The organism is Bacillus sp. ms-22 (assembly GCF_009759805.1).
GTDB lineage: Bacteria > Bacillota > Bacilli > Bacillales > Bacillaceae > Bacillus > Bacillus xiamenensis.
On record NZ_CP046653.1, the window covers coordinates 575,941 to 691,283 of the forward strand.

Consider the following 115,343-nt stretch of genomic DNA (forward strand, 5'->3'; position numbering starts at 1 on the left):
TCCCATTCAGCTCTGGCTTCTTCAATACGAGGTCCTTCAATTTCCGGGCTGAAATACACCATGCGCTCCGTACTAGTTGATGTACCTCCGCCTGGCTGTTCATATCGTGTCATAGCAGGCAGAACAATCACGGTCTCTTCTGCTTCTACGAGTGTAGAGGTGTTCAAAATAATATCTTGATGGACACGGAGTTCAAGCTCAGATAATGCCTTTTCAATCGCTTCTGGATTTGGCATCGTTTCTAAAAAGTTTCCACCGCTAGTAAACAACATCTTGAGCTTTTGCGGGTGTTCTTTTGGAAGAGTCATTTTCTCAAATGATTGACCAATGGTGTCACCATGCCATTTTGGAATGTCGAATCCCCATATCTTCTCAATTCTTTCAATATTCTCTTCATCAAAATCACTGCCTGGCAACACGAATGGATCGGCGCCCATTTCTCCTGAACCTTGGACGCCGCTATGTCCGCGAATAGGCATGACACCACAATGCTTTCTGCCAATAAATCCACGTAACATGGCAAGATTTGCGACTTGTGATATATTATCAGTTGCAAAACGATGCTGGGTGAGGCCCATACTCCAAATAAAAACACCTGAATTGGCATTGGCAAGAAGTACAGCAAATTCCTTCATTCTTTCCTTAGATAAGCCTGATGATGCTTCTAGATCCTCCCATTTCAACTGATCGACATGTTGCTTTAAATCCTGTATGCCGGTTGTATGTGCTTGAATAAATTCATGGTCAAGAGCGGAATGAGGAGCATGCTCCTCCATGTCAAACCAATGTTTGATGACGCCATTCATAAATGCAATATCGCCGCCTATATTGACTTGGTAAAAATCATCAGCTATTTTTGTGCCGAATAATGCACTCTCTGGAATAGAGGGAACCCAGTACTTTTCCATCGCAGGCTCTTTATATGGATTGATGACAATAATTTTAGTCCCTTTCTTTTTAGCGGCGTACATATATTTAGTAGAAACAGGCTGATTGTTTGCTGCGACAGAGCCCCAAAAAATCAATACATCCGTTCCAATCCAATCACTGTAATTACAGCTGGAGGCACCTATACCAAGAGAGCGCTTAAGAGCGGTTTTGCTAGGTGAATGACAAATGCGAGAAGCATTATCGATATGATTTGTTCCTATAAATCGTGCAACCTTTGCCGCAGTATAATACACTTCATTTGTAATCCCTCTTGCGGTTAAATAGAAAGCGAGCTGCTGTTTATCAATTGAGTTGATTTTAGCTGCAATCTGATCTAATGCATCATCCCAAGAAATACGTGTAAAGGCATTATCACCTTTTTTTCGAATCAATGGATAGGGAATACGCCCAAGTTTACGAAGTGCGGTGCTGTCCATTTGCTTTAGCTGATGAATATCTTCGAACCATTTCGGGTCAATAGCTGGCATTGTGTTAAGACGAAGCACATTAAGCCTTGTGGTACATATATGAGGCCCTGCCAGTGTCTGATCGTATAAACCTGATACACCAAGTGCACAGCCGTCACAAACGCCCTGTGTTAAAATACGGTATGCATAGGGGAGGTTATCTTTGTTCTCCCATGCCACCTTCATCGTATCTCGAATGTGTTTCGGTTTTACTTTTCCAAGCCCCATAGGAGCAAAAGAAGCCCATAGCTTTGGTGAGGGTTTTTTGTTAAGTTTAATAGGCCCCTTGTGTTTTGTTTTCCCCATGATATCATCACCCTCCGATTACCTTTTAATGCGTTTTCATATCTAAAAATTACCTGTAGATTGTGATTCTGTCAAATTCAAATTACGGACGGGCTGTGACAGAAGAAGTGGCAGTAAGATTTGATTCTCTAAGTTGTTTAATATCCCTCCGAATGAGAAGAGATATGATAAAAGCAATGAAAAATAAGCCGGAAAACACCATGAGGCTTTGTGTGTAATTGCCTGTTATATCTCGAATGAAGGACGAAAATAAAGGTCCTGCTAAACCAGCAGCGGCCCAAGCGGTGAGAATATAACCGTGTATTGCACCAAGCTGCTTCGTACCAAATAAATCTCCAATATAGGCTGGAATTGAGGCAAATCCTCCACCATAGCATGTATAAATGATCGCCATCACAATTGAAAAGATGAGCGGTTCTTTTAAGTATGGAAGTAAGGGAAAAGCAATGAGCTGAATACTAAAGAAAATTGTATACGTATTTGGTCTCCCGATATAATCAGAGAACGAAGCCCAGCCGATTCGTCCCAGGCCATTAAAAGCACCTAAAATACCAACAAGAGTAGCTGCAGCGCCTGCGGTGAAGCCAACACTTTCTTGAGCAAGCGGCGACGCTACTGAAATAATGGCAATTCCGCACGTGATATTGATAAAGAGCATAAGCCACAAATAATAAAAGCGCCGTGTTTTGATCGCTTCATTTGCTGTGAGCTGTGATAAATCTTGAGGAATTTTTTTTCGACTAGTTTTCAACACGTCAAATTGTTTGACGTCATCGGGCGTGGGTGGTGATAAATAAAGAGATGAGATGACCATGATGATAAAATAAGAGATTCCAAGAATATAGAAGGTATTTGCTATATCAACTTTTTCAATGAGATATTGAATAATTGGACTGCAAATAAGAGAAGCAAAACCAAAACCCATAATGGCTAAACCGGTTGCGAGTCCTCTTCTATCCGGAAACCATTTGACTAATGTTGATACAGGAGCAATATAACCTACACCTAATCCTATCCCAGCGAGTACACCATAAAATAAGTAGAGGAGAGGTAATGAAGACATGTGGACAGCAAACCCTGATCCAGTCATTCCAATACCGAAGAAAATAGCTGAAAAGAGCCCCGATGCCCTTGGACCATACTTTTCAACGAAATGTCCCATGAAAGCAGCCGATAAGCCTAAAAATAAAATGGCAATGCTAAATGTAAGGCTTATTTCTGTTAATGACCACTGAAAGGTTTGATGTAAAGGATTCGTAAAAACACTCCATGCATAAACAGATCCAATAGATAAATGAATTCCCACAGCACTTGTAGCGATGAGCCAACGATTTTTTGATTTGTTCATTGTGTTCCCCCCATATAAAGCAATCAAAAAGTTTGATAAGATAGAAATATGTTACATTTTTATGACTTTTTAAAATAATATCACAATTTGACTGGTTCATATAACTAAATTTGTGTTGAAAGGAAGATCAGTCATGAATCCTTCTGTTAAAAAGAAACGAGTCATTCAACAATATCGCGACGGTCAATTTACCTGCAGAACAGATGAAGTTGTAGAAGAATTTCCTTTAACTGTGCTGGTGAATGGCGAAGAGTTTGTAACACTCGTTTGTTCCCCAGATCATTTGAAAGAATTGGTTATCGGTTTTTTAGCCTCAGAAGGAGTTATTCGATTTGAAAAAGAGATTAAAAGGTTTACAATAGATGAAAGTATGGGTTTTGCATATGTTGATTTACATCACTCAAGTCATTTTCATTCATCAGACTTTACCAAACGAGTGATTGGATCTTGCTGTGGGAAGGGAAGGCACTTTTATTTTCTTCAAGATGTGAAAACGGCAAAAACAGCGATTGATCGAATCAACATTCCTGCTGAAACCTGTATTCATTTAATGAAATGTTTACAAGAGGAAAGCCAATTATTTCAACATACTGGCGGTGTGCATAATGCGGGACTGTGTGACACAGAAAAGCTATTCATTACTAGAACGGATATAGGACGACATAATGCTTTGGATAAAATCTATGGATATTGTTTACTTCACCGAATCCCACTGAGAGATAAAATCCTTGTATTTAGCGGCCGCATTTCGTCTGAAGTTTTGTTGAAGGCAGCAAAATTAGGAGTATCGATTGTGATATCAAAATCAGCTCCTACTGAGCTAGCGCTGAAAATGGCAGAAGAATTAAATATAACAACAGTTGGATTCGTTAGAGGAGAATCTTTTAATATCTATACTCATCACCAGCGTATTACAGAATAGGAGGCAAAGTATGGGCAGTATTTTGGATAAAAGACATCGACCATTGCGCGATTTAAGAATATCGGTAACTGATCGCTGTAACTTTAGATGTACGTACTGTATGCCTGCTGAAATCTTTGGACCAGATTATCCTTTTTTGAATAAGGAAGAGCTGCTTAGCTTCGAAGAAATTGAACGACTTGCTACCCTTTTTGCAAAGGAATTAGGTGTGGTGAAATTACGTATTACGGGCGGAGAGCCTTTAATGCGTAAAGATTTGCCCATCTTGATCGAAAAGCTTGCAAAAATTCCAGGTATTGAAGACATCGCTATGACGACTAATGGAACGCTTTTACCTTTATACGCTGATAAGCTAAAGAAAGCAGGTCTTCACAGAGTCACCATTAGTTTAGATTCTTTAAATCCAGACCGTTTTAAGCAGATGAATGGAAGACAAATTTCCATCCAAAAAGTGTTTGATGGAATTGAGGCTGCAAAAAAAGCTGGACTTGCCATTAAGATCAATATGGTTGTCCAAAAAGGTGTGAATGATCAAGATATCTTACCAATGGCAGCCTATTTTAAAAAAGAAGGACACATTCTACGATTTATTGAATTTATGGATGTTGGCAATACGAATAAATGGAACCTAAAGCATGTGCTGACGAAAAAAGAAATGATAGAGCTGATTCATTCAAAATATCCTATCAAACCAAAACCCCCTCGGTATAAAGGTGAAGTAGCCAATCGTTATTTTTATGAGGATGGTTCAGGAGAGATTGGCATTATCTCTTCTGTTTCAGATGCTTTTTGTGGATCGTGTAATAGAGCTAGACTATCTGCACGTGGCGAATTATTCACCTGTCTCTTTGCGTCATCTGGTTTTGATCTGAGACGAATCATTCGTACGACAGAAGATGATCAATATCTAGTGAACACATTGAAGGAATTATGGTCAAACAGACATGATCAATATTCAGCTGAGAGAGAACAGAAGAAAGATCAGAAAAAAGTTGAGATGTCCTACATCGGTGGGTAGTGACAACAAAGTATCATGAACATTGATTTTTGAAAAGCAGAGAAAATGTCATAATCATTGTTGGAAATCTCATTTTAAAAAACAGGACAAGTTATCTTATAAGTCCATCAGCATAAAAAAACAGCAGAGATTCTGCTGTTTTTTAAAATGCAATTTTTCACCTCGAAAATGCAGAGGTAAGGTTGGAAAAGAGGTTTTTATTCATTTTGTGCTGCTTTACTTTGACAGGAACTATGATAAGATCGAATCAATCTTTACCAACTTGATTTTTTCACTCCGGGGATCTGTCCTTTATGGGCAAGCTCACGAAAAGCAATTCGAGACATTTTAAATTTTCTCAAGTAACCTCTAGGACGGCCCGTTAATTCACAGCGATTTTTTAAGCGAGTGGGGGAAGAGTCTCTAGGTAATTTCTGCAAAGCTTCATAGTCACCTTTTTCTTTCAACTCTTTTCTTAATTCTGCATATTTCAAAACAAGCTGCTGCCGTTTTTTTTCTTTTGCTATTTTTGATTTCTTTGCCACTTAAAACCCTCCTGGTTTAATTGTGTATTTTCCATTGAAAGGGGTCTTCAAACGTTGTCCAGTCTTGATCAAATTCTTCAGGTGTAAGTAGGCATTGATCTAGTGTACGAATCATATCTGCTTTAGGTAAATCTACACCGATAAAAACAAGTTTTGTATGTCGATCACCAAACTCTGCGTCCCACTCATCTAGAATTTCTGGTTCCTGATTTAAAACGCGTGCTCTTTCTTGCTCCGGCAAGGCAGCAATCCAGTATGCAATGGGTTCAATCGCAACGGATTTCCCGGCTTGTGAAATTAAAATGGTTAAATCATGGTGCGTAGCTAGCCATGCAAATCCTTTAGCACGAACGATCTGCTCCGGCATATGATCTAACCATGTATTCAGCCTGCCAGTATGGAAAGGGAGCCTTCTTTCATAAACAAATGATGAGATTCGGTATTCTTCTGTTTCGGGCGTGTGCTGAGAATGTCCAGCATTGATTTCTTTTATCCATCCTGCAGAAGCACTTGATTTTTCAAAATCGAATAAACCAGTATTCAAAATGTCACTTGGCTGTATATTACCTTTTGAGGTTCTAATAATAGTTGCTTCTGGTTGAAGTGTGGTCAGTACATGCTCCAGTCGATCTAGTTCTGCTACTGATACAAGATCACATTTATTGATAATCAGCACGTTACAAAATTCAATCTGATCAATAAGTAAATCGGAAATTTCTCGTTCATCATCATCGGAAACAGCTTCCTTGCGATCCAATAAACTTTCTCCTGATTGGAAATCAGTCCAGAAACGGTTTGCATCTACCACTGTTACCATCGTGTCTAGCCTGCAAAAGCGTGTCAAATCTATGCCCATTTCTTCATCAATGTAAGAGAAAGTTTGAGCGACAGGGATTGGTTCACTAATACCTGTAGACTCAATGACAATATAGTCTATATTACCAGCTTTACAAAGACGCTCTACCTCAATTAATAAATCCTCTCTCAATGTGCAGCAAATACACCCATTAGAGAGTTCAACAAGTTTTTCATCTGATCGAGAGAGCTCGCCGCCTTGCTTGACTAATTCCGCATCAATATTAATTTCGCTCATGTCATTTACAATAACAGCTACTTTTAGCCCTTTACGGTTCTGAAGAACATGATTTAATATCGTTGTTTTTCCAGCTCCTAAAAAGCCGCTTAATACTGTGACAGGTATTCTCTTATTCATTGGTTTTTGTCCTTTTTGAAAACGATCATTTTGTTTTCCCCCTCACTTAAAAAGTAATTATTACGATTTAAATTGTGAAAAATCATTTTGTTTCTCTATGAAGTGTATATTTCTTTAATCGTGGAGAATATTTTTTTAACTCCAATCGGTCTGGATTCGTTCGTTTATTTTTTGTTGTGATATAGTTTCTGTCACCTGTTTCAGTACAGGCTAAGGTGATTTTCACGCGCATAAGTGATATGATCCTCCTTTAATTCGTAATGGTTACGATTTGTATTTTAAAATGATAAAGGTTGATTGTCAAGCTAAGTATCATGATCAATGCCAAATTGCAAAACAAAAGGAGTATCAAATTGAATTGATACCCCTCTTCATTAATAAAAGTCACCGAGTTCTTCTTCATAATGATCATCGTACTGTTGAACATCACTAGGAAAATCTTGGAGAAAGGCTAATCCACCTAGTATAAACATCAAAATGATAGCGATGAACGAGAGAATAACTGCGGCAATACTTGAAATGGCAAACAGTGTCTGCATTTTCATCATTTTAGCATATTGTTCTAATAGTTCTTCGTAAGAAGTATCAGGCGCTTGAATCAATTGTTCAGCTGCTCTCACAGATTTTTGAACATGAACGCCCATCATAATGAGAAAAACGCCAACGGCAGCAGGAAGAACTAACCAAAATCCTATAAGGATAGACAGCCCGGCCGAGATATAGAGAAAGATGCTGCCAACCTTTCCCCACTTTGTTATTGAATGAAGAGACTGAATGATTTTCTCAGTTTGTTGCAATTGTGTTCACTCCTTTATGTATTCACTCTCTATCATACTTGACCCAGCAGTACTTTAGGAAGAGCGAATGTTGAACAATAGCCTTTTTTTTCTATCTTTACTCATCTATTTATGGATAAATAAATTATTTCTGAATAAGAAAAAGGTAATAAATACTAGATTTTTTAAATTAAAATTATGTCATAAATTAGAATAATAGTTAAAAATAATTAGTAAAATTATCAAAATATGTTGTTAGTTGTATTTTAATTGGTTATTATTGTGTTGTAATACCATAAAAATTGGAAGGTGGAATTTATATGTTAGATCGTTTTTTAAACAAAATGACCAATGTTCAACCTGCAGCTGCTCGATGTATTTTGCAAAGATTGGTGACTTCTTGTCAATCAGCACCAACTTGTTTCCTTCAAGGCGTTGGAACTTTCCGTTACTATGTGGATCGTGACACAGGTGAGATTTGTACTAGCCAAGAACGCGTTAAATGTGGCTGCTAAATTTAAGTATTTCACTTATTAGGATGTGAACGCATTGAGCATATCTTCAATTTCATTCGTAACAAATGCTACTATGCAGACGTCGGTTAGCCGTCAAGCGGGCCAAACATCAAATTCTTTTTTAACCCAAGCAGCGCAAATTGTTCAAGGTGACCACTCTCCAGAAGAGAGAAAGGCATTATTTCAACAACTGGCTTTGGTTCAGCAAGGAAAAGATTTAGAGCTTCATGTGTCTAAATTAAAGGAACTAGAGAAAGAGGTTCAAAAAGAGGGGTCTTCTTCGTCCGTTACTGTGAATCAGCATGGTGATCAAGTTGACATTTCAAATGAAGCTCGCAGTGAGTTTGAACAAGCTGAGGAACAAGTATCCGCTTCAAGCGAAGCTAGTGAAATGGCTGCGGAGGAAAAAGAAAAGGATGTTCAGCCAACACCAAAATAATAAAAAATGAGGCGTGTTTGATATTCTTCACATGCCTCATTTATCTTTAGTTTGCAGGCAGCCTTGAATAAAGACCATCTGGAAAAGGTGCTGCATATGAGATTGTTTCATCATCTTCTACCATGATGTAATATGGAAACTCTTGGATTTGAAATGCGTCTATTATGTGTTCGCCCACTGGGATTATTCGCATGTTAGTTTGGTTATTACGATATAATTCTTGATCTTCTTTTTGTCCATTCTTCAACAAGATACTAAATGAGATGTTTAATTTACGCTGCTTTTTCGTTTCTAGGAATTGTTCAAGTGATGGGATGCAGTGCGGGCATGCTGTGTCAGTGAAAATCAGTAATTGCTGCTTGCTATTTGTTTGCAGCAGATCATGCATTTGAATGGGTGATGGTTGTTCGAGAAGCGGATGCGCAAGTTTTTGTCCAATATGTTCGTTCGGTAAGATGATAAGCTGCATCTGCTGTTTTAAATAGATGATGATTCCGACAGTGAATAAAAGGGTGCAAAGTATCAGAGCGATTTGTAAAAGAAAGATTGAATTCATTGCATATCGTCCTCTCAATGTGAAGTTGCGCAAAGCTATCATAATACAAATATCAAAAATATGTCAATTATACTAAATGGTGTAAGGTGGAGCGTTTGATGAGTACAGTAAACCATTGTTTATATGCAATCTCCTATACTTGGAAAAAAAGTCGTTCATATCTTCTTTTAACCTTGTTGATTCAAGTGATCGTTGGTTTTATGCCTTTGGCTAGTGTCTGGATTATTCAAACATTGATTAATGAAATTATTTTATTTATGACGTCTTCAGGTGACATCCAAAAGGTTTTGTGGTTATTTGGACTGCAAATGGTCATTGTGATTTTAGGATATGGGCTTCAGTTCATTCTTCAGCTTAGTCAGCAGAGAGCGACAAATTTGATTGGTCTGCATTTGAAGGGTGAATTGCTTCAAAAAGCGATAAGGCTCCCGTTTATTACGTTTGAACACCCATCTTTTTATAATGAAAGTCAACGTGTGATGAACAGTCATCAGCATGTTCTCAGTATGGTCAGAAGTATTTTTACAATCATGAGCGCGTTGATTACTGTTGTATCACTTCTTATCTATATGGTGGGTATTCACTGGGGCTTGGCGGCCATTTTGTTCGTGTTTACCTTACCTGTATTGTGGATTGAGCTTTTCTTTGGAGGTGCGCGTTATCGTTTAAACCGTCTGTTAACTGCTAATGATCGACGAGAAATGTATGTGTCCGATCTTGTAGCGCAACGAGATTCTCTAAAAGAAATACGTTTATATGGAATAGGGAATTATCTGCTTCAAAAGTGGAAAGGTCATTATGTCAAAAGTGCAGATGAGAAATATAAATTGCTGAAACGGCAAGTTCGCTGGGAGATGGCAGGCGGGTTGCTCATGACATTTGCCTATATGTGCTGTGGGCTTTTGATTGTCTATCTTATTTTTCAAAAAAGATTAGCAGCCGGGACATTTGTCGCAGTGCTGCAAGCTGTACAGAACATTCAAAGTGGTTTTCAAGATTTAACGAGGGAATGTTCTAGTTTATATGAGACGAGCCTTTATGTTGATGAAATGAGATCATTCCAAAAGAGGGAAGAAGAACATCATGAACAGGCAGCATCGCTTCGGAGAATTGATCATATCCAGTCCATCACACTAGAAAATCTTTCTTTTACTTATCCAAATATGAAAAAGCCTGCTATTGAGCGTATATACTTTCATATGAATAAAGGTGAACGCCTTGCATTAGTAGGGGATAACGGTTCTGGTAAAACCACTTTAATCAAATGTTTAACCGGATTATACGATCCATATCAGCCGAATATGCACAAAGTCAATGGTGAATCTATTTCGACTATTAATAAAAAGACATATCACGATAGAATGGCAGTTCTGTTTCAAGATTTTATGAAGTACGAATTCACTGTGAAAGAAAACATAGGGTTTGGTCGTATCAATGATATAGATGATGAAGAGCGGTTGATGTCAGCTGCCCGGCAAGCAGGGATAGAGAAAAGAATTAATCAAATGGAAGACACATATGATGCGCAACTTGGTCGTTTTTTTGAAGAAGGGCATGAACTGTCTGGCGGACAATGGCAAAAGCTTGCGATGGCGAGAACCTTTTTTAGAGAAAGTGATTTTATCATTTTAGATGAACCGACTTCTGCTCTTGATCCATTGTCGGAGATTTCACTCATCCGTAAGCTATTCGATCACACGCAGAATCAAGGTGTTTTGTTTATTACACATCGTATGGGAGCGGCCCGCTTAGCAGACCGTATCATCGTCATGAAAGATGGTGCTTTCATTGAAGAAGGGAACCATGATGAACTGATGGCGTTACAAGGTGAGTACAAAAGGCTTTACGAGGCACAATCTCAACTATTCCAACAAAAGGAGATGGTGTAAGGTGAGTGTCTTTTATTTCATAGGTGTCTATTTACTAGGAATCATTTTTGCAGGTGCATGGCTCGATAAAGTAAGAAAGCAGACAGCACATGTGCAGCAGATGAAGGCTTATCGTCTGCTACCGCCTTCTTTCGCAGGACCTATGTTTTATTTATTCTTGTTGATTGAATTGGTGTGTACGGTTCATTTGTTCATATGGAACATGTCTGTCGTACCTGCATTTGGGCTTACAGCCCTTTTATGTATCTATACTGGAGCGGTCACGTTCAATTTGTTAAGAGGGCATCATGATATTTCATGCGGCTGTGGAGGGCTTCTTGAAAACGATCGCCTTCATTGGGGAATAGTGATCCGTAATCTGTTGATGCTTGCTCTTGTGGTTGGGTTATTTTATGTACACCCTTATGTAGATACGATGCCATGGCACTTAAACATCATTTGTTTTCTCATTGCAGCAGCTGTCTGTTTCATCATAGCGCTCAGTCAAGAAATCATGCTGTTCAAGCGAAAGTGGATCAATCAATTCGATATTGAAAATGAATCAATGATAGAAGGAGATAAAATGAAATGACGGATATTCTATTAATCATTGTGTTATTGATTGTCATTGCTCAGCTGGCGGTGGTGTTTCTGCTTGCCCGTTTTATCGGAAGGTTTATGAATAAAATAAAATCCTTTGATGGGATTGAATTGAAGGAAGCGGATGTTGGTGAGCCGGCGCCGTTATTTCGAAGCTATACGCATGAAGGCGAAAAGGTGATGTTAAAGGAATACTTGCAACATGGGAAAGGCGTGATGCTGTTCTTTATGAATTCTACCTGTATGACGTGTAAAAGCATTTTAGCTGATATGCAGCACTCATTTTCACGTGATGATGTTCATGTCATTTTTATAAATGGCGATGAACAAGCGGATGACGATTCGCTGCTACAATTGCTGCCTGCACAAGCCGTATATATACGTTCTTCACAAATGGTGGAGCTGTATGGGGTAACGGTTGTCCCGCAAGCGATTCTCATTGATGAACAAGGAATCATTTTGCAAAGGAAATCGCTTAAGAATGCAAAACAATTTGAACAGCTCTTACAAGCCTCATAAAAAAGCGTCTCTTTCTTTAAGAGACGCTCCAGCGTGTAGACAAACCCTCGCATTCTTTGTCAGTCCTGCGCTCGGTGCTCACGAATGTCAAATTCGCTTTGCGTTAGTAACTCGTCCTTCCTAGACTTCAAGGGCGTTCCATCACGCTTGAAAAGAAGAGCTGAAATAACGATCATTTTCGCTCGTTTATAATTCTTTTCCTAATATATCTAAATCGTACCTGTTACCGTCCATTTCTGCGATGCGCGGTAAGTGTCCCCATGTCTCAAAGCCGTGTTTTTTAAATAATCGAATGCTGGCTTCGTTGTGGCCGAAAATAAAGGCAAGTAATGTTCGGATGCCTAATGAGGGCGCCAATTCGATGGCCTCTTGTAAGAAAAGAGAGCCTAAACCTTTTCCGCGATAGTCTTGGTTCAAGTATATACTCATTTCAACGGTTCCGTTGTATGCGGGTCTGCCGTAAAACGTTTCAAAGCTGAGCCAGCCGTAGATATTGCCTGCTTCATCTGTTTTCACATAGAGAGGTCTTTTCTCTGAATGATTTAAAAACCATTGCCGGCGGTCCTCAACTGTAACAGGTTCTGTATCGGCTGTAACTTCTCTTGAAGCAATCGTTGAATTGTAAATATCGACAATCGCTTTGAGGTCATCTTCTGTTGCAATGCGGTTGAAAGTTTTCACAATAAAGTCCTCCACCTTTTTTCATTCATCATACATATTATTGATGTGATTGCGCAAAATAAAAAGAAAAATGATTTCGTGTGTATATATTTTTTGAAAAGTGTTCAGAATGTTGCTGAGGTGATGAAAAATGAGAGAGGAAGAAAAGAAACGTACTTCCAAAATCACAAAAGTTCAGCAATTTTTCCGTAAGCGCTGGGTATTCCCTGCTATTTACTTGGTCAGCGCAGCGGTCGTGTTAACAGCCGTTCTTTGGTATCAAGCTGTATCAAAAGATGTGAAAGACCAACTATCTGATGGAAATCAAACAGGACAAGAACAGCGTGATGATGCCGTTGAAGTTGGAAAGCCAATTGAAAATGTTGCCATGCCGGTCCAGAATTCTGATAATGTTTCTGTCGTGAAAAAGTTCTATGAAGCAGATGCTGATCAAAAAGAAAAAGAAGCAGCACTTGTAAACTATAATAACACCTATACCTTAAGCAAAGGTATTGATCTTGCAGATAAAGATGGCAAAGTGTTTGATGTCACAGCTGCTCTTAGTGGAACTGTCGTTCAGGCGAAAAAAGATCCAGTTCTCGGTCATGTCGTTGAAATTGAACATGAAGATGGATTGTCAACTGTTTATCAATCGCTGTCTCAAGTAAGTGTAAAAGAAGGCGATGAAGTGAAGCAGAATGATGTCATCGGTGTTTCTGGTAAGAATCTATATGGTGCTGAAAGCGGCAACCATGTGCACTTTGAAATTCGTATGGAAGGTTTAGCGCTCAATCCACTTAACTTCATTGATAAGCCTGTTTCTACTATTGAAAAAGCAGCTCAAGAAGTGACGGAAGAAGCAAAAGAACCTGCTCAGCCAAAAGCTGATGAAAAAACGAAGGAACCTGCTGCTGAAGATAAGGCAAAAGAGCCGGCTGGAGAGAAAACTGAAGAAAAGTTTGATGAGAAGGGGAAATCCTCTGATCAGGAAAAGTCTTCAGATTCCTCTAAAGACAGCAGTCAGTCAGAAGAAACCAAACAATCTTAATGTCTTGTAAGATCCTCTGTGTAGATGCGTACGCAGAGGTTTTTTTTCTGTCTTCAAAAAACCTCCGCCAAATGGCGGAGGGGGTGCTATAACGCGGCAGGTCCTTCTTCACCTGTCCGAATGTTAATCGTATTTTCTATTTCATATATAAAAATTTTCCCATCCCCTGGTTCGCCTGTGCGAAGTACCTTTTGAGCTGTTTCAACAACCTGTTCGACAGGTACTTTGCTTAGGACGATTTCGATCTTTAAACGCTCGTATACATTGCTTTCCTTTTTGACGCCGCGGTATAGTTCTGTATGTCCCTTTTGTAAGCCGCAGCCGTGCACATTTGAAAAGGTAATAGAGGTGACACCAATCTTTCCAAGCTCCACCTTTAATGTTTCAAAATTAGCTGGACGTGTGACAATCTCCACTTTATACATTTTACTCATAGAGACACCCCTTCTTCTTTAATCTTGATATGCTTTTTCGCCGTGCATCGTTAAATCAAGACCGACTGATTCTTCTTCTTCAGTTGCGCGAATCTTGAAGAAGATATTGACGATTTTGATGATCACGTATGTGACGACCGCAACAAAGACATAAGTGGCAACAATGGCGACCACTTGCTTCCAAAGTAAGCTTGGATCTCCATAAAATAAGCCATTGGCTCCGCCGTCATTGACAGATGTTGTCGCGAAAAGACCTGTGGCAATTCCTCCCCAAGTACCACCAATTCCATGAAGTCCGAATGCATCCAGTGCATCGTCGTAGCCGAATTTGGCTTTGAGTGAGAAGACTCCCCAGAAACAAACGATTCCGCCGATCAATCCTATTATAATAGAAGCAAACGGTGTAACAAAACCTGCGGCAGGTGTAATGGCTACAAGACCAGCAATGGCTCCAGAGATGGCGCCTAGCATCGTTGGTTTTTTGTTGATCATCCACTCGACTAACAGCCAGCCGATGATTCCTGCGGCCGCTGCTGTATTGGTGTTGATAAAGGCATACATGGCGACGCTGTCTAAAGTCAGGGCACTTCCAACGTTAAAGCCAAACCAGCCAAACCAGATGACAGCTCCGCCAAGAAGTGTGTAAATTAAGTTATGCGGGGAAGAACTTGCCGCTTCTTTTCGCTTTCCGAGAACAATCGCAACGACTAGACCGGCAACACCGGAAGAAATGTGAACGACGTTTCCGCCAGCGAAGTCAAGCGCACCCATTTCTCCAATCCAACCACCGCCCCAAACCCAGTGTGCGACTGGGGCGTATACAAATGTGACCCAAAGGAGTGTAAACACGACCACTGCTGAGTAACGAATACGTTCAGCAAAGGCGCCTGAGATGATGGCTGTGGTTAAGACGGCAAAGGTCATTTGGAACATCATAAACAATGAATGTGGAATGGTATCGCTATATGAACCAGGCTCGAAGCCAACGCCTTTTAGTCCAACCCAGTCAAAGCCTCCGATCCATGCATTGCCTGGCGCAAAGGCGAGTGAATAGCCAAACACAATCCAGACGATAGAGACAATGGCTAGTGATGTTAAGCTGTGCATGGTCGTACTTAACACGTTTTTACTTCTCACAAGTCCTCCGTAGAATAATGCTAAACCCGGTGTCATTAACCACACGAGTAGTGCGCAGAAGAACATAAATACTGTATCACCCATTTGCATGCTGCATTCCCCCGAATCATTCAGAATTAAAAGATTTCTTAATTCTTCATTATAGAGAGAAAAGTCATATATAACATATTCATGTAAGTTTATCTCACATGGTTTTTTAGTCATTATCAATATAAATGGAAGAAAAGTTCGTAAAAAATGAGAAAAAACGTGTGTGGATCGCTAAAAATAAAGGGCATTTGACCTATAAAATGGAGCTGAGAAACAATTTGGTTCGCTCCTCTCGAGGGGAATCGAACAATTCTGCTGGGATGCCCTCTTCGATGATACGACCTTCGTGCATATAGACGACTCGGTCGGCTACTTCTTTTGCAAAACCCATTTCATGTGTGACAATGACCATTGTCATGCCTTCTTTTGCGAGGCTTTTCATGGTATGCAGCACCTCGCCTACAAGCTCTGGGTCAAGGGCGGATGTAGGCTCGTCAAATAACATGACATCAGGCCTCATGGCGAGAGCTCGTGCGATGGCAACGCGCTGCTTCTGACCGCCTGATAGCTTAGAGGGGTAGACGCTGGCTTTATCCGCAAGGCCGACTTTTTCTAACAGGATATTGGCTTCAGCGATGGCCTGTGCCTTCTTTGTTTTCTTCACCATCACAGGTGCTTCAATAATGTTTTCAAGTACGGTTTTGTGAGGGAAGAGATTAAAATGCTGAAACACCATGCCTATTTTCTGCCTCATTTCGTTTAATTGATCTCGTTTTGGATGAACGGGACTGCCATCAATGATGATCTGGCCGTCATTTTTTATTTCTAAAAAATTCATACAGCGGAGCAAGGTGCTTTTCCCAGAGCCGCTTGCACCAATTAAGACGACGACATCATTTTCATACACAGTAAGATTGATATCCTTTAAGACATGCAGCTCCCCAAAGTATTTATTGAGATTTTCAACACGAATGATTTCCTTCGATTCTGTCATGCTTCTCCTCCTAATGATCACTGACTGAAAGTTTCTTTTCAAAGGTTTGCACAGCGAATGTTAACAGCAGGACAAGAACTAAGTAATAGACAGCGACAACCAGTAAATAGGTCATATTGTCAAAGCTGTTGGAGCCTTGAGTGGTCGCTACGTTGAATAGTTCATTGACGCTGATAAAGGCGGCAAGAGATGAGTCTTTTAAGCCGATAATAAACTGATTGCCAAGTGGGGGAAGGGCACGCCGCATCGCTTGCGGGAGAATGATGCGTCTCATGGTTAAAAAGCGTCCCATGCCAAGAGAACGTCCTGCCTCTTTTTGACCTTGGTCAATTGATTGGATAGCGCCTCTGAATATTTCTGCTATATAGGCACCATTATGGAAGGCAAGGGCAATAGAGGCCGCCCAAAAGTCAGATATATTTAATTCCGTGAGTCCAAAATATAAGATGAAAATTTGCACAATGAGTGGCGTTCCGCGCACAAGAAAGATATAAGCATTCGCGATATATCCGAAAACCGCCACACGGGATATTTTCATTAAAGCAAAGAAAAGCCCGATGAACATACCGATGAGGATGTTGATCACAGTCAGTTGTAAGGTCAGTAGCATCCCTTCTAAGAAAACGCCTCTAGACTCAATCAGCGTTTGGAAAAAGTGTGATAGGGTAGGCAAAACAAATCATCTCCATTTGAAGAAAGTGCGCCTAGAGTAGAAGGGCGCACAATCGTGGTTTTAATCTTGTTTGACGGTAATATCTTCGTCAAAATACTTCTCGCTAATTTGTCTTAATGTTCCGTCTTTTTTTAGTGCATCAATCGCATCGTTGATCTCTTCTATCAGTCCTTTATTGTCTTTAGAGACAGCGATTGCTTGCTCGCTTTGTCCGAGTCTTTCTTGCGCTTCGATTTTTAGTTTTTTCTTCATGGCTTCTGCACCTGTGGCGAAATCAGTGACGACCGCATCGTGTTTACCGTTGGCTAGTGCTTCTAAAGCGACAACATCACTGTCGTAATATTTTGGTTCTTTCCCGCTATGTTCTTTCGCAATATCAGCATAGGACGAGCCTTTAGAGACAGCGATCTCTTTGTCTTTTAAGTCATCTGCACTTTGAATGTCTGCTCCAGGTCGTGTGAAGATTTGCGGACCGGAGTAGTAATAAGGTTGAGAAAAAAGGACGTGTTTTTTTCGTTCCTCATTGATGGTATGACTTGCAACTGCCGCATCAAATTTCCCTGATTTGACGCCTTCGACGATGCCTGCGAATTTATATTTTTTCTGTACAGGCTCGAGGCCGAGCTTGTCACTAATCGCATTGCCTACATCAATATCAAAGCCTGACATCTGGTTTCCATCCATGTAACTGAATGGGTGAAATTCACCTGATGCTGCAAAAATAAACTTTCCATCCTCCAAAATCGGTGACCCTTTCGCTGTAGAATTACGTTTATCTCCGTTCCCATTCGTTTCATTTGAACCACACGAAGACAGAAGTAATACTGCAACTGAGAAAAGGGCTGGGACCCACAACCGTCTTTTTTTATGAATTGGCTTTTCCTCCTTTTCAGCCGTTCTCCATATAAGGAGAAAGTAGGCATTTTCATATGTGTGCATCTTACCATTTGAACCTTTTATTCTCAATTTTATATGTGTTTTTCCAGCACACACCCTTTTTAGAATGTATGACATGCTTTTGTGAGAGAGAACTTGAATTGCTTAGGGTAAAAAAGGGAAATGAATCTCATAATAACGGAAGAACAGGCCAATAACATGCCATTTTACAAGGAGGAGCCGGTGTATGAACAAATGGAAAAACAACCGGAAAGTTTTTTTAACTGCTATCGCATTTGGAACGATGTTAAATCCACTGAATTCCTCGATGATTTCTTTGGCCTTGCATCAAATTCAGCATGAATTCGGTTTGTCGTTTACGACGGTATCCTGGCTCATTTCAACCTTTTATTTGGCCAGTGCGGTCACGCAGCCAGTGAGCGGACGGATTGGAGATCATGTGATGAGCAGGAGAACCTTATTTTTATTTGGACTAGCTCTAGTGGCAGTCTCAGCTATTTGTGCCCCGTTTGCCCCGACATTTGCTGTGCTGATTGTGATTCGGCTGCTGCAGGCGATTGGAAGCAGCGCGATCTATCCTTCTGGCGTCGGGCTCATTCGGGATCATGTGAAGGAAAGACAGGCTTCGGCTTTAGCGGTATTGTCCATCTTTGCTTCAGCGATGACAGCGCTTGGGCCAACGCTTGGCGGTTTTTTAATGACAATTGGCAGCTGGCCGGCGATCTTTTTAGTGAATCTGCCATTTATATTGATCAGTTTTTTCCTTGGTCTTTCTTTATTTCCTAAGGAGAAGAAGAAAAAGCTTCGCATAGGAGAAATGGTACGTAAGCTCGATTTGCCAGGGATGCTTCTTTTTACAGCTTGTATTGTATCGCTGCTTTCATTTTTATTATCATTTGCTGATGGTATTCAGTATGTACAGGGCATTCTCTGTCTCTTGAGTGCAGGTGCTTTTGTTTGGTGGGAACACAAGGTGGATGAACCTTTCATTCAAATTCGGATGTTTCGAAAAGAGAAGCGGCTGTCACTTGTGTATGTGCAATTTATCATTTTGAATATTTTCTTCTATTGTCTCTTTTTTGGTTTGCCTAGTTATTTTCAGGATGAATTGGGCTGGCGTGTGGAGATGACGGGTCTCTTTATGCTGTGCATGTCAGGAATGAGCATCATTGTATCGCCGCTGACTGGAAAGTGGGTGGATCGCGGGGATGAACGTCATCCTGTTTTAGCAAGTGCTGTGCTGATGCTGGCCGGGGCTTCAGCCATGACTTTCTTTTTTATTCCTGCGCCGTTATGGGGAAAAGGAGTGGTCCTTTCATTGCTTGGAGTGAGTTACGGCATTGGGAATGTTGCGCTTCAAGCTGCGATGCTAAAAGCAAGCCCTCAGCAAATGATTGGCACGTCATCTGGACTTTTTCAAACATGCCGGTACCTTGGTTCCATTTTGTCATCTGCCGTGCTTGGGATGCTGTTTGGTGAGGAAATTGCGGGTTCTCATTTTGAACAATTAGGCTGGACATTGATCATGATTTCTCTGATCGGTATTGGTGTCAGTCTTTACTTTTCAAGTATGGTCAGAGGAAGACAAACAATCAAAAAAGCGGCTGGATAAAGGAGAAGAGACATCTTCATCACTTTATCACAAGCCGCTTAAGAGTTGGACAGGTCAGAGCCTTGATCCTTTTGCTTCCTTCTGAATATTTTTCCCAAAATGGCCTCGTAAAATGTCACGATGCGATCAATTGGAGAGTCAAAGAACTTCCATAATTTATTCATGATGAAGACAACCACAATGGATACGATTAAGCTGCCTAAAACATCAAATGGATAATGGTGGCCGACCCAGATGCGGGAGAACCCTGTAAGTAATCCAAAAACGAGCAATATGTTGCCGAGCTTTTTATTACGGGATCTAATGGCTAATGAAAGAGCCAGTGCGCCTGTTGTATGGTCACTTGGGAAGGAAGCGTCTGCTGAGTGCGGGATGAGTGTGTCGACTTTATGCGCCACAAACGGCCGCTCTTCATAATAAAACAGCGTAATGGCAAAATTGACGACAAGTGCCACGATGCCTGTTACACCGGAAAAGAAGACGTGCTTCTTAAATGTGTGATTACCTAAAAACCAGCAAATCAATAAGACAAGGGCATACACGAGAAGGGCCTTTTTTGTAATGAAAATCATGGTCTGATCTAAAAACTCAGAATGATGAGCCATCCCGTGTATGACTTTAAACAATTCGTAATTCAAAACATCACCTATACTTTCGCTTAACGCCACCTATTTTTCAAACGGTCTGTATGTCCATTTGAAACATCCTATATTTTAGCATGTTTTCGGTGAAGTTTAAAACAGTATCCTATTCTGATAGGGAAACCTTTTGTGTTTTTGCTTCTTGCGGTTTTCGTTCGCTCCAATAAAAAACACCCATACTGAGTAAAACGACAATGCCTGCAATGAGATACACATTTGAAAAATCTGTGAAGCTGACAAGGAGACCGAATACAAATGAGCCAGCAGCAATTCCGGTATCATACAGGGTAAAGAAAGTGGCGGTTGCATAGCCTGTACGGTGAGCTGGTGAGTGCTGAATCGCAAGGGTTTGCAGACATGGTACCAAAGAGCCGTAGCCAAGACCAATGACAGCACCTGATAGAAGAAGCATTGTGGCTGAATGTGTAGCGGTCAGCATCCATAAACCAATTGCAAAAAGAGCGATAGATGGATAGATCACAATGTGAGGTCCGACTCGGTCGAACAGTCGCCCTGTAAATGGACGTGAACCGAGCATCGCAGCTGCAAAAACAATAAAGAAGTAACTGCTTGCCCCCATCAGATGAAGGGAGTTGGCATAGACTGAAATAAATGAAATGATCGGCGAGTAACAGAAAGAGATAATGATTCCAACTGCCGCCGTTTTTAAGGCGCCTTTTTCAAACAGATGAGAAAAAGTGAATCGAAAGATGACGCTGCCGCCGTTTGCAGGCTCTGGTTGTCTAATCAACATCGTAAAAGCCGCTCCGATGGTGACAATGATGGAAAAGAGAAGAAATAAAGAATGGAAACCTACTTTTCCTACTTGATTCAGTGCGATAAACGGACCGATAACTACGGCGAGGTTCATTGACATCACAAAGTATCCAAGACCCTCCCCGCGTTTATGTTTCGGAATCATATCGGCCGCAATGGCACTGGCTACTGTGGTCAAAATGCTAAAAAAGATCCCCTGTACGAAACGCAGGATCAGAAGCGTTTGGAATTGATCAATCGGAATGTATAAATAAGTGAGTAAGGCAAAGACCGTTGAAGAGAAGATCGCCATGCGTTTTTTGCCGAATTTCTCAATCATGGCACCAGAAAATGGCCTCGTGACAATGGCAGATAATAAAAAGACCGTCGCAAGGAGGCCGCCCTGTGATTCTGTTCCATTTAGTTCATCCATTGTGTAAATGGGCAGCAATGTCAAAAGGGCATAAAAAGAGGTGAAGGTAAATAAATTCACCAGGACAATCATGATAAAGTCTTTTGTCCAAATACGTTCGTTCATGATGTATGTCACTTCCTATTCAGTTGATAATTTGTGTAAAAGTGTATGGAGGAGTTGTTTTTCTTCGCGGGTAAAATCCGAAAGACATTCTTCTTCAAATTGTTCCATCGTCTGTTTGATTTCTTCAAAACGGGCCTTTGCGTCATCTGTCATGACGATGAGATTTTCACGTTTGTCTGTTCCTTGGACACGCTTCACCCAGCCGTTTGCTTCTAGGCGCGTAACGGTTCGGGTAATGGTCGGTGCTTCGACGTTCAAATAGGTCCAAATGTCTTTTTGTGTTTTCGGGCCGAATGTATCCAAACAAAAAAGTACAGTCCACTGGGACATGTACAAGTCATAAGCAGCAAGCGCTTCGTTCGCCTTTTTAGACAGCAGCCGGGCGCTTTGATGTATTTGATGTAAACACTGTCTGTTTAATGTATCCATATGCTCACCTTCATTAAATATTTAGCTAGGTAAATAAAATCACCTTTCCTATTTTACGTGTTACACCTTTGCTTGTAAAGGGGAAATGTTCGCCACTCGAAATGATTTTTTGTTTTGCATTTTTCTGATAAATCCCTTGTCCCACTTCATTTTTAGCATATTCCCTCTGCAATGCTAATACACTGTTACAAACCTGACAAAGAGAGTGTTTGAGGTGAGGGATCGTGTTTGGCATTTACTACCTAATGGATGAGAAATTAAGACGAACAAGCGCCTCTGAAAATAGATAATATTGATACGGATCTCATTTCACACTTCTCACATCCATTTTAGGGAGGTCGAGTGGTGTGCACGATTACATCAAAGAGCGAACAATCAAGATAGGAAAGTATATCGTGGAGACAAAGAAAACCGTTCGTGTAATTGCGAAAGAATTTGGAGTCTCTAAAAGTACTGTACACAAGGATTTAACAGAAAGACTGCCAGAAATTAATCCAGATCTGGCTAATGAAGTGAAGGAGATACTGGATTATCATAAATCAATCCGCCACTTGCGAGGAGGAGAAGCCACCAAGTTAAAGTATAAAAAAGAAGAAATTTTAGAAGGCGAGCCTGTGAAACAGTAAGCTTAGTTCTTTGTTCATAAACATGATATATATATCTTCCTCTTATCGGTAGTTTCTAACCACAAATTTTGTAAAGACTTTTGTAAAGAAATATCTTTTTTTCTTCAAATTATGATAGAATATATAATTAGGGCAGAATGTGGTATTTGCTATGGAAACAGATTATCAAGGAGGATATATATAGATGTTTGCTAGGGATATTGGAATTGATCTAGGTACTGCCAATGTACTGATTCATGTCAAAGGAAAAGGAATTGTGTTAAATGAACCATCTGTTGTCGCTCTTGACAAAAACAGCGGAAAAGTATTGGCTGTTGGAGAAGAAGCGAGACGTATGGTTGGACGTACGCCTGGGAATATTGTTGCGATTCGTCCATTAAAAGATGGCGTAATTGCTGATTTTGAAGTAACTGAAGCAATGCTCAAGCATTTTATTAACAAATTAAATGTGAAAGGGCTGTTCTCAAAGCCGCGTATGCTCATCTGCTGCCCGACAAACATTACATCTGTTGAGCAGAAGGCGATCAAAGAAGCTGCTGAAAAAAGCGGTGGTAAGCATGTATTTCTTGAAGAAGAGCCAAAAGTAGCAGCCATTGGTGCTGGTATGGATATTTTTCAGCCAAGTGGAAACATGGTCGTAGATATTGGAGGCGGAACGACAGATATCGCTGTCATCTCTATGGGTGACATTGTGACCGCCTCTTCTATTAAAATGGCTGGAGACAAATTTGATCTGGAAATTCTAAACTACATTAAAAAAGAGTACAAGCTGTTGATTGGTGAGCGCACGGCAGAGGACATTAAGATCCAAGTTGCAACGGTATTCCCAGACGCACGTCACGAAGAGATTTCGATTCGTGGACGAGACATGGTGACAGGATTACCAAGAACAATTACCGTCACAAGCAAAGAAGTAGAAGAAGCTTTACGTGAATCTGTATCTGCGATTGTTCAGGCAGCCAAACAAGTTCTTGAAAGAACACCGCCTGAATTATCAGCTGATATCATTGATCGTGGCGTCATCATTACAGGTGGCGGAGCGCTTCTAAACGGGCTTGATCAATTGCTTGCAGAAGAGCTGAAAGTACCAGTTTTCGTTGCTGAAAATCCAATGGATTGTGTAGCAGTAGGTACTGGCGTGATGCTTGATAATATGGACAAGCTGCCAAAGCGTAAACTCAGCTAATGATTTCCCTCATTCTTTTTAGAAAGAATGAGGGATTTTTATTAAAGAAGCCTGCAAATATGCCGATATATTTCTTAGAAGATTGTGTACTGATGGTTTTAGGTCATGTGAAAGAATTTGAATGAGGTGAGCATGTGTTAAAAGGATTATACACCGCAACATCTGCCATGATCGCTCAAGAGCGGCGGACAGAAATGCTTTCAAATAATATCGCAAATGCGAATACACCAGGTTATAAAGCGGATGAAGGAGCTATGCGGGCGTTTCCCGAAATGCTGCTGAGCCGAATGGAATCGGGACGTTTCCAAACATCTTCAGGCAAAAGCTTTAGTATCCCGCAGCAAACGGCGATTGGCGGCATTAATACGGGGACATACATGCAGGAATTGATTCCTCAATTTACCCAAGGAACATTAAAAACAACGGATCAAACAACGGATATCGCATTAGTAGAAAATAATGTACCCATCAACCCGGAGACAAATCAAAAGTCAGCGCTTTTTTATGCTGTGAATACACCAGAAGGCGTTCGTTATACGAAAAGCAGTTCCATTACATTGAACGACCAAAATCAGTTGACCATCAATGGCCGTCCCCTTCTCTCAGTTGCGGGCCAGCCGATAACAGTTCAAAGTGAGAATTTTAAAGTGAATGCAGATGGTACTGTGAGTGAAAATGGACAAAATCTCGGACAAATTGATGTACGTGTTGCGATGGATACAAGAAACCTTGCGCGTGAAGGAAATGATTTATACCGTACAGCTGATAACCAGCCTCTGCCAAGTGCAGTCAATAACGGTCAAGTGTCCTATACGTTAAGCCAAGGTGTATCAGAGCTGTCGAACGTTGATGTGACGAAATCGTATACTGAAATGACTACAGCCTATCGAGCATTCGAAACAAACCAAAAAGTGGTTCAGGCGTATGATAAAAGCTTAGAAAAAGCTGTGAATGAAATTGGAAGAGTGTACTAATGAAGAAAAGAAAGAGAAAGGAGGATTCTCATGCTTAGAACGATGATCAATGCAGCAGTGTCGATGAACGAGGTGCAAAAGCAGCTTGATATCATCAGTAATAACATTGCCAACAGTGAAACAACAGGCTATCGCGCAAAAAACACCCGCTTCTCAGAGCTGGTCAGGCAGCAGTTTGATCAGGTAGATGAAAAAAATGAGCAGGTGGCAAACAGTCGTTTAACACCTGCCGGGCTAAGGCTTGGAACTGGTACAATGGTCAATGCATCCATTAACTCATTGCAAGGCTCTATTAAAGAAACAGGCCGTGATCTTGATGTTGCATTTGGTGCACCATCGCAGTATTTGCAGGTCAATGCCGGCGGTAATATCCGTTATACAAGAGACGGCTCTCTTTATTTACAGCCAGGTAACAACCGTAATCAGGTCCAGCTTGTGACAAGCGAAGGCTATCCAATTCTTGATGAAAACGGAAATGCGATCGTCTTAAATGCGAATTTCCGCGATATTTCTATCGATAAGAATGGACGGCTTACGGCAGTTTCTCGAGATAATCAACCGAATCAGCAGGTGAATCTTGGAGTTGTACAAGTGAATAATTCTTCAGCGCTCATCTCTGAAGGAGATAATTTGTTCTCAGTAGACGGCAACTATCAAGGCGCATTAACGGCACTGAATGGGGCAAACCGCCAAGCGATTCAGCTTCAGCAAGGTGCGCTTGAAACCTCGAATGTGGACATGTCTAAAGAATTAACAGACCTCATGACAACACAGCGCTCGTATCAGATGAACTCAAGAACCATTACGATGGGCGATCAGATGCTAGGGTTAATCAATACGATTAGATAATGAGCAGGCTGATATCAGCCTCTCATGATAAAGAAGGCGGCTCGCTCAAAGTCGCCCTTTTTTTTATAAAAATCTGAGACATCTGCAAGCAAATCCTCAAGATCAACCCAGGCTTCTTTTCGTTCAAGACATGTGACGAGATTGGCAATTTGCTCATCTGCCTTAGGTGTTTGGCTGTAAAGAAGGAATAAGATTTGGAACTTGATTCTTAATAGATCAAACTGGGAATCAACCGCTTCTTTTAGCCCCTTTTGAATATACCTCATTCCTTCATCGGTTAAATTTTCTTTAAAGCAGGAGCGCACTGTTTCGTAGAGACACGATACGTAGGAGTGTGCCGACTTTCGGTATGCTGGGAGACGAAGCGCTTTTTTAAAGTATTCAAGTGCTTCTTTATGACGGTTTTGTCTCGATTGAATAAAACCAGCGTCATAATAAACAATGCCGAGCAGTTCCTGATCGTCAATCATTTTCACGTATTCGATAATCTCATTAAAAATAGCTTCAGCTTCCTCATATTTTTTTTGGTCGCTAAAGTTAAGTGCGAGCACAATCTTGCACCGATAAATGCTATGGACATCTCCGTGCTTTGCAAAGATATCCATGGCTGTTTGAACATGACGAATGGATAACAACGAATAGCGGTTGTTGTAATAAACACCACTTGTACGAAAATGAAACTCTGCTTCTTCCAGCTCATCGTTTAGTAATGGCAGTTTTTCCTCTGCCTTTTCAAGATAGTGAATGGCATCATGTTGATCACTTTTTAAAGATTCGTATAGTCCGAGAAAGAAGTAGAAGTAATATTGCAGTTCTTCGTTCATTTGATCCTTGTGCTGCATCAGTTCATGTTTGAGTTTTTCTAAGTCCTCATTCTGATTCATCCAGAGCTGATGGCGAAAAAGCATAAGCTGATAATGTAAATAGAGCTCCTGTTTTTTCGATAATCTGCGTTTATATTTGAGTAAGGTCGTTTTCATCTCTTCAGCCTTCGAAAAATGTCGATGCTTCAGCATTGTATACCACGAATGGAGAAGTTTTTTAATGGATTTATCGCTCATAAAATTCATTTTTACCCTCTTATTCAATCAATGATGTAATATATATTACCATATTTGTGAAAAAACGATGAGTGTAGTGTGGATTATATTTCATGACAATTGGTAATGGTAGATGTTACTTTTTACCATATTTATTGACTGGACATTGAAAAATGACCGCATTCATAATATACTTCTAGAGGAATCAAATGAAGATCAGCGATATAGAAAAGAAGGAGAGATCAAGACATGCTTGATGCTCAGCAAATTCAAGAAATGATACCACATCGTTATCCATTCTTATTGGTCGACCGTATTTTAGAGGTTGATGGTGAGAAAAGAGCGGTCGGAATTAAAAATGTGACAGTGAATGAAGAATTTTTTAACGGCCATTTCCCAGGATACCCAGTCATGCCGGGTGTGCTGATTGTAGAAGCGCTTGCACAGGTTTTTGGGGTGATTATGTTAGGCAAAGAAGAAAACAAAGGGAAAATTGGTCTATTTGCAGGGATTGACAGCTGCCGATTCAAAAGACAGGTCAAGCCTGGCGATCAGCTTCGTTTAGAGGTTGAAGTGACGCGTCTTCGCGGTCCAGTTGCCAAAGGAAAAGCGGTAGCAACGGTGGATGGCGAAGTGGCATGTGAAGCAGAACTTACATTTTCTATCGGTCCTAAAGTATCGTGATTGATCCAGCGGTTCATCTTGCATGAACCGCTTTTTTTAATGGGGAAGTTCAGTCGAAACGGATAAGGACTTGCATTTTTGACAAAAAAACGTCATATTAGACAAAAAAGATGAAGGTGATAAGGATGCTGAAAGAGTTTAGAGAGTTCGCAGTCAAGGGAAATGTCATTGACCTCGCTGTCGGTGTCATCATTGGGGGAGCATTTGGCAAAATTGTCACTTCTCTTGTGAATGATTTGATCATGCCGCTTGTCGGGATTATAATTGGTGGACATGATTTTAGCGGGTTGTCCATTAAAATCGGCTCTGCGCAAATTTTGTATGGAAACTTCATTCAAACAGTGGTCGATTTCTTAATTATCTCGTTTTCTATTTTTATCTTTATTCGTTATTTAAATAAATTAAAACGAGAAAAGGTAGAGGAAGAAGAAGTTGTGGAAACACCAGATCAAACGGAAGTGCTGCTAACGGAAATTAGAGATCTATTGAAAAATCAAAGCCAATCGAAAGATGTGCAATAGAAAAAGAGCGGCTGAACCCGCTCTTTTTTTTATGTGTTTTGTTTAAAAGCATCCAGCAGTTTTTCTCCTGAAAGTCCCTCTTTGACGAGGTCCTTTAATACTTCTTCGGTTTCTGTTCTGTAACGATTTGTGATCATTTTACCATCGAGTAGCACAGAAATATTTTCTTCTAAGGCAACGATGTTTTTGACTTGGACAGATAGATGAACCGGGCGATTGTTTTCTTTTGTGATCGTCACGAGAATCTTCACTTCTGTATGCTGCTGAAAGAGTACCTCAAACACCTGTCTATGTTTCTTTGGAAGGAGTGCCTCGATCATCCAGTGATTTTCGCCGTCTTCTTTATTAATGATTAAGCCGTCTCGAAGGGGAATGCTGGACATTTTATCTTGTTTTGGATCAAGTTCGATTTTTAAATCAATCAGCCTAAAGGTTTTCATATTTATCACCTCACAAGCGTTCATTATTCGTATGTATCATTATAGCATACAACATCTGTATAAATGAAACCGCTGCCTACTCAGAACAGGCAGTACATTAGTGAAAGGAGATGTTTTATGACGTCCTATCAACTGCGAAAAATACATATTGGTAAGGAAAAGGAACGCGATATGAGAGTGTATTCATGGGGAGACATTCTCTCATTTTGTGATGTGTATATGGAGGAAGGCGAGTCTCTCACTTTTCAATACGTCACCGGCGATCAAATGGACTGCTTTGAATTCCAATTGTCGATTCATGACGGGCGGCTTTGTTTTTATTGGTTTGCATGGGACGGATCTGATTATATTCACATGCCTGCTAGTAATTGGATTCATTCAGATGTTTTTTATCAATTTATGAAAAATAAGTATTTCGTCAAACAAAACAAGATGATGTTTTATACACAAGCGGTAAAAAACAAAAATGAGTGAGGAAATAGAGAATTTGAAGGGCTATTTTGCCATTTTCGTGTTTTGTCTGCTGCGCTTATTCTTAGTAGACTAGGGCTAGTTGAAAGGAAAGGAGGTCAGTTTTGAATCAAAAGGCAAAGGTCTAGCATCTGACAGCCCCCCTCTAGCTAAAGCTGATAGACACTGCCTTGTGCACATTTACACTGCGTAATAGAAACCGATGCTTTTTTGTAAAGGTCATGTGTCCCCTATGTCTCCCCTTATACGTACCCGGTTATGTGTTCATGACCGGGTACCCTTTTATTGACTGATAAGCCGATCATCTCTTGCAAATAGTGGATACTCATTTCATAATGATGATGGATGTAACAAACGGAATGTCAGTTGAAAATGAAGTCAAAAAAGGAGAGACCGATGACAAACATTCAATTAATCGCAACGGATTTAGATGGAACCTTATTGAACAGTGAACACAAAGTCAGTCAGGAAAACGAGCAGGCATTAAAGGAAGCAGCCGCGAGCGGAATTGAGGTTGTCGTTTCAACAGGAAGAGCGTATTTTGATGTGAAATCTATTTTTGACCAGCTTGGGATGAGTACGTGGGTCATCAGTGCAAATGGAGCTGTGATTCATGATCCAGAAGGTCAGGTATATCATTCGGCTGTTCTAGAAGAAGAAAAAGCAAAACACATCTTATCATGGCTTGAGGAGCGTGATTATTACTATGAAGTGTTTACGAATGAAGCCATTTACACACCGAACCGCGGCAGAGAGCTTCTTGCCATCGAAATGGACCGCTTAAAGAGTGCAAATCCAGAAACGGATACGAATGTCCTGAAGCAAGCGGCTGAAGTGCAATACAGCCAGTCGGGCTTTGCCTATATTGATACATATAAAGAGTTATTTCGTGAGGATCAAAAGCTGTCATTTTACAACATCTTAGGCTTTTCGTTCTTCCAAGACAGATTGAAAGCCGGGTGGGATACGTTTGGACATGATTCAGAATTAACATTGGTCAGTTCGGCTGATCATAACTTTGAAATTGGTTCAAAGGATGCGTCAAAAGGGCAGGCATTGACAAGGCTGGCGGAAAAGCTCTGTATTCCTCTAAGCCAAACAGCGGCTGTAGGAGACAGTTTAAATGACGAATCCATGATTCGGGTAGCTGGTATTGGTGTTGCAATGGGGAATGCGAGACAGGATATAAAAGAACTAGCCGACCATGTCACGTTAACAAATGATGAACATGGTGTGGCGCATATGATTCAACATCTGCTGAAATAGACAAATTGGGTGTTTTGAATAATTCTAATAGGATGAAGCGCATTCTACAAAAGAGAAATCAGAACTACTTCTATTTACACCTGGTGTGGAACATCATATAATTTCATTATGAGTATAACCCGCTTGTAAGGAAATGAAGGAGAGTACACGAATGGCGCTGGAATCTTATAAGTCCGAAAATCTGCATTTAATCAAGGAAGCCTTAGACTATACTCAGGTTGGCCTGACGGTAACGGACCCGTCTTTACCTGATAATCCTTTAATATATGTGAACAAGGGCTTTTTAGATATGACAGGCTATCAAGAAACCGAAGTATTAGGGAAGAATTGCCGTTTCCTTCAAGGGGATGAAACTGAGCAAATCGTGTTAAAACAAATGAGGGCAGCCATTGAAAACAAAGAGGCTGTCACTGTTCAGCTGAAAAATTATAAAAAATCTGGACAAATGTTTTGGAACGAGTTAAGTGTGGCTCCTCTTTGGATAGACGAAAATGAAGGGAAACGTCTTTATTTCGTTGGTCTGCAAAAGGATGTCACGAAGGAGAAGGAACAGCAGGAGCTTCTTGAGCAATCAATTGATGAAGTGTTGAATATTTCTGTACCGATTGTTCCGGTGAAGGATGGTATCTCTGTGTTACCGATCATTGGTACGTTAACAGCGCCAAGATTTAATAAAATCATTTCAACGGTCTCCACCTATATCTCTCAATCCAAGGACGATTATTTTATTGTGGATCTGTCCGGTTTATTAGAGGTCGATTCATTTGTGGCGGATGCCATCTTTAAGTTGAACGATTTGATTTTAATGACTGGCACTGAACTGATTGTGACAGGAATTAAACCAAATCTTGCGATGAAAATGGGAGAAATGAGAGAAGACTTCCGTGATTTGAATACGTATATGAATGTAAAATCTGCTTTGAAAAAGCTGCAAATTTAACATTTTTTCATATGAAAATGAAAAAAGAGGACTTTTCATCGAGCTTGAGAAAAGTCCTCTTTTTGCTGTGGTTAAGATGATTGAGCGGCCGCACTCAATGTAAATAAATCTTCTAGTTCGTTCGTCGATAGCTCTGTAATCCAGCTTTCACTTTGGATAATTTGATCATTTAATGTTTGTTTTGTTTCGAGCATTCGATCAATTTTTTCCTCAATTGTGCCGGTTGTGATCATTTTATGGACGTGTACAAATCGTTTTTGTCCGATACGATACGCACGGTCTGTCGCTTGGTTTTCCACGGCAGGATTCCACCATCTATCATAATGAATGACATGATTGGCGGCGGTTAAGTTCAGTCCTGTTCCTCCTGCTTTTAGAGAAAGAATTAAGATGTTGAACTCTTTTTTCTGGAAGCGTTCCACCATTTTGTCCCGCTCAAGTTTTGATAAACTGCCATTTAAAAATTGAACGGGTTCTCCAAACATCTTTTCCGCAAGTTGTTTGATCATGTTGCCCATTTCAATATATTGCGTAAAGATGAGGCAACTTTCTCCTTGATCATGTATGGCTTTTAACAGCTCTGCTAATTTATCCATTTTTAATGAACGTTTCAACAGCTTCACATCTGTCCCGCTTTCTTTTAAATAGAGGGCAGGGTGATCACAAATCTGTTTGAGTCTGCCGAGCATACTTAAGATGATGGCCTTCCGCTGCATACCTGTTAATGAAGCCATGTGTTCGAATGTATCCTTGACGAGCTGTTCGTATAAAGATGCCTGTTCAGCCGATAACGGGATGAATTCTTTTTCTTCTAGTTTCTCAGGCAGGTTCAGGGCGACCTCTTCGTCTTGTTTTGTTCGTCTTAATAAGAAAGGTTTGATCAGCTGCTGCAGCTGTTCAATTCTTTTTTGTTCACGATCTTTTTCAATTGGAAGGACGAATTTTTTATGAAAGCTGGTCAGGCTGCCGAGATACCCTTTGTTGACGAAGTCGAAAATGGACCACAGCTCTGTCAAGCGGTTCTCCATCGGTGTCCCGCTGAGGGCAATGTGATGCTGCCCTTTTAATTGCCTGATCGCTCTCGATTGTTTCGTATGGGCATTCTTAATGTTCTGCGCTTCGTCTAAGCAAATGGTATTCCACTTGGCTGATGTTAATTCATCACGATCAGAGTGAGAGAGTCCGTAAGATGTCAGGACAATATCTGTTGACTCATATGCTTTGGTGAAGTTTTCGCCTTGTGGACGTGATGGTCCGTAGTGCAGAGCGACATTCAAGTGTGGTGCAAATGTTTCCAGCTCTCTTTGCCAGTTACCTAAAACAGAGGTTGGCGCAATGATGAGAGATGGAGCGGCGTCTTGCTCCTGCTCCTTCAAATAGGTGAAATAAGCGATCATTTGAATCGTTTTACCAAGTCCCATATCATCTGCTAAACAAGCGCCGAATCCATGAGATCTTAAAAATAAAAGCCAATTGACACCGTGCTGCTGATATGGGCGCAGTGTACCTTTAAAGGATTCACTCATTTTGTAGGAAGGCAGCTCTTTTGTATCATTTAGCTGATGGACAAGGCCTCTTAATTGAGAAGAAAGTTCAAATTGAATATGAGCAAATGCCGAGCTGTCCAATAGTTCTGGAACCGCTTCAGAGGAGGCCTCTTGATCTGCTAGTTCACGAGATAAAATATCAGACATGTGAAGCCCTTCGTTTTCGGCGCGCGCCATCCATTTTTTCATTTGCTGGATGAAGGTCGGGTCGATTTTGATCCATTGTCCACGAATGTTGACAAGGCGGCGTTTACTTTGAACAAGCTCATTGAACTCATCTTCTGTCAGCTCAATGCCATTTGTGGCAAAGCGCCAATTAAAGTCCATTAAGGCATCCATTCCAACATGCGATTCGCCTCGCGGTGTTGAGGAAACCTTTGCTTTTAGCATCATGGTGCTTTCTTTGACGATTTGCCACCACGATGGAAGCAGAATCTCGATGCCCATATTCACAAGTGTTTCACTTGCTTCAGATAGGAAAAGCCAGGCTTCTTCTTCTGACATGAGCGTTGTACCAGATGTGAAAGAGAGCCAGGGAACAATTTGACTGAATCGCTCCAGTTCTCTTGCGATTTTTTCTTGATATGGACGCCAAGATTTTTTTAATGAACGGTTGCCTTCAAAGAAGTGAAGACTGCTGTTTTTCTTATCGCGCAAAAACAATTCGATTTTCCAATCATCCCCGTCGAATTCCGGCTCATTTAAGCGCAAGCCGACAGTGAAAGGCGTCTCATCTTCAATCCAGCCAATCGTCTCCAAGAAATCCTGCTCATCTAAAAAATGTCCTTGGAAGGATGAAAGGGCAGGCGATTGTGCAGTCATTCGGTTCCATTTGTGCTGCAGGGCATCATCATATTGAATATAATCCTGTACGGCAGCGGAAAACCAATCAGCCGTATAGCCCTCTAATAAGCCTTCTTTGTCTTTAAACCGGATCACGCCCTCTGTCCATGCCTCGTAATCTGGAACGAAATCTTCATCCTCGATGAATTCGTAAATGGTAGAGGCTGTTTTCATAAGCGGCTCTGTTTCATCCGTTAAGGTCACATGGCTGAAGGTATTAAATGAATTTTTTCCTAGCAATTCCACGGTCATCCAAGGGCTTAACAGGAAGGCAGGTGTGCCAATAAAGCTCACATCTTCTAAGAATGTTCCATAAAAAGAAGATTCGTGCCATTGAAAAAGCTGCCTCTTCATTTCATTAAGCGGAACAGGGTGTCCGTCCTCTGCTTGCGCTGAAATGGTGAAAGAGAAATCTTCTGTTTGTTCTGCATGAATGACAATTTGTTTATGGCGTGTCATCAATCAATTTTCCTTTCTTCATTTCCTCTTGGAACGCACGCAGCCGTTTCGTTGAATCTTGCAGCTGCTTTACATATCTTTCCCAAATCACGGTTTTTTTCGTTTTATGATAAAGCGTACGCAGTTTTTTGAGCATTTTCACAGACTCTCGATAGGCACTTCGGTTCTTTTGATCGAGGAGCAGTGAGATTTCACGATGGTACGAAGGAATGAGCGCTTCAGGTTCTTCTTTTGCAATCTGTTTGATCAGTTCTTTCTCTAATTCGCTGATAGAGAAACCAACGAGGCTGTGTATTTCAATCCATTCTGCGTAGCGCTGCTGTGCATATAAAAGCTGGCTATATTCAGTAAATGCATAAGGCATACAGACTTGGAGGTAGCGTTCATACAAGTGATGATCCTTCGTCTGCTTAAAGTATGCATCTAAATAAAAGAAGAAATCACTGACGGCTCCTCGAACTTCTCTGTAGGAAAGGTCCAGCTGGCAATATTCTTCTAATATATATGTGATCTCGTGATACCAGTGATTAAGCCGCTTCCAATCTTTGCGGTTTGTGAGATCCTTTAGCCAATTGAGCACATTTGGCAGCATATCTGCATTGAGCAGCTGTAATTGCTGAAAGAGTCGTTCGTCTTCTTTTAGCAAATAATCCATATGCATCAGCCCGATGGTGCGCTCAACTGTTTGTTCTTGCTGCTGGGCTTTTTTGAGTAATGTGGTTTCATTTTTGACCCATTTCCCTCTATTTAATATAGTTCCCCAAATCTCCATAAAGACCGCGACTCGTTCATGCTGGAAAGGTCCGTCTATTTGAAGAAGTGTCCGAACGGCAGTTGGTGTGTTTTCAAGAAACGGATCGAGGGAAAAGGAAAGTGCATATGTCTTCAAATGATCCACTGAATCAAAAATGGTGTTCATGAGCTGTTCTACATAAGGATTCATGGAATAAAAGTCCTTTTCGGCATCAAGCCGGCCGAGGTCGATGAGCTCATGAAGCCTTAGCCACACATCGATGGACGTATGAATCGCATACAAACTCTTGAATTCAGGTGAAGTGGGTGCGTGTTTTTTCAGGACCGATAAATAGCCGTAATACAAATGCTGTGGTGTTTGCTGGTGCTTCGGTGTTCGTTTAAGCCAGAGGTTAAATTCCTCTTGGAAAAAAGTCAGCCAGCTTTGGAGTGATTGTTCGTCTGGGCGCTTCACTTGGAAGTGCTGGCGAATCAGTTCTTTGCTGCGCTGTAACTCATCCTTTTCTGACCAATTCTCTGTAAAGCCGGTCACACTCTCTACTTGAGCGTACAGCGAAAAGAAGACAGCGAGGATGTGTTTACAAAGTCCATCAGCTGGACAAGTGCATCTACTGATGATTGGTAATAATAGTTGCAGATTCACCTTTGCTGCCACGACATCATGGACATAAGCTGACCATTCGGTATCAGACTCTTGCTTGAGACGATATACGCTGTCCTGTCTATAAGTAATCAATGCTTTTTTGATGAGTTGTTTGTTTTCATCTGTTGCAGGAAGAAGTTCTTTGATCTGTTCGGCTGTTTGTTTGATTTCTTCCTCGTTGATGTTGTGCTGAAGCATTTGATCCGCTCCTAACCAAGTAAAAGATTCCAATTCTTTTATTATAGCTCAATGGTGATTTATAAAAAAGTTTTTCATGAAAATGGTCATAAATTTCAAAAGCTGTCGAATGATGTATTAGAGTATTGCATAAACCAACCATACAGCATATAATAATGAAATTAGTGGATTCGAAAGGATACAGACATGGATAATAAGGGTTTAAATCAAGAAGAATTTTTAAAGATTTTGATGTACGCTCATGATATTGGTGAAAATTCAAATGATGTCACAACAAAAGAAATGCTTGAAAATCTGATTGCTCATATTCGAAATGGTCTTGTTTCATAAAAGTAGCCCCCTGCTCGTGACAGCAGGGGGTTTTTGTATGCTTTTATGAATGGAACGAAAACTCCCGGCATACGATGACATTACAAGCATAAGGAGTATGGGGAGCTGATGGATCATGAATATTGCGATTGCAGGCTGTGGGTATGTGGGGCTTGTCACGGGGGTATGTTTAGCGGAGGCAGGGCATCATGTGACATGTATTGATATTGACCGGCGCAAGGTCATGAAGCTGAAGCAAGGGACTCCTCCAATGTATGAGCCGGGATTAAAAGAGCTGCTCAAACGAAATCTAGAGCAAGGACACATTCATTTTCACATCAATGGAGCGGCAGCCTACTCAGAGGCTGATGTGTTAATGATTGCTGTCGGTACCCCGCAGCAGGCAGATGGTCAAGCTGATTTGCAGTATGTCTTTCAGGCTGCAAAGGAGATGGGCTTAAAAGCGAAGCCAGGCGCGGTGCTTGTGGTGAAAAGTACAGTGCCTGTCGGAACGGGTGATCAAATTGATCGTTTGATTCATCAAGAATTAGGCCGGAAGGAGCCATTATCTGTCGCATCTAATCCAGAATTTTTACGGGAGGGGTCTGCCATTTCAGATACATTGAGGGCGGATCGGCTTGTGATTGGAGCGGAAACACAGAACGTCTTAGACCAGCTAGAGGACATGTATGCTGATTTTCACCTGCCATTTGTAAAAACAGATCGTAAAAGTGCAGAAATGATCAAGTACGCATCAAATGCTTTTCTTGCCACAAAAATCAGCTTCATGAATGAAATTGCTTCGATTTGTGTAAAAACGGGGGCTGATGTTGAAAGGGTGGCAGAGGGGATGGGACTGGATCAGCGGATCGGTTCTTCGTTTCTCCGGGCTGGCATTGGCTACGGTGGTTCTTGTTTTCCGAAGGATACAAATGCACTTGTCCAAATTGCAGGGCATGTGTCCCATGATTTTGAGCTATTGAAGGCTGTGATTAAAGTGAACAATGAGCAGCGAGCAAGTTTTATTCGAGGTGTGCAGGAGCGGATGGGGGCAAACCTGGAAGGGAAGAGAATCGCCCTTCTTGGTCTGTCTTTTAAGCCGAATACCGATGATATGCGGGAAGCGCCGTCGATTGCGATTGCCCATGAGATGCATGAGCTAGGTGCCGATCTGGTGGCCTATGATCCAGTTGCCGCACACAAAGCAGCTCGTGAATTGCCTAAGCAAGTCTTTTTTGCTCAAACCATTGAAGAAGCGATAAAGGATGCCGATGCCGTCTGTATTTTAACAGAATGGGCGGATATTCAGACTTTTCCGCTCTCAGCCTACAAGGGTTGGATGAGACACCCGCTTATTTTTGATGGACGAAACTGTCATACGCTTGAAGCGGCAGAATTAGCAGGGGTCGAATATCATTCGATCGGGCGTCGTCCAGTCTCGCCTATTTATATGTAAAAAGAAAACCGATAACAGCTGATGTTATCGGTTTTCACGTTAATGTGGAAGAATGAATCCGCCATATAAAAATGCAGCCACAATCAAAAAGGCAGGGTGCAATTTGAATTTGGTCATTAAGAAAAATGAAATAGCGGCAATGGCGAGCGATTGAGTCCAGCCAATGGCTTTCACTGCATCCTCGCCAATTTCCCAAGTTAATAAAAGCATCATCATTGCGATGACAGGCTGTACGGATAAGGTCATGCCTTTTACGACAGGGGATTGGCGAAAGCGGTCGATGAGTTTTAGTAACAATATTAATCCAACAGCTGAAGGTAATACGGTGGCAAGTAGTGCCACAATGAATCCTGGCCAGCCCATGACATCATAGCCCACATATGCCGCAATTTTCGTCGCGATTGGTCCTGGGAGTGCATTGGCTAAAGCCAGCATATTGGAGAACCCTTCGTTCGTCATCCAATGAAAATGATGAACAATTTCTTCATAATTGAGCGGAATAGATGCAGGGCCTCCTCCATACCCTAATAGATTGGACAAGAAGAATGCCCAGAATAAAAAGAGAATCAGTATCATGAAGACACTCCTTTCTCTTTATTTGTCCGATTCCAGCGATTTTTCAGTTTGAAATGAAGGGCACCGTAGAATAAAAAGATGATGACAATAATTCCTGGATGGATCGACAGCACCTGAAGACCGACAAATGCCAAAAGAAATAAAGCGACTCCAAAGATCATGCCGAAGCCTTTCAGCGTTTTTTGTCCAAATTCATATGCCATGATGCCTAACAGAACGGCAATGACAGGTGTCACAGCGCCGATCATATTTTGAATAATAACTGAGGAGCTTAAGACACCGACAAGTGTGACAAGTGCCACCATGGCGAGACAGGTCGGTAAAATATGAGCAGCTGTTGCGACAATTGCACCGGATACGCCTTTTAATCGATAGCCGAGGTAAGCCGACATTTTTGTGGCAATCGGACCGGGTAATGCGTTAGCAATGGCGAGTGTTTCTCCAAATTCGTCGTCATTGATCCATTGGTATTTGACCACCGCTTCATGGCGAATGAGCGGAATCACGGAAGGGCCTCCGCCAAAGCCGAGAATACCGGTTCGTACCATAGCGATAATCAGTTCAATATATGATTGCAAGTGGTTCAACTCCTATCTACAATTTCATGCCCATTCGGCTTTTGTATCGTTTAATGAGCATTTGGCAGTCGACACTGACGACGCCTTCAAGCGGGTATAACTTCTTTGTCAGGAAAGTCTCCATTTCCTGGTCGTTTTGAAAAATGCCATGCATATGCAGCTTACTTGGTCCTGTCATATGATAAAGGCTTGTAACGGCTGTTTCCTCCTCAAGCTGAAGAGCGACTGTTTCTAAAAATTTCGGTTCAACTTCTACATTAAAGAAGACAGAGACATGAATGCCGATCTTGGCTGGGTTAATGACAGCGGTGAATCGTTCAATGACACCTGCTTCAATGAGCTGCTGAATCCGGGCTTGAACGGCAACACGCGAAAGACCGACTTGTTTTCCGAGATCTGTGTAGGACATACGACCGTCCTCATGTAAGATGGATAAAATTTGTTTGTCTCTTTCGTCTAATGTTAAGTTTGGAATACTATAGTCGTTAGACACCATATAACCACCTTTCTTCTGTTGATATTCTATCATATTTTATTACGAATAGAATGTTTATTTTCTCATTTGCTAACGAAATGAAAATATAATGATCAATCAATAGTCTTTATGTATATAAAAAACACCTCGGATCACCGAGGTGTTATCATTTTATTTTTCTGGGCTGCTTTCCGCGCTGGCAATTTGCTGTGCAAGGTCAGCTCGATCAATGTCTGCTTGGAAGAAATCCTGCGTATTTGGCAGATGTAAATTCATATGACGTTTTTGAGACACTCGAATGGTCACTTGATCAACGGTGTAATCAAATACGTGCCCGCCGACACTTCGATCATCGTCAATAAAATGAAGATGATATCCACTCACCGCAATGCCATGTGCGTACTGCGGTGTTCGGAAACCTGCGATAGTCCCCTGAATATCCTCAAAATCGAAAATAGGCTGTGACTTGACTGCTTCCACCATCGGAACGTAAGGTTTTTCCTGTTTTTCGACCGTACGGGTTTGAACCTTTTTGAAGGAGCCATCAATACGAATCGCATAAAAGATATTCTTACTTGGTAAGATACGGTCGATTTCTTCCTCCAGTTCTTTGGACGTCATCGGTGTATCAATTCGATGAACGATGTCCGTTTCAAAGAAGGCTAGAGAGCAGAAAGGTGAATAATCTTGATCTGTTACCGGTGTGGCTGTTCCATCAGAGCGCAGTCGATAAAATGTGCCGTCAAAGCCGATCAGCTCTCCATCTAATTGATTAAATGTACCAATGCCGAAATCACCATGTTCAGGAATATGTGAGAGAGAGAAATCTCCATCATATACGGCTTCAAGCAATGAGGTCATCGTTGATACTTGATAGATCTCATGCCGTTTGTCATGCTGTTTTTTGTCGTTTTGTTGATTCATTGGGTGCATCATCCCCATATTCGCTCACTCCTTTGATGTCATGTATGGAAGTCTTATCTGACATGTAACGTTCGTTTTTCACGAAAGACTTCTGGCCATTTTTGACTGGCGAGGTCTGGGTTGTCTTGATAGTCAATCGGTATATCAATAATGACAGGTCCTTCTATGTTTATACCCTTTTGAAGGACTGTTGAAAGCTCTTCAGGTGAGTTCACGCGTAATCCAGTTGCTCCAAAGCTTTCGGCATATTTCACTAAGTCGATCTGGCCGAACTCAACACAAGATGTGCGCTTATATTTCATTTCCTGCTGGAAAGCCACCATATCGTATGTGCTGTCGTTCCAAACGAGATGAACGAGGTTTGTTTTCATTCGTACGGCTGTTTCTAATTCCATCGCAGAGAAGAGAAAACCGCCATCCCCAGAGACCGAAATAATTTTTTCATCTGGATTCAGTATGGAAGCGGCAATCGCCCATGGTAAGGCCACGCCGAGGGTTTGCATGCCGTTACTCACCAGGAAAGTATTCGGTTCATAGACGCGGAAGTGACGTGACATCCAAATGGCATGAGAGCCGATATCACATGTGACCTTCGTGTCATCTGGAATCAGTCTTCTCAACGTATGAATGACATCCAGCGGGTGAGATAAATGACTTTCTCTTTCTGGTGCTTTTTCGATGTCGTTTAAAAGCTCTTGTAAATCAGTGACGAGATCTACGTTCTCTTTGCATAGTGAAAGTGGAACGCTGTCGTGAGCTAGATGTTGGACGGTTTCAGATATATTGCCCACAAGCTCAAGCGCAGGTTCGTAAAAATGGTCGATATCTGCCTGGATGTCATCAACATGGATGATTTGACGCTGCTGTGGTTTTAGGTTCCAATGCTTCGGATCATACTCGATGGGATCAAAGCCGATGGTTAACACAACATCTGCTTGTTCAATGAGAAGATCTCCTGGCTGATTACGGAATAACCCGATTCTACCCACATATTGAGACTCAAGCTCTCTTGAAAGAACGCCGGCTCCTTGGTACGTTTCGACAAATGGGATACCAAGTGTTTTTAATAATTTTCTTGTGGCATTTGCCGCAGCAGGACGACTAGCTTTCATTCCCACAATCGCAACAGATAAGTGCGCATTTTGAATTTTGGCGATGGCCGAACTGATGAGAGCATCCGGTGCAGGACCTAGTTCTGGAGAAGGGTGAGCAGACACTGGTGTTTGTGTGGTGTGTTCTGTCACGACATCTTGTGGAAAGCTGATAAATGCTGCTCCAGCTTGACCACTTTGTGCCGCGCGAAAAGCATTTGTTAATGCTTCTGGTATATTGTTTACGTCTTGTACTTCAACGCTATATTTTGTCACTGGTTTGAATAATGCCGCATTGTCGAGTGATTGATGTGTTCGTTTGAGCCGATCCGCACGCATGACGTTTCCAGCGATTGCAACAACAGGGTCACCTTCCGTGTTGGCTGTTAATAGACCTGTCGCTAAATTGGATGCGCCAGGACCTGATGTGACGAGACAAACACCTGGTTTACCAGTTAAACGGCCGACAGCTGCTGCCATAAAGGCTGCATTTTGTTCATGCCTGCATAGCACAAGCTCTGGACCTCTGTCTTTCAATACATCAAATACCGCATCAATTTTTGCGCCTGGAATCGCAAAAACATGGGTCACACCTTGAGCAATCAGCGTATCGACAATCAACTCTGCTCCTCGTTTTGTTAGGGGTTGTGTCTGAGAATTCATGTACCCCGCACTCCTTTCGGCAAGTAAAATTTTTTATGAAAATATATTTTCATGATATGATTTACTATACATTTCACAAATTAGATTTTCCAATATATGTTTAACGTAGTTTTAATATGTTTCACGAATAAGTGTGTGAGGAGTGAAAGGATGGAACTGAGACATTTGCAATATTTTGTCACAGTGGCGGAGGAGCTGCATTTCGGCAGAGCGGCCGCACGGTTGAACATGACACAGCCTCCACTTAGTCAGCAAATTAAGCAGTTTGAGGAAGAATTGGGATTTCCTTTGTTTCACCGGTCTAAACGAGTGGTGGAGTTAACGGCTGCTGGGAAGGTTTTTTTACATGAGGTCCGGGGCGTGCTGCATCAGCTGGATAAAGCCGTCGATCATGCCCGTCATACAGCAAGAGGGGAGCTTGGAAAAATCATCATTGGTTTTGTTGGAACAGCGACGTATGATATTCTGCCGCCAGTTGTACGTGAATTCAGAGAGCTCTATCCCTCTGTCAGTATTGAGCTGAAGCAGCTTTCTGTACCGCAGCAGCTCAGGGCACTTTTGAACGGGGAAATTGATATTGGATTTTTACATCCTACCTCACCGCATGAAGAACTGGTCAGTCGTTTAATGAAACAAAGTGAATGTATTTTTGCGATTCCGAAAAATCATCCATTGGCCAAAAAAGAAACGGTCACCATTGAAGATATTCGTCATGAACCGATTATTTCTTTATGTAAGGAATCGTGGCCGTCCCTTTATCAGCACTTTATTCTGCTATGTGAAAAGTATGGATTTTCTCCGAATATCGTGCAGGAAGCGGCGGAATATCAAATGGTTATTGGACTTGTTACAGCAGGTATCGGTATTGCTGTCATTCCAAAATCAGCCCGTCGTTTATTTAACTTAGATGTGGTGTATCGGTCAATTGAAGATGAACAGCTGCTGGCGGAATGGACCATTTCCTATAGACGAGAAAACCATAATCCGGCTTTATTTCATCTTGTCCACCATATACTCCATCGCGCTGAGCCGGAGCAAGGGCAGACAGAGATAGACATGGTATGATGTCGTTACATAAAAGAGGAGGCGTGCTTGAAGTGATTACATTACAAATGGATCAGCTGTCACGAAAAGAAGCATATAAATTATTATCTGGTTCCATTGTTCCAAGACCCATTGCGTTTATTACAAGTCTGTCTAAAGAACATGTCGTCAATGCCGCACCATTTAGTTTCTTTAATGTCGTCAGCGGACACCCGCCGCTCATCGCTGTTTCTATCGGGCGACGTCAAGGACAGATGAAAGATACAGCGCAGCATATCATCGATAGGGAAGAGTTTGTGGTCCATGTGAGTGATGAAGCGATGATCGAAGATATTAATGAAACAGCTGCTACTTTGCCGCAGGAAGAGAGTGAGCTGGATCGCACCGGTCTTCATCAAGTGAAGAGCCATGTCGTTTCAGTGCCGGGGGTTCAGGAAGCGCGCATTCGCTTTGAATGTCAGCTGGAAAAGCATCTCACCTTTCAAAATGATGAAGGGGAGATCACAGTCGATCATATCATTGGACGGGTGGTGTGTGCGCATTTAGATGAGACTGTTTATGATGCGGAAAAAGGCTATGTTTCTACTCATGAATTGAATCCAGTTGCGCGTTTAGCGGGAAATGATTATGCCCATTTAGGCACGTCCTTTGTGCTGAAAAGACCAGAATAATGTGAAAAACCCCCGAGGTTGCCGGGGGTTTTCGTTTATTTCTTTTGTTCGAGTTTCAATGGAGCTGCAATGTTTTTCTCTACTTTCTTGCCTTTTAATACATCGCTTGCAGCGTCGACTGCCAGCTGACCGATCAGCTCTGGCTGCTGCGCGACTGTTGCGGATAGCTTTCCTGCTTTGATCGAGTTCAGTGCATCTTCGTTTCCGTCAAAGCCGACGACAAGGATGTCTTTTCCAGAACTTTGGATCGCTTCTAAAGCGCCAAGTGCCATTTCATCATTATGGGCAAAAACGGCTTTGATGTCTGGATTACCTTGAAGCAGGTTTTCCATGACATTCAGTCCTTTTGTCCGGTCAAAGTCAGCGGCTTGTTTGGCTGTCACATCTAACTCTTTGTCTGCAATTTGATGGAAGCCTTTTCCTCGTTCACGTGTCGCAGAAGCGCCTGGTACACCTTCTAGTTCAGCCACTTTTGCTCCTTTACCAACCTTGTCGATCATAAAGTTCGCTGCCATTTCGCCGCCTTTGATGTTATCTGAGGCAACGAGTGCTTCTACCTTTCCACTTTCTGCTGAGCGGTCTAATGTGATGACAGGTATATTTGAAGCATTTGCTGATTCGACAGCGGTTGAGATGGCAGAGGAATCGGCTGGGTTAATGAGTAATGCATCGACCCCTTGTTGAATTAAATCTTCAACATCACTTGTTTGTTTGGCTGAATCATTTTGTGCATCTGCAATGACCACTTCAATGCCAAGCTTTTTCGCTTCTTTTGTCACACCGTTTTTGAGAGAAACGAAGAATGGATTATTTAACGTCGAGATCGACAGACCAATTTTAATATCTTTTTTCTTGCCATCCTTTGTTGATTTGGCCCACTCTGGCGGTTCTAGCGAGCAGGCAGAAAGCATGAATAATGAGAGAGTCATGATCAGGATTACATATTTTTTCATAGCAGCTGCCTCCTTAAGCAGATTTCTTTCTGTCGAGTAGGACTGCAATCAAGATGACAATCCCTTTCACAACAGATTGATAGAATGATGAAACACCAAGTAAGTTCATCCCATTGTTCAAGACACCGATGATGAGTACCCCGATCAGTGTGCCAACAATGCGTCCTCTTCCGCCAGACAGGCTTGTCCCGCCAAGTACAACGGCAGCAATCGCATCAAGCTCATACGACGTACCAGCTGTTGGCTGAGCAGAGTTTAGTCGAGAGGTTAAAATCGCCCCTGCTAAAGCAGACATGAAGCCCGCTAATGAATAAATCATGATTTTCACGCGTGGTACTTTAATGCCTGAGATGAGCGCAGCTTTTTCATTTCCTCCGATGGCATACGTTCTTCTGCCGAAAGGTGTTTTATGAAGCAGCACCCAAAGCACAATAAAGGTGAGAAGCATGGTGATCGCTGGAACAGGGATACCTAAGAAATATCCGCGGCCAAATAGCTGAAACGCATAGTTAGAGCCTAACCCTGTAATGGGGTTTCCGTCTGTATAAACAAGCGTCAACCCTCTGAAAATCGTCATCGTGGCAAGTGTTGCGATAAAAGGAGCCATCTTTCCTTTTGTAATTAAAAGACCGTTGACCATTCCAAGAATGGCACCGATGATACATCCAACGATGATGGCGAGAATCGGGTCCATGCCAGACACAATAAAGCCGGCGGTCAGAGCACTAGACAGCGCTAGAATTGCACCGACAGACAAATCAATCCCTCCGGTTAAAATAACAAACGTCATTCCAAAGGCAATGAGGGCATTAATGGAGATTTGTCTTAGTAAGTTTAAAATGTTTAATGGCTCTAAAAAGGCTGGATTTAAAATAGAAACAATGGCGACAAGGATGATGAGTCCTAAGAATGGCCCAAGCTTTTGCATGATGTGGTCGAATCGTCCATTTGAAGTAAGTGGTTTCATGTTACTTCCCTCCTGTAGCTAGTGTCATAATTCGTTCTTGTGTGGCTTCTGTTTTATCTAATTCTCCGCTGATGGTTCCTTCATGAATGACCAGCACTCGGTCGCTCATCCCTAGAACTTCTGGGAGCTCAGAGGAGACCATCAAAATCGCAACGCCTCGATCCGTCAGCTCGTTCATGAGCTGATAGATTTCTCGTTTCGCCCCGACGTCAACACCCCTTGTCGGCTCATCTAGAATCAATACCTTCGGCTGAATGCCGATCCATTTGGCGATGACGACTTTTTGCTGATTTCCACCAGACAGGCTGCGTGCAGAAATTTCAGATGAAGCAGTTTTGATCGTCAGCCTTTTGATGAGCAGGTCTACAAAATCTTGTTCATTTTTCTTGTCAATCAGCCCCTTTGGAGAGAAGCTGTCTAAGTTAGGTAAACTGATGTTTTCTCGAATAGATGCATCCAGCATCAGTCCTTCATCTTTGCGATCCTCTGTGATAAAGCCAATGCCTAGCTTGACGGCATCACTTGGCTTTTTAATGACAGCCTTTTTTCCGTGTACCCAGATTTCCCCTTGGTCAAGTGAATCGAGGCCAAATAGCGACCGCATCATTTCCGTCCGGCCAGCTCCCATTAAGCCGGCGACACCGACGATTTCTCCTGCTCTGACTGAGAAACTGATATCTTGAAATCGTCCTTTCCTCGTCGCTTGTTTGACCTCTAGGACAACATCACCTTTAGAAGGTGTACGCTCAGGGTAACGATCTGTTAATTCGCGGCCGACCATTTTTTTGACGACTTCATGAAAATTCGTGTCTGGTATAGCTTTCGTATCAACCGTTTTTCCGTCACGCATGATCGTGATCCGATCACAGATCGCAAAGATTTCCTCCATACGGTGAGAAATATAGACGATGGAAACGCCTTCTTTTTTGAGTGATTCAATGACCTGAAATAGCTTGTCAATCTCTCGGTCTGTGAGAGCAGCCGTTGGCTCATCCATGATGATGACCTTCGCATCTGTCATTAACGCTTTTGCAATCTCAATCATCTGTTTTTGTCCTACAGAACAGCTTCCTGCCTCTTGATCAAGTGAGAGGTTGACAGACAATCGGTCCAGCTGCGCTTGGGCGAGGGCTTTCATTTTCTTGGTGTCTAGGAGACCAAGCTTTGTATAGATTTCTTTTCCAATGAATAAATTCTCGAGTACGGTCATATCAGGCCATATGTTCAGCTCCTGATGAATGAAGGCGATTCCGTGCTGTTCAGCTTCTTTCGGACTTTTGAAAGCGGTTTCTTTTCCGTCAATTTGAATCGTTCCTTGATCCACTGAATAAAGGCCTGTCAGCAGGTTCATTAAAGTGGATTTTCCTGCTCCGTTTTCACCCATGAGCGCATGGACTTCACCTGTGACGAGGTCAAAGGAGACCCCGGATAGAACGGTGTTTTTCCCAAAGGCCTTATGGATGTTATGCATCTCAATGTTCATATGTGGTTCCTCCTTTTAAAAGATGACACCGGCATGAAGAATGCAGTTTGCGTATGGGGTCGCTTCGCCCGTTCGAATGACTGCTTTTGCCTGTTTGGTCATGTCTTTGAAAGTCTCGTGGTCTACTTCATCTAACGGATGTGAGAGCGCTTTCTTTAAAAACAAATGATCTCTCTTATTGACTTCTTTGATTTCACTGGCTACGGTAATTTTTTCAACGGCCATTTCCTGAAGCAGGAGGGAGGTGACCTCCTGAAAAGATGGTGTGCCGATTGATAATGCAAGGTCGATCTTGATTGGACCTTCTGGAATTGGCAGACCGCAGTCAGCGATAACGATTGTATCTGTATGACCAAGGTCAGCAAGCACCTTGGCGATATGACTATTTAAAATACCATTTTTCTTCATTTCTTATTCTCCAATTCTTCTCTTGCTGGCATGCCGCCTTGTGCGCCAAACTTTGTAACGGAGATAGATGCGGCTAAGTTGGCAAACGCAAGAGCGTCGTATAGGGATTTTCCTTCTGTTAGTGCTACAGCTAGAGCACCGTTAAAAGTATCACCAGCGCCTGTAGTGTCGACGGCTTTCACAGGATAGCCCGGTACCAACACTTCTTTTGATCCGTCAAAGTAACGAACACCATTTTTTCCTTCAGTAATGAGTAATTTGTTTGGATATTGGCGCAAAGCTTCTGCTATTGTGAGTCCATCAAACATAAGAGCTGCTTCGTGCTCGTTTGGTGTAATATAGGCAGCTTGATCTAATATTTGCTGAGACACTTGACGAGCTGGTGCGGGATTTAAGATGACTGGAATCCCTTTCTCACTGCAAATGGCGCAGACGGCTTCGACTGTTTCTTCAGGAATTTCTTGCTGAATGAGGACCATTCCAATGTCTTCAATAGAAGAAAGTGCCTCATTTACATAGTGAGGTGTGACCTCATTGTTTGCTCCTTTGACGACAACAATGCTGTTATCTCCTTCTGCCAAAATGATATGAGCTGTTCCGCTTTCCATATCGGTAACCGGTTTCATATAGGTGGTGCGAACACCTTGTGCTTGTAAATTGCGAATAATGTCCTGACCGTAAGCGTCATCACCGACTCTGCCAACCATATATACATCTGCGCCCAGCCTTGCACTTGCAACGGCTTGATTGGCGCCTTTTCCGCCTGGGACCGTTTTAAATGATTCGCCCAAGACGGTCTCTCCGGCATTCGGCCGCTTATTCGATGTGACAACTAAATCCATGGAACAGCTTCCTACGACAACAATTTGACTCATTGTGAATCCACCTTTCTTGTGGTCTCTCGTTCAATAAAAGAGACGGGCATTTGAATAACTGATTGATCTATAGGCTGCTTCTGAATGGCTTTGATGATCAGCTTTGCAGCTTCTTTCCCCATGTCATAGGCGGGCTGCCGTATCGTTGATAAAGAAGGGAAAAGCAGTTCGCTTTGCGGAATATCATCAAATCCAATGATTTGGACTTCATCTGGAATGGCTTTTCCGATTCGAAGCGCTTCGTGTATGACGGCTGTTGCTACGATGTCATTGCTGGCAATAATGCCATCTGTTTCAGGGTACAGCTGAAACAGAGCCTTGGCGCTTTTTCGGGCTTCCTGAAAGGAAAAAGAAGCGTTAGACATCACATGGAAGTTGGCACCTTCTTCAGTCAGAACATCGAGAGCGCCTTTGAATCTTTGCCGCGCTGTTTGAAGATGAGCGGGCCCTTTTAGCAATGTGACCTGCTGGCTGCCGCGTTTGATTAATTCCATTGCAGCTATTTTCCCGCCTGCCATAGCATCTGCAAAAACAGAAGGTGCGTTTGGAACGGTTCGGTCTAAAAACACAACAGGCAGCTCATCATCATTGTACAGATCCGATTCAGGTTCGTTTGTGACAGCGATGACACCGACCACTTGATTTTGCTTAAAGGTTTGTAAATAGGCCATTTCCTTCTCTCGATCTTCATCACTGTTTCCGAATAATAACCGAAAACCGTTCGCATGTATCTCATCCTCAACGCCTCTAGCCAGCTGAGGGAAGAAGGGGTTTGTGATATCAGGTAAGATAAGACCAACTAATCTTGATTCTCTTTTAAAAAGGGATCGTGCCACTTCATTGGGGAAGTAGTTCAGCTCCTGCATCGCTTGTGTCACGCGGGTTTTCGTATCAATATGGACGTATCCAGTATCGTTGAGCACGCGTGAAACAGTCGCAACAGACACTTGTGCAGCTTTTGCAACATCTTTAATTGTAGCCAATGGAGTGCCTCCCTTCGTTGATGTGTAACCGTTTACACAGATAGATTATCACGAAAGCATTGAAAAGACAATCTTAAAAAATAAAAAAAAAAGAAAAGAAAGAGGGTGTCTTCCTTTTCTTAACTAATAATGCCTGTTTGTGTAATATTCACTTTGATTTTTGGAATGATTTTCACCTTGCGATAATCTTTTATCCAGTTCATTTTCATATACTCATCATAATGTTTCACTCGATATTTTCTGCCGAGGCTGAGAACATCAGAATTCGCTTCTTGAATCGTAGCGATGATTTTTTCTGCTTCTTTTGTCAAAATGACTGAAAGTCTTTTGTTAAGCATTTCAATTTTTTTGTCTGTATCTAGATTATCTTTTGGGTATTCGAGAACCGAGGTCTTGAATTCATATTCGAGTGAAAATGTTAAGTCTCGGTGACCAGGATTCTCAATCTTGATATCTCTCTTTGTATCTGTGACTTGAATGGTGATGTAATTGTTCTCCTTTAATTTCATGTCATTTCTGATTTTTTTGGTGAAATTGGCATACCTGCCCATTTTATTATCCATCACGGTGAGCAAGATCGCATCTTGACCGTACAGCTCGCCCTTCTTTTTCTCATTATCAAATAGTGCAACCCCTTTTACGCTGATTAATTTCTTCGATTGATCGAAATGAATTAATGGCAGTGTGAAGTCCTCGCCGGTTTGGAGCATTTTAGACCGGATACTTTGAATGTTTTTAGGTGCTACTTGGGAGGAGCGTGATGCGGTTGTGATTAAGTTATTTAAATAGTCGCTTACAATGAGCTTTTCCTTCAGTAGCTCGTTGATCACATCCACACAGCTTCCCCCTTGTACCACAGCCAGGTTTGCGAGTAAAGGGCTTTTGGGATCGCGATAAAACATATCTAGGTAAGGGAGCAGGCGATTTTGTGCAAACTCATCACCAATGAGCATGACCCGCATTTTGGATATGTCGATTTTTTGGTCCACAATCCGGCTGAAGTTCGATCTTGCCTTGCGTAAAGTAGGTGCTTCCGTTGTGAGGAGTGTGGTTAAGTAACTGCCTGTATTTCCTTGCTCCATGCTTTGGGACTGCTGCACCTTTCGATAGGTAATTGAATACTTTGCGTTGTCATCCTCTCCTTGATCAACAGCAGATGTTAATACAAGAGAGATATTTTTTAATAAATTCTGATCCCAGCAGGCAGGCATGAAGATGAGAGAAATACACATAAGCAGCGTCAGTATGAACCTATGACGCATGTGATTTCACCTTCCCTTTGCGATGTTTGATGAAAATGATAATGGCCATAAAGACCGGAAGTGTGTAAATAAATGAATACTGTGCAATGGTGGTAAAGTCATTAAAGCGCTGAATCCTAAAGTTATCAGTTGAAAGAAAGCAGCTAGCAGCATAGACCAAAATGGCAAAAACATACACATATTTTCTGTGATCCTTTTTCTTTAGAATGCTGGATAAACCGTTTGCACAGAAGTAAAGGTAGTTGCTAAGTGTGGCAAGAATGACAAACACCCAGAAACTGAGAAAAATTAAGTCTGTCCGCTCAATGATACCGAATGAAATGGTCTTTAGTAAGTAAAGGACAGGACTCGGAATCACCTTCAGCTCAATCGGACTAAAAAACATAAAGCAAATCAATGTAATGAATAGGTAGTAAAGCGTCGTGCATATATTTGCAATGGTCATCACCTTATACCGTACTTTGATGCTGCCTTTCATAAATGGTGAGATAATAAGAATCATCTCAAATCCATTCATAGATAGAACGACATCCTTTAATCCAAGTGCAACTTCAGAAAGGTCCATTTGGAAAAAGGGCATGAGATAGTCGATATTGGTCCCTTTTAACGAATAGAACATTAAGAGAGACAGAAAGAGTAAAAAGGGAGTCAAAATAAAGTTTAACCTGACAATCGCTGTAATTTGTTCTTTTGCAATATAGATAATGGATATCATCAATAACAGGTTAATGACCCAGTTGGGCGTAAGTGGCAGCACCCAAATACCAAGGGTTCTTGTGAAAATGGAGAGCACGACGATGCAAACCGATGCGAAATATACCGTATAAAGCGCCGCCAATGACCAGCCGACCCATTTTCCAAACACCTCAATTAACGTTTGAAAAAACGATGTGTCTGGATACTTGTGGATAATATATATAAAAATAGTGTTGATGATTTGGATAAAAAAACAGGCTAAAATAATCGCCATCCAGCCATCGTGTCCCATGTCTTTCATGAGCAAATTGGGGAGAGCTAAAATACCGACACCAATTTGAGATTGAATGATAAAAAAGACAGCTTGAGGTGGAGATATTTTATTTTTCATTTTTATTTTTCCATCCTCTCAAATTTTCAATTTGCTCCTTCTTTTGTGGATTTAAGTAAACAGGGCGCTTTTTGTACATCCACATCGGTAATCGAATCACAGTGTCTTTTAAGTCCTGCCAGTTAAATGGGGCAACTGGAGATAAATACGGGACACCTAGTGATTCTAGGCGGCATAAATTCATCAGTACGATAGAAAGGCCGAAGGAAATGCCAATAAACCCAAACATTGATGCCATAAACATGAGGGGGAAACGCAACATACGAATGGTTGACGTCATTTCAAAGGATGGCAGGACAAAGGATGCTACGGCTGTTACTGCGACCACAATGACAAGGACGTTTGAAATCAGTCCAGCTTTGACAACTGCGTCCCCAATGACCAAACCGCCTACAATCCCAATCGTCTGACCAATTGGCTTTGGCAGACGCACCCCAGCCTCGCGTATGAGCTCAATCGTAATTTCCATCAGCATCGCTTCTATTAAAGGTGGAAAAGGAATGCCGATAATGGAATTCTTCATCGTAATCGCTAATTCATCTGGGACAACCTCATAATGAAAACCAATCACAGCAATATAAAAAGATGGCAAAATCACAGCGATCATACAGGCAAGATAACGTAGCATACGAATAAACGTAGCCGGAATCCATCGGCTATTATAGTCATCTGGAGATTGAAAGAAGCTAAAGAACGTAATAGGCAGAATGAGGGCCATCGGGCTGCCATCCATCAACACCACAATTCTCCCTTCAAGGATCGCTGATCTCACCTTGTCTGGTCTTTCCGTATCTATGAGCTGCGGGAATATTGAATACGAATCATCCTCAATTGCCTCCACAATAGACCCAGGGCTTAGCAGCGTGTCTACTTTAATAGAAGAAATTCGTTTGTTGACCTCGTCTACCTTTTCTTGATTGGCAATATCAGAAATATAAATAGTGGCAATCTTTGTTTCTGATTTTGTGCCGACCTTATGGTACTGGATGGCGAGTTTGCGATCATTTAAGTGTGAACGCAGCAAATATAAATTGGTATCTAGACTCTCAACAAACCCATCATGTGCGCCCGCAATAATACTCTCAGAAGAAGGTTCAGAAATAGAGCGCAGCGGCGGCTGTCCAACGGCAAATAATTTGATCTGCGAGGATTTTTCATCAAGAAAGGCAATACTTCCTGCAATAATGCTGTCGGTAATCAGCGTTAAGTCTCCTGTTTCAAGCGTACTAAGAGATTTTGTATAGTCCTGCTTTCCAGGAGGGCCTAACAAGTTTCCGATAATAAAATCGTTTAGTTTGCCTTCATCAATTCTTGTCTTAATAAAGAAAAGGACAGATTTCGTTTCATTTACCATCAATTCTCGATATTCAAAATCCCCACTTTGCTGAAATGCCTTTTTCAGTATTCGAATTTTTTCCTCGAAATTGCCTGATAGGAAGTGTAAGCGTGTTTGCTCATTCGTGTTTGGCATCTTTAGCCTCCTCTCACAGATTTTTTAACCATAGTGTAAGCGGAGAAGATGATTTTATGCGTCATCTTTGGGGAAAGCATGACATGAACCGACAACTTTCAACTAAAATCATATTAAAAATGTTAAGAAATGATGAATCTTGATAAAAAGAAATGAATAATGTTTCATTGTTTAGGTCATAAGGAGCGAATATCGTAAAGAGAAGCTATAACAAATTGATCAACATTTGACATCTTATCCCATTTTTTCGTGACCTGAAAATAAGCATAAGACTTGATTTTTTTGGATATGACCTTTGTCATAGGTCAACGTGCAGCATTCTGACGAATGAGGATGACTTTCTAACCTGTTCATTTAAAAAGATAAAACATTCTAAAACACACACTATTCGTTTAAAGCGTTGATATGACTGATTTCATCGAGATGAAAGGGTTTTAAAACATTGATTCGAAATACATCTTAATAATTGTCGAAAAATTTAGGGAGAAAAGGACAAAAAATTTTGGGGTGTTTGATGGTAACGCTTTCTCATCTTCAAAGCAGAAATTTAGAATAGTTTTAGTCCGTCTTTTGGCCTTTTCATTTGAGCGAGAGCTAGGCAAATACGCCTTCTGATGAGAGGAATTTGGCATACGAGGAAGCGAAAGATTATGTTACATAATACCGATTGTGATTTTATGCTGAACAGATATACTGTTGATTGAATTTACATATCACACTCATATAAAAAAGGAGATGTAGATAAGCGATGTGGTTAATCGTTATAGCCTGTGTCATCATGTTAGGGATTGGCTTTATTGAAAAGAAGCGTCATCAGAAAAATATCGATGCCCTGCCGGTGCGCGTCAATATTAATGGTATTCGCGGAAAGTCCACCGTTACAAGATTGACAACCGGTATCTTAATGGAGGCAGGTTATAAAACTGTCGGCAAAACAACAGGAACGGATGCAAGAATGATTTATTGGGATACGCCAGAAGAGAAACCGATTAAAAGGAAACCGCAAGGACCAAATATCGGTGAGCAGAAAGAAGTTATGAGAGAAACAGTTGAAAGAGGAGCAAATGCCATCGTCAGTGAATGTATGGCGGTCAATCCAGATTACCAAATTATCTTTCAGGAAGAGCTGCTTCAAGCGAATATCGGCGTGATCGTAAACGTTCTTGAAGATCATATGGATGTAATGGGGCCAACTCTTGATGAAATAGCTGAAGCCTTTACAGCGACAATTCCTTACAATGGACACTTGGTTATTACGGATAGTGAATATACAGATTTCTTTAAAGAGATTGCGAAAAAACGCAACACTGAAGTGATTGTTGCAGATAATTCCAAGATTACTGATGAGTATTTACGGAAATTTGAGTACATGGTGTTCCCAGATAATGCTTCGCTTGCACTTGGTGTCGCTCAAGCATTAGGGATTGATGAAGATACGGCATTCAGAGGAATGTTAAATGCGCCGCCTGATCCAGGAGCGATGAGAATTCTTCCATTAATGGACGCGAAAACACCTGGCCACTTTGTAAATGGATTTGCGGCAAATGACGCAGCATCTACATTGAACATTTGGAAGCGTGTGAAGGAAATTGGATATCCAACAGATGAACCGATTATTATTATGAACTGCCGTGCGGATCGTGTAGATAGAACGATCCAGTTTGCAGAGGATGTACTCCCTTATATTGAAGCAAGTGATCTTGTCTTAATTGGTGAAACGACTGATCCAATTGTGAAGGCATTTGAGGAAGGAAAAATCCCGGCTGACCACTTACACAACCTTGAATATCAATCTACAGAACAAATTATGAACATGCTTGAGAAAAAGCTTCATAATCGAGTGGTTTATGGAGTCGGCAATATTCACGGAGCCGCTGAACCTTTAATCGAAAAAATTCAAGAATACAAAATTAAGCAGCTTGTCAGCTAGGAGGAAATATAGAAAATGTTCGGATCAGATCTTTATATCTCGTTAATTTTAGGTGTTCTACTCAGTTTAATCTTTGCAGAAAAAACAGGTATCGTACCAGCTGGACTGGTTGTTCCAGGTTATCTTGCGCTTGTATTTAACCAGCCAGTCTTCATCTTAGTCGTCTTATCTGTCAGCTTGCTGACGTACGTGATCGTTCGCTTTGGTCTATCAAAATTTATGATTTTGTACGGACGCAGAAAGTTTGCGGCGATGCTGATTACAGGGATTGCCTTAAAGCTCATATTTGATTTCTTCTATCCAGTGGTCCCTTTTGAAATAGCAGAATTCCGCGGAATCGGAATTATCGTACCTGGATTGATTGCGAATACAATTCAAAAGCAAGGTCTTACGATTACCCTTGGAAGCACGTTACTTCTAAGTGGTGCAACATTTGCCATCATGTATGTTTACTATCTATTTTAAGATAAGGTGTGTCCAATGATGAATAAAAAATTGAGCTTTCAGGAAAAGCTGCTGAAAATCACAAAGAATCAAAAGAAAAAGACGAATAAACACGTACTGATTGCTTTACCGATTGTCATTGCTTGTACATTCCTATTTACATTTATCGGGAAAGCACAAGTACCAACTGTAGAAAAGAATCCAGAAAACATCCTGACCGCTTCGTTTGTCGGAGATATTATGTTTGGAAGAAATGTAGAGAAAGTAACAGACCGCTATGGAAAGCAGCACCTGTTCCGCTATGCGAAGCCGTATTTTGATGTATCAGATTATGTAACTGGGAATTTTGAGCATCCAGTGGCTTCAGATAAGGAACAGGCGGCGCAAAAGAATATTCATTTGAAAACAGATGAAGAGTCTGTCCAAACGCTAAAGGATTTGAATTTTTCCGTACTAAACTTTGCGAATAACCATGCATCAGACTACGGTGAAAAAGGGTTGAACAACACAATCAATGCCTTTGAAAAATCAGGTATTGGATACACAGGGGCAGGGCGTAACCTCCAAGATGCGAAGCAGAACATTTCGTACAAAGAAGTGAATGGTGTCAAAATCGCTACCCTTGGTTTTACAGATGTATATGGAAAAGCTTTTAAAGCATCGAATCGCAAGGCAGGTATTTTGCCAGCCGATCCATCTATCTTTATTCCGATGATTTCACAAGCTGCTGAAAAGGCAGATATCGTCGTTGTTCATGCTCACTGGGGACAGGAGTACAACAATGAAGTAAACGACAGACAAAGAGAATTGGCAAGAGCGATGTCAAAGGCTGGTGCTGATATCATTATCGGTGCACATCCGCACGTTCTTGAGCCTATGGAAGTCTACAATGGAACAGCGATTTTCTATAGCCTAGGGAACTTTGTTTTTGACCAAGGCTGGTCAAGAACACGTGATTCTGCACTTGTTCAGTATCATCTGAATGAAGATGGAAAAGCAACTTTTGAAGTGATCCCAATGTATATCAAAGAAGCAACGCCTGCTCCAGTCAAAGCAGGATCCTTTGAATCAAAATCCATTATCCGTATGCTGACAAATGGCACGAATGCGGATTGGAAAGAAAAAGACGGACATATTTTCTTTGAAGTCGATCATGCCGATAAAGTTCAAACATTAAAAGAAAACGAAAGGAAGGATAAGAAATGAAATTCCTAAAAGCAAGCTGGCCGTTTGTTGCGTTAATTTTAGTATTTGTCTTTATGTCTGCTTTTAAATTTAGTGATAGCCTCACAGATCATGAAAAACAAAAGATCTCAGTTGAAATGCAGAAAATCGAACAGCAAAAGCAGTCAAAAACGGAAGCAAGTAAATAATGGTGAAATGAGGGCACGCCTTGCGTGCTCTTTTTTGGCGAAAAAAGGTGTAAAATGAAAGGTGTCTTGCCGAAACTATAGAAGAAAGGAGGGAATAGATTATGAAATGGAAAGGGATGCTGCTTGGAGGATGTGCACTCGTAGGACTGATGTTTATGTCTCAATCAGAGGTGTCTGCTCAAACAAAATCTCCTTTAGAGCAAGCGGAAACGCTGATGGGTACCCCTTATCATAAAGGAGGAACCGATCCAAAAACGGGGTTTGATGCATCTGGCTTTATTCAATATGTTTACAAAACATCCGGTACATTCGATTTGCCGCGAAAGGTGATTGATCAATATCAGCTTGGGGAAAAGGTGTCATGGGAGAAAGCAAAGCCTGGAGACCTTGTCTATTTCCGCAGTCTTGATGAAACAAAAGATATTCCGACACATGTGGCTTTGTATGCTGGAAACAATCAGGTGATCCACATCACGCTCAGTCAAGGTGTGGTGAAAACAGATATCAGCAAAAGCAAATATTGGACAGACCGGTTTTATGCGGTTAAACGGCTGCCTTCCTCCCAAGAAATCTCGGATGATCAACTTGTGAAAGATGCGATGAAATATCTAGGAATTCCTTATGTGTTTGGTGCAGCAGATCCAAAAGTCGGTTTTGATTGTTCAGGCTTTTTACAATATTTATTTGAAAAATCACTTGGGATTTATTTGCCTAGAAGTGCTGAACAGCAATGGCTGGTTGGAGAGAAAGTGGCACTAGACGATATTCGTCCTGGGGACTTTGTCTTTTTTAGCAACACGTATAAAAAAGGGATTTCTCATGTAGGGATGTACATTGGAAGTGACCGCTTTATTCACGCGAGCCGTTCCGAAAGTGTGACGATCTCTTATTTGTCTGAATCATATTGGCGCGAGAAATGGACAGGTGCGAAACGATTAACTGAATTGAAACTAGCGAAGGAAGACAAGGTCGTTTCAAAAGCCGCTACGTATATTGGGGAAGTTCCTTATGTGAAAGGCGGTACGAACCCAAAACAAGGATTTGATACAGCAGGATTCACACAGTTTATCTATCAAGAAGTGCTTGGCATTGAGTTGCCCCGCTATGCATCAGGACAAATCAAAGCAGGAACGCCTGTGAAACGTTCGGAACTTAAGCCGGGAGATCTCGTTTTCTTCAATGGGACTTCATTGATGCCGGCCATTTATGCAGGATCAAATCAAGTCATTCATGTGACGGTCTCAAATGGCGTTGTCATTACCAATATGAAAACAAGCTCGTACTGGAAGGATAAATATGAGACGGCTGTTAGAATCGAAAAATAAAGAAAAAGCCCGACCAACACGCGGATCGGACTTCTGGACTTCTCACTAGGCGCTGATCAGACAAGCGTCTTTTTTTCTTGGAATTGATTCTGTAAAAGCAGATCAATAAAATAGGCGACGCCATCCTCGTGGTTGCCTTTTGTGACGTATGTGCTCTTTTCTTTAATGACATCCACCGCATTCCCCATCGCAATTCGGTGACCGGCTTCTTCGAACATGGATAGATCATTAGGGCTGTCACCGATCGCATAAATATTGGAGCGGTCTACGCCATAATGGGCGGCGAGCTTTTTAAGGGCATGTCCTTTCCCTGACTCTTTCGGCAGCACCTCAATGATATGTTTTCCAGACGAAGTCAATGAGAGCTTAGGCATCTCGGCAAGAAGATTTCGTGCTTCCTGCAGCTTGTTCATATCAAATGAGAAGCACAGTAATTTATAGGTCGATTCATTCGATTCGAAAATCTGGCGGATATCATCTACTGGTTTGATGCCAAATTGTTTAAATTGGGTCATGGCCCCTTCCCATAAATCAGCTGCATCCTCATTTGGATTTGCACTTTTGAGCACATCAAATTCTGCTTTCAGCTTCTCTTTTCCATCAAAGGGGGAGAGGAGGGCATCGTCTGTATATACCTCAAAGTAAATGTTCCGTTCCACTAATGCCTTAGCAGCACGTTTCCCTGTTTCTTGATCAAGTGTGATTCTGCTGAAGAGCTTGTATCCTTCGGTATGGACTGTTCCTCCGTTTGCCGCAATAATGGGAATGTCCAAATCACCAAGAAGATTCTTCACATCAAAAGTCGCCCGCCCTGTACAAATGGTTACAATATATCCAGCCTCCTTCGCACGAATCAGTGCCTGCCGGTTTTGTATGGAAATTTCACTTTTTGTATTTAAGAGTGTGCCGTCCAAATCAATCGCAATCATCTTTCTCATTGTTGTCAAATCCTCCTTCGTTCAAGCAATCGCTTCTTCAAAAGTATGTACGATTTCCTTCATTCTCATGAAAGAATAAAAAATCGTGGGTTCCTCATGATCAAGGCTAAACAAAAATGGACAAATGATCAAGGTCAAAAGAAAAAGCGCCCAAAGGGACGCTTTCAGCGTGTAGAAAAAACCCTCTCATTCTCCCGCAGTCCTGCGTGCCGGTGCTCACGAATGTTAAATTCGCTCCGCGCCGGTACTCGTCTTTCCTAGACTGCAAAGGTTTTCAGGTCACGCTGGAAAGAAGACAAAGGGCTAAAATAAAAATCATTTTAGCTCTTTCTGCTTACGATAATTCAAGCTGTTTCTTTAATTCAGCTTTTACTTCGTTCAGTTGATTTTGATCTAATTGGTAATAATAAACGCCGTTTGGCTGATAGTCAGATCCTTTTAATTGAATGGTATCAACAGATTTCAATGAAGTCAGAAGCGGGAAGAGACCGATTAATTCTTTCATGGATAGGTTGGTTGAGACATTCTCACCAAGTGTATCAATGATATTGTCATATGACGGAATAGATGTTAATGATTTTGATTTATCAAAAATGGCTTTTAATACTTCCATTTGACGCTGTCCGCGCATTAAATCATTATCTGCTTTTCTCGTTCTCACATAGGCGAGAGCTTGATCGCCATTAAGTGTCTGCGTCCCCGTTTGAAGCACAACCTTGCCCTTTGTATCTTTTTGAATCTGTTTGACTACATATTCATCTTTAATGTTAATAGAAACACCATTAAGTTCATTCACAATTTCCTTAAATGCTTTGAAATTACTTTCAATGACAAAATCAACTGGAATATCTAGTAAATTCTCCACTGTACTCACCGTTAAATCTGCATCACCAAATGCGTGGGCATGTGTAATTTTATCATAGCCATGACCTGGAATATTCACATAGGAGTCCCTTGGAATGCTTAATAATTTCACAGTTTTATTTGTACGGTTGACTGTCGCCAAGACCATGGCATCGCTTCGTGCTTGTTTGACTGTTTCGCCTGATCTGCTGTCTATTCCAAGCAGTAAGACAGAAAAGCTGTCTTTCCCAGGATCGAATGCTTCAATCCGTTTGACTGATTGTGCACCGCGTTCTAGAGATACTTGTGCTTTTTGCGCAGCAGTTGTCACTTTATAGTAGGCATAGCCTGTGACAGAAGCGGTTGTCAGTAAAAGAATACCAAATATAAAAAGAGTGACTTTCACCCATGGTTTTAAACGCTTTTTACCTTTGCGTTTGCTTCGTGATTGATTCATATATTTTAAACCCTCGCTATGATTTTTATAGTAAAGATGTCCTTCTTCATGTTTACAAACTAAAACAAATATACCTTAAAACGGGATATAGTGCGACATTTTTTCATCAACGCTTAATTGACGTTTCCTTATCGTAAAAAGTTTCAATGATACGCAAATGAAATATATTTGTCATAAAACATCGAAATGTTTGAATTGGCAGGAAGTGAGGAAAATGATTTTTCATAGAGAATCATCCAGTCAAGACATAGATAAAAGAGGGGTTATGAGCATGAAAAATCGGAATGGGTGGCTTTATTTCTTCGGCGCACTTGGCGGCGCCTTATATGGTTACGATACAGGTGTCATTTCTGGCGCCATTTTATTTATGAAAGACGATTTAGGTTTAAATGCTTTTACGGAGGGGCTTGTCGTCAGCTCAATTTTAATTGGGGCAATGCTTGGTTCTTCTCTTTCTGGGAAGCTGACAGACCAATTTGGACGGAAAAAAGCCATTATCGCCGCAGCGATTTTATTTATTATTGGCGGATTTGGAACAGCTCTTGCACCAAATACGGAGATGATGGTCTTATTCAGAATCGTACTGGGGCTTGCAGTAGGCTGCTCGACGACGATTGTTCCATTATATTTATCTGAACTTGCTCCAAAGGAATCAAGAGGGGCACTGTCCTCTTTAAACCAGCTCATGATCACATTCGGTATTCTTCTCGCCTATATCGTGAACTACGTTTTAGCGGATGCAGAGGCATGGCGTCTGATGCTTGGGATTGCCGTTGTTCCTTCTGTTTTACTATTATTTGGTATTTTGTTTATGCCTGAAAGCCCCCGCTGGCTGTTTGTCCATGGACAGAGGGACCGGGCGAAAGAGATATTGTCAAAACTTAGACAGAGTAAGCAAGAAGTTGAAGAAGAAATGTCAGATATACAAAAGGCGGAAAGTGAAGAGAAGGGCGGTTTGAAGGAGTTATTTGAACCATGGGTGCGCCCAGCTTTAATCGCTGGTGTCGGTTTAGCCTTTTTACAGCAGTTTATTGGTACAAATACGATCATTTACTATGCACCTAAAACATTCACAAGTGTCGGCTTTGGCGATTCAGCGGCGATTTTAGGAACTGTGGGTATTGGTGCGGTCAATGTCGTCATGACGTTTGTGGCGATCAAAATCATTGATCGTGTCGGGCGTAAAGCGTTACTCCTATTTGGGAATGCCGGTATGGTCCTTAGTTTAATTGTCCTGTCGGTAGTGAATCGATTTTTCGAAGGATCAACAGCCGCTGGATGGACAACGATTATTTGTTTAGGACTCTTCATTGTGATCTTTGCTGTCAGCTGGGGTCCAGTCGTATGGGTGATGCTGCCAGAGCTGTTCCCAGTACATGTCCGGGGAATCGGTACGGGGGTATCGACCTTCCTGCTTCATACAGGGAATTTGATCATCTCGCTTACATTCCCAGCTTTGTTAAGTGCGATTGGCATCAGTCATCTGTTCCTGATTTATGCGGTCATTGGCATAGGCGCCTTCTTGTTTGTGAAATACTTAGTCACAGAAACGAAAGGGAAAAGTCTTGAAGAGATTGAAGCAGATTTAAAAAAGAGAAACCGCACCGTCGTCAATGATGAAGGGGAAACGGTATAAAAAAGACTAGCTGCATACAGCGGCTAGTCTCAGCGTATAGACAAACCCTCGCATTCGCCCGCAGTCCTGCGTGCCGGTACTCGTAATTCCTAGAATGCAAAGGTTCTCTATCACGATGAAAAGAAGACAAAGGGATAAATCAAGTTCATTTTAGCCCTTTGTTAAACAAACGTTTAATCAAGAAAAGACAATCTCTCATCTTCTGAACGGGCTGCATATGACATACATATGTAACAGGCGGGCGAAAGGTGGAGTGAGATGAAAGGGAAAACGAGCATTGTCATGCTGACGTACAACGAACTGCACTTAACCAAAACATGTATCGACAGCAACAAGCAGCATACCCGAAGTGACCAATATGAACTCATCGTAGTAGATAATGCCTCATCAGACGGTACGAAGGAATATATCAGAGAACTGGAAGATGTCGTGTTCATTGATAACGAGAAGAATCAAGGCTTTGCAAAGGGCTGTAATCAAGGAGCGAAACGAGCGACAGGAGACAGTATTCTCTTTATAAATAACGACACGATCGTAACTGAAAACTGGCTTTCTCCATTAAAAGAGGCATTATTTGCATCAGAACGTATTGGCATGGTGGGACCAGTCTCTAATTATGTGAGTGGTCCTCAGCTCGTTCATCCATCGTACACAGATGTGAAGGAGCTTCCTGCTTTTGCTAAGGAATATACGGCTGCGAGGAAAGGTCAGAGGACGTATGTGCATAGACTTGTTGGGTTTTGTTTGCTGGTAAAAAGAAAGCTGATCAAGGATGTGGGGTTTTTTGATGAGCGGTTTGGATATGGGTCATTTGAAGATGACGACCTTTGTTTGCGTTCATTATTAAAGGGATATCAGCTGCAAATCGTCCATGATTCATTTGTGCATCATCACGGTCATGCAACCTTCCATGCGAATCAGGAGACAAACATCTCTACACTGTTTGCCGAGAACAGGCTTCGGTTTTTAGATAAATGGGGCATTGATTTAAACCTCATAGCGCCCCATCCATACTTTGCAGCTCTGCTTCCTAAGGATGCCGTATGTGTGCTGGATATGGGATGCGGTGCAGGGGCGACAGGACTTGAGCTTATCAATCGGCAGTCTGTTGACATGTACGGAGTGGAGGCAGATGCACTAAAAGCAGAGATTGCAAAGGCATATTACAAAGAAGTCATTGAGGCAAAAGCAGATGAGTATCCGTGGTCAGAGAAGGAAACTTTTTTTGATGCCATCATATTTTCTGATGTATTAGAGCATATGTCAGATCCATGGGAACTGATTGCTCAAGCGCACGCATCTTTAAAGCCAGGGGGCGTGATCATTTGCTGCTTGCCTAATATGATGCATGCAGAAGTGCTCCTGCCATTAATGACAGGTGATTTTACGTATCAAGATGCGGGGATTCTAGATCGAACGCATATGAGGTTTTTCACACCAAAAACGATGAGCGCACTCTTTCCAGAGCATTTGTTTGACCTTGTGAACACACAGCCAATCAATGTGCAAATTGATCAAAACGTCCAATTATTTTTTGACGAAGTGGCGAGAGTAGGAGAAGCACTTGGCTTTCAAACAAAAGCATTATCCGATCACGTGACATTATACCAACTTTTAATTGTGGCTCGTAAAAAAGGCAGTTCCCCCATGGGATAACCGCCTTTTTGCTGTTACCATTTAAAGCTTTTCGTTGCGCCCTCTGCACCAAAGTTTAAGATGTTGACTTTTATCTTATAATCAATGTCTACTTCTTGGAATAGTGTGTCCCACTCGTCTCGATGCTGTTCCCAAAAATCAGGATACTTGATGCGCACCTGCTGATTTAAAAAGATCGGATCAACACCAACTTCTTTTTGCATGTGGTTAACAGCTTTATGAATCCGCTCCTTCATTTTGTTGGCAAAAATGCGCTCAAATCGTTTGATGTAATGTTCATCGAATGAGTTTTCAGGGGGATATTGATCCTCTGATAGCTTCCCGCCTGTTGTCACATGAATGGTAAAGGAAATCTTTCCATCCTTCAGATAAGGTTCGACCTTTGATTTTGCTTGCTTCATTTCATACGTGATTGGAAAGCCTTTGTAGGTGGCTGGTACGACTCCGCCTGAAATGCGATTCATGACCCAGTTTAAGGATTGGACATCTTTTGCTGGGATGAATCCTATGAGCTTTCTCGTTTTCCCATGGATGATGCCTGCTCCATCGTATGTGAGTTCACCGTCTACTACATCCACACTTTGGACAAGAAAGCTTGTGCCCATCTGAAAGTAATCGGACGCTCGGCCAATACGTGTCGGCAGTAAAATCTTTCCGTTAAAGCTCCGGTTTTTCGATGTTTCAAAGATATGCTCAACTGGAACCTTTTGCTGTGATTTTAATTTTTGGTTGATCACCTTTGACGCATCACCTCGTGACACTAGGATGTAGCTGCTTCTTCGAACCTCATCATCTCGTATAAAGTGATTCAGTGTCCCTTGAATATCATGATGCTCTGCTTGATTTTTGCCGAACAAAAAGATTTTAAGATGATCACTATAGATCGGCGGTCCTTTCAAGGCAACGGTACTCACAGCCTCCAGTACATTTTTCCCCTTCGAGACCACATTCACATAGCCAGGAGAGTCTGTTTCTTGTGTTCCACCCATTTTTGGTACAAGGTTTTGATAGGTGAGCTTGACTCCGTTGTCACCCTCCTCGTCAATGCCAACACCACGCACAAACGATAATTTTTCAATATCCTTTAAGTCCCAGCAGCCTGCTGATAGTAGTAAAAGACAGCAGGACATAGACAATAGCAATAAATGACGTCCTCTCATGCAGAACGACCTCCCCATTTTTTACGTATCATCAGAAGAACAGCTGTTATAAAAGGAATGGCTAAAATAGCGAACAGCGAATAGCCGAGTAAAGTAGAGTAGTAAAAGACTTCATTGATATTTCTCGGAAAAAGAGACAATGCTGCGGAAATCACAAATAGCACCCATAGCAGTCTCATTAAATTGGTGGTCTTAAAGACTGTTTGGCAGCCTTTAATGGCAAATTGGAAAAAACCAAGCATACAAATGAACTGCTGGCATGTCCAAATCGTCAGTAAGAAAATATCAAAACGTTCAATAAATACGCCTTCAATTTCAAGCGCTTGAATGAGAGAAACTGTCGGCCACGTGAGGGATTTCGTTTCTCCAACTGTCATGGAGCCAATCACAACAAAAAGCGTGAGGGAATAGACAAGAGATGTGATCCCGACACCGATTGCTGCTGCCCATTTCGCTTTCGACCTTTTCTCTTTATACATAAGCGGTATAACGAACAAAATCACTTCAAAGCCTGTAAATTGAATAAAGGTTTGAGGAAACAGGTTACGAAAATCCCTAAAACCGTGCGCCATGACAGGGCGTAAATAATCAAAATCGAATATTTTTAGACAAAACAGCATGAGTCCAATGTAGATGACCATGGTGATTGGATAAATATATGTCACTATTTTTACTGTTGGAAAGATCCCGCTTTTCAAATGATAGATCGCCACGAGTAAAAAAATCATGACAATCACCGTCATAGGGGTTTCTTGCAGCAGGAAAAACTGAACCACTTCCCCAAGTACACGCGCCTCAAAGCCGACAATGGCTAGTAAATATGCAATTAGCATTAAATTAAACATCGTGCCAAAGAATGCGCCGGCTCCTCTTGTATTTGACTCAAAAATGGTGTCCGGTGCATTCTTTTCAGCGATCCAACCTAGCAAAAACGCAATGAAAGCAAAGATGACTCCCTGTATTAATACAATGATCCAGCCATCAGGGAACCCTGAATTGGCAGAACTGCGTGGAATGGTTAATATTCCAGCGCCTATCATTGTAGAACTGCACAGAATGGTGACTTGTAACAATGATAGCTTCTCAGCTCTGTACATCGTTTACTCTCCTTGTCTTTTGATATTTTTTGTCTTGGTTGTTTTCGGTCTCGATTTAAATAGCCCTATCGGTAAACGAACGTACGTATCCTTTAAGTCTGAAAACGGTGAAGACAAAACAGGTGTGAAATAGTCGAAACCAAAGGTCTTTAATTGCATCAAGTGGCAAAGCACAAATAAATAGCACATGATTAAGCCGTATAAACCAAACATCGCTGAACTGAAAATCGCCATAAACCGCAGAATTCGTAATGGGAAGCTAAAGTCATATGAGGGTGCAGTAAAATCGGCCAAGGCAGTCAGTGACACAATAATGACCATTAATGCACTGACGATATTGGCTTGTACAGCTGCCTGCCCAATAATGACACCGCCAATCAGTCCAATCGTCTGCCCAATCGCCCTCGGAAGGCGAAGCCCGGCTTCCCGCAGCAGTTCAATCGTAAACGACATGAGGATGGCTTCAACGACAGGAGAGAAGGGAACATTTTGCCGGCTACCTGCGATGGTGAGTGCCATTCGTGTTGGTAATAAGCCGGGATGATAGGAAACAAGGGCGATGTAGAGTCCTGGTAAAAAAATAGTCAGCAGTACCGCAATATAACGGAGTAAACGTAAAAGGGTGGCGCTTGTCCACCTCTGATAATAATCCTCTGGCGATTGCATCAAGGCAGTCAGTGTCATAGGCATGATGAGCGCAAAAGGCGTACCGTTGAGTAAAATGGAAATCTTCCCTTCAAGCACAGCGGCGATCACCCGGTCAGGGCGTTCTGTGTTTTGAATCTGTGGAAAAATGGAGACGTGACTGTCCTCGATTAGCTGTTCGATATAGCCGGTTTCAGGGATATCGTCCATTTTGATTCGCTTCATGCGAGATTGAACATCTTCTACTAGTTTGGGATCTGCAATATCACGAACATACACGAGAGCGGCAGACTTCTTGTTACGAGTACCTATGTTTACCTTTTGAATGACAAGGTTCGGATCGTTTGCCCGTTCACGAAGTAAAGCTGTGTTTTTTTCAAGGTTCTCAATAAATCCAATCCGTGGTCCTCTTACAAGGACTTCAGATTGCGGCTCCTCTACTTCTCTAAATTGAAAAAGATTTGTTTGGAGCGCAAGCGCTTGCGTCGCTCCATCCACAAATAAAATAGCCCTGCCGCTATATAACTGCTCAATGGCAAGGTTTATATCTACCAGTACTTCATTTTGAATGCCAAAGAATGTTTTAGAAAGGGAAGGAAGTGTAGTGTGATCGACTTCAGTGATCTTCAGTTCCTTTTGCATTGGTGAAATGATTTGTTTGGAAAGCATCTCGAATTCTGTGAGTCCTTCAACGTACACGAGACATGCAGAGATAGTGGAAGGACCAAATGAAAAAGAATGGAACACGATATCATCACTTTTCCCCGCAAAGCTTTTGACGCGTTTGATGACGGACTGTATATCTGGTTCAATACGACTTTTCATATTACCTCACCCTCATATCATGTTTTTTATAGAGTGACTCGGAAGGGGAAGAATTATGCAAATAGAAAAAAGAGAATCCCTGAAAATAGGAATTCTCTCCATATGTTTATCTCGCAAGCCAGCCGCCATCTACGGCTAAAATATGACCGTTCATATAATCGGAGGCGGGTGAGCTGAGGAATACGGCGGCACCGGCTAGATCCTCAGGCCGTCCCCAGCGTCCAGCAGGGATTCGTTTGAGAATCTCTTCATTCCGATTCTCATCGTCCCGAATGGCTTGCGTGTTATTGGTTGCAATATAACCTGGGGCAATCGCATTCACCTGAATGTGCTGGCTTGCCCATTCATTTGCAAAAGCTTTCGTCAACCCTGCGACTGCATGCTTACTCGCCGTATAGGCCGGGACAAAGACACCGCCTTGAAACGATAGAAGCGAGGCGATATTGACGATTTTTCCCTGCCCTTTTTTCAGCATCTGCTGTCCGACCTTTTGCGTGAGGAAAAAGAGACTGTTCATATTCACATTGATGACCGTATGCCAGTCTTCCTCTGAATAATGAGCCGCTTGCTCTCTTTTAATAGTACCAGCATTATTGATTAAAATATCAATTGTATGCTGTTTTAAAAGGGCATCGATATCCTGCTGAGCAGACGGAGGATCTGCAAAGTCTACTTGAACCGCATGAAATGATCTGCCCGTCTGTTCAACAAGCGATTTTGTTTCATCAAGGGGTGTATGGTGGTATGTGCCAATGATATCTGCACCTGAACTGGCAAGCGCCACAGCGATGCTTTGACCAATACCAGTTCCAGGACCTGTGACAAGAGCTGTTTTGCCTTCAAGGGAAAAGAGGGACGCTACATAGGATGTCGTCGTCATCTCATTACCTCAACTGGTCCATTGGGACAAAGTCCATATCTTTGAACGTGTAATTTTCTCCCGCCATTGCCCAAATAAATGAATAATTCGCTGTACCTGATCCTGAATGAATGGACCATGCAGGTGAAATGACCGCTTCTTCATTTGCAACAACGAGATGTCTCGTTTCAGATGGCTCCCCCATAAAATGAAAGACACGTGCATCTTCTTCTATATCAAGATATAAGTACACTTCCATCCGCCGATCATGAATATGAGCAGGCATCGTGTTCCATGTGTTGTTGGTTTCAAGCTGAGTAATCCCCATCATCAGCTGACAGCTTTGGATGCCGTCTGCATGGATGACTTGATACAGATTTCGTACGTTTGAGGCCGCCGCTTCCCCTAAGTGATTCGGTGTTAAGTCAGCGATGGCTGCCTTTTGCGTAGGGTACGCTCTATGAGCGGTGGCTGACACAAGATAGAACTTGGCCTGCTCGCCTGATGAGCTAGCAAATTCTACATGTTCGTGTCCAAGTCCAATATATAAGAAATCTTTATGCTCCAGCACAAAAGACTCACCATCGACTGTGACCGTTCCCTGCCCGCCGACATTCACGATGCCAATTTCCCGTCTTTCAAGGAAATAATCCGTACGTAAAAAGTCGCCGGCATCCAATTTGATCGGTTCTGATTTTGGCATGACGCCACCAATCACCACGCGATCCTCATGCGAATAATACAGCTTCAATTCACCACTGACAAATAGTGTAGGAATATGAAAATGACGACGAAGTTCCTCTGTTGTAAAACGCTTGACCTGCTCAGGATGTACAGCATAACGATTTTCCATTTAAGATAAGCCTCCCTTTCCATCTGAAACAACATATGGATATTTTATTTGGTATCGGTTTCAAGGAAAATTTTAGAGGAAAAAGAGAGCGGCGTCAACCGTTAATTTGAAATCGTTTTCTTTATTTATATAAAAGGATTTTTCTTCATGATTATAAAAAAAAATCTTCTGATATTCATCAACTTATGATATGCTCTTTTTAAGTTTATGAAATCGGTTTCGAAACAAATCAGAAGATCGAACGTGGGAGTTTTTTGAATGAAAGAGAAAAAGCAAACGAAGGTCACCATTAACGAAGTTGCAGCTTATGCAGGTGTCTCAAAATCAACTGTATCCAGGTACATCAATGGCAGAACAAATGAAATTTCTACTGAAAAAGTAAAAAAGATTAAAAAAGCCATTGATGAGCTCCATTATCGTCCGAGTCAGCTTGCTCAAGGGCTGAAAGTAAGAAAAAGCAAGGTCATTGGGTTTTATTGTGGCCGATATTACGAATCCTTTCTCTGTGGCGACACTTCGCGGTGTTGAAGAAATTTGTGATGAATATGGTTACAGCATCATGGTGTGCAACACAGATAATCGTCCAGAAAAAGAACGAGAAATGCTTCTGAAGCTGAATGCGCATTATATTGAAGGGCTGATCATCAATACGACTGGTCAAAACAATGACATTCTGCAAGATTTTAAGAAAAACGGTGTACCGATTGTTCTTGTGGACCGTAAATTACCTGAACTCAAGGTCGACACTGTGACAACGAATAACCGAGATATCACGATTCGTCTACTCCATCAAATGTATGAAAAAGGCTACGAGCACATCGCTTTCTTTACTGAGCCGGTCGATGGGATTAGTCCTCGTGAAGAACGGAAAGAAGCATATGAACAGACGGTCATGAGTAAACATAAGAAGCCCATGATTGCAGAAATCAATTTGAAGCAAAAGGAACAAATGCGGCATGAGGTTCGTCGTTTTTTACAATCAAACAACCAGAAAAAAGCAATTTTAGCCGGCAATGGATTACTCATGCTGAAGCTCATCAGTGAACTCGTGGAGCTTGGGGTAAAGATTCCTGAGGAGACAGGCATTGCCGGATTTGATGATACAGAATGGTATAAGCTGATAGGTCCAGGAATCACAACGGTTGCACAGCCATCTCATGAAATGGGGAAAGCAGCCATGCAAAAAATCAAAACGCGGCTTGAAGGGGATGAAAGTGCTCCCCAAACCATTCAACTCGATGGTGAAATCATGGTGAGAAAATCTATATAAGCGAAGGCAGAGAAGAGTATCCATACGTGCATGCTCTCTCTTTTTCAACTAATTTGAAACCGGTACCAAGAAAGGGGAGAATGGAGTGAAAGCATTGGATGTGATCACATTTGGGGAATCAATGGCGATGTTTTATGCAAAAGAAATTGGGGAGCTTCATCAAGTGAATACGTTCCAAAAAGCACTTGCTGGTGCAGAGAGTAACGTCGCTATCGGCTTGGCAAGGTTAGGCTTTGAGGTAGGCTGGATGAGCAAAGTCGGAGCAGACTCACTTGGCACATTTGTTTTAGAAGAGCTTCAAAAAGAAGGGGTCGATACAAATGCAGTGCTCCGTTCAAATGATGGGTCCCAAACGGGGATATTGCTGAAATCAAAAGTCATCAACGGAGATCCGGATGTGACGTATTACCGAAAAGGCTCTGCTGCGAGCACCATGAATCCAAGCGACTTTCCTTCCGCCTATTTTAATCAGGCCGGACACCTTCATTTGACAGGCATTCCACCTGCAGTGTCCAGTGAAATGAGAGCGTTCTCTTTTCATGCCCTAAAAGAAATGAAGGGAGCAGGAAAAACGATTTCATTTGACCCGAACCTTAGGTTTCAGCTTTGGGAAGAGGAAGAAGATATGATTCATACGGTGAACCAGATGGCTTCTCAAGTAGATTGGTTTTTCCCCGGACTTGCAGAAGGGCAAAGACTCACTGGGTGTCATGAGCCGGAAGAGATTGCAGACGTTTATTTGCAAAAAGGTGTCAAACTCGTGGTCATTAAGCTCGGAGCGGAAGGTGCCTTTTTTAAAAGTGCAGCCGGTCAAGGCATTGTCGAGGGTTTTCATGTTCAAGATGTCGTTGATACGGTCGGTGCTGGTGATGGATTTGCAGTTGGGGTCATTAGCGGCCTGCTTGACGGCTTATCATATGAAACATCCGTGACAAGGGGTAATGCCATTGGGGCACTTGCGGTTATGTCGCCAGGAGATCATGATGGACTGCCTACGCGGGAGAAGCTTCAGGCATTTATGAAAGAAGCAAAACGATATCAAAGGCGAAACGAAATGAAGGAGGATGAGAAGTATGGGAAAGTCAGCAAGTTTGAGCGTTAAAGAGCAGCTTTCGGCTTGTAAACTGATTGCAGTAGTTAGAGCAGATAGTGAGGCAGAGGGGCTAGGGATGATTGAGCGTTTAAAGAAAAAAGGGGTGCGTGCCATTGAAGTGACGTATACTACCCCAAATGCCGAACGCATCATCGCATCCTTTCGGCATGAGCAAGACCTCATTGTTGGAGCGGGAACCATTACGACACTTGAACAGGCACAATCAGCCATTGAGGCAGGCTCTCAGTTTATTGTCAGCCCGGGATATCTTCCTGTAATCGGAGAGCATCTATCCTTTCACGATACACTCTATGTACCAGGTGTCCTGACCCCGAGTGAAATCATGCAGGCAAAAGCCAATGGATACAGTTTGTTAAAACTTTTTCCGAGCGGCTCCTTCGGTTTGTCCTATATGAAAAACTTACAAGGTCCATTTCCTGAAATTGAATTCATTCCAACTGGTGGTATTCATCCAGTTGATGTCCCTAAATGGCTCGAAGCAGGAGCAGTGGCCGTAGGTGTCGGCAGCCAGCTTGAAAGCAGTACAGCAGAAGAATTACAAGCTGTTCTCTCCTCATCCATCATATAGATGACAACAAACAACTGGCTCATGGATGCCGGTTGTTTGTTCGTTTATCTGACATCATAGCGGGGAAGACGCACCTTTTCACGTACAATGTGTATAAAGGAGAGATTGGTATGTACATTCAACAAGATGAACTAAAAGATGGACGGATAGAACAGTTGATTGCCGGCCATTTAGTAGAGATGCAGAAGCATTCACCGCCAGAAAGCATTCATGCTCTTCCGCTAGATGATTTGAAAAAAGAAGATGTCACAGTGTGGAGTGTGTGGGATGGGGAGTCGCTTCTTGGCTGTGGAGCCATCAAGGAGTTATCAAGTGAACATGGGGAACTCAAATCAATGAGGACAGCGGCAGCCCATATGCGAAAAGGGGTAGCGAAGCATCTGCTTACCCATCTTCTACAAGAGGCGAAGAAGCGAGGCTATACACGAGTCAGCCTTGAAACGGGTGCGATTGCTTTCTTTGAACCGGCAAGAAGATTATATGAAAGCTTTGGGTTTCAATATTGCCCGCCTTTTGGTTCATATCAAGAAGATCCAAACAGTTTATTTATGACAAAGGAATTATAGAGGTCGAGAGAGTATGCTTTTATAAGCAGCTCTTTTTTTTATGCGGTAACAATGGGAGGAGGGGGATATGCGTGAAATGGTCTAAGTGGATTGGAATGGGCGCATTTCTCACATTTTGTGTGGTATCCGTGGGTTTTTTATGTGTATTAGGTCTAGATCTAGTTAAAATTGAAAACGCTTCCGAAAAGGCGGTGTCAACATATCAATATCACTTTGTCCTTGTGCCGGAGGAACTTGATAATGAATATTGGCAATTGGTGCAAAAGGGAGCTGCTGATGCGGCTGAAGTTCATCGTGTGTATCTTGAATATCTGGGTCCAAAGCAGGCTGATGTAGATGATCACCTGAAAACCATTGATATGGCGATTGCCGGGCATGTAGATGGCATTATGACGCAGGGACTTGATGCGACGAAATACAAGCCTCTCTTTCAAAAAGCGAGGGAAAAAGGGATTGATGTCGTCACAGTCGATACCGATGCAGAGGGGAGCAAGCGCCAAGTGTATGTTGGAACGGATAATTATTATTCAGGTTTTATTGCAGGACAGGCGCTCATCGCAGATACAAAAGGCGAACAGTATGTTGGCATTGTCACAGGGCGGCTTGATGCGATCCACCAGAAGCTTCGCGTGAAGGGATTTCGAGATGCAGTTTCTGCTGAAAAACGCATTCATCTTGTTGGCATAGAAGAATCAGCCATTACGAAATCAGGGGCTTCCGGTGCTGCGTATAAACTACTAAACGATCATGCAGAGCTCACTGCATTTTATGGAACAAGTGCATTAGACGGTGTAGGCATCATTCAAGCAACAGAGCAATATCGATCTTCTGCTGATTTTTATGTGCTCGCATTTGACACTTTGCCTGATACGATTCAGGCGCTTGATGAAGGAGAAATTGATGCGGTGGTCGTGCAGCATCCTTATGAAATGGGCTACCAAGCGGTTGAATCACTTGTTCGTTTGCAAAAAGGTGAAAAAGAAGAGCCGCTTCAGTACACGGGAACCAGTGTGATTCGGCGGAAGGACCTGCCTCTTTATCAAGCAGAAAAGCTGCAGGGGGTTCAGCCATGAAGCGGATTCGAAGTAAATTATTATTGGCATTTTTAATCCTTGTGCTCCTTGGCAACGTGGCCGCTTTTTTTGTTTATTGGAGCAGCTCGAAAATAACATCAGAATATAGCAAGAGCTTTCGTTCCTTTCTCCTGCTGAATGATATATCGACAGAAGCAAAAACGATGTATGAAAAGGTCAATGCCTATGCCATTGAAAAGGACCGACAGTTTGCTAAAGAATATGGTGAATCGAAACAGAAAATGACGTCCTATGATCAGATGCTCCTGAAAGATGCAGGGCTTCATGCCGCAATTCCCTCCATTGAAAAATATCAATATATGATGCGGACGCTCATGAATGAAAGTGATGCGACCATGACTCATGTCAAAGAAGGGAAAATCAAAGAATATGCTGCAAGTGTGAAAGAAGTAAGAACCGTCTCCTCTTATATACAAGAGCAGACGATGACCCTTCTGGATGATGAATTATCTGAGTATCAGGTACTCTATCAATCACTTCAAAAAAGACATCATACGTATGCGCTCTTTACTCTGTGCCTGTTTACGTTATCCATAGGGATCGCATTATGGATGGCTTATATGATTGCTGGCGGAATCTCAAGACCAATTGTTCATCTATCTCGGAGTGCCAAAGAAGTATCAGAAGGTCATTTTGATGGGCCGAATTTGCATGTGACATCAAAGGACGAAATCTCTGTGTTAAATGATGCCTTTCAACGAATGCGGCAAGAGATGAAGGTGATGATTGAAGAGATGAAACAAAAGGCTGCCTTAGATCAAAAAATCAAAGACATGAAGTTGAAAACACTGCAAAACCAAATGAATCCACACTTTTTATTTAATACATTAAACATCGTATCACGTATGGCTTACTTAGAGTCAGCTGATGCGACATCGAAATTGATTCAATCTGTTTCTACACTGATGCGGTATTCGTTATCTCCTCTCAGCACGTCCGTCACGTTAGAACAAGAGGTGAAAGTGGTCAAAGAATATTTTCATATACAAGAAACGAGATTTGCCGATCGCATTACATGTAAAACGACCATAGATGAGTCATGTCTATCTGTTCATATTCCAAGTCTCACCTTACAGCCGCTTGTCGAAAATGCCTTTATTCATGGGGTAGAACCAAAGGAGGAGAACGGGCTTGTTAAGCTCTCTATCTATCGAGACAAAGGCTTTGTGATGATTCGGATTCAGGATAATGGACTTGGAATCAGTGATAGAGAGAAAAAGAGATTGCTATCGCAAGAAGAGGATGATTCGAACACACTCAGTAAAGGCCACTCGACAGGGATTGGTCTTCGAAATGTGATATCAAGACTGCGTTTATTTTACGGGGTGCAGGATGCGCTTCAAATTGATTCAAAGCCAAATGAAGGCACCACCATTCAATTGGCGATTCCGATAAAGGAGGAACGAGCATGTTGAACGTGCTGATTGTAGATGATGAAAAAATTGAGCGGATGGCGATGCGTAAGTTCATGACCGAATGGCTGCCAGAGTGTCATATTGCAGGGGAAGCTGAGAATGGAAAGAAAGCGGTTGAATTTGTACGATCAGAGCCAGTTGACCTTGTGCTCATGGATATTCAGATGCCTGGCATGGATGGACTGACAGCGATCAAACAGATCAAAGCAAGCTGTCCATACACAAAATTTATTATGCTGACAGCCTACGATACGTTTGATTACGCCAAGCAAGCCATGCAGGAAGGGGTCAAACAATACCTCGTCAAACCAGCTGACAAAGACGAAACCATTAAAGTCATTCGGTCTGTTGCAGCTGAAATTCAGCGGGAGGCTTCTCAGCGGCAGGAAGAAGCAGTCATTCAGCAGTCAAAGTGGCTGGAAGCCCATGTATTCAACGGACAGCCTGATACCTCGATGGAGTTTGAGCGGCTGTTTCAGGCATTTAAAGCAGGCCTCGTCATCGCTGTTCAGCGGACTGGCGGGGATCAGTTACTGATTGATTTACAGAAATCCGCTCTTTTTAATGCGGTGCCTATTCAGGCGGGCGGCGGGCTGATGACGTGCTTTATTTATAGCCATCAAGCACCGGGTCAGCTAAAGGCGGACGTACTTCAAGCCATTCGAGCTGCCATGACAAGAGAACAGCCTTCCCCTGTCGTTGGCATGGGACACCCAGTCTCCAACCCGCTTCATCTTCAAAAAAGTGCAGCAGAGGCTAAGCTGTCCTATTATCAGCGCAAAAAGGATGGCGGCGTTGTTCGTTATGGTTTTTACAACACAGAGCTGCAATCCATTCCATTAATGAATCTGCCGGAGCTTGCCGATGACATGATGCTTGCACTAGAAGAAGGGAGGAGAGAGGACGCCCTAGCATATTATGATGCCTTTTATTTAGAAGGAGCGACCATTTCACATGTAAAAGAGCTGCTCATCTTATTAAAGTCACGACTTCGAGCAGATTTACCTGTTTTAACGATCACTACGGAAGCAGAATGCCGCCAATGCTGTGAGCATTTATTTGACCTGTATGAAGCAAGAACTCAGACAGTGAATGACATAGAGCGGGCGAAACGATACATTAAAACACATTTTTATGAAAATATCACGCTGGAGCAAACCGCTGCCTATGTCGAATTAAGCCCAACTTATTTCACAAAACGCTTTAAAGATGAGACCGGTCTGACGTTTAAAGAATATGTGACGACCTGCCGGCTGGACAAAATTAAGAAGCTTCTCAAAGACAGTTCGCTTAGTTTAAAAGAAATTACCTATCAAGCAGGATATACAGATCCGAATTACGTCAGTCGTGTCTTTAAGAAAACGGTCGGCTGTTCACCGAAAGAATATCGAAAACAGGTCGTAAAAAAATGAAGAATTTCATAAAAAAGTGAAGAAATTTGCCTGAAAAAAAGCAAGGATCTGCCAGTATACTTATTTTGATAACGCTTACAAAAAGGGATGGGGGATCCATGATGAAATTTAAATTAGGCTTAACTTTATTGGCACTCTGTATGCTGGTCATCTCTGCTTGCAGTTCATCGACGAACTCAGATGCAAAGAAAGAGGGCGGAGCGGAGAAGCTAGAAATTTTCTCTTGGTGGACTGGTGCAGGTGAGGAAGACGGGCTGAAGGCACTCATTCAATTGTTTGAAGAGAAAAATAAAGACATTCCAATTGAAAATGCAGCTGTCGCTGGTGGCGCTGGTACGAATGCCAAGGCTGTTCTGACGAGCCGGATGCAAGGGAATGATCCGCCAGCTACCTTCCAAGTACATGGCGGGGCAGAGCTGAATGAAAGCTGGGTCGCGGCAGGTAAAATGGAGCCGCTGGATGATCTTTATGAAAAAGAAGGCTGGAAGGACAAATTTCCAGAATCACTGATTGACCTTGTGAGCAAAGATGGGAAAATCTATTCCGTTCCAGTGAATATTCACCGAGGCAATGTGCTTTGGTATAACAAAAAGGTTTTTGAAGATCAAGGCTTAGAGCCGCCCACAACATTTGATGAATTTTTCAAAACAGCAGATGCATTAAAGAAAAAAGGGATTACACCACTTGCGCTTGGAGATAAAGAACCTTGGGCAGCCACTCATTTGTTTGAAAGTGTGCTGCTTGGTGTATTAGGCGTAGATGATTATCAGAAACTTTGGACGGGCGACTTGAAACTGGATGACGCCAAGGTGAAGGAAGCGGCAGACATCTTTGGACGTATGCTCGAATACGTCAATGACGATCATAGCTCTCGTAACTGGCAGGATGCCTCACAGCTCGTGGCAAAAGGGGAAGCAGCGATGAATGTTATGGGCGACTGGGCAAAGGGATACTTTGTGAATGATCTGGACTTGAAGGTGAACAAAGACTTCGGATACGTGGCAACGCCTGGTACGGAGGGAAGCTTTATGGTGATCACTGATACATTCGGGCTGCCAAAGGGTGTCAAACAGCCAGAAAACGTGAAGAAGTTCTTATCTGTGTTGGGATCTGTGGAAGGTCAGGATGCGTTTAATCCGCTGAAGGGGTCCATTCCGGCGCGTGTGGATGCAGATGTATCAAAATATGATGAATATGGAAAATCGGCGATGAAGGCATTTAAAGAGTCAAAGCTGGCGCCGTCCCTCGCACATGGCTCAGCTGCTGAAGAAGGCTTTGTGACGAAGGCAAACCAAGCCGTCAATATTTTCGTGACACAAAAAGACAGCAGTCAGTTTGTTTCTTCTTTAAAAGATGCAATGAAATAAAGTCGAAAGAGGCGGCCGATAGGCACCGCCTCTTTTTTAAAAAAGGAGTGTAGCTTCATGCGCATGGACACATCGCCGATCACAAAAACACCAGCGGCAAAAGTGAAACGTGTTCGGAAAAAATGGAATGGAGACCAGTTGCTTGCCCTGCTATTTTTAGCACCATCAGCTGTTTTGTTATTCATCTTTGTTTACGGCTTTATTGGCTGGACAGGTTATGTTTCATTAACCAACTGGACCTCGCTTGTTCCTGATTTTTCTTTCGCAGGTATGAAAAATTATGTCATGCTGTTTCAAGATTTTCGCTTTCAGTCAGATCTTCGGAACACGGTCTTTTTTACGCTGTTTTTTATTGGGGCGGTCATTGCTTCAGGGCTTGTACTGGCCATTTTACTAGATCAGAAAATCAAGGGTGAATCACTTTTTCGGAATTTATTCTTCTTTCCAATGGCTCTTTCCTTCGTTGTCACCGGTGTCGTGTGGCAATGGATTTTAAATCCGTCAACTGGCGTGAATCTGTTTTTGAAAACACTTGGCATCCAGCCAAAGTGGTACACTGATACGAACATTTTAGCTGGATTTGTATGGGGGGAAATTGAATTTGGTGTACCAGCTGCAATGATTGCAGTCGTCATTGCAGCTGTGTGGCAAATGACAGGGTTCTCACTAGCGATGTATTTGGCAGGTCTTAGAGGCATCCCAGAGGAAGTGAGAGAGGCTGCTAGAATGGATGGAGCCACTGAATGGCAAATCTACCGGGAAATCATCTTCCCGCTTTTAAAACCAATTACAGCGAGTGTTATTATTATCATGGCTCATATTTCTTTGAAGATTTTCGATTTGATTTACTCGATGACAGGACCAGGTGCGAACTTTGTCACCGATGTGCCGGGTGTTTATATGTTCGAAATGACCTTTAGAGGAAACCATTATGCAGGCGGTGCCGCCATTGCAATCGTCATGCTGATCTCTGTTGCGGTCTTTATCGTACCGTATCTCCTGTCTAGCCGGAAGGGGGCTTCATCATGACCGCAAGAAGGTTCGTTCGTCCAGTTCTCTATGCGCTGCTGATGTTGTGCAGTCTATTTTTTCTCATGCCTGTCTATGTCATGCTCGTTACAAGCTTAAAGCCATTAGGTGAAGTCACGCTTGAGCGAATGTGGTCGCTTCCGTCTACACTCGATTTTTCAAGCTATCAAATTGCTTTTGAAAAATTATCGCCCAATTTAATGAATTCTCTTTACCTTGTCATTCCTGCTACCTTATTGTCTGCTGTATTAGGTGCGATGAATGGGTATGTACTGTCCAAATGGCGTTTCAAAGGTTCAGAAGTGGTGTTTACGTTGATGCTGTTCGGTATGTTTATTCCGTATCAAAGCATTCTCATTCCACTCATTCAATTTTTACGTGAAATTGGTTTGTATAACTCCATTCCAGGTCTTGTGCTTGTCCATGTCGTATATGGCCTGCCAATCACAACACTTATGTTCCGAAATTTCTATGTGAGCATTCCTGATGAAATGATCGAATCGGCGAAAATGGATGGAGCAGGGTTTATCGGGATCTTCAGACATATGATTCTGCCGCTTTCTATTACGGGATTTGTCGTGGTTGCCATTTGGCAGTTCACAAATGTGTGGAATGAGTTTTTATTTGCGGTCACGATGACCACTGCGGAGCATCAGCCGGTCATGGTTGCCTTGCAAAATCTATCAGGTAGTCAAATTGTACAATGGAATGTCCAGATGGCAGGGGCTATTTTGGCAGCACTGCCGACCCTTTTGGTGTATATTCTGCTTGGAAAATACTTTGTGAAAGGGCTTCTTGCAGGCTCAGTTAAAGGGTGAAACATTTTGGGTGTTATCGTTTTCATTCGGTGTACTGAAAGGATTGACTTCTCTTTAGATAGCGTCATAATAAAAGTTGAGACTTGCTAGTTTTCATCATGCTTGGCAAGGGTTATCAAAGGGTAGCAAAGGGAGGAGTCATCCTGAATGAAGCAGTCACCAATTTTTTTACTGCCTGAATTGAAGGAGAGAATATGGGGAGGTACAGCCTTAAGAGATCAATTTGGCTATGATATTCCTTCTGATCGAACGGGAGAATGCTGGGCAATTTCTGCTCATCCAAACGGACCAAGTGTCGTGCAAGACGGTCCATATAAAGGGAAAACGTTGATCGAACTCTGGGACAATCACAGAGAATTGTTCGGGGGAATAGAAGGCGACCGCTTCCCGCTATTAACCAAAATTTTAGATGCAAACCAAGACTTATCCGTTCAAGTACATCCAGATGATGATTATGCGGGAAGACATGAAAATGGAGAGCTTGGAAAAACAGAGTGCTGGTACATCATTGACTGCAAAGAAGGAGCAGAAATGATTTATGGTCATAATGCAAGAACACGAACTGAGCTGGTGACCATGATGAACAGCGGAGATTGGGAAGGTCTCTTGCGGCGAGTGAAAATTAAGCCTGGCGATTTTTATTATGTGCCGAGCGGAACCATTCATGCGCTATGTGAAGGAACGCTTGTCCTTGAAACGCAGCAAAGCTCAGATACGACTTACCGGGTGTATGATTATGAACGAAAAGACCAAAATGGCAATGAGCGTGAACTTCACTTCGCGCAAGCTATTGATGTCACAACGGTCCCTCATGTAGACGGTTATGCAGATGAATCAGTAGAAACTCGTCCAGGGGTGACCATTCGAACATTTGTCGAAGCAGAATATTTCTCTGTGTATAAATGGGAAATTGATCAAAAAGTAGAGCTTTCGCAGGATTATCCGTTTTTGCTGTGCAGTGTTATTAATGGGGAAGGGTCTTTAGAGCATAATGGGAACACGTACCCACTGCCAAAAGGGGCTCATTTTATCCTGCCAGCTGAAACAGGGAGCTTCTCGATTGAAGGATCTTGTGAACTCATTGTGTCACATATATAAATGAAAAGAGGGCTTCAGGGGGTCCTCTATTTTTCTATTGCATGACTTGAAAGAGCCATTGTTTTTGTCGATAAAGAGATTAGTAGACTATATGCAAAATTAAGAGAGGGACAGGGAACGTGAAAAAAACCATCAAGATTATGTTACTCGCAGCTGCCTTTGGTATGACATTACACACAGGCAAAGAAGCACAAGCAGCCTCCTATGTCGATCAATCCATTTATACAATCAGCACCTCAAAAGTATTTACAACAGAAGCAGAAGTGAAAAAAGCAGTTGACGCATTGAAAAAGGACAAAAAGTGGACAGCCACTTATCAAACCTCAGGAAATACATCAACCTATCAACTCATTGCCTCAGGATATGACTCACAAGCTGCAGCAAGTGCAAGTGCTACGGCATTAAAAAAGGAGCTGGGCATGAGCGGTACTGTGTCTCCAGTAGGTGACCGCCTTCCTTTACAAAAGGTCGTATCTGACCCAATCAACGATGAAAGCCAGGCGAAAAAACTCTCATTAGAGCTGACGAAAACATCAGGGCTCAATAGCTCCTATGAACCTATCAATCAAAGCAAACCTTCTTATCAGGTCATTTCAGGAGTCATTGATTCAGAAACGAAGGTCAAAAATATTCAGACGGAATTACAAAAGCAGGTCGGAGTCACTAGTACATACCAAACTGAAAGCAAAGCGGGCACCGTGTATCAGCTGATCTCAGGCAATATTGTTGGACAAAGTAAGGCAAATACCATCCTGCAAGGCTTTCAAAAGGAATCTGGTATAAAAGCAGTGCTTCAAACGGTGGCTGCAGGCAAGCCGTATTACATCGTCACATCAGCTGCACAAGCTAACCAGTCTAAAGCCCAGATCCTTCTGACCCAGCTGCAAAAAGAAGCAAAAATCAGCGGGAAGATTCAGAAGGCAGGAGCTGCTAAAAATGTGTATAGCATGGAATCGGGCTATTTCAAAGACAGCAAACAAGCAGCCTCAGCTGTAGCGCAGATCAAGAAACAAACTGGTGCTGCCGGTACGTTGCAGCGAGTAGGGAAAACGAAAAATTATATCGTGAAGCTCAATCAATTAAACGATACGGCTTACGCAAAAACAGTGGACTTTTTCAAGAAAAAGAAATGGCACTATACGTCCAAAAAAATATCTTCTACGCAGCCATATCAAGTAGTGACTGGGAATCTTTTGGGTGATGATCAAGCGAAAAAAGCAGCCGCTTTCTTCCAAAAGAAAAAGGTGTCCGCAACAACGAAAAAAACAGGTGTAGCATCTGACAGCACGTATCGACTTGTCGTCAATCAAGCAATGGACCAGGCAAAAGTGAATAAAGGTGCCGAATACTTAAAGGCACAACAGGTAACAAGTAACATCACAACAGCCCAGGGGCAAGCCGTCACCAAAGCGTATAGCTTGGTGACAACACCTGTATATGATCAAAACAAAGTGAAGCAGGCGCAAGAAATCATTGAGAAAAATGGGGTTGCCAGCAGTACAAAAACTTTAACAGAAGTTGTCAAGCAATACCGTATCACAACAGAGGCGACTGTGAATCAGACAAAACTCAATCAAGCACTTAGCTATTTGACGAAACAAAAAATGAAGGCGGCCGCCCAAAAAACGGGTACAACCGATTATGGTCAATATCAGATCAAAACAGGTGTCATTTCGACTGCTGCATTGCGTGATCAAGGCATGACATTTTTCAAAAAACGGAATGAAACAGCAGCTTATACAACGACAACATCACCGGTATATAAAATCAACATGACGCAGCAATTCACCGGATTAACCAGTGCCAATGCGGCCATTGCTTTTGTGAAAAGCCAATATGGCTGGACAGCCACCGCAACCAAAATCAAAAATGGTCCAATGGTTATGCAAACGAATTATAACCTCACTGTCAATGAGATGGTGAACAAACAAATGAAGGTGTCACCACAGACAGATGGTGCGGCATATGTGTATGCGACATATGTAGACGCAGCGACTTCAACAGTGAATACGGATGGGTTAAATGTACGTTCTACACCGGATTCAAGTTCTTCAAGCAACATTGTGGCACAGCTGAACAAGGGTACAAAAGTGAAACAGCTTGGGAAAGAAGGAAACTGGATAAAGATCAGCCTTGGCTGGAGAAATGCGAGTTCAGCAGAAGTATTAAAATATGTAGACCCAGCCAATATCGTTGAGGGTACGCCATCATATTTTCAATTTCTCAAACTCTCTGAAGCTGCGAATCTCGATCCGGCTGAAGTCAATTCGAAGATTTTAGCAGGGAAAGGTATTCTAGCTGGAAAAGGACAAGCCTTTATTACAGCAGCGAAAACATATCATATCAACGAAATCTATTTAATTTCTCATGCGCTGCTTGAAACTGGTAACGGAAGTTCGGTTTTAGCGAACGGTACGAAATTTAATGATAAGATCGTATATAATATGTATGGCATTGGTGCATATGACAGCAATCCGAATTACCTTGGTGCAAAGTATGCGTATGAACAGCAATGGTTTACGCCAGAAGCAGCCATTATCGGCGGGGCAAAATTCATTGGTAACAGCTATATCAATAACGCCACATACCAACAAGATACGATTTATAAAATGCGCTGGTCTGCGGCAGCCACTCATCAATATGCAACGGATATTGGATGGGCTTATAAACAGGTCACTCGTATGTATAGTTTGTATAACTTACTTGATAACTATACGCTGTATTATGATATTCCGGTGTATAACCAATAAAAAAACGTCCGTGCTTCCTATTGAGAAGCCGGACGTTTTTTGTGTAAGAGCTGCTGTTCGATAAATGATAAGAGCTGTTTACTTGACTGCCCCTTTGAATATTGATTCCATTCCTCAGCAAAGGTTTTTAATAAGGCTCGATTGTCTGCTTCGTTTAGCTGCATTAGCTCCTTTAAGAGCATGTCATGAGTCACGCAAGCCTTTCCTGGAATGATGTCTTCATAATGATCGACTAAGCCGCGTTTCGTTCGATACGTCTCTAGATCATAAGTGAAGAACAAAACAGGTTTTTGAAGCAGCGCATATTCAAACACAATTGACGAATAATCCGTAATCAAGACATCACAGGCATAGAGCAAAGGATAGAGCGGCTGATCGGACACATCAAATATCCATTCACCATCTGTTTCAGCTTTGGCTAAATGTTTAACCGCAGGATGAAGCTTAACGAGCAGGATGTAGTCGCCGTTCAGTTCTTTCTTCAATTGCTCTTTTGAAAAGGGGAGGACAAGATCGTCCATAGCGAAATCTCGATAGGTCGGTGCATAAAGCAAGATTTTTTTTCCTTTTGGGAAAACATCTGTATCAAAGGAAGGTGGGCGCTGATCATAGTACACATCCGTAAACGGCACACCTGTTGGTAAAAAACGATCGTCATCGACGCCAAATGAAGTGTTAAAAATCTCACGCATTTGATCTGAGCCTGTGACGATATAATCGAAAGACGCATAGACCCGCTTGAAGCGTTTCAGATCACGAGAACTTCGGTCACGATTTGAAGCGTCTTCAAGACCGAACTTTTTCAAAGCGCCATTGGCATGCCACACCTGAATACAAGTAGTAGAAGGTCTATTTCTCAGCACACTTGTCATCAGAAAATAATTGTCCGTGACAACGACTTTGCTTTTCAGCATCGTATACATACATTGAATGAGATGGAAGGGATTTTTTTCATGAAAATAGCGAAATGACACATGAGGCACGTCCTTTTCTATCGCGGAAGCATGCTTCGTATAGAGGACAGTGAGCTTCATCGTCATATTCGCCTGTTGTTGATAAGCATCAATGAGAGCAGCTGCATTCTCCTGGAATGAAACAAGCAGCGTCACCTGGTTTTCACGAGGTTTCACGCCGCTCATCAGCCATCCAATGAAAGACACGAAAGCTGCATAACATGAGATGATCAGTGAGCGTATGTTCATCATGTATCAGTCTCTCACAGCTGCTTCGTCTGATCCTTTACTTGCTCAGGATAGTAGCGCTTTTTCCCTTTGTTTTCTTTTAATACGGCAAAAGCGTACTTCGGAATATTCAGCATTCGTTTCCATCTCCACGGATTGACAATCAGTCTGTACAGCCATTCTGTATTTGTTTTGATCATCCAGCGTGGTGCGCGCTTCACCGTTCCGCTAAATACATCAAAGCTTCCACCTAAACCGATGCAAACAGCTTGCGGGAACAAATGACGGTATTCATAAATAAAGTTCTCTTGGTTTGGATAACCTAAAGCAACAAATACCATATCTGGTTTTGAACGAGCAATTTGTTTTGCCACAAAACGTTTGTCGGCTTGATAACCGTCACAGCTGCCTGCGATCACCACATTTGGATATTCCGAATCAATCCGCTGTTTGACAGCCTCAAGCACTTCTTTTTTCGCCCCATATAAAAAGATACTTTTAGATTGCTTGTTTGCAAGATCGAGCATAGACATGAACACATCAAAACCTGCAATTCTTGATTTCAATGGACTTTGTGTCATGCGTGACATCAACACGACGCCTACACCATCCGGCAGTACATAATCCGCAGAAGAGACCACTTGATGGTACGCATCATCCTTCATGACTGCATAGCCGATCTCTGGATTCACCGTCGCAATCATGGCGCCTCTTCTCTGGGAAATATGATGTTGATTGATATAGCTGATAAATTCTTCTAAGTCGCCATTTACATAAGAAAGGTTAGAGACCATTTCTGTTTGCATTGCTCAGACCCCCTTTTTATCTTGTTATCTATGAACGTTCATTGTAAATTCATTCTTCACCTACTCATCATTTTATCACAGTTGCTCCATGAAATATTAACAATAACTTTACAATCCTTTAAATTTCGTGACATTTTCATCACTTCATAGGACTGAAGCCTAGTGAAACATTGATTTTTCGGACTTTTTCATTCGTGCCCATTAAATTGGAAATAGTTTGTCTTTACATCTGCTTAACGTTTATTGGGCGTTGTGATATAATGAGGTTCCGAAGAGCGAAAAAATATGAATCGATGATAATAGGATTACGGATAAACATTACTGTTTGAAGCAGACGAATAAGGATGAAAGAAAGGAGTTTATGTTTACAATGAAGAAAGTTATTACTTACGGTACATTTGATTTATTACACTGGGGGCACATCAAGCTGCTAGAGCGTGCAAAGCAGCTCGGAGATTACTTAGTGGTGGCCATCTCTACAGATGAATTTAATTTACAAAAATCAAAAAAGGCTTATCATAGCTACGAGCATCGAAAGCTGATTTTAGAAACCATTCGTTATGTAGACGAAGTCATTCCAGAAAATAGCTGGGATCAAAAAGTCCGCGATGTACAAGAGCATGACATTGATGTATTTGTCATGGGAGATGACTGGGAAGGCAAATTCGATTTCTTGAAAGAGTATTGTGAAGTCGTTTACTTGAAGAGAACAGAAGGTATCTCGACAACACAAATTAAGGAAGAAATTGCGGGACTTTAATAGATTGAAAAAAAGTACTTCTTATCTTTTGGTGAGAAGTGCTTTTTCATGTAAAATACAATGAGCAAGGCATCATTATTTTTAAGGAGAGCTTCCTGTGTTTCAAAATTGGATGAAGAAAAAAGTTGAACACACATTGGATCAACCTGAACCACATGAAACAATGACATCAGTTGGTATCCCTGATATGGACTACTACTTTATTGTAGGTGACGTGCCAAAACAGGATGATAGCTTAACGAAGTCTTTAAATGCAAGATTAAAGCGACTGGCTGAGGAACATAAGCATGCTGTGATTTTAACTTTGAACTTCGATGTAAATGCGAAGGAACGTATCCGCAGCATGAAGGAGGCCTTCCATCCTCAAATTGACATCATGAATGTATTCGAACATTATATTTTACCGGAGAGCGGGAGCAAAAGGCATTACTCGGAGTTTATTGCAGGGGAAGTACCGCATTCGATCAATGAATCGGTCATACCGGCAGATGAATCGACCATTCAGGTGACGAGATATGAACTGCCTTCTTCTCCCATTTGGACGATTGATCAATATAATGAAGAGCAGCAATTAGTGAAGAGGGAAGAATACGATTGGCAGGGAGCTTTGCGCAGAGTACAAAGCTTTGTTCCTCATACAGGCGCTCTATACTTAGAGGAATTGATCAAGGACGATGGTAGCATCTGTATGGAGATCATCTACTCTGGTGATGCAAAAAAAAATCCAGTGCGCCACATTAATTGGTATAAAAAAACAGGAATTCAAACATTTTCAAAGAAGACGGATATAAAGCAGCAATGGCTATCTATGATTCAATCACAAAATGACCGGTTAAAGCTGATGGTAACAGAGGAACGGGACCAAGATCGCCATCTGTTTAAAATAGATCAACCGGAAACAACTTATTATGCTGCTTTTGTGCATGAAGCCCATTATGAGGAAAATCCGCACCACATTGATTCTCAATATGGAGAATTATTTAAACAAATCAGAAAACAGCAAGTGGATGCCGTCTTCTTTGGAGATACTAAGCATAAAGAAGATGTCGAGAAGGTATTGGGAGAACAAGCTTATTTTTATCATGTGCCTTCTGATGAAATGCCGGCTTGGAATAGAGCCCTTCATCAGATGCTCGAAAACCGTGTGCGTAAAGATGAACTGAGAAGTATCGTGGAGCGCATGAAATGGAGCTTGCGTGATCTAAGCTCTGAACACCATGTTCTGCACCTTCAGCTTGAGGTGAAGGACGAAATGAGCCAAGCGGATCATGTGAAAATTGATTTTGCAGGATATGATCGAGTCAATGGAGCTGAAATTATCTCTCAAACAATTGATGAAAACCATCAAGTTAGCTTCCCAATTGGTCATTTTCAAACAAAGAAAAACATTGAATTGAACGAAACGAAATATGTTGATTTTTACATTCGCTTCAAAACAGAAGAACTTCAAGAAGTTCTGCAACGTCTAGAAGTAGAGGGAGAGCTCCTGACCAATAAACCATCATCAATAGATGGCTGGTCGTATCAAACAAAGCAGGGGAACTATTCTTGGAAAGTGAAATAATGATACAAAATAGCGGTAAGATTTTTGAATAGAGGAGACTAACGATTAATGATTGAAGATGGTATTCATAAAAAGAGTGTCGTTATAGGTTTAAAAAATCATCATGAGAAATTAGAAATGCTCGTCCGCATCTACGATGACATGCCATTAGCAGATAGAGAATTTTATCTGTTTATGAGAGAAAGGGTATCAAAACAAGAACTATTCCTTCCGCTTGTTCATCAGGAAGAGAATCTATTCAAATTGGTACTGAATGAAGCTTCGTTCCCGCTTTCGTTAGAGCAAGGCCAGACATATAACTTATATGTTACGGACTATCTGAGCGCAGACAAAGAAGAGGACGAAGACGAGCTTGAAGACTCAGCCTATGATTCTGATTCGGAAGAAGAGGAAGAGGAAGTAAAAGAAGCCGATATCAATGCAGATTCTGAAATAGAAGAGAAAACACCATATTATAAACGTCGTTTGAAAATGGACATTGAAACGCCAGAGATGACATTTGTAGAAAATAAAGAGGCGATGCTGTATGTCATTCCATATCGTACAGACAAGGGAAATGCTTCTTTGAAAATCAAGCGGGAGCTCAAAGTTGTGAAATTCAATCACATCGAGCTTAACAAAGAATGTACGTTATCTTTATCTGGGTATGCAGGCGTTCTGAGTGCAGAGCACCCTTATCAAATCAAAGAAGTAAAGCTTCTATTGAAGAAGAATGGTGAAGAACCAATTGAGCACCGCTTTCCGGTAAAGATCACACATAAAAAAGATGAAGCAATTGAATACCGTGATGACCATCAAACACCACAGCTTTATCAATTTTTAGCAGAAGTCCCTTTGAAGGAATTAACTTATTCCTTAAACAAACGCCTTGTATATCGTTTCTATCTTGAGTTTATTTGCGATGTTAACGGAGTGGAAGAAACGCTAACAACGACTTCTTTAGTGCTGGGAGATCGTTCAAACAAACTCAAAGGGCTTGTTCAAATTTATAAACGAAACGATGTACCGATTCGATATGAAGTGTACCGAAAGAAAAAAAGACAAACGCTTGGCATCCGAATTAATGATTACACCATGAAGACACGTGCTAAGTACTATGTGAAGAGCAAATGGAAGAAAGTCAAAAAGCAAATCGGCAAAATCAAAAAAGTCCGCAATCGACTTGTGACAAGGACGTTCCAAACGACCTTTACACTGGCGAGTAAGCTATCTGTGAAAGAGAAAACCGTTGTTTTTGAGAGCTTTAATGGGAAACAATTCAGCTGTAACCCTCGTGCTATTTATGAATATATGAAAGAAAATCACCCTGAATATACGCTGATCTGGAGCGTTAAAAAAGGGCATGAAGCACCGTTTAAGGAAAGAGGCATCTACTATATCAATCGTCTGTCATTCAAATGGATTTTTGCGATGGCAAGAGCCGAGTATTGGGTCGTAAACAGCCGTTTGCCGCTATGGGTTCCAAAACCAGACCACACAACATATTTGCAAACATGGCACGGTACGCCGTTAAAACGACTGGCGATGGACATGGACGAAGTGCATATGCCTGGAACAAACACAAAGAAATACAAAAAGAACTTCACGAAAGAAGCATCGAACTGGGATTATCTCATTTCTCCTAATGCATACTCGACTGAAATCTTTACACGTGCGTTCCAATTCCAGAAGACCATGATTGAGTCGGGATATCCGAGAAATGATTTCCTTCACAATCAAAACAATGAAGAAACGATGAGAGCACTCAAACAAAAAATGAACCTGCCGCTTGATAAAAAATTGATTTTATATGCACCGACATGGAGAGACGATCAATTTTATAAAAAAGGGCAGTACAAGTTTGATTTAGACCTTGATCTGCATGAGCTGAGAGCAGCTATCGGAGAAGAATATATCATCATTCTTCGTATGCACTATTTAGTCGCTGAAAACTTTGATCTAGGACCATATGAAGGCTTTGCCTATGACTTCTCTCATTACGAAGACATTCGAGACCTGTATATGATTTCTGATCTGCTCATCACAGATTACTCATCCGTGTTCTTTGATTATGCAAACCTCAAACGTCCGATGCTGTTCTATGTACCAGACATCGAAACATATCGTGACAAACTAAGAGGCTTCTACTTCGACTTTGAACAAGAAGCACCAGGACCGCTTGTAAAAGAAACATCAAGCGTGATTGAATGGGTAAGAGAAACAGAACAGCCGACTTTTACATTACCAGCTTCATTCGCACCGTTTTATGAAAAGTTCTGCTATTTAGAGAGCGGAGAGTCATCGAAGCGTGTGGTGGAAGTAGTGTTTGAATAGGTTAAATAAACAGGATAAAGGCTTACAGCTAATGGCTTGTAAGCCTTTTATCATGATATAAAGTGAAATAATCCTCAACTTCTGTTACAATTATGAACGGTGCTTTTAAAAAAGTAATCCCAAAAACTTATATCTAAGGAAGATAACAATGAACGCAATGTTGACGATATTGAAGGAGCAAATCGGCTCATTTCCGCTGATTATGCGACTTGCTGTTTATGAAACAAAATCAAAATATCAGATGAATTATTTAGGTGTTTTATGGCAGTTTTTAAATCCATTGATTCAAATGCTGGCTTACTGGTTTGTTTTTGGTATGGGAATTAGAGGAGGACAGCCAATTGTCATTGGAGGCATGGAGGTTCCATTTATCATTTGGATGCTTGCCGGATTAATTCCATGGTTCTTCATTAGTCCGACGATTCTTGATGGATCAAACAGTGTGTTTAAACGCATTAATATGGTATCGAAAATGAATTTTCCGATTAGTGCGCTGCCGTCTGTGGTGATTATGTCCAATTTGTTTAGCTATTTTGTCATGATGGGTGTCTATCTGATTGTGCTGATTTCCTATGGCATATATCCTGACGCGCATTGGCTACAATATATATACTATCTGATTTGTATGATCGCGTTTATGTTTTCGTTTAGTTTGTTTAATTCAACAATTAGCGTACTCGTAAGAGATTATCAATTTCTGTTACAATCCGTGACACGTTTACTTTTCTTTTTGCTGCCGATTTTTTGGAATATCTCAGAGAAGCTCACTGGAGACAAAGCATGGATAGGAGATATTTTAAGATTGAATCCTCTTTTCTACATTATTGATGGTTTCAGAAATAGCTTGTTAAAGGGAGAATGGTTCTTCCATGATGTGAAATATACGCTTTATTTTTGGCTGATGACGCTTCTTCTTTTAACAGTTGGTTCATTGCTTCATATGAAATTCAGGGATAAATTTGTCGATTTTCTTTAAAAAGTAAGGAGATTATACGATGAAACTAAAGGTTTCGTTTCGAAACGTATCCAAGCAATACGTCCTATATAAAAAACAGTCGGATAAGATTAAAGGGCTGTTTTTTCCTAATAAAAATGAAAAAGGTTTCTTTGCTGTTCGTGATGTGTCCTTTGACGTATATGAAGGTGAGACGATTGGTTTTGTAGGAATCAATGGATCTGGAAAATCAACGATGTCGAACCTTCTAGCGAAAATCATTCCACCGACGAGCGGTGAGATTGATATGGATGGCCAGCCTTCGTTAATTGCCATTTCGGCAGGGCTGAATAATCAATTAAGCGGTAAAGACAACATTCGATTAAAGTGCTTAATGATGGGGCTGACGAATAAAGAAATAGACGAGCTATATGAAAAAATCGTCGAGTTTGCGGATATTGGCGACTTTATCGATCAGCCTGTAAAGAGCTATTCAAGCGGGATGAAATCTCGTTTAGGCTTTGCCATTTCAGCACATATTGATCCAGATATCCTCATTATTGATGAAGCGTTATCTGTAGGAGACCAAACCTTCTATCAAAAATGTGTGGACCGCATTACAGAATTTAAAGAACAAGGAAAGACAATCTTTTTTGTGAGCCACTCCATTAGTCAAATCCAAAAAATCTGTGACCGGGTTGCTTGGATGCATTATGGTGAGCTTCGTATGTTTGATGATACGAAAAAGGTTGTGAAAGAGTATAAGGAGTTTGTTGAATGGTTTAACAAGCTATCCAAGCAAGAGAAAAAGGAATACCAATTGAAGCACAAGGAAGGTCGAAAAGGTGTACAAAAGACAGAAAGGGTGTCTCGTTATCATGAGAACGGGAAACGACGTTCGTTTTTCGGACCAGCGTTACAAGTGACGATTTTAGCGCTCTTCACCATCTTACTTGCCCTTTCTATGTTTTCGGACCGCCCGCTTCGTACGCTGGCGACATTTGGTGCAATTCCATCAAATAAAACAGAGGCGCCTCAGTCAACGAAGAATGAGACGAAAGGTGCCTCTGATATGAAAAAAATTGATCAACTGGCCATAGTCAAGGCAGATCCAATGACAGTCTATAAAGACCAAGCCATGAAGAAAAAGGCAGACGTTACGTTGCCGTTTGGACAAGAAGTACAGGCTGTGGCTGAAAACAAACAAACCGTTCAAATCAAAACGGCAGCAGAGACGTATTATGCGAAACCTAATGCGCTGCAAAACGCAGATGAGTTGAAGCCATTATCCATCGGACCCGCACAGTTCAATTCCTACGTATCTCCCGCATCCGCAGGCTCGTATGAATACTTACTTTCTTTCCTTGGGAAAGACGAGTCTGTGCTGAAGCAAAGAATGCAAACACTTATCTCGGTCAAAAGTGAACAGGGTGATGCCATTGAGCGGCTGACGACTGAAAAAACGGATTATGTGATTCAAAATGGACAGGCGAAAACGATGGTGTTCCGCGAGATCATGACGATTTCTCCTTCGACACTCGGGCTGACAGAACATAATGTCTGGATGAATGAGAAACAAACGAAATTCGCAGTAAAGGGCGAAAATTATCTGTTTGTCATTGATAATGAACAGCATACGCTGACCATTTCAGTTTTGAAATAAAAAGAAAAGCTGCCGATGCCGGTAGCTTTTCTTAATGGGCTTCTTCTTTTTCAAGAAGCTGTTTCATAAATGGAATGAGTTTCTTTTTCAGCTCTTCATCCTGAAGGGCAAACTCTAGGGTCGTTTCAATGAAACCTTGTTTCTCGCCGACATCATATCGTTTTCCTTCGAAATCATAGGCAAATACGCGCTGGATGTCATTGAGCTTTTGGATGGCATCTGTCAGTTGAATTTCTCCGCCTGCACCAATTTCTTGTTGATCGAGGAACATAAAAATCTCTGGCGTGAAAATGTAGCGCCCTAAAATGGCTAGATTCGATGGTGCTGTTCCTTGCGGCGGCTTTTCAACAAAGTTTTTCACTTGGTAGCGGCGTCCTTCTTGTGTAAGAGGGTCAATGATCCCGTAGCGATGCGTATCGCTGTCCGCTACCTGCTGAACGCCGATCACAGATGACAAGGTTTTTTCATATTCATCCATCAGCTGGCGGAGCCCAGGTGTTTCGGCTTGAACAATGTCATCCCCTAGTAACACGGCAAATGGTTCATCGCCGATAAAGTTACGGGCGCACCAAACGGCGTGACCAAGCCCTTTAGGCTCCTTTTGGCGGATGTAATGAATGTCAGCAATATTAGAGGACTTTCTTACCTTTTCTAGTAATTCTGTCTTCCCTTTTTCTTCTAGATTACGTTCTAGTTCGGGAGCAAAATCAAAATGATCTTCTATAGCTCTTTTCCCTTTCCCAGTCACAATAATAATATCTTCGATGCCTGAATCAACAGCTTCTTCGATAATATATTGAATAGTTGGTTTATCTACGATTGGGAGCATTTCCTTAGGCATGGCCTTTGTTGCAGGAAGAAAACGTGTTCCTAGACCTGCAGCTGGTATAATGGCTTTACGTACTTTTTTCAATGAATTTTGCACCTTCCTTAAATACGATTGTATATATAGAGAGTATACTATTAAATTCTATCTTACTTTTAAAAGGAGTCAAACTCTATTGTGATGTTTTATTTAAATATTTTATTAAGCTATAATGAAGTTCAATTATCAATTGTAGATAATTTTTGTATAATGGGCTCATAATAATTGAGAAGGAAAGAGGCATCGACTATTGAAAACATTACATGTAATGACTGTATTCGGGACGAGGCCTGAAGCGATTAAAATGGCACCCCTTGTCCTTGAACTAAAAAAATATCCACAAATTAAATCTTCGGTTACTGTGACTGCTCAGCATCGTCAAATGCTTGATCAAGTGCTGAAAGCTTTTGATATCAAGCCCGATCACGATTTAAATATTATGAAAGAACGCCAAACATTATCTGAAATCACATCAAACGCCCTGTTAAAACTAGATCAATTATTCCAAGAGGAAAAACCTGATATTGTCCTTGTTCATGGAGACACAACGACAACCTTTGCGGGAAGTTTAGCTGCTTTTTATCACCAAATCTCAGTAGGCCATGTTGAGGCAGGCTTGAGAACACATAATAAGTATTCTCCATTCCCAGAGGAATTGAACCGCCAAATGACAGGTACTATTGCTGATATTCACTTTGCACCTACGGCTGAGGCGAAGCAGAATCTTTTAATAGAAAATAAAAAAGAAGAAACCATATTTGTCACAGGAAATACCGCCATTGACGCTCTGCAAACAACAGTCACTGAACAGTATCAGCATCCTATTCTAGAGAAAATAGGCACAGATAAAATGATCTTATTAACGGCTCATCGTAGGGAGAACCTTGGTCAGCCGATGAAAAACATGTTTAGAGCGATTAGACGTGTTGTAGAAGAGTTTGAAGATGTTCAGGTCGTATATCCTGTTCATTTAAATCCTGTCGTTCGTGATGCGGCACAGACGGAATTCAGTGATCTCGATCGTGTGCACTTAATTGAGCCGCTTGAAGTGGTTGACTTCCATAACTTTGCTGCCGCTTCACACTTTATTTTAACGGATTCCGGCGGTGTGCAAGAGGAGGCTCCTTCTTTAGGGAAGCCAGTATTAGTGCTGCGTGATACAACAGAACGTCCAGAAGGCGTGAAAGCTGGCACGCTCAAGCTCGCAGGAACAGATGAGGAAACCATTTATCAGATGGCAAAAGAGCTGTTAGAAGACCAGCAAGAGTACGATAACATGTCGAAGGCTTCTAACCCTTATGGTGATGGACAAGCATCGAAACGTATCGTTCAAGAGCTCCTTCATCGTTTTGGGTTAAGTGACGAAAAGCCAGCCCCATTTCAATCATAAAAAAACGAAGACTACATTCACGTAGTCTTCGTTTTTTTACTGCTCTAAACTTTCCTTCAATTCCTTCTTCACTTTCGCTAAACTGCTGTCATCAAGCTGATAATAATAAATGTTATTGATTCGTGTGCCTGTGCCTTTCAGCTCGTGCTGTTTCACATTCTGTCTTGCATCACGATAATCATTCATCAGCGTCCACATATCGTCAAAGGACATGTTGGTTTTCATGTTGTTTTCAACAACTTTAAACATATCGCCGAATTTCGTAATAGATGAGATGTTAGCTCCTTTTGCAATGATGCCTTCAATGACCTGACGCTGTCTTTGCTGACGCCCGAAGTCACCTTTAGGGTCTTGCTTTCTCATTCTTGTATAGGCAAGGGCTTCATCGCCGTTCAGGTTAATCTCTCCTGTACCAAATGAATGGCCGTCATAGCTGAAAGCAAACGTGCTGTTCACTGTGATGCCGCCAAGTGTATCGACAATATCTTTAAAGCTTTCCATGTTTACTTTAAAAAAGTAATCAACAGGTACATCAAGCAGTTCTTCTACTGTATCTGCTGCCATTTGTGTACCGCCGAAAGCGTAAGAATGGTTGATTTTATCCATTGTGCCTTTTCCGACAATTTTTGTATACGTATCACGCGGGATACTCACCATCTCGGTTGTTTTGGTTTTCGGATTGACTGTCATGTATATTAATGTATCTGCACGGCCGCGGTCATTCTTTCTTTCATCGACACCCATGATTAAAATCGAGATCGGGTCTTTCTTACTTAAATCGACATCTTTGTCACGCTTATCTGACTTCTTTAAGTTTTCCTGAATACCTGCAACCGTTGATGCCGCTGTGTTCCAAAGATGATAGGCATATCCGCCAGTAACTAAAACGAACAAGCCAATAATCGATAAAACAATCCAAAGAACCTTTTTCTTCTTTCTTTTTCTTTCAGCTCTCATAATGTCCCTCACCTTTTCTATGATTCTTCCATGATTATAGGTTTACGAATCTTGATAAACAAGTTATTTTTTTACTCTGAACCTAGATATAGACGTTGTAACAAAAAAAAGGTTTCAAAAAACCTTAAATTTACCTTAAAATATTATGTTATAAGACGATACAAAGACATGAGGTGAAAAAAATGAAGAAAATCGTCGGTTTACCGTTCTTAATACTACTACTAGGTATCGTGCTCACAGCATGTGGAACGGCTGAGCAGTCCTCAGGAGAAAACAAGACAAGCAGTTCAACTCCTCAGGTACTTGAAGAACAAGCTGAATTTATTGGAATGGCTGATGCACATACAGTTGAAGTGAAAAAAATGAATACGACCTTAAGCTATGAATTTACGGATAATTTTAAAGATGTGTTAAATGAATTTAAACCAGGTGACAAAGTAGAAATCTCTTACTTTATCAATGACAGTGGTCAAAAAGAAATTCAAAAGATTGAAAAACAGAAGTAAAAAAGATGGGCGGGATGAACAAAATTGAAGAAAACAGGCATTACACTTATTGTTCTCATGACACTGACTCTACTAGTCGCACCGTTTCAGTCTGCCATGGCTAGCTCGACAATTTCAGTGAAATTGTCTAATTATATCGGAAACAAAAATAGTATAGATCTATCAACAACTGGAGAATACAAGCTATCAGGATCAAATGTTGCTGTCACGAAAAGATATGATGGCAAAAATCGATACGAAGTAGCCAATAGTATCGCTTCTGCAGGCTGGACAAACCCTTCAACCGTTGTGATTGTGAGCCGAGATGCTTTTGATCATGCCATTTCTGTATCGCCGTTAGCATACAAACTGGGCGCACCGATTTTGTACACGAACATTGAAAAGCTCACGAAAACAACTGAAAACCAGCTGAAAAAAATGAATCCGGACAACATCCTGATTATCGGTAATACGAAAAGTATTTCAACAGCTGCTGAGAAATCAATCAAAAAGTACGGTAAAGTGAGACGCATTAGTGGAAAAGACAAGTTTGAAATATCCCAAAAAATCGCAAAGGAAATGGGTAACTATCAGCAAGCCGTAGTTGTCGGCGGGAACTCATTTATGAATGGGATTGCGATTGCATCCTATGCATCGAGAAAAGGATACCCAATTCTCTTAACAAAAAAAGATTCTATTCCGTCCTACAAATTGCCAAGTAAAGTGATCATCGTCGGCAGTACGAAAAGTACTGGACAAAAAGTAGAAAATCAAATCAAAAAAACCTCACAAGTTACACGAATCAGCGGGGCCAATCGCTACGAATTATCTGTGAATATCATCAAGAAATTAAATATCAATGCAGATAAAGTCTATTTAGCAAAAGCCTCTAGCTATATTTATGCAATGCCGATGTCGCAATTGGCTGCAAAATCTAACAGTACCGTTGTGTATGTGAAACCAGATTCTGTTACAGCATCACTAAAAGCACTGCTGAAAGAAAAAGGTACATATGCTTACCATCTGGCTGGTAGCACAAGTGCAATCAAAGATAGCTTGAAAGATTCTTTAGCCAAGCAAGTCTATCTGAAAAAAAATCAAAACTACCAATTGAATATTTCTAACGGAAAAATTTCATTAAAAGGCATCAAGACGTATAACACATTAAGAGTTGTTCCTGAGAAATATTCAACGAAAAATGTCCTTCAAATTGCAGGAAAGCCTTACTTAGGTCATGTAAACTTTGCCATTGAATCAGGATATATCAGGCCGACTCTCGAAAATATTCCATTTGAAGACTATCTTAAAGGTGTTGTGCCCAACGAAATGCCTGCAAGCTGGCATGTTGAAGCATTAAAAGCACAAGCGGTTGCCGCTAGAACGTATTCAGTGAAAAGTATTGGGAAAGTCGTACCTGATACAACAGCCTTCCAAGTATATGGAGGATATAATTGGTACACGAATTCGACAAAAGCTGTCGATGCCACAAAAGGAAAGGTTCTGACATATAACAATCAACTCATTTCAGCAACTTATTATTCTAGTAATGGCGGATATACTGAGGCAAGTGAAGAAGTGTGGGGAAATGCACTTCCATACTTAGTAGCCAAAAAAGACACAAAAGATCCGGTCAATACTTGGACACTAAAGTTGTCTAAAAAACAATTAGGCACTACGCTCACTGCAAGTACAGCAGCCTCTCAGTGGTCTAAGACAAAAGAAGCAAATGCAGCCGATCTTGCTGGTCTAAAATCATGGCTGCTGAAAAACAAAGAAACAGCTGCATCTGACATGAGAATCGCAGCAATCTCTAGTCTGACATTCTCGGGTAAAACAAAAGGTCAGCGTGCGCAGACAGTATCAATCAAGCTGAATTACCATTTGAAAAACAAAACAGGCACGTATACAGTGAACAAAAGTACAACGGCAAGTATGAAGATGACGGAGTTTAGAACCGTCATGGGCGCAACAAAGGTGAAAAGTACGTTTGCGTCAGTAAAAAATAATACAGATGACTTCACGATTTCAGGAAAAGGGTATGGTCACGGCATTGGAATGAGCCAATACGGCGCCAAAGCTAGAGCTGAATCTGGAGACTCATATTCTTCCATACTTTCGTTCTACTATCCAGGCACGAAACTAACAAACTATTAAAAGGTTAAGGGAGGACTTAGAAGATGCGCTCAATGATCAAAACAGCCATCCTCAGCCTCATCGCTATTTTCGTTATTGTTCCAACAGCTTTGGCAGATAACTCAGTCTCTCGAATTGACGGCGGGAGCCGGTATGCTGTAGCAGCAAATGTAGCGAAAACAGGATGGGGAACAGCAAGTACAGTTGTTTTAGTAGGGAAGACTGCGTATGCAGATGCAACAGCGGGGATTCCGCTTGCACATCAAAAAAATGGACCAGTTCTTTACACAAACAGTAAAAGCCTTTCAGGTGATACAAAAAAAGCCTTAACGGCATTAAAGACAAAGACAGTCATTGTATTAGGCAGCACATCAAGTGTGTCAAATGACGTGGTCAATCAAGTGAAGAAAATGGGCATCTCTACACAACGTATTTCAGGAAAAAACCGATATGAGCTATCTGCAAATATCGCGAAAAAAATGAAAACGCCAGCTGGCGTTGTTGTCGTGGAAGGTTCTTTCTATGCGCATGGGATTGCGATTGCACCTGTGGCAGCGCAAAAAGGTTTCCCAATTTTATATACAGACAAAAAGGGCCTTCGTTCTGAAATCGCTGCTGTTGCAAAGGCAAGCAATGTCAAACAAACCATTGTCGTAGGCGGAGAGAATTACGTCACAAAAGCAGCTTACAATCAGTTGAAATCTCCAACTCGAATCAAAGGCTCTACTCGTTATGACGTAGCTGCGAATATTGTGAAAAAGTACAATATGAGCACAAATAACACCTATGTAGGAAGAGGATTTGGCTATGCCACTTCATCTTCTGCGGCAGGGATTGCAGCCAAGCAAAACAAAGCCTTGCTTTTGACGAACGAAAAGACGTTGCCAAAAGTAACAAGAGCAACAATTAGTAGTAAAAATATCACCAAATTCACGGTCGTAGGCAGTCCAAATACGGTCACAGCAACTGTTGTGAATCAATTGAAGAACCCAGTCGTCGGCAAAAAAGTATTCATTGACCCAGGTCATGGCGCTCAAGATTCAGGAGCTGTAGGCTATGGATTATATGAGAAGAACTTAAATCTAGACGTAGCGAAGCGTTTAAATACAAAATTAAACAACGCAGGTGCACTCGTTACCATGTCAAGAACATCAGACACATTTGACAGTCTTCAAACACGAGTGAGCAAAGGTGCGGATGCGAAAGCAGATATCTTCATTAGTGTTCATGCGAATTCAAATGATAACAGCAGTGCAAATGGGACAGAAACGTATTACGACACAACATATGCGTCTGCAAACAGCTTAAAGCTTGCACAAAACATCCAGCCTAAAATGGTCAGTGCATTAGGCACAAGAGACCGCGGTGTGAAAACAGCTGGCTTCTATGTCATTAAATATTCTAAGATGCCGAGTGTTCTCTTAGAAACTGGTTTTGTTTCCAGTCCAGTTGATTCAAATATTTTGAAATCCGCCACATATAAAGACCGATTAGCATCAGGGATTTCAAGCGGCGTTTCAGGCTATTTTAGATAAAAAAACACAAACATGAGGGGTGCCTAAGATACTCCTCTAGGCTGCTCGAGAACGTCTCTCGGCAGCCTTTTTTCAAAAGTCCAAAGTCCATGAAGTGATTCCAGGGTGAAGGGTTCAAAACCAAGGAGGTTGACTTCATTCGTTTCTATATTAAATGTTTTGTATTGATGGCGATTTCTCTATGTTTGTATGCACCATCTGCATTTGCACAGCATACCGTATCGAGGATTGAAGGAAGTAATCGGTATGAGGTCGCAGTAAATGCTGCGAAAAGAGGATGGTCGACAGCATCTACTGTTGTTCTAGTAGGCGGGGATGCATATGCGGATGCTCTAAGTGCTGTGCCTTATGCCTTTCAGCAAGCGGAGCGTCCAACATTCGAGCCAATGTCGTCACACAACTGAAAAATGCGGTGTTAGGTGAAACCATTTTGATCGATTCAGGTCATGGTGCGCAGGATGCTGGAGCGGTTGGGAATGGACTTCTTGAAAAAAACGTCAATTTAGAAGTGGCGTTAAAGCTGCGTGGTAGGCTCAATCAAGCGGGTGCCATAACGGTCATGTCTAGATCATCTGATACTTTTGATTCCTTGCAAACACGTGTAAGCAAAGGGGCACAGGCGGGTGCTGATGTATTTCAGCATCCATGCCAATGCAAATGATAACAGAAGTGCAAATGGTACAGAGACATATTATGATGCGACGTATGCTGCGGCCAATAGTTTAAAGCTGGCACAAAAGGTTCAGCCCCGAATGGTGAGTGCCCTCGGTACAAAGGATCGCGGCGTGAAAACAGCCGGTTTCTACGTGATCAAGTATTCAAAAATGCCAAGCATACTGCTGGAAACAGGGTTTGTGACCAGTCCGATTGATGCCAGTATTTTAAAATCAACCATTGCAAAGGATCGGCTAGCTTCTGGAATCGCTGCGGGTGTTTCGGTTTATTTCGAATAAAATAAACCGAATGCCTGACATGTCAAGTTAAAAATACATTTCAATTCAGGTTATTTTTGTTATAATTGAAACATAGAGGGTGGATTTTTTGTGTGTTTACCTTCCGATGACAGCAAATCGACAAATCATGAAGAGGTGACGATATTGAAAAAGTTAATCACAATGCCGATTTTAGTATTACTTCTAGGTGTAGTGCTTACAGCATGCGGCACAACAAATCAATCAAACAATAACAATACGGATAACAGCAAAAAAGAAACAACGGAATCAGCTGATCAAAACAAAGAAAAAGCAACAGATGACCAGACAGAAGACGCAGACGATGAAAGCAAAGAAACAGCTGCTCAAACAGAAGATCAAGCAGGTCAATCTGATGAAGATACAAAAGATAGCTCAAGTAAAGAAATAACAAAAGAAGAAACGACTCAGGACGAGTCTAAAACAAAGAAAGAATCAACATCGAATAAGAACAATGAAGTCACCAAAGAAGGCACATATGTCGGTTTGGCTGATGGACACACCATTGCTGTCAACATTGATGGAAAAGAAATAGCCATTCAATTCGGAAATACATTCTCTAAACAAGTCAACAGCCTAAAAGAAGAATCAAAAGTGAAAGTAACCTATACAAAAGATGCAAACGGAACGCTCCGACTTAAGACAATCGAATCCGTAAAGGCAAAATAAAAAAAGACACGTAGACCCGCAGAATTGCGGGTCTTTTTTACGTTTAAAAGGGCATAACTTGATATAAGGGCACATTCTTAACACACTTTTACAAGACTTAACAGCCCATTTACATTTGCTTAATGTTGCTCTGCTAAACTGACTTTCATAGAACATCTCTTTACACAACAACTACTCTGAATGGTGAGGTGCAGGTCAGTGAGCGCAGAGAAAGCGATGAATCTTTATAGAGAATATGAAGTGAGACGAAACCACTCTTTTGCTTTAACAGAACATATGGTTCGTTATTTATTTGCAAAACGTTTCATAGATTTAGTGTTCTCGTTCATCGGATTGATGTTGAGTACGCCAATCATTTTGCTGTTCGCCCTATTGATTAAGTTAGAAACACCAGGTCCAGCCTTTTATATGCAGGAAAGGGTCGGAAAAGACGGTGTCTACTTTAAATTATGGAAGCTCAGATCGATGAGAACCGACGCAGAAAGCGGAGGAGCGAAATGGGCGCAAAAAAATGATCCCCGTATTACCAAAGTGGGGGCATTCATTCGAAAAACAAGAATTGATGAACTGCCGCAATTTATCAACGTGTTAAAAGGAGAAATGAGTATTGTAGGTCCACGCCCGGAAAGACCGATGTTTACTGCAGAATTTAATCGGACAATACCAGGCTTTACAAAAAGACTGACGGTCAAGCCGGGGCTGACAGGCCTTGCTCAAGTAAATGGAGGATATGAAATGAGTCCAAGTGAAAAATTATCACACGACTTACATTATATTCAAAACTTGACATTTTCTCTCGACGCGAAGATTATGGTAAAAACGTTAAAAGTCATTTTGACTGGTGACGGAGCCAGATAAGTAAAGTAGGGAAGAGAAATGGCAAGTATGAAAAATCGCATGCTAGGCGGGGCGAAATGGACAAGCTTGTCCGCATTGATCATTACCATTATCCAAATTGCACAGTTTGCCTTTCTAGGGAACGTGATGTCACTTAAAGAATTTGGACTCGTTGGCATGATCACAACTGTCACAATATTTACGCAAATTTTACTTGATCTAGGCATTGGTGCTGCGATCATTCAAAAGGAACAAACGACAGAACGTCAATTATCTACATTATATTGGATTAACTTGCTGACGGGGATTCTCTTGTTTTGTGTATTAATCCTCGCAAGTCCCTTGATTGCCGCCTTTTATGCCAGACCTGAGCTGGATGGCTTGCTCAAGTTGTTATCGATCATGTTTCTCATTGCACCAATTGGTCAGCAATATCAATATATGATGCAAAAAGATTTAGCTTTTAAAACATTAAGTACCATTGAAACCATTGCGTCCATCATATCGCTGCTCGTTTTACTCGTTCTTGCCTTTTTTATCAATCCGATTGTGGCCTATGTTGTTTCTCAAGTGCTGCTTCAAGCAGGAAAGGGGCTATTGTATGCGGCAGCTTATTGGAAAAAGTGGCGCCCAGCACCTGTTTTCGCATTAGGGGAAGTGAAAGAGTTTTTCTCCTTCGGGGCTTTCCAGATGGCATCAAGGCTTGTCAACCGGGCAGGATCGAACATTGACATGATCTTAATCGGCCGGTTTCTTGGAGCGGAGGCGTTAGGCATTTACAGTTTGGCTTATCAAATCGTGACGATTCCAGTGCTGAAAATCAATCCGATTGTGACGAGAGTGGCTTTCCCTCTATTCGCAAAAAGTCAGCGAGACCATTCGATGCTGCGCGAGGGCTTCCTCAGTATGACGAATATGCTCGCATTGATTAGTTTCCCATTATTAATCGGTCTTGCTGCCGTATCAGACAGCTTTATAGAAGTGGTGTTTGGAGAGAAGTGGCTAGTGGCAGTTCCGGTTCTTAATATTTTGTGCATTGTCGGTCTTCTGCGTGTGCTCATGAATCCAAACGGTTCCATCCTCCTTGCAAAAGGGAGAGCGGACTTAGCTTTTTATTGGGATACAGGCATGCTGATCGTCTATGGAGGCGCATTATATACGGGAGTAAATACGGGCAGTCTAGTGACAGTAGCTTGGATTTACTCAGGTGTCAGCCTGCTGAACTTCATTGTGGGCAGATGGCTTATGGCATACGTCATTCAGCTAGATATGAAGGTGTATGTAAGCTCACTCGTAAAGCCTGCTGTCATGACGCTGTTCATGGCCGCCTGTACAGTGGCTGTTCATCAAGGGATGAAGCTGACGTCAGCCGATATGACGCTTCAATTGCTACTAACAATTTGTTTAAGTGCTGCTTTGTATGGCTTGCTGCTTGTCAAAATGTATCCGCAGGCTGCAAGCAAATTATGGAGAAGAGGTCGTTCGTCATGAAGGTGCTATGGCTGACAAGTGTATATCCTAGTGAAAACCATCCGAGTGAAGGCGTCTTTCATGAAACGCAGGTGCAGGAGCTGCTCAAACAAGGAATAGACGTAACCGTCATTTGCCCTACCCCCGTGAATCTCCCAGTATTACGGATGATCAAGTCGTCCTATCGGCAGAAAATAGACTTGCCGGAACAAGAGGTTCGAAACGGTGTGACGGTTTACAGGCCGCCCTATACAGCGTTACCTGGACAGTTGAAATGGGCACAGCCGAGCAACCGAATCGCAGCTTCTGTTCTCCGCGCAATGCAGCGCAATCAGCTGTCACCAGATTTTATCCATGCGCACTTTGCTATGCCGTCTGGCGGCGCAGCAGCTGTGATTCAAAAAGAAACGCATATCCCTTATCTTCTGACCTTACACGGCAGTGATGTGAATGTATATCCGAACTATAGCAAAGGGGCGCTTGCAGCCTTTGAAACAGCGGTGAAACAGGCCGCCGCTGTTCTGACAGTGAGTGAGGAGCTGGCAAAAAAGACACATGATATGACAAAGGTGGAAGCGCAATTCCTCCCGCTTGGGATTCCGCTCGAGTCATTTTCTAATACACAAGGGGATCAAGAAGCCATCCGAAAGCAGTTAGGGTTACCGCTTCACGACAAGCTTATTGTCTTCGCCGGTCGCTTAGTCAAAGAGAAAAGGCTTACTTGAATTAGTTGATGCAGTTAAGGGGATGGCTGGTGTGAAAGCGGTCTTAGTTGGAAAAGGACCCCTCGCAAAGGAGCTAGCAGAACGAGCTGGGGAATCAATTATACTCACGGGGCAGATGCCAAATGATCAAGTGAAACATTATGTCATGGCGGCCGATCTGTTTGCCCTTCCATCCTATAGTGAAGGAATGCCGACTGTCGTCCTAGAGGCGCTCGCTTTAAAAGTACCTGTTATTGCAACACGAGTAGGTGGCCTCCCATCATTGTTTTCTACTTATCGACATCTGCTCATTGAGCCGCGCTCAACGAGTCAGCTAAAAGAGGCGATTCACGCGTATCTTTATGAAAATAAATGGAATGATCAAGTGAAGAACGACCTTCACCACATCGTCCATACAGAATATTCATCATCACATAATACGAAGCATCTCATTCAGCAGTATGAAAAGGTGCTGAATCAATCAATATCCATCGTTTAAACAGGAAGAAATGTGCAAAGACTGATAGATAAACAGTTTGGAACGGACAATATGCTTTTACTGAGAGGATGAAACAGGTTGAAGAAAATTGCTGTGATTGGAACAGGATATGTCGGGTTAGTATCGGGTACTTGTTTTGCTGATATCGGAAATCGCGTCATCTGCTGTGACATTGATGAATCAAAAATCAACAGCTTACAAAGCGGTGTCGTTCCAATTTATGAACCAGGCTTAAAGGAATTGATTGAAAAGAATACAAAAGAAGGAAGATTATGTTTTACAACCAATATTCCTGCTGCGATTCGAGAATCTGAGATCATTTATATTGCTGTAGGGACACCGATGACATCGAAGGGTGAAGCGGATTTAACTTTCGTAAAAGCCGTCGCTCAAACGATTGGTGAACACCTGAATGGCTACAAAATCATCGTGAACAAAAGCACAGTGCCAGTTGGAACAGGACGTCTTGTTCAAGCCATTGTTCAAAAGGCATCACGCAGTAAATATCCATTTGATGTTGTATCCAATCCAGAGTTCCTTCGAGAAGGTTCGGCGATTCAAGACACGATGAATATGGAGAGAGCAGTCGTTGGCGCAACAAGCACTCATGCATCGACCATCATTAAAAGATTGCATGATCCGTTTCAAACAGAGGTTGTTGAGACCAACTTAGAAAGTGCAGAAATGATTAAGTATGCGGCAAATGCCATGCTCGCCACAAAAATCTCATTCATCAATGACATTGCGAATATTTGCGAGAGGGTTGGCGCTGATGTTGAGAAAGTCAGCGAAGGAGTTGGGTTAGACAGCCGCATCGGGCATAAATTTTTAAAAGCGGGCATTGGATTTGGAGGGTCTTGTTTCCCGAAAGATACAATGGCTCTTCTCAAAATTGCCGAGACAGCCGGCTACCGGTTCAAGCTGATCGAATCTGTGATTGAAACAAACAACAACCAAAGAGCTCATCTTGTCAGCAAGCTCATGAGTGTGTTCGGTGATATTAAAGGGAAGACCATTTCCGTCTTAGGGCTCGCATTTAAACCGAACACCAATGATATGCGCTCAGCCCCATCATTAGATATTATCCCGATGCTGAGAGAACTCGGAGCTTTTGTCAAAGCCTATGATCCAATTGCTTATGTAGAAGCAGAAAGAGAGCTTGGCCCGCAGGCAGTCTTCAGCAATGATCTCTACGAAACAGTGAAAGATACAGATGCTTGTCTCATCTTAACAGAGTGGGAGGATGTACAGAAGATGGATAAGGATCAGATCAAGCAGCTGCTTCGCTCACCAATTTTAATTGATGGAAGGAATTTGTTTGATCCAGCAGAAATGAAAGAGAGAGGATTTATTTACCAGTCGATCGGCCGCCCAGGCGTATGGGAAGCAGAATTGGTATCGAAGGCACAATAATAGGGGGAGCTTGGATGAAGAAAGTATTGGTTACTGGGGGAAGTGGATTTATTGGGTCTCATACGGTAGAGGCTTTACTAGAAAAAGGCTATGAGCCCATAGTTCTTGATAATTTTTCAACTGGATCTAAGGAAAATATAGCTCATCTTTCCGTACAATGCGTGGAAGCAGATGTCACAAAATCAGAAACGGTCGATTTGATCAAACAAATTGCACCAGATTATATCATCCATCTTGCAGCACAAGTGAGTGTAGCCGTTTCGGTTCAACATTTTATCTATGACGAAGAGGTCAATATTAAAGGATCGCTTCATGTGATAAAAGCAGCGGCTGAAGCCGGTGTGGAAAAAGTGGTGTTTGCCTCATCGGCAGCTGTCTATGGAGACCCGGTTTATCTGCCGGTAGATACAGCTCATCCACTACAGCCTGGTTCACCTTATGGCTTATCGAAACTCACAGTCGAGCGGTATTTAGAGATGGCGAAATCACTCTATGAGCTGGATTATTGTATTCTACGATACAGCAATGTATATGGACCGCGTCAAGATGCGCTTGGCGAAGGAGGGGTTGTCTCTATTTTTTCTGATAAGTTTGCAAAGCATGAGACCCCTTTCATCTTCGGAGACGGGGAACAAACAAGAGATTTCATCTATGTCGGTGATCTAGCAGCAGCGAATGTGTCGGCTTTAACTGCCAAATCAAACGTTTGTTTAAATATCTCATGTGGTGATTCCATCACGGTGAATGAGCTGTTTCAAACGATGAAGCGAGTGACCAGATCACAACTTGAACCGATTTATAAGCCTCAGCGTGCAGGAGATATTGTGCATAGTACATTGTCAAATGAGGAAACGAAACAAGTCTTAAATTGGGAGCCTGTCGTGTCTTTACAAGAAGGTTTGGCTCGTACCATCTCCTACTATGAACAGGGAGTAAAGGCTTAATCCCTCAAATCGGATGGGTTGTTTAGGAGGAAAATGGGTATGAGTGTGAAACAAACAGCATGGCAAATCATGATCGGATGTATTTTATTAGCTGCAGGCATAGGGCTTGTGCAGCTGGCATCCACCCAGCCTATTGGGTTAAAAAAGATGGTGGCAGTCCCGGTTTTGCTTGTGGTGCTCACGGCAGCTGCCGTATTGATGAAGCTATACATGAACGGTGATCAAGTCTTCATGTCAGCCATCTACCTTTTGATTGCATTCACCTTTCTCAATAACGCTTTCTTTTCTATTAGTGTCGGATTCTTTAGTCTTTTTCTCTACCGTATCATGCTCATGGCTGTCTTTGTTTTATTGATATGGCGGATGAGAGACAGGGGAACGTACATATCACAGTGGCGGCACATTCGTGTAAAAGGCATTCTTGGCTTTTTCGCTGCATGGTTTCTTTATGGCCTCATTTCACTGCTTTGGGCTCATTCAGTCACAGACGGTCTGAAATATATGTCTCTTCTTGCAATGGGAATGGGATTTGTCTTCCTCGTGGTCATGTATATTCAGCGAATGGATCAGATTGTAACCTTTTATAGCATTTGGCTTGTCATGACCGTCTTTGTGATGGGGATCGGGTTCTATAATCACTTGACCTTGAACCATTTACCGAATACATCATTGTATCTTGGACCAGCGTACAAACAGCACTATCCTACAGCTGTATTCTTTAATCAAAATGACTTTGCGACGTTTTTATCTATTAGCTTTTTCTTATATGTAGCGTGTATGCGTCAGGTGAAAAATGGTTATATCAAAGCGTTTGGGGGATTAGGAGCGATCGCAGCACTGTATCTCATTTTGTTAACAGAATCGCGCGCGAGCTTGCTGGGTATATTTGCTGGAGCGGCGATCTATGTGTGGCTGCTGCTGCCTCGCTTTTTAAAAAAGTGGTCACTCATCGCAGCAGGCGGGCTTGGCGTCATATGTCTTGCCATCTTTTCAGCTAAGATCTATTCGGTCTTTTATGACTTGTTTCTCGCTTCTCAGGTCGCACATTCTTTTAGTGAACCACTCCCGTCCAACATCGCTCGGGCTAATTTGATCAAAAACGCATGGCATTTCTTTACGAATTCATATGGCTTTGGGGTCGGTGCAGGCAATGTGTCTTACTACTTAGCCCACTTTTCGATCTTTGATACAGATCAAGTCGTTGAAGTGCACAATTGGCTACTAGAGCTGATGACGAATTTTGGCTTTGCCGTCATGCTGGGGTATCTCTCAGTGTACGCCTATCTCATGTTCTCACTGTACAAACAATACCAATTGGCTGACACGAGACCAGCAAAGATGATCATCGAAGGTCTATTTGCTGCAATGCTGAGTTTTCTCGTCTCGAGTATTAGTCCCAGCTCCGTTTCGAATTTATATTTCCACTGGGTATTTTTAGGACTGGTGATGACGGCGGTGAATATCATGAAAAATAAACAACGTTTAAAGCCGTGGTAAAACGTGTGATGATGAGCTTGTATGGCTACACTAGTGAAAAAGCAAATACGTCAATGTTGGGAGAATGAACATGTCTGGTTTCATGGTAAGAATAAGGAAGCGAATCAAAAAATATATCGTATGGCTCGTACTATTGCCTGTCATATTAGCCGCTTTTGGTTTCTTTTTTGCCAAAGGGACAGTAGAGCAGTCTAGCTACACAGCCGCTGTGACCTTGACGCTTGGTAAATATGATGATGGGGTGTATAACAATATGGCAGAAGTGACATCTCTCATAAAAAGCGATGCATTTCTGAATCAAGCACTACATGATGTCAAGGAAGCAGAAAGGCAGGATGTGAAAAACCGTCTGATTCTCACCAATGCATCAGATACACAATTACAGCTGTCATTTACAGATGCCGACAAAGCCCGGGCCTTGGCTGTCGTGAAACAAGTGTCAGATACATTTTTAAAGCAAGACAAGGCCTTATTTATGAAAAGACAGCAGGTCATTGAAAATAGATTATCTGCTCTAGAAGATGAATCTGTCAGCAATGATTCCAAAGTCGATAAAGAACGTTTTTTATATGAATTGGAGTCTACAAAGCTCGGGATGAAGCAGGCAAAGATTGTCGATCCTGCCCAAGTGCTCGATGAAGGCAATAAAGGCATGTCAGCGAAAAAACGGGCACTGCTTGGACTTGTCGTTGGCTTCAGCATCTCGCTCATGTTTGTGGTGTTACCTGAAGTGTTCAAAGAATCTTAATGATGAACTGGAGATGAGTCCTAGGTGAACAAGCAACCGTTAGTATCAATCATTACACCGGCGTATAATGCGGAACGTTATGTAACGGATACAGTTCATTCCGTCCTTGCCCAAACTTATGCTAACTGGGAGCTGATCATTGCAGATGATGGCTCAACAGATGGAACTAGGAAGCTGTTAAGGGAATTAAGTCAAACGGACGACAGAATCAACGTCATTTATTTAGAGGAAAATGGGGGAGCCGCCATTGCTAGAAACACTGCCATCAAACAGGCAAAAGGGCGCTTTATCGCTTTTTTAGACAGCGATGATAAGTGGAAAGAGACAAAGCTCGAAAAACAGGTCGACTTTATGCTAGCAAATGATTATGCCTTTACATTCACGGCATATGACATCATCGCAGAAAATGGAGAACTGTTACAAAAAACTGTCACAGCACCGGCTCAGTTGAACTACAATGAAGCCTTGAAAAATACGATTATCGGCTGTTTGACGGTGATGCTCGATCTTCAGCAGGTGGGACATGTGGAAATGCCAAACATTCGAACAAGACAGGACTTAGCCACATGGCTCTCTATTTTAAAAAGAGGATTTACGGCCTATGGAATGAGTGAGCCGCTCAGTGAATATCGCATCGTTGGCAACTCGATCTCTAGTAACAAGTGGAAAGCAGCGAAAAAAACGTGGTTTGTCTACAGAGAAATTGAGCAGCTTCATTTTGTCAAAGCGTCTTGGTGTTTTATGCATTATGCCACAAATGCTGTGAAGAAGCGCTTATAAACAGAAGGGAAAAAAGGTGATAAAGGTGAAAGCAGACTCGATCATACATGTTATCGTAGCAACGGGAGAATGGGGACAGGATGGTCTGAGATACAGACGGCATCGCTTAGCAGAATTTCTAGCATCTGATCCAGAGACGAAAGAGGTCATCTGGGTATGTCCATCTGCCTCCCGTCATTTAGCTCCCTTTCAGCCTATAACGGATCGAATGAAGCAAATGACCATTCCTGATGTGCTCAAGAGCAAGTTTTTCCGCTTTGGCCGTTATCAAGATATGTTTTATATTCATAAATTGTCCCCTCTGCTTGAGCATTTGCGGCAGGAGGAAAAGAAGGGCATAGCCGTCTGTTTATGGTATACGTTTCCTGGATTTCCGCTCTTATCTTCTTTATTTGAATGGAAACATATTGTGTATGATTGCAGTGATCTGTGGGGAGAGCCTATCAGCGGAAAAAACAGCATTCTTTCTTATATGAGGCAGCGGGTCATTGTAAAAGCAGAAAACCGGATCATTAAATACGCACACAGCATTACATGCTCCTCTCAATATCTACATGATCAAATCAAAAAACGGCTTATGGGTGAACCGAAAGATGTGTTCACAGTGGAAAATGGCGTCGAGTACGATGTGTTTGCGAAAAGCAGCCTTCCTAGCAGGGAGGATGTGCTGGAGGGAAGAGAAGGTACCGTTCTTGGCTTTATTGGAGGAATCAAGCCGAAGCTCAATTTTGACATGATCGCACAAGCTGCTCGCATGCAGCCAGATTGGACATTTTTATTTGTCGGTCCGGATGGAACAAATGGAGATCCATCTTTTCAGCATGCACTCAAACTGCCAAATGTCATTTGGACAGGGGCTGTCGCACCAGAAGAAGTGCCTGCTTACATGAAACTGATTGATGTAGGAATGATGCCATACAAACAGTCTCCTTATAATCAAGCTGTTTTCCCGCTCAAGCTATATGAATTTTTAGCTGCAGGAATACCTGTTGTTGGTTTAAATCTTCCATCAACGGAAAGGCTAAAAGAGAATGATGTGTATGAATATTTAGAGGGCGAAGATTCTGCTCTTTTCGTAGAAGCCTGTCTGAAAGTGATCAGCAAAAAAGACGACATGACCTATAGACATCTAAGACAAAGCCGAGCAAAGAAAAAAGATTGGCACGCGCTGTTCACAAACATGGTGGAATTAACGAATATTAAAGAAAACGCATAATTCATTCAGGATTGTGCGTTTTTATTTGTTTCTTCTTCACAGGGGGAGCTTGTGATCATCCTATATTCAATTGTATAATGGAAAGAGCGGCCAATATACAAAATACAGATTTCAATTTAGAAGGAGACTGACCTATGGATTACGAACGCGCCTTATTAGCGTTTTTTGTCTCTCTGGCTACAGTTTTAATTGTGACACCAATCGTCAAAAAGTTTGCAATTAAGATTGGTGCAGTGGACCAGCCGAATAAACGAAAAGTTCATGATAGAGTAATGCCTCGAATGGGTGGTTTGGCGATTTTTATTGGGGTAGCGGCTGGAGCACTAGCAGGTGGGCTGTTTCTACATAATAAAATTACAGCTATTTCAGTTGGCGCTGTTCTCATCGTCATTTTAGGTATATTTGATGATAAATATAATTTAAGTGCAAAATTTAAATTTCTCGTACAAATTCTCGTCGCTTGTTTAATCGTGAGCACGGGGTTAAAAATGGACTTTTTCTCTGTTCCTTTCTTAACAGATCGAATGGAGCTAGGGTGGATGGCATATCCCCTGACTGTACTATGGATTGTTGGAATCACAAATGCAATTAATTTAATCGATGGATTAGATGGACTGGCTGCCGGTATCTCGGTTATCGGTTTAACAACGATTGCAGTCATGGCGTTTTCGGCTGACAAAATCCTAATTCTTTCGTTATCTCTTGTCGTCATTGGCAGTACCATTGGTTTTTTATTTTATAATTTCCATCCAGCAAAGATTTTTATGGGCGATACAGGCTCGTTATTTTTAGGCTATATGATTTCGGTGCTGTCACTTTTAGGGTTATACAAAAGTGTCACTTTGTTTAGTGTCGTTGTCCCAGTGATCATCTTAGGTGTCCCTATCTTTGATACCACCTTTGCAATCATTAGGCGGATATTAAATAAACAGCCAATTTCGGCGCCTGATAAATCACACATCCATCATCGACTGATGGCCTTTGGCTTATCTCATCGAATGGCTGTGATCGTCATTTACATGATTGGCTTAGTCTTTAGCTTAAGTGCAATCTTGCTGACAAGTGCCACCATTTGGCTCTCATTGATCATTATCTTTTTACTGGTCATGTTTATGCAAGTCATTGCAGAAGTTACTGGTTTGGTGAACGAAGAGTTCAAGCCATTTACGAAATTCTATAAACGAATGGTCAAAAGACAATAAAAACAGCCCGTGCCTCGGGACTGACCCGCCGTTTTTGAGACAGGGATCAAAACACCTTTATACAGCCAATTGCCGGTATTTTATCGGTGATTGGTTGTTTAGTTTCGTTTGAATACGGATGTTGTTATAATAATAAATGTATTCTTTGACAGTGCGTTCTACGATGGTGGTCGTAGTTCGATCAATCCTGTTAAGTATAGAACGTGTGAGGAATGAAACGATTCGATGGAGGCACATTATCAGCGGACGTCCCTTTATGGGACATGCTCATGGTAATGCCTTTTATATGAACAGCTTTCTGATACTCGTAAGATGCCTAAATGGATACAGGTGTCCTGTACCGTCAACGTTTTGCACAATTCTTCTACCAGTTTGATTGCCGTTTCCTTATCAACTTCCTTTCCAATTCGTTGTACTTTTTTAAAACTTCATTCTGTTGACTCAAATAGCGATTTTCTGCCTGCAGTCTCTCTAATTCGGAAGAGTAGTCGGGGCCCTTTCCATAGGAATATTGTTTTCCAACAGGCTGTTCGAACCGGTGTGTATCCCCAGCCTTATGCCACCTCACCCATGTCTGAACCTGCGTCTTATTCTTAATATTCAATTCCTGCATGATCTCTTTCATAGGTACACCTGCCAATCTCATTTCTACAGCCTTCTGTTTCACTTCAACCGGATAACTCACTCTTGTACCCATAGAAAAAACACCTCCATGCTTTATTTCGGATCACAACGATCCGTTTTCAAACTTGAAGGTGTTTTTGATTTGTCTCATCTTATGGGGTCAGTTCCCAAGGAGGCGGGCTGTTTTTTATTGTCCTGATGAATTTGTCGATGAGCTCATCGTATCCGTTGACCCTGTTTCATCAGAGGATGAATTGGTCTGTGAATCTGTTTCAGTCGATGACTCAGAAGAAAGCTTTAAATGCGTCCGTAATTCATTTTGTACTTCAGCCAAGTTGGTTTGATCCGGCTCAAAGAAGTATGTTCGATTTGGTCCTAAATAAAGGTCTGATCCTTTAATAGAAAGTGTTTCTGTGTCGTCTCCTTTAAAGCCGCTGTAGATTTGCTGAAGAGCAAGTCCTTCCGTGATACGGAAGTTGGTCGTAATGTGATCACTTACTTCTTTTGCGATATTATCCACGTTTGCAATGTTCTTTGGCTTCGCCATTTGATCAATTATTGCGCGTAAAATCTGCTTCTGACGATCGTTACGCCCGAAATCACCACGTGGATCTTGCTTTCTCATCCGCGCGTAAGCAAGTGCTTCTTCCCCATTTAAATGCATATTGCCTTTTTTAAAGTAAATCTTTTTCGATTTTTTGACGTCACTTTTTTCATTGAAATCAAATGGAACATCTACATCAATTCCACCAACTTCATCAATGACATCTTTGAAGCCATCAAAATCCACTGTTGCATATTTATCGATCGGAATATTCAAGAATTGTTCGACAGTTTCGATCGTTTCTTCTTTTCCGCCTTTTGCAAATGCCGCATTGATTTTCACTTTATTGCCAGTTGTGTCACTTGCAAGCTGTACCCGTGTGTCACGAGGGATACTCACCATTTTCATCGTTTTATCCTGAGGATTAATGGTTGCGACAATGAGTGAATCTGAACGGCCATGATCACCATTCGTGGCATAATCCTCTATGCCGACAAATAAAACGGAGAAAGGTTTTTTCTTAATATCAATGACAGTATCACGCAGCTTAGATTTCTCCCCGCGTTCTAATTCATCATATGTTTTGTCAGCAGCCTGAAGTGTATTCACAATTTTATAAACGGCAAATCCGCCTATGCAGATGAAGAGAAGCAAAAATAAGACCAGGATACGCTTAAAAATTTTTTTCTTTTTATTTTTTTTCTTTCGTACACGCACTTTTACTCGTTGTGCCATTCATCTGTCTCCTTTATCGGACCAATGTCCTTTTCTAAATAAATAAGTTCGCCTTCTTTTGTCACACTCTTTCCATTTGTCAGCTCAGTCATCCATCCAATGAATTGCTCTGTTTGTGTTTCTTTTACATATGTCTCGAAAATAACATCTTCGGCATAGTGGATTTCTTTTAGGTGAAAAGATGAGGCTCTAAGCTCATTCTCTACCTTACCAAGCCATGTATAATCTATTGTTGTGTGCATCGTACGCATTAAACAGCGTTCTACTATACCGACATGATTGATTGCTTCTGATACAGATTTTCCGTACGCACGAATTAACCCTCCGGCACCTAGCTTAATGCCGCCGAAATAACGAGTGACAACAACAACCGTATCTTTCAGCTTACGTTTTTTCAATACTTCAAGCATTGGTACACCTGCCGTACCGCTTGGTTCACCATCATCATTTGCTTTTTGAATCAGGTCATGTTCACCAATCAGATAAGCTGAACAATTATGAGTGGCATTCCAATGCTGTTTTTTAATGGATTGTATAAATGCTTGTGCTTCTTCTTCTGAGACAGCACGCTGTATATGACAAATAAAACGTGATTTTTCAATGACGATCTCATGCTCGCCACGACTTTTCACTGTGAAATAGCGGTTCAGCAAAAGACATACCCTCCTGACAAGCAAATTGTAAGACTAGAAAAATTTGCATGACTTTAGAATTTTACAGCGTATTTTGTTATGATGATAGAAGCGGAAAAAGGGTCGTCATAAACACTTCATGTTTTATACGCATTCTTTCATTA

General features: G+C 41.8%; 106 protein-coding genes and 4 pseudogenes (1 of these 110 running past the window's edge). 62 read left to right on the forward strand and 48 right to left on the reverse strand.

Features of this window, described 5'->3' with window-relative positions:
* Positions 1–1,703 carry the 5' portion of an FdhF/YdeP family oxidoreductase gene (locus tag GPA07_RS03030; RefSeq protein WP_008354909.1) on the reverse strand. 646 nt of this gene lie to the left of the window's left edge, so 1,703 of the gene's 2,349 nt are visible here — the first part of the coding sequence; its start codon is at positions 1,701–1,703; the stop codon falls past the left edge of the window.
* Between the two features lie 82 nt (positions 1,704–1,785).
* Entirely contained in the window at positions 1,786–3,051 is a 1,266-nt protein-coding gene (locus tag GPA07_RS03035; protein ID WP_008354906.1) for an L-lactate MFS transporter, read from the reverse strand.
* A gap of 133 nt (positions 3,052–3,184) precedes the next feature.
* Here GPA07_RS03035 and fdhD point away from each other — a divergent pair, with 133 nt between their 5' ends.
* Together fdhD and moaA are read left to right on the forward strand one after the other, a co-directional pair.
* The gene (gene fdhD, locus GPA07_RS03040; protein ID WP_008354904.1) at positions 3,185–3,973 is read left to right on the forward strand and encodes a formate dehydrogenase accessory sulfurtransferase FdhD; all 789 of its coding nucleotides are present in this window, start codon (positions 3,185–3,187) and stop codon (positions 3,971–3,973) included.
* A gap of 10 nt (positions 3,974–3,983) precedes the next feature.
* The gene (moaA, locus tag GPA07_RS03045) at positions 3,984–4,991 is read left to right on the forward strand and encodes a GTP 3',8-cyclase MoaA (RefSeq protein WP_034738170.1); all 1,008 of its coding nucleotides are present in this window, start codon (positions 3,984–3,986) and stop codon (positions 4,989–4,991) included.
* A gap of 254 nt (positions 4,992–5,245) precedes the next feature.
* Here moaA and rpsN read toward each other — a convergent pair whose 3' ends face one another.
* From rpsN to GPA07_RS03065, 4 genes are all read right to left on the reverse strand, one after another.
* A complete protein-coding gene (rpsN, locus tag GPA07_RS03050; RefSeq protein WP_008354900.1) occupies positions 5,246–5,515 on the reverse strand; it encodes a 30S ribosomal protein S14 in 270 nt (89 codons plus the stop codon).
* 16 nt (positions 5,516–5,531) lie between these two features.
* Positions 5,532–6,728 carry a GTP-binding protein gene (locus tag GPA07_RS03055; protein ID WP_008354898.1) on the reverse strand — a complete coding sequence of 399 codons (1,197 nt, stop codon included), beginning with the start codon at positions 6,726–6,728 and terminating at the stop codon, positions 5,532–5,534.
* 82 nt (positions 6,729–6,810) lie between these two features.
* The gene (gene rpmG, locus GPA07_RS03060) at positions 6,811–6,960 is read right to left on the reverse strand and encodes a 50S ribosomal protein L33 (protein ID WP_003214771.1); all 150 of its coding nucleotides are present in this window, start codon (positions 6,958–6,960) and stop codon (positions 6,811–6,813) included.
* A 142-nt stretch (positions 6,961–7,102) separates the two neighbouring features.
* Positions 7,103–7,525, reverse strand: a complete 423-nt coding sequence (locus GPA07_RS03065) for a hypothetical protein (protein WP_157292006.1) — start codon at positions 7,523–7,525, stop codon at positions 7,103–7,105.
* A 528-nt stretch (positions 7,526–8,053) separates the two neighbouring features.
* Between GPA07_RS03065 and GPA07_RS03070 the strand changes: the two genes are divergently transcribed.
* Positions 8,054–8,458, forward strand: a complete 405-nt coding sequence (locus GPA07_RS03070; protein WP_008354893.1) for a hypothetical protein — start codon at positions 8,054–8,056, stop codon at positions 8,456–8,458.
* Between the two features lie 46 nt (positions 8,459–8,504).
* On the opposite strand, the gene GPA07_RS03075 is transcribed toward GPA07_RS03070, so the two are convergent.
* Positions 8,505–9,014, reverse strand: coding sequence for a thiol:disulfide interchange protein (locus GPA07_RS03075; RefSeq protein ID WP_157292007.1), 510 nt, complete (start codon positions 9,012–9,014; stop codon positions 8,505–8,507).
* Positions 9,015–9,112: 98 nt separating this feature from the next.
* Here GPA07_RS03075 and GPA07_RS03080 point away from each other — a divergent pair, with 98 nt between their 5' ends.
* From GPA07_RS03080 to GPA07_RS03090, 3 genes are read left to right on the forward strand one after another with little or no spacing between them, the layout of a single operon-like run.
* A complete protein-coding gene (locus GPA07_RS03080) occupies positions 9,113–10,903 on the forward strand; it encodes an ABC transporter ATP-binding protein (protein ID WP_157292008.1) in 1,791 nt (596 codons plus the stop codon).
* Between the two features lies 1 nt (position 10,904).
* Complete coding sequence (locus GPA07_RS03085) at positions 10,905–11,474, forward strand: MauE/DoxX family redox-associated membrane protein (RefSeq protein ID WP_008354886.1); 570 nt, start codon at positions 10,905–10,907, stop codon at positions 11,472–11,474.
* Positions 11,471–12,001: a TlpA family protein disulfide reductase gene (locus tag GPA07_RS03090; RefSeq protein WP_157292009.1), complete on the forward strand. Its 531-nt coding sequence runs from the start codon at positions 11,471–11,473 to the stop codon at positions 11,999–12,001. Before GPA07_RS03085 ends, GPA07_RS03090 begins: the two co-directional genes overlap by 4 nt.
* Before the next feature lie 186 nt (positions 12,002–12,187).
* Here the strand turns inward: GPA07_RS03090 and GPA07_RS03095 are convergent, their stop codons facing one another.
* Positions 12,188–12,685: a GNAT family N-acetyltransferase gene (locus GPA07_RS03095; RefSeq protein WP_034738194.1), complete on the reverse strand. Its 498-nt coding sequence runs from the start codon at positions 12,683–12,685 to the stop codon at positions 12,188–12,190.
* A 127-nt stretch (positions 12,686–12,812) separates the two neighbouring features.
* Here GPA07_RS03095 and GPA07_RS03100 point away from each other — a divergent pair, with 127 nt between their 5' ends.
* Entirely contained in the window at positions 12,813–13,709 is an 897-nt protein-coding gene (locus GPA07_RS03100; RefSeq protein WP_157292010.1) for a stage II sporulation protein SpoIIQ, read from the forward strand.
* A gap of 86 nt (positions 13,710–13,795) precedes the next feature.
* On the opposite strand, the gene GPA07_RS03105 is transcribed toward GPA07_RS03100, so the two are convergent.
* The 5 genes from GPA07_RS03105 to GPA07_RS03125 all read right to left on the reverse strand — a co-directional run bounded on the left by GPA07_RS03105 (position 13,796) and on the right by GPA07_RS03125 (position 17,916).
* Positions 13,796–14,143 carry a P-II family nitrogen regulator gene (locus tag GPA07_RS03105; RefSeq protein WP_007497589.1) on the reverse strand — a complete coding sequence of 116 codons (348 nt, stop codon included), beginning with the start codon at positions 14,141–14,143 and terminating at the stop codon, positions 13,796–13,798.
* An 18-nt stretch (positions 14,144–14,161) separates the two neighbouring features.
* A complete protein-coding gene (locus tag GPA07_RS03110; RefSeq protein ID WP_008354877.1) occupies positions 14,162–15,370 on the reverse strand; it encodes an ammonium transporter in 1,209 nt (402 codons plus the stop codon).
* Positions 15,371–15,563: 193 nt separating this feature from the next.
* On the reverse strand, positions 15,564–16,304 hold the full coding sequence (locus tag GPA07_RS03115; RefSeq protein WP_157292011.1) for an amino acid ABC transporter ATP-binding protein: 741 nt from the start codon (positions 16,302–16,304) through the stop codon (positions 15,564–15,566).
* Between the two features lie 10 nt (positions 16,305–16,314).
* The gene (locus GPA07_RS03120) at positions 16,315–16,977 is read right to left on the reverse strand and encodes an amino acid ABC transporter permease (RefSeq protein WP_157292012.1); all 663 of its coding nucleotides are present in this window, start codon (positions 16,975–16,977) and stop codon (positions 16,315–16,317) included.
* Positions 16,978–17,037: 60 nt separating this feature from the next.
* Positions 17,038–17,916, reverse strand: coding sequence for a transporter substrate-binding domain-containing protein (locus tag GPA07_RS03125; RefSeq protein ID WP_008354869.1), 879 nt, complete (start codon positions 17,914–17,916; stop codon positions 17,038–17,040).
* A 184-nt stretch (positions 17,917–18,100) separates the two neighbouring features.
* On the opposite strand from GPA07_RS03125, the gene GPA07_RS03130 reads away from it, so the two are divergent.
* The gene (locus tag GPA07_RS03130) at positions 18,101–19,486 is read left to right on the forward strand and encodes an MFS transporter (protein WP_071168450.1); all 1,386 of its coding nucleotides are present in this window, start codon (positions 18,101–18,103) and stop codon (positions 19,484–19,486) included.
* 38 nt (positions 19,487–19,524) lie between these two features.
* Here the strand turns inward: GPA07_RS03130 and GPA07_RS03135 are convergent, their stop codons facing one another.
* From GPA07_RS03135 to GPA07_RS03145, 3 genes are all read right to left on the reverse strand, one after another.
* The gene (locus GPA07_RS03135) at positions 19,525–20,124 is read right to left on the reverse strand and encodes an undecaprenyl-diphosphatase (RefSeq protein WP_034738166.1); all 600 of its coding nucleotides are present in this window, start codon (positions 20,122–20,124) and stop codon (positions 19,525–19,527) included.
* A 109-nt stretch (positions 20,125–20,233) separates the two neighbouring features.
* On the reverse strand, positions 20,234–21,421 hold the full coding sequence (locus tag GPA07_RS03140; RefSeq protein WP_157292013.1) for an MFS transporter: 1,188 nt from the start codon (positions 21,419–21,421) through the stop codon (positions 20,234–20,236).
* 15 nt (positions 21,422–21,436) lie between these two features.
* Positions 21,437–21,850, reverse strand: coding sequence for a MarR family winged helix-turn-helix transcriptional regulator (locus GPA07_RS03145; protein WP_071168452.1), 414 nt, complete (start codon positions 21,848–21,850; stop codon positions 21,437–21,439).
* 347 nt (positions 21,851–22,197) lie between these two features.
* Here GPA07_RS03145 and spoIIID point away from each other — a divergent pair, with 347 nt between their 5' ends.
* From spoIIID to GPA07_RS03165, 4 genes are all read left to right on the forward strand, one after another.
* The gene (gene spoIIID, locus GPA07_RS03150) at positions 22,198–22,476 is read left to right on the forward strand and encodes a sporulation transcriptional regulator SpoIIID (protein WP_008343327.1); all 279 of its coding nucleotides are present in this window, start codon (positions 22,198–22,200) and stop codon (positions 22,474–22,476) included.
* 184 nt (positions 22,477–22,660) lie between these two features.
* Positions 22,661–23,662, forward strand: coding sequence for a cell shape-determining protein Mbl (gene mbl, locus GPA07_RS03155; RefSeq protein WP_007497573.1), 1,002 nt, complete (start codon positions 22,661–22,663; stop codon positions 23,660–23,662).
* Positions 23,663–23,796: 134 nt separating this feature from the next.
* On the forward strand, positions 23,797–24,636 hold the full coding sequence (locus GPA07_RS03160) for a flagellar hook-basal body protein (protein ID WP_008354857.1): 840 nt from the start codon (positions 23,797–23,799) through the stop codon (positions 24,634–24,636).
* 30 nt (positions 24,637–24,666) lie between these two features.
* Positions 24,667–25,485 (forward strand): flagellar hook-basal body protein, encoded by an 819-nt coding sequence (locus GPA07_RS03165; RefSeq protein ID WP_157292014.1) that lies wholly within the window; start codon positions 24,667–24,669, stop codon positions 25,483–25,485.
* A gap of 14 nt (positions 25,486–25,499) precedes the next feature.
* Here the strand turns inward: GPA07_RS03165 and GPA07_RS03170 are convergent, their stop codons facing one another.
* On the reverse strand, positions 25,500–26,555 hold the full coding sequence (locus tag GPA07_RS03170) for a tetratricopeptide repeat protein (RefSeq protein WP_008354853.1): 1,056 nt from the start codon (positions 26,553–26,555) through the stop codon (positions 25,500–25,502).
* Positions 26,556–26,774: 219 nt separating this feature from the next.
* On the opposite strand from GPA07_RS03170, the gene fabZ reads away from it, so the two are divergent.
* Entirely contained in the window at positions 26,775–27,209 is a 435-nt protein-coding gene (gene fabZ, locus GPA07_RS03175) for a 3-hydroxyacyl-ACP dehydratase FabZ (RefSeq protein WP_008354851.1), read from the forward strand.
* 125 nt (positions 27,210–27,334) lie between these two features.
* On the forward strand, positions 27,335–27,730 hold the full coding sequence (mscL, locus tag GPA07_RS03180; RefSeq protein ID WP_008354849.1) for a large conductance mechanosensitive channel protein MscL: 396 nt from the start codon (positions 27,335–27,337) through the stop codon (positions 27,728–27,730).
* 29 nt (positions 27,731–27,759) lie between these two features.
* On the opposite strand, the gene GPA07_RS03185 is transcribed toward mscL, so the two are convergent.
* Positions 27,760–28,170 carry a YwpF-like family protein gene (locus GPA07_RS03185; RefSeq protein ID WP_008354847.1) on the reverse strand — a complete coding sequence of 137 codons (411 nt, stop codon included), beginning with the start codon at positions 28,168–28,170 and terminating at the stop codon, positions 27,760–27,762.
* Positions 28,171–28,287: 117 nt separating this feature from the next.
* Between GPA07_RS03185 and GPA07_RS03190 the strand changes: the two genes are divergently transcribed.
* The 3 genes from GPA07_RS03190 to GPA07_RS03200 all read left to right on the forward strand — a co-directional run bounded on the left by GPA07_RS03190 (position 28,288) and on the right by GPA07_RS03200 (position 30,847).
* On the forward strand, positions 28,288–28,644 hold the full coding sequence (locus GPA07_RS03190; protein ID WP_071168454.1) for a hypothetical protein: 357 nt from the start codon (positions 28,288–28,290) through the stop codon (positions 28,642–28,644).
* A 402-nt stretch (positions 28,645–29,046) separates the two neighbouring features.
* On the forward strand, positions 29,047–29,907 hold the full coding sequence (locus GPA07_RS03195; RefSeq protein ID WP_232532138.1) for a Cof-type HAD-IIB family hydrolase: 861 nt from the start codon (positions 29,047–29,049) through the stop codon (positions 29,905–29,907).
* 151 nt (positions 29,908–30,058) lie between these two features.
* Entirely contained in the window at positions 30,059–30,847 is a 789-nt protein-coding gene (locus tag GPA07_RS03200) for a YtvA family blue-light photoreceptor (RefSeq protein ID WP_083381113.1), read from the forward strand.
* Between the two features lie 71 nt (positions 30,848–30,918).
* Here GPA07_RS03200 and GPA07_RS03205 read toward each other — a convergent pair whose 3' ends face one another.
* Positions 30,919–33,696, reverse strand: a complete 2,778-nt coding sequence (locus tag GPA07_RS03205) for a DEAD/DEAH box helicase (protein WP_157292016.1) — start codon at positions 33,694–33,696, stop codon at positions 30,919–30,921.
* Positions 33,683–35,290, reverse strand: coding sequence for an SWIM zinc finger family protein (locus GPA07_RS03210; RefSeq protein ID WP_157292017.1), 1,608 nt, complete (start codon positions 35,288–35,290; stop codon positions 33,683–33,685). The genes GPA07_RS03205 and GPA07_RS03210 overlap by 14 nt, the downstream gene beginning before the upstream one ends.
* Before the next feature lie 186 nt (positions 35,291–35,476).
* Here GPA07_RS03210 and GPA07_RS18575 point away from each other — a divergent pair, with 186 nt between their 5' ends.
* Positions 35,477–35,620 carry a YwzD family small protein gene (locus tag GPA07_RS18575; protein WP_003214884.1) on the forward strand — a complete coding sequence of 48 codons (144 nt, stop codon included), beginning with the start codon at positions 35,477–35,479 and terminating at the stop codon, positions 35,618–35,620.
* 115 nt (positions 35,621–35,735) lie between these two features.
* Positions 35,736–37,055, forward strand: coding sequence for a UDP-glucose dehydrogenase family protein (locus GPA07_RS03215; RefSeq protein ID WP_071168459.1), 1,320 nt, complete (start codon positions 35,736–35,738; stop codon positions 37,053–37,055).
* Between the two features lie 39 nt (positions 37,056–37,094).
* Here the strand turns inward: GPA07_RS03215 and GPA07_RS03220 are convergent, their stop codons facing one another.
* The 5 genes from GPA07_RS03220 to alsS all read right to left on the reverse strand — a co-directional run bounded on the left by GPA07_RS03220 (position 37,095) and on the right by alsS (position 41,362).
* Positions 37,095–37,631 (reverse strand): chromate efflux transporter ChrA, encoded by a 537-nt coding sequence (locus GPA07_RS03220; protein WP_442859322.1) that lies wholly within the window; start codon positions 37,629–37,631, stop codon positions 37,095–37,097.
* Positions 37,628–38,179, reverse strand: a complete 552-nt coding sequence (locus tag GPA07_RS03225; RefSeq protein ID WP_051009093.1) for a chromate efflux transporter ChrB — start codon at positions 38,177–38,179, stop codon at positions 37,628–37,630. The genes GPA07_RS03220 and GPA07_RS03225 overlap by 4 nt, the downstream gene beginning before the upstream one ends.
* A 46-nt stretch (positions 38,180–38,225) precedes the next feature.
* Complete coding sequence (locus GPA07_RS03230) at positions 38,226–38,702, reverse strand: chromate efflux transcriptional regulator ChrS (RefSeq protein ID WP_071169219.1); 477 nt, start codon at positions 38,700–38,702, stop codon at positions 38,226–38,228.
* A gap of 153 nt (positions 38,703–38,855) precedes the next feature.
* The gene (budA, locus tag GPA07_RS03235) at positions 38,856–39,626 is read right to left on the reverse strand and encodes an acetolactate decarboxylase (protein ID WP_157292018.1); all 771 of its coding nucleotides are present in this window, start codon (positions 39,624–39,626) and stop codon (positions 38,856–38,858) included.
* Positions 39,627–39,661: 35 nt separating this feature from the next.
* Entirely contained in the window at positions 39,662–41,362 is a 1,701-nt protein-coding gene (gene alsS, locus GPA07_RS03240) for an acetolactate synthase AlsS (protein ID WP_157292019.1), read from the reverse strand.
* 150 nt (positions 41,363–41,512) lie between these two features.
* Here alsS and alsR point away from each other — a divergent pair, with 150 nt between their 5' ends.
* Together alsR and GPA07_RS03250 are read left to right on the forward strand one after the other, a co-directional pair.
* Entirely contained in the window at positions 41,513–42,427 is a 915-nt protein-coding gene (gene alsR, locus GPA07_RS03245) for an acetoin biosynthesis transcriptional regulator AlsR (RefSeq protein WP_008354824.1), read from the forward strand.
* Between the two features lie 32 nt (positions 42,428–42,459).
* Positions 42,460–43,077: a flavin reductase family protein gene (locus GPA07_RS03250; RefSeq protein WP_198303835.1), complete on the forward strand. Its 618-nt coding sequence runs from the start codon at positions 42,460–42,462 to the stop codon at positions 43,075–43,077.
* Positions 43,078–43,112: 35 nt separating this feature from the next.
* On the opposite strand, the gene rbsB is transcribed toward GPA07_RS03250, so the two are convergent.
* From rbsB to GPA07_RS03295, 9 genes are all read right to left on the reverse strand, one after another.
* Positions 43,113–44,030: a ribose ABC transporter substrate-binding protein RbsB gene (rbsB, locus tag GPA07_RS03255; protein ID WP_008354820.1), complete on the reverse strand. Its 918-nt coding sequence runs from the start codon at positions 44,028–44,030 to the stop codon at positions 43,113–43,115.
* A gap of 13 nt (positions 44,031–44,043) precedes the next feature.
* Positions 44,044–44,997: a ribose ABC transporter permease RbsC gene (rbsC, locus tag GPA07_RS03260; RefSeq protein WP_071168464.1), complete on the reverse strand. Its 954-nt coding sequence runs from the start codon at positions 44,995–44,997 to the stop codon at positions 44,044–44,046.
* A gap of 1 nt (position 44,998) precedes the next feature.
* The gene (locus GPA07_RS03265) at positions 44,999–46,480 is read right to left on the reverse strand and encodes a sugar ABC transporter ATP-binding protein (RefSeq protein WP_157292021.1); all 1,482 of its coding nucleotides are present in this window, start codon (positions 46,478–46,480) and stop codon (positions 44,999–45,001) included.
* A 15-nt stretch (positions 46,481–46,495) separates the two neighbouring features.
* Positions 46,496–46,888: a D-ribose pyranase gene (gene rbsD / locus GPA07_RS03270; protein WP_157292022.1), complete on the reverse strand. Its 393-nt coding sequence runs from the start codon at positions 46,886–46,888 to the stop codon at positions 46,496–46,498.
* A complete protein-coding gene (gene rbsK / locus GPA07_RS03275; RefSeq protein ID WP_157292023.1) occupies positions 46,885–47,763 on the reverse strand; it encodes a ribokinase in 879 nt (292 codons plus the stop codon). Before rbsK ends, rbsD begins: the two co-directional genes overlap by 4 nt.
* The gene (locus GPA07_RS03280) at positions 47,760–48,746 is read right to left on the reverse strand and encodes a LacI family DNA-binding transcriptional regulator (RefSeq protein WP_008354810.1); all 987 of its coding nucleotides are present in this window, start codon (positions 48,744–48,746) and stop codon (positions 47,760–47,762) included. The genes rbsK and GPA07_RS03280 overlap by 4 nt, the downstream gene beginning before the upstream one ends.
* Positions 48,747–48,865: 119 nt before the next feature.
* Positions 48,866–50,008, reverse strand: a complete 1,143-nt coding sequence (locus tag GPA07_RS03285; protein WP_071168469.1) for a Ger(x)C family spore germination protein — start codon at positions 50,006–50,008, stop codon at positions 48,866–48,868.
* Positions 49,998–51,095, reverse strand: coding sequence for a GerAB/ArcD/ProY family transporter (locus GPA07_RS03290; RefSeq protein ID WP_157292024.1), 1,098 nt, complete (start codon positions 51,093–51,095; stop codon positions 49,998–50,000). The genes GPA07_RS03285 and GPA07_RS03290 overlap by 11 nt, the downstream gene beginning before the upstream one ends.
* Positions 51,085–52,566, reverse strand: a complete 1,482-nt coding sequence (locus GPA07_RS03295) for a spore germination protein (RefSeq protein ID WP_008354804.1) — start codon at positions 52,564–52,566, stop codon at positions 51,085–51,087. Before GPA07_RS03295 ends, GPA07_RS03290 begins: the two co-directional genes overlap by 11 nt.
* A 748-nt stretch (positions 52,567–53,314) precedes the next feature.
* Between GPA07_RS03295 and pgsB the strand changes: the two genes are divergently transcribed.
* The 5 genes from pgsB to GPA07_RS03315 all read left to right on the forward strand — a co-directional run bounded on the left by pgsB (position 53,315) and on the right by GPA07_RS03315 (position 57,638).
* Positions 53,315–54,496, forward strand: coding sequence for a poly-gamma-glutamate synthase PgsB (gene pgsB, locus GPA07_RS03300; protein WP_008354802.1), 1,182 nt, complete (start codon positions 53,315–53,317; stop codon positions 54,494–54,496).
* Positions 54,497–54,511: 15 nt separating this feature from the next.
* Positions 54,512–54,961, forward strand: coding sequence for a poly-gamma-glutamate biosynthesis protein PgsC (pgsC, locus tag GPA07_RS03305; protein WP_007497520.1), 450 nt, complete (start codon positions 54,512–54,514; stop codon positions 54,959–54,961).
* 18 nt (positions 54,962–54,979) lie between these two features.
* Positions 54,980–56,146: a CapA family protein gene (locus tag GPA07_RS03310; protein ID WP_157292025.1), complete on the forward strand. Its 1,167-nt coding sequence runs from the start codon at positions 54,980–54,982 to the stop codon at positions 56,144–56,146.
* Entirely contained in the window at positions 56,143–56,313 is a 171-nt protein-coding gene (locus GPA07_RS18580) for an extrachromosomal elements maintenance protein EdmS (RefSeq protein WP_003213661.1), read from the forward strand. The genes GPA07_RS03310 and GPA07_RS18580 overlap by 4 nt, the downstream gene beginning before the upstream one ends.
* A 101-nt stretch (positions 56,314–56,414) precedes the next feature.
* Positions 56,415–57,638 (forward strand): C40 family peptidase, encoded by a 1,224-nt coding sequence (locus GPA07_RS03315; protein ID WP_157292026.1) that lies wholly within the window; start codon positions 56,415–56,417, stop codon positions 57,636–57,638.
* Positions 57,639–57,694: 56 nt separating this feature from the next.
* Here the strand turns inward: GPA07_RS03315 and GPA07_RS03320 are convergent, their stop codons facing one another.
* Together GPA07_RS03320 and GPA07_RS03325 are read right to left on the reverse strand one after the other, a co-directional pair.
* Positions 57,695–58,576: a Cof-type HAD-IIB family hydrolase gene (locus tag GPA07_RS03320; protein WP_008354793.1), complete on the reverse strand. Its 882-nt coding sequence runs from the start codon at positions 58,574–58,576 to the stop codon at positions 57,695–57,697.
* Positions 58,577–58,910: 334 nt separating this feature from the next.
* The gene (locus GPA07_RS03325) at positions 58,911–59,876 is read right to left on the reverse strand and encodes an LCP family protein (RefSeq protein WP_008357588.1); all 966 of its coding nucleotides are present in this window, start codon (positions 59,874–59,876) and stop codon (positions 58,911–58,913) included.
* Between the two features lie 271 nt (positions 59,877–60,147).
* Here GPA07_RS03325 and GPA07_RS03330 point away from each other — a divergent pair, with 271 nt between their 5' ends.
* Positions 60,148–61,512, forward strand: a complete 1,365-nt coding sequence (locus tag GPA07_RS03330) for a sugar porter family MFS transporter (RefSeq protein ID WP_157292027.1) — start codon at positions 60,148–60,150, stop codon at positions 61,510–61,512.
* Between the two features lie 258 nt (positions 61,513–61,770).
* Positions 61,771–63,168, forward strand: coding sequence for a bifunctional glycosyltransferase family 2 protein/class I SAM-dependent methyltransferase (locus GPA07_RS03335; RefSeq protein ID WP_157292028.1), 1,398 nt, complete (start codon positions 61,771–61,773; stop codon positions 63,166–63,168).
* 14 nt (positions 63,169–63,182) lie between these two features.
* Here the strand turns inward: GPA07_RS03335 and GPA07_RS03340 are convergent, their stop codons facing one another.
* The 5 genes from GPA07_RS03340 to kduI all read right to left on the reverse strand — a co-directional run bounded on the left by GPA07_RS03340 (position 63,183) and on the right by kduI (position 68,607).
* The gene (locus GPA07_RS03340) at positions 63,183–64,328 is read right to left on the reverse strand and encodes a Ger(x)C family spore germination protein (RefSeq protein WP_071168475.1); all 1,146 of its coding nucleotides are present in this window, start codon (positions 64,326–64,328) and stop codon (positions 63,183–63,185) included.
* The gene (locus GPA07_RS03345; RefSeq protein ID WP_071168476.1) at positions 64,325–65,425 is read right to left on the reverse strand and encodes a GerAB/ArcD/ProY family transporter; all 1,101 of its coding nucleotides are present in this window, start codon (positions 65,423–65,425) and stop codon (positions 64,325–64,327) included. The genes GPA07_RS03340 and GPA07_RS03345 overlap by 4 nt, the downstream gene beginning before the upstream one ends.
* Before the next feature lie 3 nt (positions 65,426–65,428).
* Positions 65,429–66,895 (reverse strand): spore germination protein, encoded by a 1,467-nt coding sequence (locus GPA07_RS03350; RefSeq protein WP_008357577.1) that lies wholly within the window; start codon positions 66,893–66,895, stop codon positions 65,429–65,431.
* Between the two features lie 106 nt (positions 66,896–67,001).
* A complete protein-coding gene (gene kduD, locus GPA07_RS03355) occupies positions 67,002–67,775 on the reverse strand; it encodes a 2-dehydro-3-deoxy-D-gluconate 5-dehydrogenase KduD (protein ID WP_071168477.1) in 774 nt (257 codons plus the stop codon).
* 4 nt (positions 67,776–67,779) lie between these two features.
* Positions 67,780–68,607, reverse strand: coding sequence for a 5-dehydro-4-deoxy-D-glucuronate isomerase (kduI, locus tag GPA07_RS03360; RefSeq protein ID WP_008357573.1), 828 nt, complete (start codon positions 68,605–68,607; stop codon positions 67,780–67,782).
* Positions 68,608–68,865: 258 nt separating this feature from the next.
* Here kduI and GPA07_RS03365 point away from each other — a divergent pair.
* The 12 genes and pseudogenes from GPA07_RS03365 (at position 68,866) to GPA07_RS03420 (ending at position 83,108) form a co-directional block, all read left to right on the forward strand.
* Positions 68,866–69,877: pseudogene (locus GPA07_RS03365) on the forward strand (LacI family DNA-binding transcriptional regulator).
* 121 nt (positions 69,878–69,998) lie between these two features.
* Positions 69,999–70,979: a sugar kinase gene (locus GPA07_RS03370; RefSeq protein WP_232532139.1), complete on the forward strand. Its 981-nt coding sequence runs from the start codon at positions 69,999–70,001 to the stop codon at positions 70,977–70,979.
* Positions 70,951–71,559 (forward strand): bifunctional 4-hydroxy-2-oxoglutarate aldolase/2-dehydro-3-deoxy-phosphogluconate aldolase, encoded by a 609-nt coding sequence (locus GPA07_RS03375; RefSeq protein ID WP_008357566.1) that lies wholly within the window; start codon positions 70,951–70,953, stop codon positions 71,557–71,559. The genes GPA07_RS03370 and GPA07_RS03375 overlap by 29 nt, the downstream gene beginning before the upstream one ends.
* A gap of 110 nt (positions 71,560–71,669) precedes the next feature.
* Positions 71,670–72,125 carry a GNAT family N-acetyltransferase gene (locus tag GPA07_RS03380; protein ID WP_157292030.1) on the forward strand — a complete coding sequence of 152 codons (456 nt, stop codon included), beginning with the start codon at positions 71,670–71,672 and terminating at the stop codon, positions 72,123–72,125.
* Positions 72,126–72,196: 71 nt separating this feature from the next.
* A complete protein-coding gene (locus tag GPA07_RS03385; protein ID WP_157292031.1) occupies positions 72,197–73,198 on the forward strand; it encodes a sugar-binding protein in 1,002 nt (333 codons plus the stop codon).
* A complete protein-coding gene (locus tag GPA07_RS03390) occupies positions 73,195–74,634 on the forward strand; it encodes a sensor histidine kinase (protein ID WP_008357560.1) in 1,440 nt (479 codons plus the stop codon). The genes GPA07_RS03385 and GPA07_RS03390 overlap by 4 nt, the downstream gene beginning before the upstream one ends.
* Positions 74,628–76,046 (forward strand): response regulator, encoded by a 1,419-nt coding sequence (locus GPA07_RS03395; RefSeq protein WP_008357558.1) that lies wholly within the window; start codon positions 74,628–74,630, stop codon positions 76,044–76,046. Before GPA07_RS03390 ends, GPA07_RS03395 begins: the two co-directional genes overlap by 7 nt.
* Before the next feature lie 98 nt (positions 76,047–76,144).
* Positions 76,145–77,413, forward strand: coding sequence for an ABC transporter substrate-binding protein (locus GPA07_RS03400; protein ID WP_034738768.1), 1,269 nt, complete (start codon positions 76,145–76,147; stop codon positions 77,411–77,413).
* A 57-nt stretch (positions 77,414–77,470) separates the two neighbouring features.
* Complete coding sequence (locus GPA07_RS03405; protein ID WP_008357554.1) at positions 77,471–78,442, forward strand: carbohydrate ABC transporter permease; 972 nt, start codon at positions 77,471–77,473, stop codon at positions 78,440–78,442.
* Positions 78,439–79,260, forward strand: a complete 822-nt coding sequence (locus tag GPA07_RS03410; protein ID WP_008357551.1) for a carbohydrate ABC transporter permease — start codon at positions 78,439–78,441, stop codon at positions 79,258–79,260. Before GPA07_RS03405 ends, GPA07_RS03410 begins: the two co-directional genes overlap by 4 nt.
* A 147-nt stretch (positions 79,261–79,407) precedes the next feature.
* Positions 79,408–80,358 carry a mannose-6-phosphate isomerase, class I gene (gene manA, locus GPA07_RS03415; RefSeq protein WP_008357550.1) on the forward strand — a complete coding sequence of 317 codons (951 nt, stop codon included), beginning with the start codon at positions 79,408–79,410 and terminating at the stop codon, positions 80,356–80,358.
* Positions 80,359–80,477: 119 nt separating this feature from the next.
* Complete coding sequence (locus tag GPA07_RS03420; RefSeq protein WP_071168483.1) at positions 80,478–83,108, forward strand: N-acetylglucosaminidase; 2,631 nt, start codon at positions 80,478–80,480, stop codon at positions 83,106–83,108.
* Positions 83,109–83,125: 17 nt separating this feature from the next.
* Here GPA07_RS03420 and GPA07_RS03425 read toward each other — a convergent pair whose 3' ends face one another.
* The gene (locus GPA07_RS03425; protein WP_157292032.1) at positions 83,126–84,313 is read right to left on the reverse strand and encodes a CDP-glycerol glycerophosphotransferase family protein; all 1,188 of its coding nucleotides are present in this window, start codon (positions 84,311–84,313) and stop codon (positions 83,126–83,128) included.
* An 11-nt stretch (positions 84,314–84,324) separates the two neighbouring features.
* Positions 84,325–85,095 carry a WecB/TagA/CpsF family glycosyltransferase gene (locus GPA07_RS03430; RefSeq protein WP_071168484.1) on the reverse strand — a complete coding sequence of 257 codons (771 nt, stop codon included), beginning with the start codon at positions 85,093–85,095 and terminating at the stop codon, positions 84,325–84,327.
* 370 nt (positions 85,096–85,465) lie between these two features.
* Here GPA07_RS03430 and tagD point away from each other — a divergent pair, with 370 nt between their 5' ends.
* From tagD to tagH, 5 genes are all read left to right on the forward strand, one after another.
* Entirely contained in the window at positions 85,466–85,855 is a 390-nt protein-coding gene (tagD, locus tag GPA07_RS03435) for a glycerol-3-phosphate cytidylyltransferase (RefSeq protein WP_008357543.1), read from the forward strand.
* A gap of 97 nt (positions 85,856–85,952) precedes the next feature.
* Positions 85,953–87,419, forward strand: a complete 1,467-nt coding sequence (locus GPA07_RS03440; RefSeq protein WP_008357541.1) for an alpha-glucosyltransferase N-terminal domain-containing protein — start codon at positions 85,953–85,955, stop codon at positions 87,417–87,419.
* Positions 87,420–87,467: 48 nt separating this feature from the next.
* Positions 87,468–89,732, forward strand: coding sequence for a CDP-glycerol glycerophosphotransferase family protein (locus GPA07_RS03445; RefSeq protein WP_008357539.1), 2,265 nt, complete (start codon positions 87,468–87,470; stop codon positions 89,730–89,732).
* Positions 89,733–89,880: 148 nt separating this feature from the next.
* Positions 89,881–90,708, forward strand: coding sequence for an ABC transporter permease (locus GPA07_RS03450; RefSeq protein ID WP_008357537.1), 828 nt, complete (start codon positions 89,881–89,883; stop codon positions 90,706–90,708).
* A 19-nt stretch (positions 90,709–90,727) separates the two neighbouring features.
* Positions 90,728–92,329: a teichoic acids export ABC transporter ATP-binding subunit TagH gene (tagH, locus tag GPA07_RS03455; RefSeq protein WP_157292033.1), complete on the forward strand. Its 1,602-nt coding sequence runs from the start codon at positions 90,728–90,730 to the stop codon at positions 92,327–92,329.
* Between the two features lie 31 nt (positions 92,330–92,360).
* Here tagH and galU read toward each other — a convergent pair whose 3' ends face one another.
* Complete coding sequence (galU, locus tag GPA07_RS03460; protein WP_071168488.1) at positions 92,361–93,242, reverse strand: UTP--glucose-1-phosphate uridylyltransferase GalU; 882 nt, start codon at positions 93,240–93,242, stop codon at positions 92,361–92,363.
* Positions 93,243–93,444: 202 nt separating this feature from the next.
* Here galU and wecB point away from each other — a divergent pair, with 202 nt between their 5' ends.
* Positions 93,445–94,584, forward strand: a complete 1,140-nt coding sequence (wecB, locus tag GPA07_RS03465) for a non-hydrolyzing UDP-N-acetylglucosamine 2-epimerase (RefSeq protein WP_157292034.1) — start codon at positions 93,445–93,447, stop codon at positions 94,582–94,584.
* Positions 94,585–94,620: 36 nt separating this feature from the next.
* Here the strand turns inward: wecB and tagU are convergent, their stop codons facing one another.
* Positions 94,621–95,541 (reverse strand): polyisoprenyl-teichoic acid--peptidoglycan teichoic acid transferase TagU, encoded by a 921-nt coding sequence (gene tagU, locus GPA07_RS03470; protein ID WP_008357528.1) that lies wholly within the window; start codon positions 95,539–95,541, stop codon positions 94,621–94,623.
* 182 nt (positions 95,542–95,723) lie between these two features.
* Between tagU and GPA07_RS03475 the strand changes: the two genes are divergently transcribed.
* The 16 genes and pseudogenes from GPA07_RS03475 (at position 95,724) to GPA07_RS03545 (ending at position 112,644) form a co-directional block, all read left to right on the forward strand.
* On the forward strand, positions 95,724–96,047 hold the full coding sequence (locus GPA07_RS03475) for a LytA (RefSeq protein WP_071168490.1): 324 nt from the start codon (positions 95,724–95,726) through the stop codon (positions 96,045–96,047).
* A 24-nt stretch (positions 96,048–96,071) separates the two neighbouring features.
* Positions 96,072–98,180 (forward strand): SpoIID/LytB domain-containing protein, encoded by a 2,109-nt coding sequence (locus tag GPA07_RS03480; RefSeq protein ID WP_157292035.1) that lies wholly within the window; start codon positions 96,072–96,074, stop codon positions 98,178–98,180.
* A gap of 23 nt (positions 98,181–98,203) precedes the next feature.
* Complete coding sequence (locus tag GPA07_RS03485) at positions 98,204–99,694, forward strand: N-acetylmuramoyl-L-alanine amidase (protein ID WP_008357523.1); 1,491 nt, start codon at positions 98,204–98,206, stop codon at positions 99,692–99,694.
* Positions 99,695–99,861: 167 nt separating this feature from the next.
* On the forward strand, positions 99,862–100,098 hold the full coding sequence (locus GPA07_RS18775) for a cell wall-binding repeat-containing protein (RefSeq protein ID WP_232532104.1): 237 nt from the start codon (positions 99,862–99,864) through the stop codon (positions 100,096–100,098).
* A pseudogene (locus tag GPA07_RS03490) lies at positions 100,086–100,647 on the forward strand (N-acetylmuramoyl-L-alanine amidase family protein); the annotation flags it as partial. The gene GPA07_RS18775 and the pseudogene GPA07_RS03490, both read left to right, overlap by 13 nt.
* Positions 100,648–100,782: 135 nt before the next feature.
* A complete protein-coding gene (locus GPA07_RS03495; RefSeq protein ID WP_232532140.1) occupies positions 100,783–101,334 on the forward strand; it encodes a hypothetical protein in 552 nt (183 codons plus the stop codon).
* Between the two features lie 198 nt (positions 101,335–101,532).
* Positions 101,533–102,192 carry a sugar transferase gene (locus GPA07_RS03500; RefSeq protein WP_008357518.1) on the forward strand — a complete coding sequence of 220 codons (660 nt, stop codon included), beginning with the start codon at positions 101,533–101,535 and terminating at the stop codon, positions 102,190–102,192.
* Between the two features lie 18 nt (positions 102,193–102,210).
* Positions 102,211–103,662: a teichuronic acid biosynthesis protein TuaB gene (tuaB, locus tag GPA07_RS03505; protein WP_008357515.1), complete on the forward strand. Its 1,452-nt coding sequence runs from the start codon at positions 102,211–102,213 to the stop codon at positions 103,660–103,662.
* Positions 103,659–104,844: pseudogene (tuaC, locus tag GPA07_RS03510) on the forward strand (teichuronic acid biosynthesis protein TuaC). The gene tuaB and the pseudogene tuaC overlap by 4 nt, the downstream one beginning before the upstream one ends.
* 78 nt (positions 104,845–104,922) lie before the next feature.
* On the forward strand, positions 104,923–106,257 hold the full coding sequence (gene tuaD, locus GPA07_RS03515) for a UDP-glucose 6-dehydrogenase TuaD (protein ID WP_008357510.1): 1,335 nt from the start codon (positions 104,923–104,925) through the stop codon (positions 106,255–106,257).
* A gap of 14 nt (positions 106,258–106,271) precedes the next feature.
* Entirely contained in the window at positions 106,272–107,201 is a 930-nt protein-coding gene (locus GPA07_RS03520; protein WP_008357508.1) for an NAD-dependent epimerase/dehydratase family protein, read from the forward strand.
* Between the two features lie 39 nt (positions 107,202–107,240).
* The gene (gene tuaE, locus GPA07_RS03525) at positions 107,241–108,698 is read left to right on the forward strand and encodes a teichuronic acid biosynthesis protein TuaE (RefSeq protein WP_008357506.1); all 1,458 of its coding nucleotides are present in this window, start codon (positions 107,241–107,243) and stop codon (positions 108,696–108,698) included.
* Between the two features lie 70 nt (positions 108,699–108,768).
* Positions 108,769–109,446, forward strand: coding sequence for a teichuronic acid biosynthesis protein TuaF (gene tuaF, locus GPA07_RS03530; RefSeq protein ID WP_071168498.1), 678 nt, complete (start codon positions 108,769–108,771; stop codon positions 109,444–109,446).
* A gap of 24 nt (positions 109,447–109,470) precedes the next feature.
* Positions 109,471–110,226, forward strand: coding sequence for a teichuronic acid biosynthesis protein TuaG (tuaG, locus tag GPA07_RS03535; RefSeq protein ID WP_157292036.1), 756 nt, complete (start codon positions 109,471–109,473; stop codon positions 110,224–110,226).
* Positions 110,227–110,242: 16 nt separating this feature from the next.
* Entirely contained in the window at positions 110,243–111,442 is a 1,200-nt protein-coding gene (gene tuaH, locus GPA07_RS03540) for a teichuronic acid biosynthesis protein TuaH (protein WP_157292037.1), read from the forward strand.
* 134 nt (positions 111,443–111,576) lie between these two features.
* Positions 111,577–112,644, forward strand: a complete 1,068-nt coding sequence (locus tag GPA07_RS03545) for a glycosyltransferase family 4 protein (protein WP_071168499.1) — start codon at positions 111,577–111,579, stop codon at positions 112,642–112,644.
* Between the two features lie 57 nt (positions 112,645–112,701).
* On the opposite strand, the pseudogene GPA07_RS03550 reads toward GPA07_RS03545, so the two are convergent.
* The 3 genes and pseudogenes from GPA07_RS03550 to GPA07_RS03560 form a co-directional block, all read right to left on the reverse strand.
* Positions 112,702–113,341 (reverse strand): annotated as a pseudogene (locus GPA07_RS03550) (IS3 family transposase).
* A gap of 114 nt (positions 113,342–113,455) precedes the next feature.
* A complete protein-coding gene (locus tag GPA07_RS03555) occupies positions 113,456–114,547 on the reverse strand; it encodes an LCP family protein (RefSeq protein WP_008360210.1) in 1,092 nt (363 codons plus the stop codon).
* Entirely contained in the window at positions 114,532–115,200 is a 669-nt protein-coding gene (locus GPA07_RS03560) for a YigZ family protein (RefSeq protein WP_157292038.1), read from the reverse strand. The genes GPA07_RS03555 and GPA07_RS03560 overlap by 16 nt, the downstream gene beginning before the upstream one ends.
* Between the last annotated feature and the right edge of the window lie 143 nt (positions 115,201–115,343).

Excerpts from the sequence above, each read along its gene's own strand:
- GPA07_RS03055 (WP_008354898.1), bottom strand. The coding sequence starts at position 6,728 with ATGAATAAGAGAATACCTGTCACAGTATTAAGCGGCTTTTTAGGAGCT.
- GPA07_RS03370 (WP_232532139.1), top strand. The coding sequence starts at position 69,999 with ATGGCGATGTTTTATGCAAAAGAAATTGGGGAGCTTCATCAAGTGAAT.
- GPA07_RS18580 (WP_003213661.1), top strand. The coding sequence starts at position 56,143 with ATGAAATTCCTAAAAGCAAGCTGGCCGTTTGTTGCGTTAATTTTAGTA.
- tuaE (WP_008357506.1), top strand. The coding sequence starts at position 107,241 with ATGAGTGTGAAACAAACAGCATGGCAAATCATGATCGGATGTATTTTA.
- GPA07_RS03390 (WP_008357560.1), top strand. The coding sequence starts at position 73,195 with ATGAAGCGGATTCGAAGTAAATTATTATTGGCATTTTTAATCCTTGTG.
- mbl (WP_007497573.1), top strand. The coding sequence starts at position 22,661 with ATGTTTGCTAGGGATATTGGAATTGATCTAGGTACTGCCAATGTACTG.
- GPA07_RS03310 (WP_157292025.1), top strand. The coding sequence starts at position 54,980 with ATGAATAAAAAATTGAGCTTTCAGGAAAAGCTGCTGAAAATCACAAAG.
- kduI (WP_008357573.1), bottom strand. The coding sequence starts at position 68,607 with ATGGAAAATCGTTATGCTGTACATCCTGAGCAGGTCAAGCGTTTTACA.
- rbsB (WP_008354820.1), bottom strand. The coding sequence starts at position 44,030 with ATGAAAAAATATGTAATCCTGATCATGACTCTCTCATTATTCATGCTT.
- rbsK (WP_157292023.1), bottom strand. The coding sequence starts at position 47,763 with ATGAGTCAAATTGTTGTCGTAGGAAGCTGTTCCATGGATTTAGTTGTC.
- rbsD (WP_157292022.1), bottom strand. The coding sequence starts at position 46,888 with ATGAAGAAAAATGGTATTTTAAATAGTCATATCGCCAAGGTGCTTGCT.
- GPA07_RS03035 (WP_008354906.1), bottom strand. The coding sequence starts at position 3,051 with ATGAACAAATCAAAAAATCGTTGGCTCATCGCTACAAGTGCTGTGGGA.
- GPA07_RS03325 (WP_008357588.1), bottom strand. The coding sequence starts at position 59,876 with ATGAATCAATCACGAAGCAAACGCAAAGGTAAAAAGCGTTTAAAACCA.
- GPA07_RS03345 (WP_071168476.1), bottom strand. The coding sequence starts at position 65,425 with ATGTACAGAGCTGAGAAGCTATCATTGTTACAAGTCACCATTCTGTGC.
- GPA07_RS03315 (WP_157292026.1), top strand. The coding sequence starts at position 56,415 with ATGAAATGGAAAGGGATGCTGCTTGGAGGATGTGCACTCGTAGGACTG.
- GPA07_RS03210 (WP_157292017.1), bottom strand. The coding sequence starts at position 35,290 with ATGCTTCAGCACAACATCAACGAGGAAGAAATCAAACAAACAGCCGAA.
- rbsC (WP_071168464.1), bottom strand. The coding sequence starts at position 44,997 with ATGAAACCACTTACTTCAAATGGACGATTCGACCACATCATGCAAAAG.
- GPA07_RS03265 (WP_157292021.1), bottom strand. The coding sequence starts at position 46,480 with ATGAACATTGAGATGCATAACATCCATAAGGCCTTTGGGAAAAACACC.
- GPA07_RS03485 (WP_008357523.1), top strand. The coding sequence starts at position 98,204 with ATGCGCTCAATGATCAAAACAGCCATCCTCAGCCTCATCGCTATTTTC.
- tagD (WP_008357543.1), top strand. The coding sequence starts at position 85,466 with ATGAAGAAAGTTATTACTTACGGTACATTTGATTTATTACACTGGGGG.
- manA (WP_008357550.1), top strand. The coding sequence starts at position 79,408 with ATGAAGCAGTCACCAATTTTTTTACTGCCTGAATTGAAGGAGAGAATA.
- GPA07_RS03330 (WP_157292027.1), top strand. The coding sequence starts at position 60,148 with ATGAAAAATCGGAATGGGTGGCTTTATTTCTTCGGCGCACTTGGCGGC.
- GPA07_RS03165 (WP_157292014.1), top strand. The coding sequence starts at position 24,667 with ATGCTTAGAACGATGATCAATGCAGCAGTGTCGATGAACGAGGTGCAA.
- GPA07_RS03475 (WP_071168490.1), top strand. The coding sequence starts at position 95,724 with ATGAAGAAAATCGTCGGTTTACCGTTCTTAATACTACTACTAGGTATC.
- pgsB (WP_008354802.1), top strand. The coding sequence starts at position 53,315 with ATGTGGTTAATCGTTATAGCCTGTGTCATCATGTTAGGGATTGGCTTT.
- GPA07_RS03405 (WP_008357554.1), top strand. The coding sequence starts at position 77,471 with ATGCGCATGGACACATCGCCGATCACAAAAACACCAGCGGCAAAAGTG.
- GPA07_RS03105 (WP_007497589.1), bottom strand. The coding sequence starts at position 14,143 with ATGAGTAAAATGTATAAAGTGGAGATTGTCACACGTCCAGCTAATTTT.
- GPA07_RS03225 (WP_051009093.1), bottom strand. The coding sequence starts at position 38,179 with ATGGTACGAACCGGTATTCTCGGCTTTGGCGGAGGCCCTTCCGTGATT.
- tagU (WP_008357528.1), bottom strand. The coding sequence starts at position 95,541 with ATGAGAGCTGAAAGAAAAAGAAAGAAGAAAAAGGTTCTTTGGATTGTT.
- kduD (WP_071168477.1), bottom strand. The coding sequence starts at position 67,775 with ATGACGACGACATCCTATGTAGCGTCCCTCTTTTCCCTTGAAGGCAAA.
- GPA07_RS03400 (WP_034738768.1), top strand. The coding sequence starts at position 76,145 with ATGATGAAATTTAAATTAGGCTTAACTTTATTGGCACTCTGTATGCTG.
- GPA07_RS03200 (WP_083381113.1), top strand. The coding sequence starts at position 30,059 with ATGGCGCTGGAATCTTATAAGTCCGAAAATCTGCATTTAATCAAGGAA.
- GPA07_RS03290 (WP_157292024.1), bottom strand. The coding sequence starts at position 51,095 with ATGAAAAATAAAATATCTCCACCTCAAGCTGTCTTTTTTATCATTCAA.
- GPA07_RS03545 (WP_071168499.1), top strand. The coding sequence starts at position 111,577 with ATGGATTACGAACGCGCCTTATTAGCGTTTTTTGTCTCTCTGGCTACA.
- GPA07_RS03115 (WP_157292011.1), bottom strand. The coding sequence starts at position 16,304 with ATGACAGAATCGAAGGAAATCATTCGTGTTGAAAATCTCAATAAATAC.
- GPA07_RS03205 (WP_157292016.1), bottom strand. The coding sequence starts at position 33,696 with ATGACACGCCATAAACAAATTGTCATTCATGCAGAACAAACAGAAGAT.
- GPA07_RS03220 (WP_442859322.1), bottom strand. The coding sequence starts at position 37,631 with ATGATACTGATTCTCTTTTTATTCTGGGCATTCTTCTTGTCCAATCTA.
- rpmG (WP_003214771.1), bottom strand. The coding sequence starts at position 6,960 with ATGCGCGTGAAAATCACCTTAGCCTGTACTGAAACAGGTGACAGAAAC.
- tagH (WP_157292033.1), top strand. The coding sequence starts at position 90,728 with ATGAAACTAAAGGTTTCGTTTCGAAACGTATCCAAGCAATACGTCCTA.
- GPA07_RS03335 (WP_157292028.1), top strand. The coding sequence starts at position 61,771 with ATGAAAGGGAAAACGAGCATTGTCATGCTGACGTACAACGAACTGCAC.
- GPA07_RS03445 (WP_008357539.1), top strand. The coding sequence starts at position 87,468 with ATGATTGAAGATGGTATTCATAAAAAGAGTGTCGTTATAGGTTTAAAA.
- GPA07_RS03350 (WP_008357577.1), bottom strand. The coding sequence starts at position 66,895 with ATGAAAAGTCGTATTGAACCAGATATACAGTCCGTCATCAAACGCGTC.
- GPA07_RS03125 (WP_008354869.1), bottom strand. The coding sequence starts at position 17,916 with ATGCACACATATGAAAATGCCTACTTTCTCCTTATATGGAGAACGGCT.
- GPA07_RS03215 (WP_071168459.1), top strand. The coding sequence starts at position 35,736 with ATGAATATTGCGATTGCAGGCTGTGGGTATGTGGGGCTTGTCACGGGG.
- fdhD (WP_008354904.1), top strand. The coding sequence starts at position 3,185 with ATGAATCCTTCTGTTAAAAAGAAACGAGTCATTCAACAATATCGCGAC.
- mscL (WP_008354849.1), top strand. The coding sequence starts at position 27,335 with ATGCTGAAAGAGTTTAGAGAGTTCGCAGTCAAGGGAAATGTCATTGAC.
- GPA07_RS03295 (WP_008354804.1), bottom strand. The coding sequence starts at position 52,566 with ATGCCAAACACGAATGAGCAAACACGCTTACACTTCCTATCAGGCAAT.
- moaA (WP_034738170.1), top strand. The coding sequence starts at position 3,984 with ATGGGCAGTATTTTGGATAAAAGACATCGACCATTGCGCGATTTAAGA.
- GPA07_RS03090 (WP_157292009.1), top strand. The coding sequence starts at position 11,471 with ATGACGGATATTCTATTAATCATTGTGTTATTGATTGTCATTGCTCAG.
- fabZ (WP_008354851.1), top strand. The coding sequence starts at position 26,775 with ATGCTTGATGCTCAGCAAATTCAAGAAATGATACCACATCGTTATCCA.
- GPA07_RS03140 (WP_157292013.1), bottom strand. The coding sequence starts at position 21,421 with ATGAACGAACGTATTTGGACAAAAGACTTTATCATGATTGTCCTGGTG.
- GPA07_RS03145 (WP_071168452.1), bottom strand. The coding sequence starts at position 21,850 with ATGGATACATTAAACAGACAGTGTTTACATCAAATACATCAAAGCGCC.
- GPA07_RS03080 (WP_157292008.1), top strand. The coding sequence starts at position 9,113 with ATGAGTACAGTAAACCATTGTTTATATGCAATCTCCTATACTTGGAAA.
- GPA07_RS18575 (WP_003214884.1), top strand. The coding sequence starts at position 35,477 with ATGGATAATAAGGGTTTAAATCAAGAAGAATTTTTAAAGATTTTGATG.
- alsS (WP_157292019.1), bottom strand. The coding sequence starts at position 41,362 with ATGAATTCTCAGACACAACCCCTAACAAAACGAGGAGCAGAGTTGATT.
- pgsC (WP_007497520.1), top strand. The coding sequence starts at position 54,512 with ATGTTCGGATCAGATCTTTATATCTCGTTAATTTTAGGTGTTCTACTC.
- GPA07_RS03430 (WP_071168484.1), bottom strand. The coding sequence starts at position 85,095 with ATGCAAACAGAAATGGTCTCTAACCTTTCTTATGTAAATGGCGACTTA.
- GPA07_RS03555 (WP_008360210.1), bottom strand. The coding sequence starts at position 114,547 with ATGGCACAACGAGTAAAAGTGCGTGTACGAAAGAAAAAAAATAAAAAG.
- GPA07_RS03425 (WP_157292032.1), bottom strand. The coding sequence starts at position 84,313 with ATGATGAACATACGCTCACTGATCATCTCATGTTATGCAGCTTTCGTG.
- GPA07_RS18775 (WP_232532104.1), top strand. The coding sequence starts at position 99,862 with ATGGCGATTTCTCTATGTTTGTATGCACCATCTGCATTTGCACAGCAT.
- GPA07_RS03340 (WP_071168475.1), bottom strand. The coding sequence starts at position 64,328 with ATGAGAGGACGTCATTTATTGCTATTGTCTATGTCCTGCTGTCTTTTA.
- tuaB (WP_008357515.1), top strand. The coding sequence starts at position 102,211 with ATGGCAAGTATGAAAAATCGCATGCTAGGCGGGGCGAAATGGACAAGC.
- GPA07_RS03410 (WP_008357551.1), top strand. The coding sequence starts at position 78,439 with ATGACCGCAAGAAGGTTCGTTCGTCCAGTTCTCTATGCGCTGCTGATG.
- GPA07_RS03375 (WP_008357566.1), top strand. The coding sequence starts at position 70,951 with ATGGGAAAGTCAGCAAGTTTGAGCGTTAAAGAGCAGCTTTCGGCTTGT.
- GPA07_RS03395 (WP_008357558.1), top strand. The coding sequence starts at position 74,628 with ATGTTGAACGTGCTGATTGTAGATGATGAAAAAATTGAGCGGATGGCG.
- GPA07_RS03320 (WP_008354793.1), bottom strand. The coding sequence starts at position 58,576 with ATGAGAAAGATGATTGCGATTGATTTGGACGGCACACTCTTAAATACA.
- GPA07_RS03450 (WP_008357537.1), top strand. The coding sequence starts at position 89,881 with ATGAACGCAATGTTGACGATATTGAAGGAGCAAATCGGCTCATTTCCG.
- GPA07_RS03075 (WP_157292007.1), bottom strand. The coding sequence starts at position 9,014 with ATGAATTCAATCTTTCTTTTACAAATCGCTCTGATACTTTGCACCCTT.
- GPA07_RS03190 (WP_071168454.1), top strand. The coding sequence starts at position 28,288 with ATGACGTCCTATCAACTGCGAAAAATACATATTGGTAAGGAAAAGGAA.
- tuaF (WP_071168498.1), top strand. The coding sequence starts at position 108,769 with ATGTCTGGTTTCATGGTAAGAATAAGGAAGCGAATCAAAAAATATATC.
- alsR (WP_008354824.1), top strand. The coding sequence starts at position 41,513 with ATGGAACTGAGACATTTGCAATATTTTGTCACAGTGGCGGAGGAGCTG.
- GPA07_RS03285 (WP_071168469.1), bottom strand. The coding sequence starts at position 50,008 with ATGCGTCATAGGTTCATACTGACGCTGCTTATGTGTATTTCTCTCATC.
- GPA07_RS03110 (WP_008354877.1), bottom strand. The coding sequence starts at position 15,370 with ATGCAAATGGGTGATACAGTATTTATGTTCTTCTGCGCACTACTCGTG.
- GPA07_RS03520 (WP_008357508.1), top strand. The coding sequence starts at position 106,272 with ATGAAGAAAGTATTGGTTACTGGGGGAAGTGGATTTATTGGGTCTCAT.
- GPA07_RS03130 (WP_071168450.1), top strand. The coding sequence starts at position 18,101 with ATGAACAAATGGAAAAACAACCGGAAAGTTTTTTTAACTGCTATCGCA.
- GPA07_RS03100 (WP_157292010.1), top strand. The coding sequence starts at position 12,813 with ATGAGAGAGGAAGAAAAGAAACGTACTTCCAAAATCACAAAAGTTCAG.
- GPA07_RS03170 (WP_008354853.1), bottom strand. The coding sequence starts at position 26,555 with ATGAATTTTATGAGCGATAAATCCATTAAAAAACTTCTCCATTCGTGG.
- GPA07_RS03380 (WP_157292030.1), top strand. The coding sequence starts at position 71,670 with ATGTACATTCAACAAGATGAACTAAAAGATGGACGGATAGAACAGTTG.
- GPA07_RS03185 (WP_008354847.1), bottom strand. The coding sequence starts at position 28,170 with ATGAAAACCTTTAGGCTGATTGATTTAAAAATCGAACTTGATCCAAAA.
- budA (WP_157292018.1), bottom strand. The coding sequence starts at position 39,626 with ATGGGGATGATGCACCCAATGAATCAACAAAACGACAAAAAACAGCAT.